The organism is Micromonospora sp. MW-13, from assembly GCF_003434305.1.
Taxonomy (GTDB): Bacteria; Actinomycetota; Actinomycetes; order Mycobacteriales; family Micromonosporaceae; genus Micromonospora.
Window position 1 is genome coordinate 1 of the sequence record NZ_QKKX01000044.1, and the last position, 115343, is coordinate 115343.

General features: G+C 74.3%; 78 protein-coding genes and 2 pseudogenes (1 of these 80 running past the window's edge). 26 read left to right on the top strand and 54 right to left on the bottom strand.

Features of this window, described 5'->3' with window-relative positions; genetic code table 11:
- Both C5N14_RS20825 and C5N14_RS20830 read left to right on the top strand, forming a co-directional pair.
- A pseudogene (locus tag C5N14_RS20825) lies at positions 1–162 on the top strand (sulfate adenylyltransferase); the annotation flags it as partial.
- Positions 163–402: 240 nt separating this feature from the next.
- Positions 403–1965: a chitinase gene (locus tag C5N14_RS20830; RefSeq protein ID WP_117669805.1), complete on the top strand. Its 1563-nt coding sequence runs from the start codon at positions 403–405 to the stop codon at positions 1963–1965.
- A 155-nt stretch (positions 1966–2120) separates the two neighbouring features.
- Here the strand turns inward: C5N14_RS20830 and C5N14_RS20835 are convergent, their stop codons facing one another.
- From C5N14_RS20835 to C5N14_RS34235, 3 genes and pseudogenes are all read right to left on the bottom strand, one after another.
- A complete protein-coding gene (locus C5N14_RS20835; protein ID WP_117669806.1) occupies positions 2121–2987 on the bottom strand; it encodes a hypothetical protein in 867 nt (288 codons plus the stop codon).
- Between the two features lie 95 nt (positions 2988–3082).
- Positions 3083–3418, bottom strand: coding sequence for a DUF5753 domain-containing protein (locus C5N14_RS34230; RefSeq protein WP_117669807.1), 336 nt, complete (start codon positions 3416–3418; stop codon positions 3083–3085).
- A 77-nt stretch (positions 3419–3495) separates the two neighbouring features.
- Positions 3496–3624, bottom strand: a pseudogene (locus C5N14_RS34235) (Scr1 family TA system antitoxin-like transcriptional regulator); the annotation flags it as partial.
- Between the two features lie 252 nt (positions 3625–3876).
- Between C5N14_RS34235 and C5N14_RS20845 the strand changes: the two are divergent.
- Positions 3877–4107 (top strand): hypothetical protein, encoded by a 231-nt coding sequence (locus C5N14_RS20845; RefSeq protein WP_117669808.1) that lies wholly within the window; start codon positions 3877–3879, stop codon positions 4105–4107.
- 53 nt (positions 4108–4160) lie between these two features.
- On the opposite strand, the gene C5N14_RS20850 is transcribed toward C5N14_RS20845, so the two are convergent.
- The 5 genes from C5N14_RS20850 to C5N14_RS20870 all read right to left on the bottom strand — a co-directional run bounded on the left by C5N14_RS20850 (position 4161) and on the right by C5N14_RS20870 (position 11936).
- Complete coding sequence (locus C5N14_RS20850) at positions 4161–5891, bottom strand: ABC transporter ATP-binding protein (RefSeq protein WP_117669809.1); 1731 nt, start codon at positions 5889–5891, stop codon at positions 4161–4163.
- A complete protein-coding gene (locus tag C5N14_RS20855) occupies positions 5888–7729 on the bottom strand; it encodes an ABC transporter ATP-binding protein (protein ID WP_117669810.1) in 1842 nt (613 codons plus the stop codon). Before C5N14_RS20855 ends, C5N14_RS20850 begins: the two co-directional genes overlap by 4 nt.
- Positions 7730–7784: 55 nt before the next feature.
- Positions 7785–8861, bottom strand: coding sequence for an NYN domain-containing protein (locus tag C5N14_RS20860; RefSeq protein ID WP_117669995.1), 1077 nt, complete (start codon positions 8859–8861; stop codon positions 7785–7787).
- Between the two features lie 350 nt (positions 8862–9211).
- Positions 9212–9901: a VOC family protein gene (locus tag C5N14_RS20865; protein ID WP_117669811.1), complete on the bottom strand. Its 690-nt coding sequence runs from the start codon at positions 9899–9901 to the stop codon at positions 9212–9214.
- Positions 9902–9932: 31 nt separating this feature from the next.
- Positions 9933–11936 (bottom strand): bifunctional diguanylate cyclase/phosphodiesterase, encoded by a 2004-nt coding sequence (locus tag C5N14_RS20870; RefSeq protein WP_117669812.1) that lies wholly within the window; start codon positions 11934–11936, stop codon positions 9933–9935.
- 568 nt (positions 11937–12504) lie between these two features.
- On the opposite strand from C5N14_RS20870, the gene C5N14_RS20875 reads away from it, so the two are divergent.
- Positions 12505–14037, top strand: coding sequence for a class I SAM-dependent methyltransferase (locus tag C5N14_RS20875; RefSeq protein WP_117669813.1), 1533 nt, complete (start codon positions 12505–12507; stop codon positions 14035–14037).
- 44 nt (positions 14038–14081) lie between these two features.
- On the opposite strand, the gene C5N14_RS20880 is transcribed toward C5N14_RS20875, so the two are convergent.
- The 7 genes from C5N14_RS20880 to C5N14_RS20910 all read right to left on the bottom strand — a co-directional run bounded on the left by C5N14_RS20880 (position 14082) and on the right by C5N14_RS20910 (position 23561).
- Complete coding sequence (locus C5N14_RS20880) at positions 14082–15017, bottom strand: NAD(P)-dependent oxidoreductase (RefSeq protein WP_243639857.1); 936 nt, start codon at positions 15015–15017, stop codon at positions 14082–14084.
- Entirely contained in the window at positions 15014–16156 is a 1143-nt protein-coding gene (locus C5N14_RS20885; protein WP_243639859.1) for a cytochrome P450, read from the bottom strand. Before C5N14_RS20885 ends, C5N14_RS20880 begins: the two co-directional genes overlap by 4 nt.
- Entirely contained in the window at positions 16149–17639 is a 1491-nt protein-coding gene (locus C5N14_RS20890; RefSeq protein WP_117669814.1) for a class I adenylate-forming enzyme family protein, read from the bottom strand. Before C5N14_RS20890 ends, C5N14_RS20885 begins: the two co-directional genes overlap by 8 nt.
- Positions 17640–17673: 34 nt before the next feature.
- Positions 17674–18411 carry a glycosyltransferase family A protein gene (locus C5N14_RS20895; protein WP_207892806.1) on the bottom strand — a complete coding sequence of 246 codons (738 nt, stop codon included), beginning with the start codon at positions 18409–18411 and terminating at the stop codon, positions 17674–17676.
- A complete protein-coding gene (locus C5N14_RS20900; RefSeq protein WP_117669815.1) occupies positions 18408–19439 on the bottom strand; it encodes a 3-oxoacyl-ACP synthase III family protein in 1032 nt (343 codons plus the stop codon). The genes C5N14_RS20895 and C5N14_RS20900 overlap by 4 nt, the downstream gene beginning before the upstream one ends.
- 179 nt (positions 19440–19618) lie before the next feature.
- Complete coding sequence (locus C5N14_RS20905; RefSeq protein ID WP_128763616.1) at positions 19619–20767, bottom strand: hypothetical protein; 1149 nt, start codon at positions 20765–20767, stop codon at positions 19619–19621.
- A gap of 337 nt (positions 20768–21104) precedes the next feature.
- Positions 21105–23561 carry a tetratricopeptide repeat protein gene (locus tag C5N14_RS20910; RefSeq protein WP_305792074.1) on the bottom strand — a complete coding sequence of 819 codons (2457 nt, stop codon included), beginning with the start codon at positions 23559–23561 and terminating at the stop codon, positions 21105–21107.
- Between the two features lie 379 nt (positions 23562–23940).
- Between C5N14_RS20910 and C5N14_RS20915 the strand changes: the two genes are divergently transcribed.
- The 4 genes from C5N14_RS20915 (at position 23941) to C5N14_RS32300 (ending at position 26684) form a co-directional block, all read left to right on the top strand.
- A complete protein-coding gene (locus tag C5N14_RS20915; RefSeq protein ID WP_243639862.1) occupies positions 23941–24147 on the top strand; it encodes a hypothetical protein in 207 nt (68 codons plus the stop codon).
- Positions 24132–24464 (top strand): hypothetical protein, encoded by a 333-nt coding sequence (locus tag C5N14_RS20920; RefSeq protein WP_117669817.1) that lies wholly within the window; start codon positions 24132–24134, stop codon positions 24462–24464. The genes C5N14_RS20915 and C5N14_RS20920 overlap by 16 nt, the downstream gene beginning before the upstream one ends.
- Positions 24461–25693, top strand: coding sequence for an ATP-grasp domain-containing protein (locus C5N14_RS20925; protein ID WP_117669818.1), 1233 nt, complete (start codon positions 24461–24463; stop codon positions 25691–25693). The genes C5N14_RS20920 and C5N14_RS20925 overlap by 4 nt, the downstream gene beginning before the upstream one ends.
- 157 nt (positions 25694–25850) lie before the next feature.
- Positions 25851–26684: a hypothetical protein gene (locus C5N14_RS32300; RefSeq protein WP_165878174.1), complete on the top strand. Its 834-nt coding sequence runs from the start codon at positions 25851–25853 to the stop codon at positions 26682–26684.
- Positions 26685–26772: 88 nt separating this feature from the next.
- Here C5N14_RS32300 and C5N14_RS20935 read toward each other — a convergent pair whose 3' ends face one another.
- The 3 genes from C5N14_RS20935 to C5N14_RS20945 all read right to left on the bottom strand — a co-directional run bounded on the left by C5N14_RS20935 (position 26773) and on the right by C5N14_RS20945 (position 30437).
- Entirely contained in the window at positions 26773–27462 is a 690-nt protein-coding gene (locus tag C5N14_RS20935; protein WP_243639864.1) for a hypothetical protein, read from the bottom strand.
- A gap of 867 nt (positions 27463–28329) precedes the next feature.
- A complete protein-coding gene (locus C5N14_RS20940; protein WP_117669820.1) occupies positions 28330–29973 on the bottom strand; it encodes an MDR family MFS transporter in 1644 nt (547 codons plus the stop codon).
- Positions 29970–30437, bottom strand: coding sequence for a MarR family winged helix-turn-helix transcriptional regulator (locus C5N14_RS20945; protein ID WP_243639865.1), 468 nt, complete (start codon positions 30435–30437; stop codon positions 29970–29972). Before C5N14_RS20945 ends, C5N14_RS20940 begins: the two co-directional genes overlap by 4 nt.
- A gap of 109 nt (positions 30438–30546) precedes the next feature.
- Between C5N14_RS20945 and C5N14_RS20950 the strand changes: the two genes are divergently transcribed.
- Positions 30547–31164, top strand: coding sequence for a TetR/AcrR family transcriptional regulator (locus C5N14_RS20950; protein ID WP_117669821.1), 618 nt, complete (start codon positions 30547–30549; stop codon positions 31162–31164).
- 31 nt (positions 31165–31195) lie between these two features.
- Here the strand turns inward: C5N14_RS20950 and C5N14_RS20955 are convergent, their stop codons facing one another.
- The 4 genes from C5N14_RS20955 to mmsA form a co-directional block, all read right to left on the bottom strand.
- Positions 31196–32461 (bottom strand): ROK family protein, encoded by a 1266-nt coding sequence (locus C5N14_RS20955; RefSeq protein WP_117669822.1) that lies wholly within the window; start codon positions 32459–32461, stop codon positions 31196–31198.
- A 107-nt stretch (positions 32462–32568) separates the two neighbouring features.
- Complete coding sequence (locus tag C5N14_RS20960) at positions 32569–33672, bottom strand: sugar-binding protein (protein ID WP_117669823.1); 1104 nt, start codon at positions 33670–33672, stop codon at positions 32569–32571.
- A gap of 53 nt (positions 33673–33725) precedes the next feature.
- Positions 33726–35021: a multiple monosaccharide ABC transporter permease gene (mmsB, locus tag C5N14_RS20965; RefSeq protein WP_117669824.1), complete on the bottom strand. Its 1296-nt coding sequence runs from the start codon at positions 35019–35021 to the stop codon at positions 33726–33728.
- Positions 35018–36565 (bottom strand): multiple monosaccharide ABC transporter ATP-binding protein, encoded by a 1548-nt coding sequence (mmsA, locus tag C5N14_RS20970; protein ID WP_117669825.1) that lies wholly within the window; start codon positions 36563–36565, stop codon positions 35018–35020. Before mmsA ends, mmsB begins: the two co-directional genes overlap by 4 nt.
- Positions 36566–37002: 437 nt before the next feature.
- Between mmsA and C5N14_RS20975 the strand changes: the two genes are divergently transcribed.
- The 4 genes from C5N14_RS20975 to C5N14_RS20990 all read left to right on the top strand — a co-directional run bounded on the left by C5N14_RS20975 (position 37003) and on the right by C5N14_RS20990 (position 42929).
- Complete coding sequence (locus tag C5N14_RS20975; protein WP_165878175.1) at positions 37003–37554, top strand: NUDIX domain-containing protein; 552 nt, start codon at positions 37003–37005, stop codon at positions 37552–37554.
- 124 nt (positions 37555–37678) lie between these two features.
- The gene (locus C5N14_RS20980) at positions 37679–38896 is read left to right on the top strand and encodes a class I SAM-dependent methyltransferase (protein ID WP_165878176.1); all 1218 of its coding nucleotides are present in this window, start codon (positions 37679–37681) and stop codon (positions 38894–38896) included.
- Between the two features lie 30 nt (positions 38897–38926).
- Positions 38927–39964, top strand: coding sequence for a GDP-mannose 4,6-dehydratase (gene gmd / locus C5N14_RS20985; RefSeq protein ID WP_117669828.1), 1038 nt, complete (start codon positions 38927–38929; stop codon positions 39962–39964).
- A 163-nt stretch (positions 39965–40127) separates the two neighbouring features.
- On the top strand, positions 40128–42929 hold the full coding sequence (locus tag C5N14_RS20990) for a M14 family zinc carboxypeptidase (RefSeq protein WP_243639867.1): 2802 nt from the start codon (positions 40128–40130) through the stop codon (positions 42927–42929).
- Positions 42930–43073: 144 nt separating this feature from the next.
- On the opposite strand, the gene C5N14_RS20995 is transcribed toward C5N14_RS20990, so the two are convergent.
- Both C5N14_RS20995 and C5N14_RS33315 read right to left on the bottom strand, forming a co-directional pair.
- Complete coding sequence (locus tag C5N14_RS20995) at positions 43074–43553, bottom strand: hypothetical protein (RefSeq protein ID WP_117669830.1); 480 nt, start codon at positions 43551–43553, stop codon at positions 43074–43076.
- Positions 43554–43688: 135 nt separating this feature from the next.
- Positions 43689–45029 (bottom strand): helix-turn-helix transcriptional regulator, encoded by a 1341-nt coding sequence (locus C5N14_RS33315; protein WP_243639869.1) that lies wholly within the window; start codon positions 45027–45029, stop codon positions 43689–43691.
- A 254-nt stretch (positions 45030–45283) separates the two neighbouring features.
- Between C5N14_RS33315 and C5N14_RS21005 the strand changes: the two genes are divergently transcribed.
- Positions 45284–46027: a YqjF family protein gene (locus C5N14_RS21005; RefSeq protein ID WP_117669831.1), complete on the top strand. Its 744-nt coding sequence runs from the start codon at positions 45284–45286 to the stop codon at positions 46025–46027.
- A 60-nt stretch (positions 46028–46087) separates the two neighbouring features.
- Here the strand turns inward: C5N14_RS21005 and C5N14_RS21010 are convergent, their stop codons facing one another.
- From C5N14_RS21010 to C5N14_RS21025, 3 genes are all read right to left on the bottom strand, one after another.
- Positions 46088–46927, bottom strand: a complete 840-nt coding sequence (locus C5N14_RS21010) for a peptidoglycan-binding domain-containing protein (protein ID WP_117669832.1) — start codon at positions 46925–46927, stop codon at positions 46088–46090.
- Positions 46928–47061: 134 nt separating this feature from the next.
- Positions 47062–47718 (bottom strand): M23 family metallopeptidase, encoded by a 657-nt coding sequence (locus C5N14_RS21015; protein WP_117669833.1) that lies wholly within the window; start codon positions 47716–47718, stop codon positions 47062–47064.
- 190 nt (positions 47719–47908) lie between these two features.
- Positions 47909–49315 (bottom strand): glycosyltransferase, encoded by a 1407-nt coding sequence (locus tag C5N14_RS21025; protein WP_243639887.1) that lies wholly within the window; start codon positions 49313–49315, stop codon positions 47909–47911.
- Between the two features lie 385 nt (positions 49316–49700).
- Between C5N14_RS21025 and C5N14_RS21030 the strand changes: the two genes are divergently transcribed.
- Positions 49701–49931: a DUF2188 domain-containing protein gene (locus tag C5N14_RS21030; RefSeq protein ID WP_117669836.1), complete on the top strand. Its 231-nt coding sequence runs from the start codon at positions 49701–49703 to the stop codon at positions 49929–49931.
- Positions 49932–50101: 170 nt separating this feature from the next.
- Here C5N14_RS21030 and C5N14_RS21035 read toward each other — a convergent pair whose 3' ends face one another.
- The 13 genes from C5N14_RS21035 to C5N14_RS21095 form a co-directional block, all read right to left on the bottom strand.
- On the bottom strand, positions 50102–51283 hold the full coding sequence (locus C5N14_RS21035; RefSeq protein ID WP_117669837.1) for a Cmx/CmrA family chloramphenicol efflux MFS transporter: 1182 nt from the start codon (positions 51281–51283) through the stop codon (positions 50102–50104).
- Positions 51284–51803: 520 nt separating this feature from the next.
- Complete coding sequence (locus C5N14_RS21040; protein WP_128763617.1) at positions 51804–52550, bottom strand: GntR family transcriptional regulator; 747 nt, start codon at positions 52548–52550, stop codon at positions 51804–51806.
- A gap of 88 nt (positions 52551–52638) precedes the next feature.
- Complete coding sequence (locus tag C5N14_RS21045) at positions 52639–53841, bottom strand: dipeptidase (RefSeq protein ID WP_207892807.1); 1203 nt, start codon at positions 53839–53841, stop codon at positions 52639–52641.
- Between the two features lie 33 nt (positions 53842–53874).
- Positions 53875–54879, bottom strand: a complete 1005-nt coding sequence (locus C5N14_RS21050; RefSeq protein ID WP_117669839.1) for a dipeptide ABC transporter ATP-binding protein — start codon at positions 54877–54879, stop codon at positions 53875–53877.
- Positions 54848–55831 (bottom strand): ABC transporter ATP-binding protein, encoded by a 984-nt coding sequence (locus tag C5N14_RS21055; RefSeq protein WP_117669840.1) that lies wholly within the window; start codon positions 55829–55831, stop codon positions 54848–54850. The genes C5N14_RS21050 and C5N14_RS21055 overlap by 32 nt, the downstream gene beginning before the upstream one ends.
- Positions 55828–56664 (bottom strand): alpha/beta fold hydrolase, encoded by an 837-nt coding sequence (locus C5N14_RS21060; RefSeq protein WP_117669841.1) that lies wholly within the window; start codon positions 56662–56664, stop codon positions 55828–55830. The genes C5N14_RS21055 and C5N14_RS21060 overlap by 4 nt, the downstream gene beginning before the upstream one ends.
- Positions 56661–57842: a Xaa-Pro peptidase family protein gene (locus C5N14_RS21065; protein ID WP_117669842.1), complete on the bottom strand. Its 1182-nt coding sequence runs from the start codon at positions 57840–57842 to the stop codon at positions 56661–56663. Before C5N14_RS21065 ends, C5N14_RS21060 begins: the two co-directional genes overlap by 4 nt.
- Before the next feature lie 2 nt (positions 57843–57844).
- Complete coding sequence (locus C5N14_RS21070; RefSeq protein ID WP_243639873.1) at positions 57845–58726, bottom strand: ABC transporter permease; 882 nt, start codon at positions 58724–58726, stop codon at positions 57845–57847.
- A gap of 58 nt (positions 58727–58784) precedes the next feature.
- Complete coding sequence (locus tag C5N14_RS21075) at positions 58785–59738, bottom strand: ABC transporter permease (protein ID WP_117669843.1); 954 nt, start codon at positions 59736–59738, stop codon at positions 58785–58787.
- A gap of 31 nt (positions 59739–59769) precedes the next feature.
- Positions 59770–61395, bottom strand: coding sequence for an ABC transporter substrate-binding protein (locus tag C5N14_RS21080; RefSeq protein WP_117669844.1), 1626 nt, complete (start codon positions 61393–61395; stop codon positions 59770–59772).
- On the bottom strand, positions 61392–62594 hold the full coding sequence (locus tag C5N14_RS21085; protein WP_117669845.1) for a dipeptidase: 1203 nt from the start codon (positions 62592–62594) through the stop codon (positions 61392–61394). The genes C5N14_RS21080 and C5N14_RS21085 overlap by 4 nt, the downstream gene beginning before the upstream one ends.
- Positions 62595–62945: 351 nt before the next feature.
- The gene (locus C5N14_RS21090) at positions 62946–63695 is read right to left on the bottom strand and encodes an ABC transporter permease (RefSeq protein ID WP_243639875.1); all 750 of its coding nucleotides are present in this window, start codon (positions 63693–63695) and stop codon (positions 62946–62948) included.
- 96 nt (positions 63696–63791) lie between these two features.
- Positions 63792–64550, bottom strand: a complete 759-nt coding sequence (locus C5N14_RS21095) for a M23 family metallopeptidase (RefSeq protein WP_117669847.1) — start codon at positions 64548–64550, stop codon at positions 63792–63794.
- Positions 64551–65121: 571 nt separating this feature from the next.
- On the opposite strand from C5N14_RS21095, the gene C5N14_RS21100 reads away from it, so the two are divergent.
- A complete protein-coding gene (locus C5N14_RS21100; RefSeq protein ID WP_117669848.1) occupies positions 65122–65349 on the top strand; it encodes a hypothetical protein in 228 nt (75 codons plus the stop codon).
- A 204-nt stretch (positions 65350–65553) separates the two neighbouring features.
- On the opposite strand, the gene C5N14_RS21105 is transcribed toward C5N14_RS21100, so the two are convergent.
- Positions 65554–68973: a CHAT domain-containing protein gene (locus tag C5N14_RS21105; RefSeq protein WP_117669849.1), complete on the bottom strand. Its 3420-nt coding sequence runs from the start codon at positions 68971–68973 to the stop codon at positions 65554–65556.
- A 27-nt stretch (positions 68974–69000) separates the two neighbouring features.
- A complete protein-coding gene (locus tag C5N14_RS21110) occupies positions 69001–70833 on the bottom strand; it encodes a WD40 repeat domain-containing protein (RefSeq protein WP_207892808.1) in 1833 nt (610 codons plus the stop codon).
- A gap of 104 nt (positions 70834–70937) precedes the next feature.
- On the opposite strand from C5N14_RS21110, the gene C5N14_RS21115 reads away from it, so the two are divergent.
- Together C5N14_RS21115 and C5N14_RS21120 are read left to right on the top strand one after the other, a co-directional pair.
- On the top strand, positions 70938–71300 hold the full coding sequence (locus C5N14_RS21115) for a hypothetical protein (RefSeq protein WP_207892809.1): 363 nt from the start codon (positions 70938–70940) through the stop codon (positions 71298–71300).
- 3 nt (positions 71301–71303) lie between these two features.
- Positions 71304–72215, top strand: coding sequence for a hypothetical protein (locus tag C5N14_RS21120; protein ID WP_117669850.1), 912 nt, complete (start codon positions 71304–71306; stop codon positions 72213–72215).
- Positions 72216–72304: 89 nt separating this feature from the next.
- Here the strand turns inward: C5N14_RS21120 and C5N14_RS21125 are convergent, their stop codons facing one another.
- The 3 genes from C5N14_RS21125 to C5N14_RS21135 form a co-directional block, all read right to left on the bottom strand.
- Positions 72305–73840, bottom strand: a complete 1536-nt coding sequence (locus tag C5N14_RS21125) for a hypothetical protein (RefSeq protein WP_117669851.1) — start codon at positions 73838–73840, stop codon at positions 72305–72307.
- Between the two features lie 100 nt (positions 73841–73940).
- Positions 73941–74585: a response regulator transcription factor gene (locus C5N14_RS21130; protein ID WP_117669852.1), complete on the bottom strand. Its 645-nt coding sequence runs from the start codon at positions 74583–74585 to the stop codon at positions 73941–73943.
- Positions 74573–75793, bottom strand: a complete 1221-nt coding sequence (locus C5N14_RS21135; protein WP_117669853.1) for a sensor histidine kinase — start codon at positions 75791–75793, stop codon at positions 74573–74575. Before C5N14_RS21135 ends, C5N14_RS21130 begins: the two co-directional genes overlap by 13 nt.
- A 110-nt stretch (positions 75794–75903) precedes the next feature.
- On the opposite strand from C5N14_RS21135, the gene C5N14_RS21140 reads away from it, so the two are divergent.
- Positions 75904–77073, top strand: a complete 1170-nt coding sequence (locus tag C5N14_RS21140; protein ID WP_117669854.1) for a serine hydrolase — start codon at positions 75904–75906, stop codon at positions 77071–77073.
- A 43-nt stretch (positions 77074–77116) separates the two neighbouring features.
- Entirely contained in the window at positions 77117–78700 is a 1584-nt protein-coding gene (locus C5N14_RS21145; protein WP_117669855.1) for an alpha/beta fold hydrolase, read from the top strand.
- A gap of 65 nt (positions 78701–78765) precedes the next feature.
- Here the strand turns inward: C5N14_RS21145 and C5N14_RS21150 are convergent, their stop codons facing one another.
- The 8 genes from C5N14_RS21150 to C5N14_RS21185 all read right to left on the bottom strand — a co-directional run bounded on the left by C5N14_RS21150 (position 78766) and on the right by C5N14_RS21185 (position 103165).
- Positions 78766–80349 carry a bifunctional NAD(P)/FAD-dependent oxidoreductase/class I SAM-dependent methyltransferase gene (locus C5N14_RS21150; protein WP_117669856.1) on the bottom strand — a complete coding sequence of 528 codons (1584 nt, stop codon included), beginning with the start codon at positions 80347–80349 and terminating at the stop codon, positions 78766–78768.
- Positions 80350–80512: 163 nt separating this feature from the next.
- Complete coding sequence (locus C5N14_RS21155) at positions 80513–81499, bottom strand: peptidoglycan-binding protein (protein WP_165878177.1); 987 nt, start codon at positions 81497–81499, stop codon at positions 80513–80515.
- A gap of 44 nt (positions 81500–81543) precedes the next feature.
- Positions 81544–83421, bottom strand: coding sequence for a hypothetical protein (locus tag C5N14_RS21160; RefSeq protein WP_117669858.1), 1878 nt, complete (start codon positions 83419–83421; stop codon positions 81544–81546).
- Between the two features lie 52 nt (positions 83422–83473).
- Positions 83474–85408, bottom strand: a complete 1935-nt coding sequence (locus C5N14_RS21165; RefSeq protein ID WP_117669859.1) for a hypothetical protein — start codon at positions 85406–85408, stop codon at positions 83474–83476.
- Entirely contained in the window at positions 85405–90102 is a 4698-nt protein-coding gene (locus C5N14_RS21170) for a hypothetical protein (RefSeq protein ID WP_117669860.1), read from the bottom strand. The genes C5N14_RS21165 and C5N14_RS21170 overlap by 4 nt, the downstream gene beginning before the upstream one ends.
- The gene (locus C5N14_RS21175) at positions 90099–95063 is read right to left on the bottom strand and encodes a VCBS repeat-containing protein (RefSeq protein WP_117669861.1); all 4965 of its coding nucleotides are present in this window, start codon (positions 95061–95063) and stop codon (positions 90099–90101) included. Before C5N14_RS21175 ends, C5N14_RS21170 begins: the two co-directional genes overlap by 4 nt.
- Position 95064: 1 nt before the next feature.
- Positions 95065–98760 (bottom strand): DUF6603 domain-containing protein, encoded by a 3696-nt coding sequence (locus tag C5N14_RS21180; protein ID WP_117669862.1) that lies wholly within the window; start codon positions 98758–98760, stop codon positions 95065–95067.
- A 46-nt stretch (positions 98761–98806) separates the two neighbouring features.
- Entirely contained in the window at positions 98807–103165 is a 4359-nt protein-coding gene (locus C5N14_RS21185) for a peptidoglycan-binding domain-containing protein (protein ID WP_128763618.1), read from the bottom strand.
- A 448-nt stretch (positions 103166–103613) separates the two neighbouring features.
- On the opposite strand from C5N14_RS21185, the gene sthA reads away from it, so the two are divergent.
- From sthA to C5N14_RS21205, 4 genes are all read left to right on the top strand, one after another.
- The gene (gene sthA / locus C5N14_RS21190) at positions 103614–105017 is read left to right on the top strand and encodes a Si-specific NAD(P)(+) transhydrogenase (protein WP_117669864.1); all 1404 of its coding nucleotides are present in this window, start codon (positions 103614–103616) and stop codon (positions 105015–105017) included.
- Positions 105018–105773: 756 nt separating this feature from the next.
- The gene (locus C5N14_RS33320; RefSeq protein WP_243639876.1) at positions 105774–105920 is read left to right on the top strand and encodes a hypothetical protein; all 147 of its coding nucleotides are present in this window, start codon (positions 105774–105776) and stop codon (positions 105918–105920) included.
- A gap of 573 nt (positions 105921–106493) precedes the next feature.
- Positions 106494–107522 (top strand): cytochrome P450, encoded by a 1029-nt coding sequence (locus C5N14_RS21200; protein ID WP_207892810.1) that lies wholly within the window; start codon positions 106494–106496, stop codon positions 107520–107522.
- A gap of 42 nt (positions 107523–107564) precedes the next feature.
- Positions 107565–109004, top strand: coding sequence for a M28 family peptidase (locus C5N14_RS21205; RefSeq protein ID WP_207892811.1), 1440 nt, complete (start codon positions 107565–107567; stop codon positions 109002–109004).
- A gap of 79 nt (positions 109005–109083) precedes the next feature.
- On the opposite strand, the gene C5N14_RS21210 is transcribed toward C5N14_RS21205, so the two are convergent.
- A complete protein-coding gene (locus tag C5N14_RS21210; RefSeq protein WP_128763619.1) occupies positions 109084–112044 on the bottom strand; it encodes a LuxR family transcriptional regulator in 2961 nt (986 codons plus the stop codon).
- A gap of 189 nt (positions 112045–112233) precedes the next feature.
- Here C5N14_RS21210 and C5N14_RS31790 point away from each other — a divergent pair, with 189 nt between their 5' ends.
- Complete coding sequence (locus C5N14_RS31790) at positions 112234–112425, top strand: thiazolylpeptide-type bacteriocin (protein WP_128763620.1); 192 nt, start codon at positions 112234–112236, stop codon at positions 112423–112425.
- Between the two features lie 139 nt (positions 112426–112564).
- On the top strand, positions 112565–115343 hold the 5' portion of the coding sequence (locus C5N14_RS21215) for a lantibiotic dehydratase (protein ID WP_128763621.1). It continues 122 nt past the right edge of the window; the window shows 2779 of its 2901 coding nt (coding positions 1–2779); its start codon is at positions 112565–112567; its stop codon lies beyond the right edge, outside the window.

A 115343-nucleotide genomic window follows, 5' to 3' on the forward strand; every position in this document is an offset into this window, starting at 1 on the left:
ACGGAACTCCACCTGAACGAGATCGGCCGGATCAAACTACGCACCACCGTGCCCCTACTCGTGGACGACTACCACCGCAACCGCACCACCGGCGGCTTCGTCCTCATCGACGAGACCACCAACCGCACCGTAGCCGCCGCCATGACCGTCCAACGAGACTGACCCCACCCACCCTGGATCGGGCCGCAAATTCACGGAAAGAGTGGCTATCCCGACCCGGATAGCCACTCTTCTCGTGAATCAGGGGGGAAGGGAGGCGGGCCGTGACGACGTCGACGGTGCCCGGGACGACGTCGACGACCGCCATCGCGGGCCATCCCTGGACAATTACAGTTAACAAACCTAATAATTGGCCACCCGTCGATACGCCTCCGGCGGGCAACCCCCTACCGGGAGGACCGGATGCAGCGCAGATTCCGAACACCGCTCCTGGCCGTCCTGGCGGCCCTCGCCACCGCCGCCTCGGCGATCCTGACCCTCGCCACCCCGGCCCTGGCCGCCGGTCCCACGGCCGCCTTCACCAAGACCTCCGACTGGGGAACCGGCTGGGAGGGCCGCTTCACCATCACCAACGGCGGCCCGAGCACCATCACCGGCTGGCAGGTCGCCTTCACGCTGCCGGCCGGCACGACGCTCGGCTCGTACTGGGACGCCACGGTGAGCAGCGTCGGCCAGCGGCACACCTTCACGAACCGGTCCTGGAACGGCGCCGTCGCCCCCGGCGCCTCGGTGTCGTTCGGCTTCCTGGCCACCGGGGCGGGCTCCCCCACCGACTGCACCCTCAACGGGGCGCCGTGCGGCGGTGGCACGCCCACCACCCCGCCCACCACGACGGCGCCCCCGACCACCGCGCCGCCCACCACCGCACCCCCGACCACCGCACCCCCGACGACCCCGCCGCCAACCACCCCGCCGCCGACCACCCCGCCGGGTGGCGGGCTGCCGAAGCACGCGCTGATCGGTTACCTGCACGCCAGCTTCGCCAACGGCGCGGGCTACCTGCGGATGGCCGACGTGCCCGCCGACTGGGACATCGTCAACCTCGCCTTCGGCGAACCCACCTCGGTCACCTCCGGCGACATCCGGTTCCAGCTCTGCCCCGTCACCGAGTGCCCCACCGTCGAGACCGAGGCGGAGTTCACCGCGGCGATCCGGGCCAAGCAGCAGCAGGGCAAGAAGGTGCTGCTCTCGATCGGCGGCCAGAACGGGCAGGTGCAGCTCACCACCACAGCCGCCCGGGACACCTTCGTCCGGTCAGTGTCCGCGATCATCGACCGGTACGGCCTCAACGGCCTGGACATCGACTTCGAGGGCCACTCCCTCTACCTCAACACCGGGGACACCGACTTCCGCAACCCGACCACGCCGGTCGTGGTCAACCTGATCTCGGCGATCCGCACCCTCAAGCAGCGCTACGGGGCGGGCTTCGTGCTCACCATGGCCCCGGAGACGTTCTTCGTGCAGCTCGGCTACCAGTTCTACGGGTCAGGTCCGTGGGGCGGGCAGGACCCTAGGGCCGGGTCGTACCTGCCGGTGATCTACGCGCTGCGCGACGACCTCACCGTCCTGCACGTGCAGGACTACAACTCCGGCCCCATCGTCGGGCTGGACAACCAGTACCACACCATGGGCAGCGCGGACTTCCACATCGCGATGACCGACATGCTGCTCGCCGGCTTCCCGGTCGCCGGAAACGCCAACGCCGTCTTCCCCGCCCTACGCGAGGACCAGGTCGCCTTCGGCGCACCCTCCTCCACCAGCGCGGGCAACGGATACCTCGCCCCAGCCGGCGTACAGCAGGCGGTGACCTGCCTGGTCAAGGGCCAGAACTGCGGCGGCTACACCCCCCGCAGCGGCACCAACCCCAACTTCCGGGGCCTGATGACCTGGTCGATCAACTGGGACCGGTTCTACTCCTGGGAATTCCGGCTCAGCCACGGCCCGTTCCTGAAGGCGCTGCCCTGACCCGCCGCCCGAACAGCTCGCCCTGACCCGTCACCGACGACATTCGCGGCGGCGGCGACCAGCGGCCCGGTCCCGGTCGACCACGACCGGGGCCGGGACCGGGCCTGCCTCCGCCCATCGCTGCCCGGCACGATGCCGGAACATCGCCCTGGCAGTCAGGATGCGAGCAGGTCCAGGACGGTGCCGAAGATGAGGGAAAGGAACGCCAACCATCTCAGCCAGATGAGCGGGCGCGGCTTGTGCAGGTCCCGTCCGACAGCCCGTTGGAGACCGCCCAACAGCCGGTGGGGCAGGTGGGACAGGGTCGACAACGTCAGACGCACCCGCCACGCCCAGGAGAGGGGGATGAGCAAAGCGCCGGTCACCGCAAGCCTCAGATCTTCTTTCGCGATTCCGGCAAAGAGAATGACCATCCCAATGGCCGAGCCGACAAGCGCGCCATAGCCGCCGATCTCTGCCTCTTTGGCGCGCTCGACAAGATGGCGTTCGTTCGGGGGGCGCTGCGCCTCTACCAACTCGTCGACCCTGCGCCATACGTACTCCTGCAGTTTTCCACACGTCGAGTTGCGCGGATCTGTGCAGGTGTGCTCGCGCATGACGTGGTCTATCACCTGCCGGTGGTAGGCGCGGTACGCGTCCAGGTTCAGGCCGAGCCCGTCAGGCACGCAAGCCGGCGACGCTGCCACCAGAACCACCCAGGTCACCGCCGATGTCGGGCCCGTGGCGAAGCTTCTGTTGTGGAGGAAGTCCCACCCGACCTCCTCGCGCAGGGGGACGATCTGGCGAAGCGCGCGGCGTTCGTTGGAGCGACGAAACAACAAGCTCGACCAGTTTTGCAGGGCGGTGCCGCAGCGCCGGAACCAGGCAGGGTTGAGCAGATCGAGCACGACGACTCCGCCGGCGACAAGCTGGACGGTCTTGCCCACTCGCCCCCAGATGAGCATGCTGTGTCCCCATATGACGACGTCACTGGTCGGTTTCCCGTCCAGCCACAGCCGCAGCACGTCAACGATGTCGCTCACGTTGGACCTTGACCGACGCCCCGCATGCCCAGATTGTGTCAACACGGGACAACCCCGCATGACCGGTGCCGGCCGGCACCCCGCCCACCGGCCGCTCAGCCATGGTGGACCTCCTCGCCCAGGGCCAGCGCGTCGAGGCTGGCCCAGACCTTCTCGTACGCGGCCAGCTCCGCCGGCCGGTCGAGGTACAGCGTCCCGGTCAGCGACTCGCGGTAGACCACCGGCGGTTCGGGGTCGACCCGGATGCCGAGCGGGAAGTCCAGTAGCACGAACGAGCCCGCGATCGCGACGTCGTGCGGGCCGGCGGCGAGCGGCGCGACCCGGATCGACACGTGCGGCAGCCTGCTCGCCTCCACCAGGTGCCGGAGCTGTTCGGCCATGGCCACCGCGCCGCCCACCACCCGCAGCAGCACCGCCTCGGAGAGCACCACGTCGAACCGGGCGGCGCGGGCAGCCGCCGCCGGAGCAGACCCTGCCGCCGCAGCCGCGCCTCGACCTGGCGTTCCCGCCCGTCGCCGGTCGTGCTGGGGCGGTCCGGGCAGGTCGCCGACGCGTACGCCCGGGTCTGCAACAGCACGGGGACCAGCGACCCGGCGTGCTCGCGGAGCCGGCACGCGGCGGCCTCCAGGCCGGCCACGGCGCTGGTCGCTCCCTCACCGACTGACGGCGGTGCCGCGCGAGAACTGCGAGACCGCTACGCCGCAACCCGGCAGCTGATCGGACTGGCCGAGGAGCCTGCCTACCGGGACGAGAAGCTCGACTCCGACGGCGTCGCCTGCGGCCGGCCACTGCCACTGCTGGACCAGCGCCTGGTCGTGGTAGTGCACGTCTTCCAGACCCCAGATGGGACCTGCTGGAGACCTGCGACCAGGACGTGGAATCGGGCCAGGTGACGACCCGGCACACCGCCGCCGCCCTGCAGGCCGAGACAGGTCTGCCCGGCCGCGCGGTGACCGCCACCATGGCACTTCCGGACGGCACGCCGTTCCCCCACGGCTACGGCTGCCTTCAGCAAAGCCGGGTGGTCCAATGCGTCGCGGTCTGGGCCCGCTCAAAGGAGAACACCGCAGCCTGGTTCGAGAAGGCGATCATCGCCACCGGTGAAGGGCTACGTGCCTGAGGCGCGCCGTTCTCGGCAAGGGTCAGATTTGGGGGCTTCGAACCGGGGAAGGGTCAGTGGTGCCAGGAGCGCCACAGGGCGGCGTACGCCCCGTCGGCGCGGACCAGCTCGTCGTGGCTGCCCAGTTCGGTGATCCGGCCGTCCTCCAGCACCGCGACCCGGTCGGCGTCGTGCGCGGTGTTGAGCCGGTGCGCGATCGCGATCACGGTCCGCCCGACGAGCACCGCCGCGAGGGCCCGCTCGGTCCGCCGGGCCGTGGTCGGGTCCAGCGCGGCGGTCGCCTCGTCGAGGATCAGCGTGTGCGGGTCGGCGAGCACCAGCCGGGCCAGCGCGAGCTGCTGGGCCTCGGCCGCGCCGAGTTGCCGGGCACCGTCGCCGAGCGGGGTGTCGAGGCCGTCGGGCAGGTCGGCGTACCAGTCTGCGCCCACGGCGACCAGCGCGGAGCGCATCTGCTCGTCGGTGGCGTCGGGTGCGGCGAAGGCAAGGTTGTCGCGCAGCGAGCCGATGAAGACGTGGTGTTCCTGGGTGACCAGGGCGATCCGGCGGCGCCGCTCGGCCGGGTCCAGGTCGACCACCGGGCAGCCGCCGATGCTCACCTCGCCCTGGCGCGGGGCGTCGATGCCGGCGAACAGCCGGGCCAGGGTCGACTTTCCCGCCCCCGACGGACCGACGACGGCCAGCCGCTCCCCGGGGCGCACCTCCAGGTCGATGCCGTGCAGGACGTCGCGGCCGTCGGCGTACGCGAAGCGCACCCCACGGGCGACGAGCCGCTGCCCCGGCGGCGCGGCGGCCGTGCCGGGCGGTTCCGGCGGCACCTGGCCGACGCCGAGCACCCGGGCGAACGACGCGATGCCGCGCTGCGCCTGCTCGGTCCACTGCAGGATCCGGTCCAGCGGGTCGATGGCCTGTTGCAGGTAGAGCGCGGCGGCGACCACCGCGCCGAGCGTCACCATCCCCCGGGACAGCAGGTACCCGCCGACGAGCAGCACGGCGGCGACCGGCAGCGGGTAGCTGGCCTCCACCACCGTGAAGAACACGGTGCGCAGCGCGAGGGTCGCCCGCCGGCTGGCCCACAGCCGGGCGATGCGGTCGGTGCCGTGGGCGATCCGGTCGTCGGCCAGGCGCAGCGCCTCGACGGTGCGGGCCCCCTCGGCGGTGGTGGTCAACGTCTCGGTCAGCTCGGCGGTGGCCGCGCCCTCGACGAGGTACGCGGAGCTGGCCCGGCGCAGGTACCAGCGGGTCACCGCGACGATCGACGGCAGCCCGGCCAGCGCGACCAGACCGAGCAGCGGGTGCAGCAGGAAGATCGCCGCGAACAGCAGCATCAGTTGCGCCGATGCGATGACCATGGTGGGCACGACGTCGCGGACGGTGGTGCCGACCGTGGACACGTCCACCGAGCTGCGGGTGGCCAGGTCGCCGGAGCCGGCTCGCTCGACGACGGAGACCGGCAGGGCGAGGGTGCGCCCGACGAACTCCTCGCGCAGCCGCGCGACGGCCCGCTCCCCGAACCGGTGGCCGGCGTACTGGGCGTACCGGGAGATCAGTGCCTGCGCCAGCACGCAGCCGGCGATCGCCAGCGCCAGCCGGTCCACGGTGGCGACGCCGGCGCCCGCGCCGACCCGGTCCACGATGCGGCCGAGCAGCCACGGCGCGGCGAGCCCGGCGACGGCGGCGGCGACGTGCAGCGCCAGCACGACGGCGACCGCGCGCCGGTCCTGGCCGACGAGGTCCCGGGTGGCCCGGCGTACGGCGGCCCGGTCCGCCACTGGCAGCCCGCTCACCGCAGTGCCCCCTCGGCCCCGGCGGACGGGTCACGGTCGGCGGCGTCGCCGTCCCGGGCCACCAGCTCCCGGTAGCGCCGGTCGCGGTCGAGCAGCTCGGGGTGGGTGCCGGTGCCGACGATCCGACCACCGCGCAGGTGGGCGACCGTGTCGGCGTGGCCGAGCAGCAGCGGCGAGGTGGTGAGCACGATCGTGGTCCGGCCGGCCCGCGCCGCCCGCAGCCGCGCGGCGATCCGCGCCTCGGTGTGCGCGTCCACGGCGGACGTCGGGTCGAGCAGGATCAGCACCTCCGGCTCGGCGAGCAGCGCCCGGGCCAGGCGGACCCGTTGCCGCTGGCCGCCGGAGAGCGTGCGAGCGCGGGCGCCGAGCGGGGTGTCGAGGCCAGCCGGCAGCGCGTCGACGATCTCCTCGGCCGACGCTGCCCGCAGGCCCGCCGTCAGCCGCGCGTCGCCGCCGGCGTGGGCCGGGTGCCCGGCGCGCCGGCCGTCGCCCGCCCGCCCCGCCCGCAGGATGTCGCGCAGCGTGCCGGCGAACAGGTAGGAGTCGTGGTCGGCGACCAGGATCCGGGCCCGCACCTCGTCGAGCGAGACCGCGGCCAGTGGCACGCCACCCCAGGTGACGCCGCCGGGGACGTACCGGCCGAGCCGGTCGGCGAGCGCGTCGGCCTCGCCGGGGTCGGCGGCGGCGACGCCGACCAGCCGGCCGGCCGGGACGGTCAGCCCGGTGGCCGGGTCGTGCAGGTCGCCGGGCCGGCGTGGGACGGTCGGGATCCCGGGTGGGCGGGCGGCGGGCACGGTGGCCGGCGGGTCGCCTTCGGGCCGGGCTGCCGGCCCGGCGTCGTCGTCGGGGACCAGGTTGAGCAGGGCGACGATCCGGCCGGCGGCGACCCGGCCCCGGATCAGCTGGTAGCTGCCCTCCAGCAGGAACCAGACCGGCACGATGAGGGTCGCCACGTAGCCGTAGACGGCGACCAGCTGCCCGATGGTGATGTCGCCGGTCACCGCCATCCGGGCGGCGAGCCACACCACGGCCGCGAGGAACAGCCCCGGGATGGCGACCGTCAGCGCGTCGATCCAGCTGTTGACCGCCCCGACCCGGTAGCCCTCGGCCAGCAGGCGCCGGGACCCGGCGGCGTAGCGGCGGGCGAACAGGCCCCGGCCGCCGACCCCGGCGAGCACCCGCAGCCCGGCCACGATGTCGCCCGCCCGGGTGGTCAGGGCGCCCTGCTGCTCCCGGTAGACCGACTCCGCCCGTTCCAGGCGGCGCAGCAGCGGCCCGACGACGAGCGCGATCGCCGGCACTCCCACCAGCACGCACAACGCGAGGAACGGGGACACCGACCACAGCACCACGGCGATGACCCCGTACGCCACGACCGCGCCCACCCCCGGCCCGGTCAGCGTCAGCACCTGCGAGGTGTAGCCGATGTCGGAGCCGCCGACGGTGGCCACCTCCCCGGCGGCGAGCCGGCGCGGCAGCACCGCGCCGATCCGGGCGAGCTGACGCAGCAGGACCGCCGCCGAGCGGGCCGTCGCGTCCTCCCGGACGAAGGTCATCGTGCGGTGCCGCATGATGCCCAGATAGGACAGGCCCACACCGGCGACGACGATGGCCGCGACCCAGAGCAGCAGGGCGGCGTCCTCGCCGGCGCGCAGCCCGTCGTCAACGGCGCGGGAGACCAGGTACGGCCGGACCGACAGCCCGATCATCCAGGCCGTGCCGAACAGGCTGCCCCGCAGCACCCGCCAGGGCTGGCAGCGGACCAGCCACCAGAGGTACCTCAGCGGCCCCCTCGCGTCCGGGACACCGGGGTCAGGATGGGGAATCTGCGGCGGCACCCGCCCACGCTACCCACCCGGCTACGCCACGCGCAGGCCCGGTCGCGCGGCGCGGTCAGCTGGCCGGTGTGGTGAGGAGGTAGTCGTCCGCGTCCGCGCTCCACTCCAGCCGGACCGCGCCGCTGGTGGCCGCCGCCTTGCAGAACTGGAGGAAGCCTCGGTAGCCGAGCTTCTTCTCGCTGAAGTCGGGCCGGACCCGGCGGAGCTGGTTCTTCAGCCCGGACAGGGCCACCTCGCCGTCGTCGCCGGCCAGGTCCTGCACCACGGAGCGCACCAGCGCGAACGCCACCTCCCGGTCGCCGTGCTCGGGCAGCGACACCTCCGGGTCGCCCTTGGCCGGGCCCTCCGCCAGCTCGATCACCGTGTGCGCGGCGAGGTGCCGCAGCAACTCGCCGAAGGTGCGGAACCCGTAGTCGGACTCGCTGAAGGTCGGATCCTTGCGCAGCAGGGTGCGCTTCAGCGTCGAGGCGGTCACCTCGCCGCCGGAGCTGCCCTGGAGGCCGGCCACCGTCTGGGCCACCAGGACGGCGAGGGTGTCGGCGTCGCGCGCGGGCTCCTCGACCGTCGGCTGGGGCTCGGGCTCCTGCTCCACCGGCTGCGGCTCGGGGCTGGGCAGCCGCGCCGGGCGGTTGCGCCGGCTGCGGGCCGGCGGGACGTCGACGCCCTCGAGGCGGTCGTAGTAGAGGAACTCGTCGCACGCGGGCGGCAGCAGCGCCGAGGTGGACTTCTCCACGCCCACACCGATGACGCGCTTGTTCAGCTCGCGCAGCTTGTGCACCAGCGGGGTGAAGTCGCTGTCACCGGTGCAGATCACGAACGTCGAGACGTACGCGCGCTCGAAGGCCAGCTCCACGGCGTCGACGGCCATCTTGATGTCGGCGGCGTTCTTGCGGGAGGCCCCCATCCGCTGGGGCATCTCGATCAGCTCGACGTGGGACCGGGTGAGCATCCGGCGGTCCTCGTCGAAGTACGACCAGTCGGCGTACGCCCGGCGGACGACCACCCGGCCGCGCTCGGCGAGCGCGTCGGCGATGGGACGCAGGTCGAAGGCCATGCCGCCGAGGTGTTCGCGCGCGCCCAGGGCGAGGTTCTCGTAGTCGAGGAACATGGCGATCCGGTCTTCTTGATCCACGTGCACCAGCCTACGCCCGGAACCGGGCCCACCAGCGGGTACGCGCCGTGGACCGGCCGCTCGTGTGGCGCGCCACAGCTCTGGATCCGCTGCGGCCGGACCTGCCATGATGCCGCCCGTGCCAGTGCACCCTGCTGGGGATGGGGCTCGGCGCCGCCACCGCCGTCCTCGCCGGCTGCCGCGACGTCGGCCAGGCCGGGCAACCGACGTCCGGGCCGAGCACCGGGGCGCCCCGGGCGGGGCGGGCGGCCACCGGGGCGCCGACGCCGACCACCGGCCCGTCCGGGTCGCGGTCGCCGACGTCCTCGGCAACCCCGTCAAGCGCTGAGCCACCCGGTCCGGCGGGCCGGCTACGCCGGGACCGGCCGGATGACGGTGAACACCGCGCCCGCCGGGTCGGCGAGCGCGGCGACCCGGCCGGTCGGGACGTCGCGCGGCGGCACCAGCAGCCGGCCGCCGAGCCGACCGGCCTGCGCGGCCACGCCGTCGGGGTCGGCCACGGCGAGGTACACCATCCAGCCGGTGGGCAGCAGGGTGTCCAGCGGCGGGGGCAGCAGCAGCCGGCCGGCAACCGGCCGGCCCGCGGCGGACAGCAGGACGTAGGAGCCGTCGGGGGCGCCGGGCGGCACGCTGGCGCGCAGCCCCAGCGCGTCGGCGTGGAACCGGTCGGCGGCGTCGGGGGCGGTCGTCATGTACTCGTACCAGCAGGGCCGCCCGGGACCGGGGGCGACGACGGGCGCGCCGGCCCGGACGCGGAAGGACCCGCCGAGCGGGTCGTGCACGTCGTCGCCGTCGAGACGCGCCCCGGCCCGCGCCGCCGCGGCGCTCACGGCCCCGGAGTCGTCCACGGCGAAGACGGTCCACCAGCGCGCCGGCGCGCCGCCGGAACGCAGCTCGGCGGCGGGCACCCCGTCCGCGAACGCGGTGCTGCCGGCGTACGTCCAGCCGAGCAGGTCGGCGTAGAAGGCGCGGGAGGCGTCGAGGTCGGCGGTGACGAGCTCGACACCCCCGGGTACCGCCGGGGTGGGGGTTGTGTGCACCTGAATCTCCAGAGGGGACGGCGGGTCGGTGTCAGGAGGATGTACCACGGCGTCGACCGGGTGCGCAGACCTGCCCGTCGTCGCGGACCGAGCCGAGCAGGATGTCCAACGGGACCGGGCGTCCCAGGTGGAAGCCCTGGCCGGCGTCGACGCCCAGCCGGCGCAGCGCGGGCACCAGCGGTTCCCGGTCGACCGACTCGGCGACGGTGTGCATGCCCAGCCCGTGCGCGGCGCGGACGACGGCGTCGATGAGGACCGGGTCGGCCCCGCCCTGGTCGGCCTGGCGGACGAAGTCACCAGCGATCTTGACGGTGCTGAACGGCAGGTGCTTGAGGTAGGCGAACGAGCCGAATCCGGCGCCGAAGTCGTCCAGGCTCAACCGGCAGCCGGCGTCGCGCAGCGTACGGGCCAGGTTGCGGACCGCCGCCACGTTGGTGATCGCGGCCGTCTCGGTGACCTCCAGGCCCAGCCGGCGGGCATCGACGCCGGCCGCGCGCAGCCGCCCCACCACCCAGTCGCCGAAGCCCGGCAACTCCATCGAGCGGGCGGAGATGTTGACGTCGAAGCACATTCCGGCCGCCGCGGCCGACGGTTCGGCCAGCGCCGACGTGGCGGTGCCCACCACCCACCGGTCGAGCTCGCCGATCAGGTCGTCGCGCTCCACCGTGGGCAGGAAGCCGGCCGGGGGCAACGGCGGCTGCCGGCCGTCGCGCAGCCGGATGAGCAGCTCGTGGCTGACCACCTCGCCGGTCAGCAGGTCGACGATCGGCTGGGCGTCGAGTTGCATCCGGTGCTCGTCGAGGGCGGTGCGGACCCGGGTCACCACGTTGACCCGCTGCACCGCGTGCCGGTACTGCTCCGGGAGGTACAGCCGGGCCCGGTTGCGGCCGGCGTTCTTCGCCTCGTACAGCGCGAGGTCGGCATGGGCGAGCACCACGTCCCGGGTGTCGCCGGGCTGCAGCGAGGCGGCCCCGATGCTCAGGGTGACCCGCAGCCCGGCGTCGGTCAGCGGCACCGGGGTACCCACGGCGGCGTTGCACAGCCCCTCGGCGACGGCGAGGGCGTCACCGGCCGAGGCGTCGGGCAGCACGACCGCGAACTCGTCGCCGCCCAACCTGCCGAGCACCGTGCCGGGCGGCAGGTGGCGGGCGAGCAGGCGAGCCAGCACCCGCAGCACGTCGTCGCCCACGCCGTGCCCGTGCACGTCGTTGATGTCCTTGAAGTTGTCGATGTCGATCAGCAGCAACGCGCCGGACGGCTCACCGCCCGCCACCAGCAGGTCGTCGAGGCGGGCGAGCAGGGCGCGCCGGTTCGGCAGGTCGGTCAGCGGGTCGCGCTCGGCCAGCCGGGTCAGCTCCTCCTGGGCCCGGCGCATCTCGGTGATGTCGTGGGCGGTGCCCAGGACCCGCGCCGGCGCGCCGGCGCCGTCGGTGAAGACCTCGCCGTAGCACTCGAAGACGCGCAGCGTATCGCGGTCCGCGAGGTACATGCGGTGGGTGTACGAGAACGGCCCCCCGGTACGCAGCGCCGTCTCCAGGGTCCGCTCGATCAGGGCGACGTCGTCGGGATGCAGCAGCTCGCGGTACGACGGGTAGTCCAGGGCGGTGCCCGGCGGGAAGCCGAACATCTGCAGCAGCACGTCGGACCAGACGACCGCGCCGGTCGCCACGTCCCACTCCCAGGTGCCCACCTTGGCGAGCTGCTCGATGTGGGCCAGGCGCCAGCGGTGGTTGCGCCCCTGTTCGCGCTCCTGGCGCTCGACGGTGACGTCGCGCACCTCGTACAGGCGCAGGCACTGCCCGTCGTGGTCCATGCCGTGGCAGCGCACCTGGAGCCAGCGGGCGGGGCCGGCCGCATCGGGCCAGGGGGACTCGACGGCCGGGCCGCCCGGCTCCACCTTGGTCACCGGCAGGTCCTCCGGCCGGATCCCCAACCGCCGCGCGGCCTCGTTCGACCACAGGCACCGGCCGTCGGGGCCGAGGACCATCAGGGCGGTCGAGGCGGCGTCGGCGGCGGCGGCGGGCAGAGTCCTCACCTGGTGGCCACCCCATCCCCTTGACGCGTCACGGCATCCGGACGGCACCGGCACACGGTGATCCGGCCGCGACGCGGAGTCTACCCAGGGGCGCGACCGCGGTGCTCGCCGCGCTCGCGCCCGACCGGTGCGTACGCGCCGCGTCACGCGGACTGCGGCGCGCGGCACCGGCACCACCAGGTCGGACGGGCCCGGTGGTCAGTCGATCGGGACTTCGGTCAGCCTCTTGTCTCTCGATGGTCCGTCTGCTCTGTCGCGGTTCGGTCGTGCTCGGGGAAGCCGGGCGGTCGGTCGTGCTCGGGGAGACCGGGCGCCGGCGGGCGGGGCCGGCGGGTGGGACACGTCAGTGGGCGCTGGCCGGCCTCCGGCCGGCTCGCCCGCCCGCGCCGCCGGTTCCCGCCGCCCGCCTCGCGCCACCCCCGCAGCCCCGGCCCGCCCCACGCGACGGGCCGGCGGCTCGCGTCCCGCCCGGCGACCCGGCGGGCCGGGGCATCCCGCGCCGACTGACTGGTCAGGCAGGGAGCCCCCTGCGCGAAGGTGCCCGACCGGCATCGGCTAGGAACATCACATGCCGCGCTACCTGCTCTTTCCCGGCCGCCACCATCTGTTGACCCGCTTCCAGGCGGAGTACCTGCGCCAGCTCGCCGGCAACGGCAACGGCGACGGCGACGGGGCCACCGTGGTCTGGGCGGTCACCTCGGCCAACCACGAGAACACCCGGCGCAACCCGGTCCCCTACCACCGCCGGGAGGCGGCGATCGAGCGGTTCAGCGTCCTCGCCGGGCTCCGCTCGGTGGTCGTCCCGGTCTTCGACACCGCCGTGACGGACCGGTTCGCCGAGGTGACCCTGAAGAACGTGGCGGCGGCCACCGGCCTGGAGCTGACCCCGGCGGACACGATGGTCGCCTGCTCCACCCCGGAGGTGGCCGCGATGTACGAACGGCTCGGCTTCCCCATCGCCGGGGTGGAGGCCGACGTCGCGCCGGCACCCGCCCGGCCGTGGGACGTGCTCCTGCGGCTGGCCGACGGCGACCCGTCGTGGCGGGACCTCGCCCACCCCGCGACGATCGACGTGTACGCCCGCTACCGCCTCGACGACCTGGTGCGGGCGGTGGTCAACGACCCCGTCGTCGGCGACGAGGGCGGCCTGACCCCCACCCGCGACTACCGGACGTACGCCGAGGCGTTCGCCGACGCCGCGCAGCGCAAGTGGGCGGCGGTGCGCGAGCGCGTCCGGCCGGGGCGGATCGTCGACATCGGCTGCGGCGCCGGCGCCGTGCTGGAGCTGGCCGACCGGGAGCCGGCCCTGCGGGAGAGCGACCTGATCGGCGTCGAGGTGGCCCGGCACCTGTTCGAGGAGTGCGTGCACAAGAAGGCACAGGGCTTCTTCACCAACCCCAACGTCTTCTTCTACCGCCGCAACGTGCTCGGCGGGGCGGTGTTCGCGCCACGCTCGGTGGACACCACGATGACCTTCGCGCTGACCCACGAGATCTGGTCGTACGGCGACAGGATGGCCTCGCTGCGCCGGTTCGTGCAGGCCATCTACGACCACACCGTGCCCGGCGGGGTGTGGATCAACAGCGACGTGTGCGGGCCGGACGGCCAGGACCGGACGGTGCGACTGCGCCTGGCGACGGCGGACGGCACGAACCCGGCCCGGCCGCGCACCGACCTGGCGTCCCTGCCGCCGGCGGAGGCGGCGGCCCACGTCGCCGGGCTGTCGACGCGGGCCCGGCTGGACCAGTTCGCGGTCGACTGGCGGTTCCCGTTCGCGTACCGGCCGGTGGCGGAGCCGGCCGGGGCGGTGGTGGAACTGACGCTGGGCGCGGCGATGGACTTCCTGACCCGCAAGGACTACACCGACAACTGGCTGTCGGAGACCCAGGAGCAGTTCTGCGGCCTGGAGTACGCCGACTGGAAGGCGCTGCTGGCCGACGTCGGCTTCGAGGTCGACCCCGCCAGCGGGCCGTACCGCAACGACTGGATCGCCACCAACCGCCTCGACCCGGCCGCCGCCCTGTCCACCCCGGACGGCCAGCCGCTGGACTGGCCGGTCACCCACGTCCTCCTGGTCGCCCGCCGCCCGGTCAACACCTGACCCGGCCGGCCACCCGGCGATCCCGGGCCGGCCGGTGCGGCGGATCACCCGGCCTGGCCCGGCTGCTCCCCGCCCAGCCTGGCCAGGTGGTCGGCGAGGGTCCGGCGCGGCCGGTAGCCGCGCGCGCGGGCCCGGCTGATGTCGAGCACCATGTCCCGGGCGAGCTGGTCGACGGCGTACCCGGTCAGCACCGGCGCGCGGCGGGTCAGCCGCGACCACGTGGTCGCGGCCGTGGCGGCGGCGCCGGCCAGCCCCACCGGCAGGTGCGCGAGCCGCGCCGGGGCGCCCGTCGCGGCGAGCACCCCGCGCAGCACGGCGTCGCGCGAGTACGGCCGGGCGTCGGCGACGTTGTACGGGCCGGCCGGCCACCCGGGCGCCGCCAGGACGGCGTCCACCAGGTTCTCCACCGCGGTGAGGCTGAGCCGGACGTCCGGGCCGGGCACCGGCAGCCACCCAGCCCGGCGCGCCCGCAGCAGCCGGGGCAGCAGGTGCGGGTCGCCGGGCCCGTACACGGCGCGGGGGCGCAGCACGACGGCCCCGGCCGCCAACGCGAGCCGCTCCCCGGCGGCCTTGGTGCGCCCGTACGCGGAGAGCTGCCCGTCGACCGGGTGGTCCTCGGTGACCAGGGCCGCTCCCCCGGGCCGGTAGACGCTGGCGCTGCTCACCCAGACCAGCGGCCGGCTGCCGGCGGCGTCGAGCAGCCGGGCGGTGCCGTCGATGTTGACCGCCCGGTAGGCGCGCTCGGCCGCCCGGCCGGGGACCGGGTCGCCGACCGCCGCGGCGAGGTGGACGACCAGGTCGGCGCCGGCGAGGTCGGGTAGGTCCCGGGTGGCGTCCCACGGCACGTGCCGGCCGACCGGCCCGGGTCGCCGGCCGAGGCAGCGCACCCGGGCCCCGGCGGCCGCGGCGGCCCGGGCCACGGCGGCGCCGCAGAAGCCGCTCGCGCCGGTGACCACCACCTCGGCGCCGGTGAGGTTCACCGGCCGGCCCTGACCACCAGGTGCGCCCAGCCGGGCAGCGCCGCCTGCCCGTCGGCGCGGGCCCGCACCACGACCGGCCGGTGCGGCGCCAGGGCGGCGAGGGTGTCGGCGAGTTGCGCGCGGGCCAGCCGGGCGCCCGGGCAGGAGTGCGGGCCCGCGCCGAAGACCAGCCGGGCGGTCCGGGCCGGCGCCGGTGCGGCGCAGTCCGGCCCGCCCCGGTGCGCCCCGGCGGCGTGCCGGGCGACCAGCAGCAGCCGGTCCCCGGCCCGGACCGGGCAGCCGGCCACCGTGGCGGTCCCGGCGGCGACCCGGGGCAGCACCGGGCTCGGCGCGGTGACCCGCAGCAGCTCGTCGACCAGGACGTCCCGGGTACCGGCCGCGTCGGCCCGGTCCCACAGCCGGTCGTCGGCGCACCAGGCGACCGCCCGCGGGATGCCGGACACGGTGGTGTTGACCGCGGCGAGCGCCAGCATGCCGGCCAGGCCGGCACGCTCCGGCGGCAGGTCGAGCAGCTCGGCCAGGTCGGCGACGGCCCGGCGGGCGGCGCGGGCCCGGCCGGGTGGGCGCGGGCCGGGGAGCTGCTCGGCGGCGGTCGTGGCGGCGGCGTGGCGGGCCGCCGCGGCCAGCGCGACCGGGTCGGCGGCCACCCCGAGCAGCGCCGCCGTGGTGGCGCCGGCCAGTTCGGCGACCACCGGCACCAGGTCCACCGGTTCGCCGGCGCCCAGCGGGGCCAGCCGCCGCCGCAGCACCGCCGTCCAGACCGGACGCAACCGGGCCACCCCGGCGGGGCCGAGGCCGTCGGTGAGGGCGCGGCGGGCCTGCCGGTGCTCGGGGCCCTGCTGGTCGAACAGGAGCCCGTCGGTGCCGAGCCGGTGGGCGGTGCCGCCGACGGTGCCGGCGGCGGCCCGGTCCAGGGGGGCCCGGGTGAGCGCGTCGAGATAGCCGTCCGGGTCGTGCACCACCAGCGTCCGCCCCAGCCGCACCGCCGGCCAGCGTCGGGTGGCGGCGAGCAGGGTGAACAGCACCGGGTACCGCCGCAGGTAGACCCGACGGTCCCGGCGTCGTCCCCGGCTCGGCGCCGGGCTCCGCCGGCCCGCGTCGCCGCCCCCGGTGCGGCCTGAGGTCGGCTGGTCAGCCACGGGGGCCACCGCCCGCCGGGGCGCGCCGGCCGGTCGCGGCGGCGGCGAGGGTGGCTGCGGCGGCCCGGTCCGGCTTGCGGGAGCGGCCGGTGGTGGGCACCGGGGCGAAGACCAGCGAGTCGGGCCGGGCGGCACCCATTCCCGCCACGACCGGGTCGAGGGCCCGGCGCAGCCGCCGCGGGTCGGCGCCCGGCTCGGGCTCGACGACGGCGACGAGCCGTTCGTCGCCGTCGTCGGCCGGCACGCCGACCAGCACCGCCAGGTTGACCCCGGGGACGTGCAGGGCGGGCTCGTACAGGCCGGGGTAGATGTTCTCCGCGCCGCGCAGGATCATGTCCTTGCTCCGCCCGCCGAGGACGACCCGGCCGCCGTCGACCCGGGCGATGTCGCCGGTGTCCACCCAGTCGTGCGGGGCCTCACCCAGGTAGCGGTGCGCCTGGCCGGGGCCGGCGAGCAGCAGCCGCCCGTCCGGCTCGACCCGGGTCCGCACTCCCGGCAGCGGCGCCCCGACCAGGTCCCCCTCGCCGGTGAAGGCGGCCTTCTCGCCCGCCTCGACGGCGGCGGCCGGGAAGAGTTCGGTCAGCGCGTACACCCCCCACGCCTGCTCGGCGCCGGCCCGCCGGACCCGGTCGAGCAGGGCGGCGCTCACCGGCGCCGAGCCGCTGTAGAACCGGCCGGACAGCCGGGGCCGCCGGGCCAGCAGCGCCCGGAGCTGGGGCGGGGTGAGGTAGCTGGCCTGCGGACGCAGCCGGGCCACCTGCCGGGCGAGCAGCCGGGGTGACCGGGCCGGCAGGGCGACGGGGGCGCCGCTGGCCAGGGCGGGCACCAGGACGAAGAACATGCCGCCGAGCACCGGCTCGTCGGGTCGCGGCCGGACCAGGCCGGCGACGGCGCGCATCCCGGCGTCCAGCCCGGCCCGCCGGTGGACCACCGCCCGGGGGCTGCTGGTCGTGCCCGAGGTGAAGATGACGACGGCGTCGCCGTCCTGCCCGGTGTGGTCCGGCACCGGCCCCGACCGGGGGCGCAGCGCCGGGGCGCAGCCGGGCAGCCGACCGCCCACGGTACGCACCGGCCCCAGCTCGGCCAGCCGGGGCAGGGCCAGCCGGGCCCGGCCGGCCAGCGGACGCGCCCACCCGGCGACCGCCTGCGCCGCCGCGTCGGCGACGACGAGGGCGGGCCGGGCCAGGGCCAGCCGCGCGGTGAGCACCTCCGGGCCGGCGCTGGGGTCGAGCACCGCCACCCGCAGCCCGAGCCGGTGCGCGGCGAGCAGGACCGACAGCGCCCGGGGGCCGGGACGGACCGCCACCCCGAGGGTGTCCCCGGCGGTCAGCCCGTGGTGGTGCAGGGCGGCGGCGTACCCGTCGGCCAGGTCGGCCAGCTCGCCGCGGGTGGCGCGGACGCGGGGCCGGCCGGACCGGGCCGCGGTGAGCACCGCCGGTCGGTCCGGGTGGCGGCGCAGCGCGGTGGCCAGTTCGTCGAGCATCGGGGAATCGCTCTCCTGGTGGCAGGGGTGACGGTCAGCGGGGGTCCGGGGACAGCCGGCCGCTGCCCCGGTCCAGGTACCAGGCGGCGGTGCGGCGCAGCCCGTACGCCCGCAGCCGGCGGGTCGAGTTCTCCACCACCATGGTCCGGTCGTGGACGATGGCGCTGGTGTGGCGGCGTACCCGGTTGAGGAACTCCCGGTCGGTCGGTGACGGGCGGCGCGGCATGCCGCCGGCGGCGAGGTAGGCGGCCGGGGTGATCGCCATGTTGTTGCCGGCGTGCATCCGGTACGGGGCCCGGTAGCCGGGGCCCCGGTGGGCGGGCCGGAGCCGGCCGAAGGTGGTGGCGGCGGCGACCAGGCCGCGGAACACGGCGCGGCCGAGCGGTCCGTGCTCGTCCCGGCGGGCCTCGATCCGGCCGCAGGCCATCGCCGCGCCGCCGGTGAGCGTGCGGCGGGCCGCGGCCACCCAGCCGGGGCGGGGCAGGCAGTCGGCGTCGGTACGGGCCAACAGCGTCGCCCCGTGCGCGATGGCGTGCCGGAAGCCGGTGTCCACGGCGGCGCCGACGCCCCGCTGCCGCTCCTCGACCAGCCGGGTCGGCACGGGTGACCGGGCGGCGAACCGGCGGACCACCTCGGCGGTGCCGTCGGTGGAGGCGTTGTCCACCACCAGCAGGGTGAAGTCGAGGTCGGTCTGCCGGGACAGCGCGTCCAGGGTGGCCCCGATCCGGGCCACCTCGTTGTAGGCGGGCACCACCACCCACAGCGCGGTCACGACTTCTCCCAGACCATGGTCATCAGGCTGACGCCGCCGCCGAGGCCGATGAACAGCACCCGGTCGCCGGAGCGCAGCCCGGCGTCGACGCGGGCGAGTTGCACGCCGAGCGTGGCGCTGGCCAGATTGCCCAGCTCGGCCACGGTGATCTCCAGCTTGTCCCGGGGTACGCCGGTCACCTCGACGAACCGATCCAGGTAGGGCAGGGTGACCTGGTGGACCAGCACCCGGGCGTAGTCGGCCCAGTCCAGCCCGGTGCGGTGCCGGACCCGGTACAGGATGTCCGTGCCGATCTTCTCGAACACGTCGCGCAGCGCCCGCCCGTCGCCGGTGAAGTAGGTGTGCTCGTCGCCCCGGGGGTGCCGGGAGCCGCCGCCGGGGATGCCGCCCACCGTCCAGTGCTCGGACCAGGTCTCGGTGTCGACGTCGACGATCCCGCCCCGGGCGACCGGCTCCACCAGCACGGCGGCCCCGGCGTCGCCGAACGTGTAGCCGGCGAAGGCGCTGCGGGCCTGGTCGAGGTCGGTGAGCTGCCAGCGCATCGCGCGGGTCGGTGTCTCGCCGGTCACCACCAGGGCGCGCCGGGCCCGGCCGGCGAGGATGGCCGACCGGGCCAGGTCGATGCCGTTGAGGAAGCTGTTGCAGGCGTTGGTGACGTCGAGGGCGTGCGCCCGGCCGCCCAACTCCGCCTGCACGATGTGGGCGGTGGCCGGCTCGACGACGTCCCGGGTGGCGGAGGCGAACAGCAGCAGGTCCACCTCCGCCGGTTCGCGGCCGGCGGCGGCGAGCGCCTGCCGGGCGGCGCGGACCGCCAGGGTCGAGGCGTACTCCCCGTCGCCGGCCATCCGGCGGGACTCGATGCCGGTCATCCGCGACAGCAGCCCGGCCGGCAGGTCCAGGCCGCTGGCCTCGGCGATCCGACGGTGCAACTCGGCGGTCGGCACGACCTGCCCCGGCAGGCTGGTGCCGACGGCGGTGATTCCCACTCGTTCCCGGGCGGAAGGCGGCGCTGACGTGGGGGCGATCATGCGTTGAGCTTGCCCAACGCGGCCGGCGGGCGGATGAGTAGGGGTGCTCATGTTCGCCGGGTGACCGCCCGGACACGGCGCGAAACGCCGCCCGGGCCCGGCCGCGCGGTGGCGGTGGACGGGCCCGGGCGGGCGTCCGACGAAGGACTCTCCGCGACCGGGTAGCGGGATCCGCCGGCCTACCGGTAGACGGTGATCGCGACCTCGGCGCCGTACTCGATCGGCTGGGTGAGCGGCAGCGTGAAGGGCTCACCCCACCACGGCGGCGGGGGCGGCGGCCGGCGCCACCACCAGTACAGCCACCACCAGAGGTCGTTGCCGCACCAGGCCGAGTACAGGTAGTCGTCGACGGCCACGAGCGCCAGCGGTCCGCCCGGCTTGGCGGCCCCGGCCGCCGTCGTCACCGACTGCTGCCACCCGCCGGCCATGTTCGTCACCACCCGGACCGCGCCGTCGGCCCCGGCGAAGAACACGTTCGACGGGCCGGCGGTGAACTGCGCCGCCGCGAGGCGGGCGCCGGCCGGGGCCGCGCCGGCAGCCGTGATCGCCACCGGCTGCCAGGGGTCGGGGAGCGGGGTGAGGGTGAAGCCCACCTGCCAGATCCGGCCGTCCAGCCCGACGACGTACGCCTGCACCCCGGAGGTGGCGGCCACGGCGACCCCGCCGCCGGGCGGCGCCAGGCCGGCCGGGCTGGCCGGGACCGTCGCCCAGGTGCCGGTGGAGGTACGCCAGACCGAGGTCAGCGCGCCGTCGGCGCCGACGAACAGTACGCCCGGCGTGCCGGACTGCCGGGCCGCGGCGACGACCGCCCCGGGCGGCACGAGGCCGGCCGCGGACACCCGCTGGGGGCCGAGGCCGGGCCGCACCTGCCGGTTGTAGGAGGTGCTGTAGATCGCCCCGTCGGTGCCGGCGAAGAAGACGTGCACGTAACCGGCCGAGTCGGTCACCGCGCTCACCTGTGCGCCGGGCGGGGCGAGGCCGGCCGCCCCGTCCCGGTACACGCTGATGTTGGAGGTGGCCGAGCTGGTGACGGCGGCGACGAGCCCGCCCTGGGTGCCGATGACGAACGCGGCGACGTTGCCGTCCGGCTGCCGGGCGGCGGCGACGCCCGCCCCCGGCGGGGCGACCGGCGTGCTGCCGAACGGACTGATGCCGGCCGACGACGCCAGGTAGAGGCGCCCGTCCTGGCCGACGGTGAAGCTCACGACCTGCGACGCCGCGGCCTGCGCGGCCCGCGCGGGTGGCGCCCCGGTCGGGGTGACGGCCAGAGCCAGTGCGGCTGCGACCGCCACCACGACGCGGGGACGCCGGAAGCGGGTGGATATCACGATGTCCTCTCCGTTCGCCGGGAACCGGGAGGACAGGTTCTCGGCCCGGGCGACGTCATCGCCAGAATTCGATTCAGCTGGGGAGCCATCTGTGCGAACACCCAATCCGGCGCGGCGCCGCCGCCCGCCGTCCGGCGTCCCGCGGTGCGCCTCCCCCGGCGACCCACCGCCCGTTCCCGGGCTGCGGAGCAGGGGAAACCCTGTGCCGGCACCGGCCCGCTCGCCGTCCGGCGTCCGGGAATCCGCCGGACGGGCCGCGCTTGCGTCATCGTTCAGGCTGGGGCACCGGTCGCTGTGCCGGGTCCGACCGGGCGCGACGACCGGTGTGCGGGCGGGCTCAGGGGGTTCCCCGGGCCCCGGGGCCGAGCCTGGCCCGGACCTGTTCGGCGTCCGGGTGACCGAGCCGGTCGAGGATGTCGGCCGCCCGGCACCAGGCGGTGCGGGCGGCCCCGGGATCCCCGGCGGCGTGGCGGGTGTCGCCCAGGTGCGTCAGCGTGGTGGCCTCGAAGTAGCGCTCGCCGGCCTCCCGCCAGAGCGCGAGCGCGCGCTCATAGCAGTCGACGGCCTCGGGGGCCTCACCGAGGTGGTGGTGCGCGTAGCCGAGGCTGTCCCAGGCGTGGGCCTCCCAGTACCGGTTGCCGGTGCGCTGCTGCTGGGCGAGGGCCCGCCGGCAGTAGTCGAGCGCCCGCCGGTGGTCCCCGAGCTGGATGTGGTACCAGCCGATGTTGTTGAGCGCGTTGCCCTGACCGGAGGCGTGGCCCGCGGCCTCGAACAGGTCGAAGGCGCGCTGCGCGTGTTCGAGGGCCTGCCGGGGCCGGCCCTGCCGTTCGGCCAGGATGCCGAGATTGAGCTGGGTCCGGGCGCTGCCGACGTGGTCGCCGAGCGCACCGTGCAGGTCGAGGGCCTGCTCCAGGTGCGTACGGGCCTCGTCGTGGGCGCCCAGCCGCAGGCACGCCACGGCGCGGTTGCGGTGCGCCCGGGCCTGGCCGGTGCGGTCGCCCGCCTGCGCGGCGGCGCGCAGCGCCAACTGCTGCGCGGTGGACTGGTCCTGCCAGGCCCCCACCCGGTCGAGGTAGGTGTTGACGCTCCAGGCGAGTTGCCAGGCGTGGGTCCCGAAGCCGTTGCCGGCGGCCAGGGCGACGGCGGCGAGCAGCACCCGGTGCTCGGCGGTGAGCCAGGCCCACGCCTCGTCGCGGTCACGCAGGCCCGGCAGCGCCGCGCCGGGTTCCGCCGCCGGCAGGTCGATGTGGTCGCGGTGCCGGTACAGCAGCAGGTCCGCGGCGTGGGCGGTGTGCAGGTAGTGGTCGAGCAGCCGGCCCAGCGCGGCCCGCCGCCCGGGTTCGGGGTCGGTGGTCCGCGCCAGCTCGGCGGCGTAGGCGGCGAGGAGGTCGTGCAGGGCGTACCGGCCGGGGGTGGGCTCGGCCAGCAGGTTCGCCCGGGTCAGGGTCGCCAGCCGCCCCCGCACCCGCGCGACGGACGTGGCCGCCAGGCTGGCGGCGGCCGCGACGGAGAGATCCGGGCCCGGGTGCAGCCCGAGCAGCCGGAACAGCGCCGCCGCCGCCGGCTCCAGGCCCTGGTACGACCAGGACAGCACCGACCGGACGTCGACGGCGGCCTCCCCGCCGGCGAACCCGTCGAGGCTGCCCCGCGTGTCGTCCAGCTCGTCGGCGAGCCGGGCGAGCCGGAACTCCGGGTGGGTGGCGGCCCGCGCGGCGACGACGGCCAGGGCCAGCGGCAGTCCCGCCGACGCCGCGACGATCCGGTCCACCGCGTCCGGCTCGTCGGCCACCCGGTCCGCGCCGAGGCGTCGGGACAGCAGTTGCCGGGCCTCGGCGGCGGACAGCAGGTCCAGGGCGATCGGGTGGGCACCCTGGGCCGCGACGAGGCCCGGCAGCCGGTGCCGGCTGGTCACCACCACCAGGCAGCCCGGCGACCCGGGCAACAGCGGTCTCACCTGGTCGGTGTCGCGCGCGTTGTCCAGCAGCACCAGCATCCGCCGGCCGGCCAGCAGGCTGCGGAAGAGCCCGGCCTGGGCGGCGAGTCCGGCCGGGATCCGCTCCGGCGGCACCGCGAGCGCCTCCAGGAAGCCGCCCAGCGCCTCCGCCGGGTTCGTCGTCGTCCCGTCCGGGTCGAACCCGCGCAGGTTGACGTAGAGCTGCCCGTCCGGAAACCGGCCGGCCACCTGGTGCGCCCAGTGCACGGCGAGGGCGGTCTTGCCGACCCCCGCCGTCCCGCCGATCGCGGAGATCAGTACCGGGCCCGACGCGTCGGCCGGGTCGGCCAGCAGCGCGGTCAGCGCGGCGAGCTGGGGGGTGCGCCCCACGAAGTGCCGCGCCGCCGCGGGCAGTTGCCGGGGCACCACCCACTGTCCGGGCGTCCGCCGGTCCCGGCCGACCGCCTCGGCCGGCTGCTCGGCCCGCGCGGCCCGGGTCCGGCGGCCGAGTTCGGCCCGGGCCGCGCCGCCGAGCCGGGCGCCGGCCCGAGCGGCGTCCGCCGCCCGCAACAGGCGCCAGTGCGCGTCCTCCCACCGGGCGAGCTCCGTCAGCTCCGCCGGCAGCCGGGCGCCGATCTGCTCGGCGTGGGCGCGGCAGGCGCCGACGTACGCCACGACGAAGTCCCACTCGGGCAGGGACTTGGCGTTGAGCTTGTCGCTGAGGGTGGACCGGGCGAGCGGTCGCCCCAGCCCGGTGGCGACCGCGACCAGTGTGTTCAACGACGGTCCCCCGGCGAGCGTCCGAAGCCGCCTGAGCTCGTCGACGAACTCCACGAGCGCCTCCCGACCGGGCTCCCCCACGCCCCACCTCCCCGACGCACCGACGAGCTTCGATGAGCTGGGGTCAGGGTAGCCAATCGGAGCCGGCGCCGTCCCGACCGCCGGGACCCGCCGAGGAATGGTCGGCCACCGCCGCCCGGCGCCCGCCGGCGGGGTCCGCCCGCCACGGTGGACGGGCCACCGGACACGCCGCGGTCCCGGGCGGCCCGGCAGCCCGGTGGGACGGCCACTCACCGGAGGCGGCGATCGCGTCGGGACGGGCGGGCCTGCGGAACAGCGGACAGCGCGGCCCGCCCGGAGCCGCTACCGTGGACGGTGTCCCGGTGGTGTGGTGCTTCCCAGTTCCCTGACGAACCTGCTGGCGGCCCGCCCGGTGCCGCCCTGGCCCCGAGGATCCGCGATGAGTGACCAGAATGCCGGCAGTCCCCTCGTCGGGTTCGTGCTGATGGCCGGGTTCACCTCCGGCGACCCGGTCAACGGCGTGCTGTCGCGCAGCCAGGGCAAGCCCTCGTCGCACGCCTGGTTCGGCCACGAGGTGCAGGGCCGGGACGGCTACGCGCGGGTGATCTACGGCGCCCGAGCCTCGATCGTGTGCTGCACCGGCTGACCGGGGCGTCGAGCGTGCCGCTGACCGTGCCGGTGGCCAACCGCCCCGAGCCGCGCTTCGACGAGGTGGTCGGGGTCGCCCACGCGCCCTGGCTCGTCGTGCCGGTCCGGGGCGCGGAGTCGTTCGACGCGCTGGTCGGGCGGACGGCGCGGGCGGCCTGGCAGGTTCTGGCCCGGCAGTCGGTGCCGTTGGCGGTGCAGAGCGAGGCGCTCGGGACGGCGTTCGTCGGCAGTCCGCCCCGGGGCTACCTGCCCATGCTGGACCTGGCCGCGCCGGATACCCCGCTGCCCCGCCACGACGAAGGAGGCCCGACATGAAACCCCAGCTTCTGCTGGTGACCCCCGGCGGACAGTGGTTCCGGGAGTACCTGCTGAGCAGCATCGCTCAGGAGTACCGGGTGCACCTGTTCTGCGACCGGGAACCGGCCTGGGATCGGGCGTACCTGCACGGCTGGACGGTGCTGGACACCCTCGACGCGGACGCCATGAGCGCCGCCGCCCGCGCCGTGTCGGCCGGGGACCGCGTCGACGGGGTGCTCTGCTGGGACGAGACCCGGATCCTGGGCGCCGCGCGGGTGGCCGAGGCGCTCGGGCTGCCGGGCGGCGACCCCGAGGTGGTGGGCCGCTGCCGGGACAAGCACCGTACCCGGCTGGCGCTGGCCGCCCGCAACGTGCCGCAGCCACGCTCGCTGCCGGTCGCCGACGTCGACGCGGCGCTGGCCGCCGGCCGGTCGACCGGCTACCCGGCCGTGTTGAAGCCCCGCGCGCTGGGCGGCAGCATCGGGGTGACGGTGGTGCGCTCGCCGGCGGAGGTGGCCGCCGGGTTCGCGATCGCCGACACCGGCCACGCCGCGCTGCCCGAGGTCCCCGCCGACGACTGGGGGATCCTGTGGGAGGAGTACGCCGACGGGCCGGAGATCAGCGTCGACGCGGCGGTGTTCCGGGGCGAGGTGCGGCCGATCTGCGTGGGCCACAAGCAGCTCGGCTTCGCGCCGTTCTGCGAGGAGGTCGGCCACCTCGTCGACGGCGCCGACCCGTTGCTGACCGATCCGGAGCTGCTCGCCGTGCTGCGGGACACCCACGCCGCACTCGGTTTCACCGACGGTATGACGCACACCGAGCTGCGGCTGACCGCCGCCGGCCCGCGGGTGATCGAAGTCAACGCGCGCATCGGCGGCGACCTGATCCCGTACCTCGGGCTGCTCGTCGGCGGGACCGACCCGGGGCTGGCGGCGGCGGCGATCGCCTGCGGCCGACAGCCGCGCCTGGTGTCGCCGGCAGCCCGGGTCGCGGCGGTCCAGTTCTTCTACCCGGAGCGCGACGACACGGTCGTCGGGTCGGTGCGCGTCGACGGTGGCCTGCCGCCCGGGGTCGACCGGTTCGTCGTGCTGGCCGAGCCGGGTGCCACGCTGTCGCCGCCGCCGCGGGGCACGATGGTGGGCCGGGTCGGCTACGCCACGGCCGTGGCCGACGACCGCCAGGAGTGCCTGTCGGCGCTGGACGCGGTGCGGGAGCGGCTGCGGATCCTGCCGCCGGGCGCCGCCTGACCCGTCCCGCGCCGGCACCGGCGCAGCGGCCGGCCGGGACGCCGGCCCCGCCGGACGAGGGTGCACTGTGGACGGTCGGTGGTGCGGCGGTTTCCGGGCGGGGGCATGATTCCGTGAGCCGGCCGACCGCGCCGGCGATCCACTAGGGAGCCCGCCCATGCATCTGACTCATCCGACGAGGTGGCTGAACCGCCTGCTCGTGCTCGTCCTCGCCGCGTCCGTGCTGGCGGCGCCGGCCGGCACGGCGGCGCCCGCGCAGGCCGGCGTCCGGCTGCAGGCCGCCCCGGCGACCGACTGGACCGCCGTGCCGGGTGCGGCGGGGGCGCGGTCCGGCCCGGCGGCGGTGGTGTACGGCGGCGAGCTGCACCTGTTCGTCCGCACCACCAACGGCAAGATCAAAACCAACCAGCTCTCGCTGTCCGCGGGAACCTGGACCGGCTGGACCACCCTGCCCGGCACCACCAACGCCGCCAGCGCCCCCGCCGCCACCGTCTACGGCGGCGAACTGCACCTGTTCGTCCGCACCACCAACGGCACGCTACGGGTCAACCAGCTCTCGCTGTCGGCAGGAACCTGGACCGGCTGGACCACCGTGCCCGGCACCACCAACGCCGCCAGCGCCCCCGCCGCCACCGTCTACGGCGGCGAACTGCACCTCTTCGTCCGCACCACCAACAGCAAGATCAAAACCAACCGGCTCTCGCTGTCGGCGGGAACCTGGACCGGCTGGACGGCCGTGCCCGGCCCGGCCGGCGCGGGCTCCGCACCCGCCGCCACCGGCTACGGCGGCGAACTGCGCCTCTTCGTCCGCGCCACCAACGGCACGCTGCGTGCCAACCGGCTGAAGGCGGGAACCTGGACCGGCTGGACGGCGGCACCCGGCCCGGCCGGCGCGGCCTCCGCACCCGCCGCCACCGGCTACGGCGGCGAACTGCGCCTCTTCGTCCGGGGCGCGGGGAACCGGGTCTACCAGGCGCGCGTCGACGGGTAGCGGACCCGCTGCGGGGCCGGCGTCGTGCTGTCGCCCGAACCGGGGAGGGGTCGGTGTCCCGCCCCTCCCCGGTGTCCGGCGGGCCGACTCAGGACAGGAACTTGTCCAGGGCCGCCTCGATGGTGCCGCTGTCCGGCGCGGCGTACGACTTCATGGTGGTCTTGTTGTAGGAGATGAAGCTCGGGCAACGGGTCGCCGGGGCGCTCACGGTGCCGCCGTCGCCGATCTTCTCGGCGGTCTTCGCCGCGTAGAACGTCAGCGTGTAGCGCGAGGAGATGTAGGAGATGGTCACGGTCTTGCCCGCGCTGTCCTTGTAGTCGCACATCTTGGGCGCGCCCTCGCTGCCGTCGACGACCTTCAGGCAGCCGACCACCGACACCGTCTCGTAGTCGGCCGACTTGGCGTAGTACGGCTTGTTCGAGCTCACCGACTTCGACGACCAGGACGACGGCCGGTCGGGGGAGTTCGAGAAGGCGTAGGCCTTGGCGCCGGACGGGCCGTTGTACGGCGCCGCGTTCAGGATCGGGCTGCCGTCGCAGACCGAGGACAGCTCGCTGGAGTAGCGGGCGGTCACCGCGTTGTTGTTGTTGTTCGGCTGCTCCTGCGACTCGGACTGCTGCGGCGTCGGCGAGGTGTCCGTGCCGCTCGGCTGCGGGTCGCCGGTGGGGGTCACGGGCCCGGACGCGATCGGCTTGGGGTCCTCGTCGTCCCCGCCGACGAGGAGGAACCCGATGCCGGTGCCGCACAGCGCGAGCAGCACGACCACGGCGGCGCCCACGGACAGTCCGACGATCAGACCCCGGTTCGACTTCTGCGGCGGCGGCACGGGGGCGGCGAACTGCGGCGGCTGCGGCTGGCCGTAGCCAGGGTATCCGCCCGGCTGAGCCGGCGGGGCCGGCGGCCCGCTCCACGGAGTGACGTTCGGGTCCGGCTGCCCTCCGTATGGAGGGTGACTGTGGGTCATCTGTAGCCCTTATCGCTGTCGATGGGTGCCCAGGCACAAGAACATGAACAGGGTAGTGAGCGGAGCAAAACCAGGGGACCTGCCGGTGACCGCGGCGGGCCACCGCCGACCCGGCCGGACCGCAATCCGTCACTCTGTGCGGAGACGACGAGCCGTTCCGTGTCCGACCCGGGTGCCACCGCAGGGGCGACGCAGACCCGGCGATGCCCGCTGGTAAAGGGAATCCGTCCCGTGGGAGCGTTCGCCGGGGGCCCTCGGCGGGCGGGTTGTGGGCTGTGACGAAAGTTACTGGGCCGAATGCCGCAGCGCACGCCGTCACCGCACCCGCGCCCGCCGCCGCGCGACGCGGCGGGACGCCCCCCGACACCGGGCCCGGACCGGACCGGTGGGGGCGCCCCGGGACGTGACGGAGAACCGGCGGGCGACCCACCTTGTACGCCACGAACAGCACGGCCACGAGCGTCAGCTCGCGCGTCGCCCCGCGCAGCGGGCCGCCCCGCCGGACGGGTGCCGCGCGCGGGGCCGGTACGGCCTCGGCAGTCTCCACAGGTCCCTCGACTCGGTCACGGCCGTGGTGGGACGGCCCTCGCTGGACGGATCAGCCCCGGATGCCCGCCCCGGCGCCCCGCACAGGCCGGGGCCGCCCCCGTCGTCGGACGGCGGCGGCCCCGGTGGAGTGCGTCAGGCGCCGGCGGGCGGGCGCCTCGTCCCCGCGGCGTCGACGCTCACCTGGTCGAAGGCGGGCGCACCGTCGACGGCGTCGGCGGCGACGGCCGCCGACCTCGCCGGGTCGGGCAGGTCGAGGCTCGTGCGCAGGGCGACCGGCTTGAGCAGGAGCGCCGCGATGATGCCGACCACGGCGATGGCGGCGGAGATGAGGAAGATGTGCCCGGTGGCGTCGCCGTACGCCGCGCGGACGATGTTCTCCACGGGCGCGGGCAGGACGTCGAGGTTGAGGCTTCCTCCGCCCGCGCTGCCGGAGGCGGGGATCCCCGCGGCGGTGAGGTCGTGGGTGATCTGGTCGCTGACCCGGCGGGCGAGGATGGCGCCGAGCACGGAGACGCCGATGGTGCCGCCGAGGGACCGGAAGAACGCGACGGTGGAGCTGGCCGCGCCGATGTCCCTGAGCGCCACGGTGTTCTGCACGGCGAGGACGAGGTTCTGCATGGTCATGCCGACGCCGGTGCCGACGATGAACATGGCCGCGCCGACCAGGACCAGCGACGTCTCGTGGTCGATGGTGCCGAGCATGGCGAACCCGATGACGAGGACGACCGCTCCGAACACGATGTACGGCTTGATCTTCCCGCTCTTGGTGATCATGCGACCGGCGACGATGGACGAGCCGAGGACGCCGGCCATCATCGGGATGGTGAGCAGGCCCGCCTCGGTGGGGCTGTAGCCGCGCCCGATCTGGAAGTACTGGCCGAGGAAGACGGCGCCACCGAACATGGCCATGCCGACCGCGAGGCTGCCGAGGATCGCGAGGGCGGTGGTGCGTTCCCGGACGATGCTGAGCGGGACGACCGGCTCGGCCGCCCGCGACTCGACCCAGGTCGCCAGGGCGAGCAGGAGCACCGCGCCGCCGACCATCGCGGCGCTCTGCCAGGAGAGCCAGGCGAACGAGCTGTCGACGAACGAGATCCAGATCAGCAGCACACTGACGCCGGCGGCGATCAGGCTCGCGCCCAGATAGTCGATCTTGACGTTCTCGCGCCGGACGGTGGGCAGGCGCAGGGTGATCTGGAGCAGGAGCAGCGCGATCACGGCGACGGGCACGCCGACGAAGAAGCACCAGCGCCAGCCGAGCCAGGACGTGTCGACGATGAGACCGCCGAGCAGGGGCCCGCCGACCGTCGCGACGGCCATCACGCCACCGAGGTAGCCGTTGTACCGGCCGCGCTCGCGCGGCGGGATCATCGCCGCGATGGCGACCTGGACGAGCGCCTGCAGGCCGCCGACGCCGATGCCCTGGAACGCGCGGGCGGCGATGAGCTGGCCGGCGCTCTGCGCGAAGCCGGCGACCACCGAGCCGACCAGGAAGACGACGATGGCGACCTGCACCAGGGTCTTCTTGTTGAACAGGTCGGCCAGCTTGCCCCAGATCGGGGTGGTGGCCGTCGCGGTGAGCAGGGTGGCGGTGACCACCCAGGTGTACTGGGTCTGGGTGCCGTTCAGCGCCCCGATGATCTTCGGCAGCGCCGTCGAGACGACGGTGCCGCTCAGCATGGCGACGAAGAGCACCAGCAGCAGGCCGCTGAGTGCCTCCAGCGTCTGCCGGTGGGTCATCGGCGCGTCTGCCGCCGTCGTGGTGGGTGCGCTCATCGCGCGTCCTCCAGGTTGTCGTTGGTTGCGAGGGCGACCTCGAGGTCACGGGTGAACCGGCCGAGCGCGGCGCACAGCGCCGCCACCTCGCCGGGGGTCCAGTCGGCGAGCGCCCGCTCGAGCAGCTCGCCGTACCAGCCGTGGGCGTCGGCGAGGGCGGCCTTGCCCGCCGAGGTGACGGCCAGCCAGGTGGCCCGCCGGTCGGCCGGGTCGGCACGCCGCTCGACCAGGGCGTGCGAGACGAGCGAGGCGACGGCGCGGCTGACGGTCGACGGGTCGAGCCCGGTGCGGACGGCCAGTTCCCGGGCGTGGCAGCCGGTGGGGTGCTGGTCGAGCTGGACGAGCATGCCGACCAGGCCGAGCGGCACGGCCGGCCGGTCGTCGGCACGCCGTTGCTTGATCATCCGGATGCTCTTGAGCAGGTCGTACATCCGCATCCCGAGTTCACGGGCGGTGGTTTCCACGCCTGCCCTCCCGACGTCGATGGTTGCCGCACGCAACTATCCGCCAATCTTGCGCACAGCGCAAGATTGCGCATTGAGAAGTAAGTCACCACGGCGTAGCCTGACCACCATGGACGAGGCCGCCGGGCTCCGGGAACGCAAGAAGGCCGCCACCCGCCTCGCCCTGCACCAGGCGGCCCTGCGCCTGGCCGCCGAGGAGGGCATCGACCGGGTGACCGTCGAGGCGATCGCCGACGCCGCCAACGTCTCCCGGCGCACGTTCTCCAACTACTTCTCCAGCAAGGAGGAGGCGATCTTCCACGGCGACACCGCGCGGCTGCGCCGGATGCTGGAGCTGATCCGGGACCAGCCGACCGACGAGCGGCCGTGGACGGTGCTCAGCCGCGCGGCGGAGCGCCTCACCATCGAGGTGTACGGCGACCCGGCGCCGGGCTGGCTGGCCCAACGCCGGCGGGTGCGTGGGCACCCGGGCCTGCTCGCCCACCAGGTGGCGGCGTACACGACGGTCGAGCGGGAGCTGGCCGCGGAGCTGACGCGCCGGCTGACCGGACCGGACGCGGCGCTGCGGGCCCGGGTCCTGGCGGCGACCTGCCTGGCCACCCTGCGCGTCGCCGTCCAGCAGTGGATCGAGCACCCGGACGGTCCGCTGCTCGACACGATCCGGACCGCGCTCGCCGCGGCGGCACCCGCGCCGGACACCGCAGGCCCGGCAACCGGCCCCGGCTGACGGCCGCCCCGTCGGCGCGGGCGGGCGACGGTCAGGCCGGGGCGGGGCCCGTCCCCGACCGGCCCGTGGCCCCGACGTTCAGCGGGTCCGCCAGCAGCCTGGCGAAGGCCAGCTCGGCGGCGCCGATCAGGGCGGCGTCGCGGCCGAGCGCCGCCACCCGCAGCCGCAGGTGCTCACGGAAGGCGGGCAGCGCCATGGTGTCCAGGCGGCGGCGGACGGTGTCCGCCCCGGCGGCGTAGAGGTCGCGCAGTGAGCCGCCGAACACCACCATGTCCGGATTGGCCACGTTCACGAGGTTGGCCACGCCGAAGCCGAGCCAGTCGGCGACCTGCCGCACCGCCACCTGGGCGGCGCGGTCGCCGCCGGCCGCCGCGCGCAGGGCCTCGACGACCGCCGGGAGCCCGCCCGGCTCCCGGCCGGCGTGCCGCAGCAGCGCCGCCCCACCGACCTCGGTCTCCCAGCAGCCGCGTGAGCCGCAGCCGCAGGGCAGGCCGTGCGGGTTGACCACCATGTGGCCGACCTTGCCGCCGTGCCCCCGGTGGCCGACCACCAGCCGGCCGCCGACGATGATGCCGGCGCTGACCCCGAGGTCACCGTGCAGGTAGACGAGATCGTTGACGCCCACCGCCACGCCCCGGACGTGTTCGGCCACGGCGGCGATGTCGGCCAGGTCCCCGGCGACGAGGCCCGGTCCCGCGGCGAGTTCGGCCTCGAACGCGGCGCGCAGCGCCTCGTCGGGGCCGCCGATCCGGATCCTCCCGTCGGGGTCGCGGGTCGTGTCGGTCACCGCGACCGCGCCGCCCACCAGCAGCGCGTCCCCGGTGACCGCGCGCCCCATGTCGCGGACGAGGCCGGCCAGCGGGCCGACCGCGTCGAAGGCCGGCATCCCGCCGGGCCTTTCGGCCTCGCGCAGGTCGAGGATGCGACCGCCGAGGCCGACGCGGGCGGCGCGCAGCCGGTCCGCCTCGACGCTCAACGCGAACACGTACACCTGCGTCGAGCGGGGGTGCACCACCAGCGACGGTCGGCCGGCGCGGTGGGCGGCGGTCGGCGCCTCCTCGGTGACCAGCCCGGCGGCGGCGAGGTCGGCCGCGAGCGCCCCGATGGTGCTGCGGTTGAGGCCGAGCCGGCCGGTCAGCTCCGCCCGGGAGGTCGGGCCGTGCACGTGGACGTGGCGCAGGACGGCGCTGAGGTTCCGCCGGCGGGTCTCCTCCTGGGTCACGCCGGGCGTCCCCGCCGCGGGAAGCTCCGGGTCTCGGCCGACCCGCGCCTGCCCGGCCCGGCTGGGTGTCGCCACGGTCGGGCCTCCTCCCCGGGGTCGGCGTCGGCGTCGCTGCTGGACGCCGTTACGGCGAAGGGCCCCGGAAGTGAACTCCGGGACCCTTCGCCGCTACCTCGCGGTGCTCACTTGGTGAGCGGCGCGAGCTTCGGGTCGTTCGCGTAGGCCTCGGCCGCGTTGGCCTTGGTGACGGCGACCGGCGGGAGCAGGTACGTGTCGACGACCTTGCTGCCGTTGTTGTAGGACTTGGTGTCGTTCACCTCGGGCGTGTTGCCGGCCTGCAGGGCCTTGACCATGGCGATGGTCTGCTTGACCAGGTTCCGGGTGTCCTTGTTGATCGTCATGTACTGCTCGCCGTTCATGATCGACTTGACCGACTCGACCTCGGAGTCCTGGCCGGTGACGACCGGGATCGACTTGCCGGCGCCCTTGATCGAGGTGATGATCGCGCGGGCGAGGGTGTCGTTCGGGGAGAGGACGCCGTCCAGTTCCTTGTTGCCGTAGGTCGAGGTCAGCAGCTGGTCCATGCGGGCCTGCGCACCCTCGGCCTTCCAGCCCTGGATGGCGGTCTGCTTGACGTCGACCTGCTTCGAGGCGACGACGACGTTGCCCTTGTCGATCTCCGGCTTGAGCACGTCCATCGCGCCGTTGAAGAAGACCCCGGCGTTGTTGTCGTCCGGCGAGCCGGAGAAGAGCTCGATGTTGTACGGGCCGGTCGGCTTCTTGGCCTTCATGCCGTCCAGCAGGGCCTGCCCCTGGAGCTGGCCGACCTTGAAGTTGTCGAACGCCACGTAGTAGTCGAGGTCCGGGGTGTTGGTGATCAGCCGGTCGTAGGCGATGACCTTCACGCCCGCCTGGTGCGCCGCGGCGACCTGGGTCGACAGCTGCGCGGCGTCGGTCGCGCCGATGACGATGACCTTGGCACCCTTGGTGACCATGGCGGTGATCTGCGCCTGCTGGTCGGCGACCGTGGTCGACGCGCCCGCGTACTGCACGTCGCTGGAGAAGCCGGCCTCCTTCAGGCCGTTGGTGAACAGGTCACCCGCGAGGACCCAGTTCTCCGAGGTCTTGGCCGGCAGGGCCACGCCGATCAGGGAGTTGGCGGCGAAGCCCTTGGCGTTGCCGTCGGAGCCGCCACCGGGCTCCTCGTCGCGGCCGGAGCCACAGGCGGTCAGAGCCAGCGCAGCGATGGCGCCGATGGCCACCGACTTGCCGAGGAAGTTGCGCATGAGAAGTGATGCCCTTCTACGGAGGTGATACGGGAAGCGAAGGTCGGTGGGCGTCAGCCGGGCACCTTGGTACGGGCGGGCGCGTGGTCCACCTTGAGTGATGCGGTGGGAATGCCGGGTCCACGGCGGAACGAACGCGTGAGGCTGCCGATGACGGAGAACCGCCCCTGGCTCTTGTTGTAGACGTCGAGCGCGACCGCCAGCAGCAGGACCAGGCCCTTGATGATCTGGACGCGGTCGGTGCCCACGCCCAGCAGTTGCAGGCCGTTGTTGAGCACGGCCATGACCAGGCCGCCGACGATCGAGCCGCTGATGGTCCCGATGCCGCCGGAGACGGCCGCGCCACCGATGAACACCGCGGCGATCGCGTCCAGCTCCCAGCCGTTGCCGTCCTGCGGCCCGGAGGCCGCCGAACGGGCCACGAAGATCATGCCGGCCAGGGCGGCCAGGACGGACATGTTCATCATGACGAAGAAGTTGACCCCCTTGAGCTTGACGCCGGACAGCTCGGCCGCCCGGGAGTTGCCACCCACCGCGTAGATGTGCCGGCCGCCGGCCGTGTTGCGGGTGTAGAAGGAGTACGCCAGCACCAGGGCCACCAGGATGATGCCGGAGACCGGGAAGCTGGTGCCGACGCGCCCGCTGGCGAAGCGCAGCGAGGCGAAGACGATCACGCCGATCATCACGGCCAGCCGCAGGATCGAGATCCACATCGGGGCCGGGGCGGCGTCCATCTCCCGGCGCGTCTTGCGGGCCTGGAACTCCCGCCACACCACGGCCGCGCACGCGGCCAGGCCCAGCAGCAGCGTCAGGTTGTTGTAGCCGGTGTTCGGGCCGACCTCGGGCAGGAACCCGGAGCCGATCACCCGGAAGCCCTCGGGCACCGGGATGGTGTTCGCGTTGCCGATGAACTGGTTGCCACCCCGGAACAGCAGCATGCCCGCCAGGGTGACGATGAACGCCGGCACCCCGATGTAGGCCACCCAGAAGCCCTGCCAGGCGCCGATCGCCGCGCCGATCACGAGGCCGAAGACGATGGCGAGGGGCCACGGCAGCGACCAGTCGGCCATCGCCTTGGCCACCAGGATGCCGGCGAACGCGGCGACCGAGCCGACCGACAGGTCGATGTGCCCGGCGACGATCACCATCAGCATGCCGATGGCCAGGATGAGGATGTACGAGTTCTGCTGGAACAGCGCGATCAAATTGTCCGATCGCAGGGTCAGGCCGTCGGTGAGGATCTGGAACAGGACGACGATCGCGACCAGTGTGAAGATCATCCCGAACTGGCGGGCATTGGAGGTGGTCCCTCCGAACAGGTTCTTCTGAAGGTCCTTGATACGGCTCATCGAATCTGCATCTTCTTCGTCGAGGTCATCTGCTTCATGAGGGTCTCCGGGTCCGCGTCGGCCCGGGCGATCTCGCCCGTGATGGCGCCTTCGAACACGGTGTAGATGCGGTCGCAGAGCCCGATCAGCTCAGGCAGTTCGGAGGAGATGACGACGACGCCCTTCCCCTGGTCGGCGAGCCGCTGGATGATGCCGTAGATCTCGTACTTGGCGCCCACGTCGATGCCGCGGGTCGGTTCGTCGAGAATCAGCAGGTCCGGGTCCGTGAACATCCACTTCGCCAGGACGACCTTCTGCTGGTTGCCGCCGGAGAGCTTGGAGACGCCCTCGTCGACCGTCGGCGCCTTGGTCCGCAGCTCCCTGCGGTACGCCTCGGCGGCCTGGTACTGCTCGACCTCGTCGAGCACGCCGTGGTGCGAGATCTTGGACAGCTTGGCGGCCACCGTCGACGTCTTGATGTCGTCGAGCAGGTTCAGCCCGATCGCCTTGCGGTCCTCGCTGACGTACGCGAGCCCGTGGGCGATCGCGTCCGCCACCGACTTGAGCGCGATCTCCCTGCCGTCCTTGATGATCGTGCCCGACTCGTACACCCCGTAGGAGCGGCCGAAGACGCTCATGGCCAGCTCGGTGCGGCCCGCGCCCATCAGCCCGGCGAAGCCGACGATCTCGCCGCGCCGGACGACGAAGCTCTCGTTCTTGCAGACCTGACGCTCGGCGGAGATGGGATGCCGCACGGTCCAGCCGCGGACCTCGAAGAAGACCTCGCCGATCTTCGGGGTGTGGTCCGGGAAGCGGCTGCCCAGCTCGCGGCCGACCATGCCGCGCACGATCCGGTCCTCGTCGACGCCGTCGGCCCTGACGTTCAGGGTCTCGACCGTCCGGCCGTCGCGCAGGATGGTGATCTGGTCGGCGATCGCCTCGATCTCGTTCAGCTTGTGCGAGATCATGATCGAGGTGACGCCCCGGGCACGGAAGCCGCGCAGCAGGTCCAGCAGGTGCCGGGAGTCGGCCTCGTTCAGCGCGGCGGTCGGCTCGTCCAGGATGAGCAGCTTCACGTCCTTGGCGAACGCCTTGGCGATCTCCACGAGCTGCTGCTTGCCGACCCCGATGTCCTTGATCAGGGTGTCCGGGTTCTCCGTCAGGCCGACCCGGGCCATCAGGTCCAGCGCCATCCGGTTCGCGGACTTCCAGTCGATCGCGCCCCGCCGGCGCGGCTCGTTGCCGAGAAAGATGTTCTCGGTGATCGACATGTCCGGGATGAGCGCGAGCTCCTGGTGGATGATCACGATGCCCGCGCTCTCGCTCGCGCGGATGTCGGAGAAGCGGGTCTCCGCGCCCTGGTAGACGATCTGGCCGTCGTAGGTGCCGTACGGATAGACCCCGCTGAGCACCTTCATCAGGGTGGACTTTCCCGCACCGTTCTCGCCGCAGATGGCGTGGATCTCGCCGGCGCGCACCACCAGATTGACGTCGGCGAGGGCCTTGACCCCGGGGAACTCCTTGGTGATGGAGCGCATCTCCAGGAGGATGGGCACGTCGCTCATCGTTCGCACCACCTCGCCAACGTCATGGGTGCCTCCGGAAGGGGAATGACCTTCACTCGGTTTTGTTGTTGGGGGCAACGTATTCCTGCGGAGCACCATCCGCAAGGCTCGACGAGCCCGTCGATGTAACAATCCGGTAATGCGGGGGCGGTTCGGCGCCACCCCCGCCAGCCGTCACGCCGACCCCGCCCGACCGACGCACCCACCACCGGGTGGACACCGTGGTAGTTGCACGGCAAGGTATGGACAGTTAGCTATGCGTGTGGAACAGTTGACGCGCTGCTGTCAGATCAGCACCGAGCGTTCCGAACGCCCGGCCGTGCCACCCAGTCACCCCACCCCGCGCCGGGTGTCCCCCGGCCCCTCCGAGCAGGGGCCGCGCCGGGGACTCGCCACCGGGCGGAACGAACCCGTACGCCACGGCCAGGAGCGTGCCCGTGAAACCCGTGATCCACGAACTGGTGGAAGATGAGTTCACCCCCCGGGAGGTGCCCGAGTTCGGCCTGGACGAGGACGACTACGCACGGGCGCTGGACAACCTGGTGCAGGCCAACGTCGATGTCATCCCGCACACCGCCGACGGCCGGGTGCTGCTCGGCTACCGGGAGGACCTGCCGCTGCGCAACATGTTCTGGGTCTTCGGCGGCCGGATGAAGGTGGGCGAGACGCTCGCCGACAGCGCGGTTCGGGCGTTGCGGCGGGAACTCCAGCTCGACGCCGATCGGTCCCGGCTGGTCCTGAACCACACCTACAACGTCAGGTGGGGCGCCAGGAGCGTCGCCCCCGAGGAGCACGGCTTCCAGACCATGCTGACCCTGATGACGTACGAGTGCACCGACGACGAGGCCCGCTCGCTGACCCCCGCCGACCGGACCCACGGCTGGGTCCGCTGGCACTCCCGGGCGGACCTGCGGCAGCTGGAGGAGTCCGGGTCCGACCTGCTGCACCCGTTCCTTCCCGTCGTGCTGCGCAACGCGCACCTGCTCTGACGCCGGGCCCGGCGGCGACCGGCCCGGGCGGCCGGCGACCGGTCGACCGCCGCAGGGCGTCGTCCTCCCCGGGGTGGCCGCCCCGACGCCCGGCACCCGACGAACCAGGCCGTTGGAGGCCCCTGTGATCTGCCGATCCTGTCACGCCACCGGGCTCACCGAAGTCCTCGACCTCGGCGACCAGTACCTCAGCGACTTCCGGGACGACGACTCCCGGCCGCCCCGGTGGCCGCTGGTGCTCGTGCTGTGCGAGCAGTGCGGGCTGGCCCAACTCCGCGACACCACCCCCCGCGAACTGATGTACCACGACCGCTACGGCTTCCGGTCCGGCACCAACGAGGCGATCCGCGAGGACCTGCGGACCGTGGTGGACCACGCGCTGGACAGCCGGCCGCACGCGCGGCGGTGGCTGGACATCGCCTGCAACGACGGCACGCTGCTGTCGTTCGTGCCCGAGCGGGTGCACCGGGTCGGCGTGGACCCGGTGCGCACCTTCGCCCGGGAGTCGGGCCGGCACGCCGACCGGGTCGTGACGGACTTCTTCGACTCCCGGCACTTCCGCGCCGCGCCCGCCGGGGAGTACGAGAGGTTCGACGTCGTCACCAGCGTCTCCATGTTCTACGACCTGGACGATCCGAACCACTTCGTGGCCGACGTCGCCAGGGTCCTCGCCGACGACGGGATCTGGCTGATCCAGCAGAACTACGCCCTGACCATGGTCACGCTCGGCGCGGTCGACAACGTGTGCCACGAGCACCTCACCTACTGGTCGCTGACGGCGCTGGAGAGCCTGCTGCACCGGCACGGCCTGGAGGTCAACGACGTACGGCTGTCCACCGTGAACGGCGGGTCGTTCCGCACCCTGGTCTCCCGCCGGGGCAGCCGGCCGGTCGAGGAGTCCGTGGCGCGACAGCGACGCCGCGAGGAGGAGTTCGCGCTGCACCGGCCCGAGGTCTGGCTCGGGTTCGCGGCGCGGGCGAGGAAGGCGTTCGAGAACCTGCGTCGGCTGGTCGACGAGATCAACGCCGCCGGGCAGCGCTGCTACATCTACGGCGCCAGCACCCGGGGCGGCACCATCTGGCAGGCCGCCGGCCTGGACGTGACGGACCTGCCCTTCGCCGTGGAACGCCAGGCCGCCAAGATCGGCCGCAGGATCGCCTCCATCGGCGTCCCGATCATCTCCGAGGAACAGGCGCGGTCGGACCATCCGGAGTACATGCTGGTGGCGCCGTGGTTCTTCCGGGAGGTGTTCGTCGAGCGCGAACGCGCGTACCTGGAAAAGGGTGGGAAGCTGATATTCCCGTTGCCGGACCTGGAGATCGTGGGTCAGGACGGGACCTAGGCGGCCCGCTGGGGCCAACGAGGAGTTCACGTGCCACGCGCTCTCATCACGGGTGTCACCGGTCAGGACGGTCTCTATCTGGCCGAGTTGCTGATCGCCAAGGGCTACGAGGTGTTCGGTCTGGTCCGGGGCCAGAACAATCCCCGGGTCCCCCGGGTGCGGCAGATCGTCCCGTCGGTGCGGCTGTTGGACGGCGACCTCCGCGACCTGCCGAGCCTGATCGGCGCCCTGGACGTCGCCCAGCCCGACGAGGTCTACAACCTGGGCGCGGTCAGCTACGTGGGGATGTCCTGGCAACAGGCCGAGCTGACGAGCGAGATCACCGGGATCGGGGTGCTGCGGATGCTGGAGGCGATCCAGATCCACACCCACAACGAGATGACCGGCGTCCGCTTCTACCAGGCGTCCAGCTCGGAGATGTTCGGCAAGGTCCGCGAGGTCCCGCAGACCGAAGCGACCCCATTCCACCCCCGCTCGCCGTACGGGGTCGCGAAGGTCTTCGGTCACTTCATGACCGTCAACTACCGCGAGTCGTACGGCGCCCACGCCTGCTCGGGGATCCTGTTCAACCACGAGAGCCCCCGGCGCGGCCACGAGTTCGTCACCCGGAAGGTGACCCGCGGCGTGGCCCGGATCGCCCTCGGCCTACAGGACAGGATCACCCTGGGCAACCTGGAGGCGCGCCGGGACTGGGGCTTCGCCGGCGACTACGTCGAGGCCATGTGGCTGATGCTCCAGCAGGACGAGCCGGACGACTACGTGATCGCCACCGGCGTCACCCACTCCGTACGCGACCTGCTCGACGTCGCCTTCCACCACGTCGGTATCGGGGACTGGGGCCGGCACGTCGTGCAGGACCCGCGCCTGTTCCGCCCCGCCGAGGTCGACCTGCTCGTCGGGGACGCGTCGAAGGCCCGGACCCGGCTCGGCTGGAAGCCCCGCAGCGACTTCCGCTCCCTGGTGGAGACGATGGTCGACGCCGACCTCGCCGAGGTGGGGCAGGAGTCGCACGGCCGGGCCGGGCGGTCACCGGACGACGTGGTGCGTCAGGCGGGCGGCCCCGGCTGACGCACCACGGAACCGTACGCCGGATCAGCGGGCGCCGCGCCCAACGCCCGGCAATCGGATCTTGACCGGCTGAAACCGCAGGTCATACGCTCCGGGCGGCCTCGATACATTTCCCGGGAAGGGAAGCGGGACAAACATGCGACCTGCTCAGCGTCGATCCAGAATGGTTCCCCCGAAACGACTCGCCAGCGCCGCCGCCATCGTAGTGCTGGCCGCGACGACGCCGCTGCTGTACGGCCCCTCGGCGGGCGCCGCCCCCCGGGTGCCCGCGTGCAGCACCGACCCGAACGCCCGGCTGGCCTCGGTGCCGAGCCCGGAGAGCTTCCTCGGCTTCCCGCTCGGCACCGGCCAGGAGCGGATGGTCACCAACGACGAGGTCCGCGGCTACCTCGACGCCGTGGACACCGCCTCGAACCGGGTGGTCACCGGCAGCATGGGCACCAGCGTCCTCGGCCAGCCGCTGCCGTACGCGATCGTGTCCAACGAACGCAACGTGCGGCAGGGCGTGCTGAAGGACATCGCCGAGGACGTCCGCTCGCTGCGCGATCCCCGCCTGGTGACGCAGAAACTGGCCGGCCGGATCGCCGAGGCGACCCCGGCGATCGTCTGGGTCACCGCCAACGTCCACGGTGGGGAGAAGAGCGGCACCGACGCCGCCCTGAAGACCCTGTACGAGCTGGCGGCCGGGCTGTCCTGCGAGGTCGCGCAGCGCAACGACAACCTCGTCACGATCGTCGTGCCGACCCAGAACCCGGACGGCCGCGACGCCAGCCGGCGGCAGAACGAGTACGGGTTCGACATGAACCGGGACTGGTTCGCCCGCACCCAGCAGGAGACCGACGGCAAGGTCGAGCTGATGCGGCAGTACCCGCCGCAGGTCTTCGTCGACGCGCACGAGATGGGCGGCCGGCAGTACTTCTTCCCGCCCAACGCCGACCCGATCCACCACGAGATCTCGGGCCAGGTGGTCGACTGGGTCAACCGGATCGGCGAGGCCAACAAGGCCGGATTCGGGTTCAACGGCGCCTGCGGCGGTGCCGTCACCACCGAGTGCTACTTCAACTACTCCACGTACGACATGTTCTTCATGGGGTACGGCGACACGGTGCCGGCCACCGGCTTCGGCGCCGCCGGCATGACCTTCGAGAAGGGCAGCTCCTCGGCGGTCGCCGACCGGGTCCAGCAGCAGTTCCACACCCAGTGGGCGACCCTCGGCTGGGCGGCGGCGAACAAGCGGGAGGTGCTGACCGGCTACTACAAGATCTGGAAGGACGCGCTCGCCGAGGGCCGGGCCGGCACGCTGGAGCCCAACGAGGTGGTCCAGCCGACCAACACCGTGCAGTTCCCGGTGCCCGACATCACCGTGCGCTCGTACTTCCTGCTGCCCGACCGGCAGCTCGCCGACGCCCGCCGGCTGGTCGAACGGCTGCGCCGGATGGACGTCGAGGTGTACGAGGTCAGCAAGGCCCTCAAGCTGCCCACCGCCCGGGTCTTCGGCGGGCGCGCCGCGACCGACCTGACCGTGCCCGAGGGCGCCTACTGGATCCCGATGAACCAGCCGCAGAAGCACTGGATCCAGGCGATCCTGGGCGAGGACCCGTACACGCCGTTCCCGTACTTCTACGACGTGTCCTCGTGGAGCAACCCGCTGCTGATGGGGCTGCACACCGTCTGGACCGGGGCCGACGTGCGGCCCAACGCGCGACTGGTCGACAAGATCGAGAACACCGGCGGCGGCAAGACCTCGGCCGCGCCGGCGCTGAGGGGCTCCTACAGCTACGAGCTGGACTCCGCCGCGGCGGCCGAGTTCACCTTCACCCTGCTGGGCCAGGGCGTCCAACTCGTCCGCGACCTGGACACCGGCGCGGTCGGGCTGCCGGCCGCCGGCCTCACCCCCGAGCGGAACAAGCTGGCCAAGCAGCTCGGGGTGACGCTCACCCCGTACACCACGCCGGCCGCCGGGTCCCCGATCAGCCGGCCCGACGTGGGGCTGTTCCAGGGCACCGGCATCTCCACCACCTCCGGCTCGCACGGCGAGGCCCGGTACGTGCTCGGCAAGCGGTGGGGGCTCGATCTCACGCCGGTGACCACGGCCGACATCAACGACAACACGCCGGCCTTCACCGGGCGCACCGTGCTGCTCGTGCCGGACGGCAGCAGCGCCACCGGCGGGCTCACCGCCGCCGGACAGGCCAACCTGCGCAACTGGATCGCCCAGGGCCACACCTACCTCGGGCTGCGCAACGAGGGCACCCGGATGGCCCGCGCCGCCGGCCTCACCTCCAGCACCGAGAAGCCGAAGCCCAGCGGGTACACGGTGATCGGCTCGCACCTGCGGGTCGACGTGGACGGCGACAGCCCGGTCGCGCTGGGCCGCCCGGCCGAGGACTTCGAGTTCAACAACAACGACCCGATTCTCGACCCGAGCACCACCGGCACGAACGTGCTCAGCTACCCGACCGGCGACACCTTCTGGTCCAACGGCTACACCGTGCAGGGTGCCGCGCTGAAGGGGACGGTCGCGCTGGTGGACGAGCCGACCGGCGCCGGCCGGGCCGTGCTGTTCGCGTTCAACCCGCTGTTCCGGGCGTACAACGAGAGCGGCCTGCACCTGGTGGCCAACGCGCTGCTCTACCCGGCCGGCGACCGGGCGGAGCGCGCCGCGCCGCGCCGGGCCGGCGCCGTCGACCCGGCCCGCGCCGCCGCGGCGGCCGTGCCGGTGGCGGAGAACCTCGGCGGCGAGTGGCGGCCGTTCACCATCGAGGTCGCCGCCGGTGACCTCGCCCGCGCCGAGGCGGTCGTCGACCGGTTCACCGACACCGCCCGGCCATCCGTCGCGGGCGGCTCGGCCTACCTGGTGATCCCGAACCCCGACGGACTCCAGGTCGACGAGCACCCGTTCCTGGGCGACCTGGTGCGCACCCTGCGGGACGCGCAAATTCCGCTGCGATCCGTGGTGGGCTGACCCGGTCCGCCGAAGGTCGTGCCGGCCGGGCCAGCAGGGCCCGGCCGGCACCGCCGGGATGCAGCCGGGTTCTGGTCCCCGCCGGGGCGACGCCCTTGCGGCCGGTGTCCCGCCCCCACGGGCGGGACACCGGCCGCCCCCCGATCAGCCGCAGAACTCGGGAAAGCTCTCGTAGCCGATCCAGTACGGGTCGAACCCGCCGCTGGGGTAGTAGTAGACGTACCCGCCCCACTGGATGCACTTGTCCGCCGCGTTCACGTAGACCGGGCCCGCGTAGTAGCTGTAGTTGCCCCGGTCGACGACCCAGCTACCGCCCTGCACCTTCACGCGGGCGTCCACCGGGGTCTTCACGCCCAGGTGGTTCTGCTTGAGCGTGACGACGCAGTTCTTGCCCGTGCTGCGGTTGTAGAGCACATAGATGTAGTAGTCGCCGTCCTGCGGGTTGACGTCGAGGACGTAGTACCCCGCCCCGCAGAGCCCGGACGCGGAGTACGGGTTCTTGTCCGCCGCGTGGGCCGCGGTCGGACCGGTCAACAGGGCGGCCAGACCCACGGCGAACGCCACCACGACTGCGGCGAACCGCCGGCCCAGCACGTCGGCGAGCCTCTTCTGGCGAATGGACACGTTGTTCTCCTTCCGGACGCCGCACCGGAACGCGGCGCCCTGTCGGACTCGTTCGTACCGGCGCGGTTGATTGATCGCGTCCCCGATCGGGCCGCGCCGATCAATCCCGCCCGGACGGCCCGCCGGGAACCGCCGTCAGCGGTCGGGGTACCGGCACGCCGCCCGCCCGGCGGCGACCCGCTGGCCCGGGTCGAGAGGCCGGGACGGGGCGGCGAGCCGGGCCCCGGCCACCCGCCGGACGTCGAGCACGTCGGTGGGCCCGTCGCCGCCCAGGCAGGCCACCGCGGCCAGCAGCACCGCACCGGCCGGCTGGACGGGCGGGTGCCGCCGGGCGGGCCGCCACTCGGCGGTGAAGGCGGGCCCCGAGGGGCCGGTCAGGGCAAGCTGGTGCCAGCGGGGCGACGCCCGGCTGTCGTCGGCGTAGTACGCGGCGAAGCCGACCACGTCCACCCGGCGGCCGGCGGCCCGCAGCCGCAGCCGGCCCCGCTCGGCGGTGCCCGCCTCGGGCGTGGGCTCGGCGGCCAGGGTGATCTCGGTGGGTGGCGTCCGTCCGCCCGGGCAGTCGACGGGGGCGGCCCCGGCCGCCGGGTTGCCGTGCACGATCCCCGAGGCCATCACCCCGCCGCCGGCCACCGTGAACCAGCGGACGTCCGGCGTACCCGACGTGGCGTCCAGCACCGTGTCGCCGAGGCAGAAGCCGGTGAAGCCGACCGGGCAGCCGGCCGGCACCATCGACAGCACCGGGGCGTCGAGGTGCGCGCCGCTGCGCACGCGTGCCCCGATGCCGTACGTCGTGCCGGTGAACCGGGCTTCCGGCCCGACGGACGGGCAGGTCACCGCGTGGGGCGCCGGCCCCGTCCCCCGGGACACCGCCGGGTCGCGTTCGGTGAGCAGCCCGACCGCCGTGGCGGCCACGGACACCACCGTGGCCGCCACGAGCACCCGCCGGGCGAGCCGACGCCGCGCCGCCGGCCCGCCGGGCGCCACCGACCCGAGGGGCCCGGACGACGACGACGGCCCGGACGACGACGGCCCACACGACGGCACCGGCACGGCGAGCGCCTCGGCGTCGGGTGACCCGGCGGTGACGGCGGTGACGACCGGCAGGGGCTCGGGCGGCGCGAGGTCCGCCGGCACGGGATCGGGTGGCCCGGGATCGGGTGGCCCGGGACCGGGTGACCCGGAGTCGGGCGGCGGGCCGACGGCCGCGCGCAGCTCGGCGTCCAGCTCGTGCCAGCGATGCCGCCACTGCTCGGTGTCCCCGCCGCAGGCGCCCACGTACGCCAGCACCACGTCGAGGCTGGGCCGGCGCATCCCGCTCGCGGCCTCGGAGAGGGTGGTCGGGCTGTAGCCGGCGGCCCTGGCCAGCACGCGGTAGGTGGGGTTGCCGGCCGCGGCCCGGAGCATCCGCAGTTCGTGGGCGAAGCGCGGCAGCGGACCGGCCCCGAGATCGATCGGTCTTTCCTTGCGCGCCACGTCGCCCCCGTTCCCGTGTACCGGCCATGACGCGCCGGGTCCGGGCCGGCGCCGGATGGATCGTACGAAACTGCCCGTACCGCAACGGGCGCCCGGCTGGCCGTCGTGGCCCCGGGTCACGCTCCACAAGGCATCCTAGGAGGACAGTACGGATTTGGTCGGGCGTCAGGCTGGGCCCGCCGGTGTCGCGGCGCCGTCGACCGCTCGTGGTGGCTGACGCCCGGCGGTTCACCCGGGCGGGGCACGATGGGTGCATGGACATCGAGCGGGTCGACCCCGCACCCGATCGGGCGTTCCGCCGGGTGGTCCTGCGGCAGCGCTGGGAGAATCTCACCTTCCTGCACTGGGCGGTCGCGCCGGAACTCGTCGCGCCGCTGCTGCCCGCCGGCACCCGCCCGGACACCCTCGACGGGGTCACCTACGTCGGGCTGATCGGCTTCCGGATGGTCGGGCTGGGTTTCGGCCGGGGACCGGGGGTGCCGTACCTCGGCACCTTCTGGGAGACCAACGTGCGGCTCTACTCGGTCGACGGGAACGGCCGGCGCGCGGTGGTGTTCCGCTCGCTCGACGCCTCCCGGCTCGTCCCGGTGCTGGTCGCCCGGGCGACCCTGCGACTGCCGTACCTGTGGTCGGCGATGCGGCTGGACCGCGACGGCGACCGCTACACCTACCGGTGCCGGCGCCGCTGGCCCGGCCCGGCCGGCACGACCAGCCGGATGGTGGTGCGGGTGGGCGGACCGATCACCGACCCGACCCCGGTGGAACACTTCGTCACCGCCCGCTGGGCGCTGCACACCCGGGCGTACGGGCGAACCCTGCACCTGCCGAACTGGCATCCCCGTTGGCCGCTGCACCGGGCCGAACTGCTGCACCTGGACGACGACCTCGTCACCGCCGCCGGGCTGCCGGCACCGGCCGGTCCGCCGGTGAGCGTGCTGCACTCCCCCGGCGTTCCGGTCGTGTTCGGCTCTCCGGTCACCCTGCACCGGCCCGGCTGACCGCCACGCGGGGTGGCGGCGATCAGCACGAGCCGATCCGGGCTGGACCACGCCGGGTGATCACAGAGTTCGCTGGTACTCCTCCCAGGTGAGCTTGGGGGTGACGGCGGGCCCGTCGTCGGCGCCGCGGTCGGCCAGTCCGTTCAGCCCGAGGTAGTAGTCGCCGGCCTGGTGCTGGGCGGGCGCCGACTGATCCGTGTCGGCCAGCGCGACGGCGTGCACGTGGTAGGGCCAGTTCCCCTGGCTCGGGGTGCGCAGCCAGGCGGCGAAACCGACCTGACGCAACTGCCGGACCACGGTGGTGCGGTACGTGCTGGACATTCCGTCGACCGACAGGTCCAGGACTCCGCCGCCGTCGTGGGTGCCGGCCGAAGTCGGATCGCTCGTGCTGTACGAGCCCTGCGAGATCGTCAGCTGCCGGCCGAGCAGCCGCTCGGCTTCGAGCAGCATGGCCCGGGTCCGGGTGTTCACCTGGGCGCCGCGGAAGGCGACGGCGCTGCCCGGCGTGAGCACGCGGGCCACCGTGAAACGCTGGTCACCGAGCAGCCGCAGCGACGTCTGCCCGGGCAGGCCGGTGGCGTCGAGCCCCGAGTAGCCGAGGGAACGCTGGTACGCGGCGTAGGCCGAGACGGTGCTGGTGCCGAAGTGCCCGTCCACATAGGTGCTGGCGAGCAACCCCCGGTCCCGCAGGGCCCGCTCCACGAGCAGCACGCTGTCCTTGCTGCCGGCGGTGATGGCGGTGTCGGCGCGGCGCGGGTCGATCTGCGCGGCCTTGATCAGTGCTTCCATGTCGACCTGCGGCAGCTCGGCGGCGCCCGGGGCGGGCAGGGCCTGGCCGCCGACCGCGAGGCCGACCGTCGCGGCGACGGCGTTGTGGAGCAGGTGTCTTCTGGTGGGCACTGTCCCTCCGAGGCGGGTGGTGGGAGCCGTGGTCGAGGTGGCCGGCGACCCGGACACCGCCGCCGGCCGAGGTGCCGATGACCTTACCCTCGCTCGGGCCGGTCGAGGTGCCCCTCCGCGCCGGCACCCGTCGGCTACGACGCCCCGGGGCCGCAGTTGTTGCTGGTACGCGTGACCGTGTACTCGGTGTCGTCGTGGGTGATGCCGGACGGCGAGCCGTCGAAGTGTGCCTCCACCTTCTGCCAGCCCCGGCGCTGCTCGTAGTGCAGATGCGGCGCCCCGGAGTTGCCGGTGCTGCCGACCCGTCCGATCTGCTCGCCCCGGGCGACCCGCTGACCGACCCGGACCAGCGGCGGTTCGAGCAGGTGGAGGTACTGCGTCTCCCACCGGCCGCCGTGGTCGATCTTCACCCAGTACCCGCCGCCCCGGCCGCGCGGGCCGTCCGGGTCGTCCGGGGTACGCCCGCCGAGGGACCCGTTGATCCCCGCCTCGGTGACCGTGCCGGCCTCGGACGCGAGCACCGGCCGTCCCCACGCCCTGCCCCCGGTGGGGAACAGGTCGACGTCGTAGTCGTCGTGGCCCGGGTAGGTGCCGAGCTGCCAGGTCTCGCCGCAGGCGACGGGGAGTTGGAAGGACGGTCGCGGGCCCGGCGGCAGCAGCATTGGGACGACGACCGTGGCGACGGCGACGACGGCCCCCACCGCGCCGAGCGCGAGGACGGCCCGGACGATCCGGGTGCGGCGATGGCGGCGGGGGCTGGTCGGGTGGCCGGTCGTCACCGCCCCGAGCATGGCAGACGCCGGCAAGGCGCCGGCTGCCGGGTGCGGCCCGGGTCGGCCTCGCGGCACCGGCGCGACCCTCGGTACCGGGAGCTGGTGCGGGCGGAGTTCTCCACGGTCACCACCACGGAGAACGTGATGAGGCGGGACGCGCTGGAGCCCACCCGCGGCAGCTACGACTGGGGGCGTACGAGCCGAGAGTTCAGCCGACCGCCGCCCCGACGGTCCGGTGGGCCGCCGCCTCGTCGCGGTGCCGCAGCACGAGGTCGGCGGCGACGGTGAGCCCGCCAGCCTGCCGCATCCGCTGGCTACACAGCTCCGCCCGTTCCCGGAACGAGTCCTCGTCCAGCAGTCGCCCGATCTTGGCGAGGATGTCCTCGACGTCCAGGGGGTCGGTGTGCTCGACGGCCAGCGCCACCCCGCTGTCGACCGCGCGCACCACCCCGTCGGGACAGTCCAGCCAGAACGGCATCACCAACTGCGGGGTGGCGAAGTGGACGGCCTCGTGGATGGCGTTGGCGGCACCGTGGTTGAAGAAGACCCGCACGTGCGGGTGGGCCAGCACCCGAAGCTGGCAGGGCAGCCACTCCTCCACCCGAAGGTTGCCCGGCAGCCGTGCCGCGGACGGGAGGAGGCGCTGCTGGGCCGCGGGCAGTTTCCAGAGCACGGCGTGCTCGGGCCCGAGCCGGTCCGCGACCTCGACGATCGTCCTCATCTGCCCCTCGGACGGTCGCATGATGGTGCCGAACCCGACGTAGACCACTGAGGGGTGGTCGTCCAGCCAGCGGTCCAGTTCGTCGTCCCGGTCGGCCGGCGGCAACTGCCTGGGCACCACCGGACCGAGCATCCGCAACTTCGCCGGAGCGGTCGGGAACGGGTACTCGAAGCCGAAGACCGTGTACGACATGAGCGCCGCGGCGTCCTCGGCGTAGAGCGCCGGCCGCATCTCCGGATTACGGAGGCCGGCCGCCTTGCGGCGGGCGATGGCGACGAGGTTCCGCCGTAGCCGGTCCGGCTCCATCAACGCCCGCACCAGCCTGCTCCGGAAGCCGGCGTTGGCCGCCTGCTGCCGGGGCGTCATCCGCGCCGGCAGCCCGGAGAACGGGGCGGGATAACGGGGTGGCAGCAGTTCCTGGAGGAAATTGGACGGCGGTGTGGAGATGCTGACCAGGAAGGGCACCTGCCGGGTCTGTGCCGCGTCCATCGCCCAACTGGCCTGGCTGTCCACCACGGCCACCGCCGGTTGGACGTCGTCGATGACCTCCAGGCAGCGCCGGTAGAGCTGCTGGATGTAGTCGAAGTCGGTGCAGACGTCGAGGTACCGGGCGAACCTGTCCGCACGGTCACCGTTGGTCAGCGCCCGGTACGTCGCGTCGTCCCAGGTGTCCGGTGACGACTGCGGGAGGGCCGGGCCGAGCGAGACGAAAGAGACCTCGCCCGGGCCGGGCAGCCCCTCGACGTCCGCCCGGCGGTCCTCGGTCGATGCGAACCAGACGTTCCTGACGCCTCGGGCCTTCAACTCGCCCACGATCCTGAGTAACGGGTTGAACAGACCGGCGCTGTTGTAGGTGGATACCAGTACCGCGCTGCCGCGCTCGTCTCCGGTCATGAACACCGTCCCATCCGTCCTGCCCGACCTCGCCGCCCCACCCCGAGAACGTCGTGCGGCGGCGGGCTGATCGCGAGACGTTCAGCCAGGGGCGGGCCGGCTGTCGAGGTGTGCCGATGCGCCGTGAGGTCAGCGTGAATCCGGCCGATAGATCGCCACTCAGCGGCCTCCCGAAATCCTAACATCGCTGTATTTAGATGCGGCCATATTCGTGGCCACGAGCTGCCGGTGCGGGCTGCCGCCCACCGCACCGGCGACTCGAACTCCACCTGGCTGAAGTCCATCCCCAGGGAAACGGTCGGGCCACTGTCGTTTGGGCAGAGGCGTTCCCGGCAAGTAGTTGGCGGTAGCTCAGGTGCAGGCAAGGGACAGACGGGAGCCGGCAATGGTCAAGGGTGACATCGACACGTACCACGAGGATGGGCAGTGGAAGACCCGTCCGGAGGGCAACCAGCAGGCCAGCAGCACCCATGATGCCAAGGACGAGGCGCAGGCCCGGGGGCGCGAGATGGCGGTGGACCGCGGCGTCGAGCACGTGATCAAGAAGCAGGACGGCACGATCGGGGAGAAGAACACCTACCCGCGCAGCCGCGACCCGCGGGACATCAAGGGCTGACCGCGGCTCAGGGACGGCTGAGGTCGGCACCCGGAGCGGGATCGGAAGCCCAGGTGGAGGGGGCCGGCCAACGTGGCCGGCCCCCTCCACAGGTGAGCCGGCCGCCGCCGCGCCGCCGGGTGGAGCGCGACGATCGACGAGTGGCTCCGGCCGGGCCCGTGGAACCTGGCTCAGGAGGCGGTCACCTTCCTGCGGGACTCCGTCCCGGTCCGCTGCCGCGCCGCCTGCGCCAGTCCTGCCGCGACGATCGCCAGTGCGACCAGCAGCGCACTGACCCACAGCGGGGACCGGTAGCCGAGCCCCGCGCCGATGGTGACGCCACCCAGCAGGGGACCGACGGTCGCACCCACGTTCAGGGCGACGGTCGCGAACGAGCCACCGAGCGACGGCGCCTCCACGGCCGCGTACAGCACCTGGGTGATCAGCGTGGAGCCGACGGCGAAGGAGAGCGCCCCCTGGACGAAGACGAGCAGGAACGCCGCGACCGGGTTGCCCGCGGTGATCGTGAACAGGAGCCAGCCGATGAGCAGGGCCGGGCCGCCGGTCACCAGGAGTCGCATCGGCCGGGCGTCCGACATCCGGCCCGCGACGGTCACCCCGACGAACGACCCCAGGCCGAAGATCGCCAGCAGTGCCGGCACCCACCCCTGGCCGTACCCGCTGACGTCGGTGACCAACAGGGCCAGGTAGGTGAAGCTGCAGAAGGTTGCGCCGTTCACGAGCGCGGCCAGGCACAGGGTCACCAGTACCCGGGGACGGCGCAGCGCCCGCAGTTCCCGCCGCGCGCTCGGCGCGGCCGGGTCCGGTGCCGTCGCCGGAACCGAGCGCAGGACCGCGAAGACGGCCGGCACCGAGAGGACGGCCACCGCCCAGAAGGCCACGCGCCAGCTCCAGAGCTGACCGAGCACGGCACCGGCCGGTACCCCCGCGACACAGGCGAGGGTGACGCCGCCGAGCAGGACGGAGGTGGCCCGGCCCTTGGCGTCCGGTCCGGCCATGCCGGCCGCCGTCGCGACGGCGACGGCCAGGAACCCGGCGGTGGCCAGGGCACCGAGGACCCGGGTGGTGAGCAGGACGCCGAAGCTGGTGGTGACGGCCCCCGCAACGTGCACGAGCATGAAGGTGATCAGGAAGACCAGCAACGCCCGGCGTCGCGGCCAGCGCAGACTGAGGATGGCCACCAGCGGCGCGCCGACGATCATGCCCGCGGCGAAGGCCGAGGTCAGCGCCCCGGCGGCCGGGACGGACACGTTCAGGTCACTGGCGATGTCCGGCACCAGGCCGGACAACATGAACTCGGACGTTCCCTGGGTAAAGACCGCCAGTCCGAGCAGGTAGATGGCGAATGGCATGACGACTCCACAACCGCGTCTGAAACGAGACAAGGCGCGGCAGGCCACCGCAACCCACGGCCGGGTGTCTGCGAGGAACGTTCATCCAGCCGTGCGCATACCGGGAGCACCGCGCGAGGACACCCCGGGAGCCGGCATCACGGACCCGGCCGGAAGGCGGAGGCGGTGAGACGGAGCGGGGAGAAACAGCCCGGGCGACGGCGGTCCGGCGGCAGGCATGGCAGAGAGGCGCACTGTCGTCGGACTCGACGACGCGTCAGCGCGACATCACCCAGCGGACGCCACCGGACGACCGGTGGCTAGCGTCTGGACGCCTCGGGGCTGGACATGGAGCCGACCCTAGCTGCCGTACGCGCGCCCGTCAAAGGCCGGGGAGCATGATGTCGAGCACCACCACGTCGTACCGGTGTTCGGTCGCGGCCGGCGCGCGCCGCGAGCTCCTCCTGGGTGAGGCCGGCCCGCCGCCGGTTCCCCGATCATCTCCTCAGCACCGCGCCCCTCCAGCAGCACGCCGCGACGCTCACCCCGTCGGCTGGGACTCCGCTCCGCGACTGATGCGCAGAGTCAGCACGTCGGTACGGACCGTGATGTGTCCGTGGAAGAGTGCCGCCCCGTCCGCCCCGTAGCCGATCTGGGTGGCGGTGACCAGCGGATGCCCGAGCGCCACGCCGAGCCGGGCGGTGGACTCCTCGTCGGCGAGCACGGCCGCGAGTTCGATCTCCGCCCGCCGCACCGGCACGCCGGTCGCGCTGGCCAGGAACTCGAACATGTCCAGGTCGATGCTGACCAGGCCGGACGGGTCGAGGTCCCGGCCGGCGAAGCGCAGCGGCAGATGGTCCCGGATCCAGGCCGCCGCGACCCCGTCCACGGCGAACAGCCGGTCGACCCGCCACACCGGCGAGCCCGGCTCCAGCCCGAGCACCCTGGCGCAGTCAGCCGGGCAGGTCGCCCGGCTGACCGCCGCGTCCTGGAGCGTCGGCCGGTGGCCCGAGGCGGTGATCCGGTCCCGCAGCGCGGTCACGTCACCGATCGACACGGGCACCCGCTCGCCGCCGTCGTGCACGAAGGTGCCGATCCCCCAGGTACGGGTCACCACGCCCTCGCCGGCGAGTTGGCCCAGCACCTCGCGCACGGTGGCACGGCTGACCTCCAGCCGATCGGCCAGCTCCCGCTCGTTTGGCAGCTTGTCGCCCGACCGGAACTCGCTGCCGATCAGCTCCCGTAGCCGACCGTGCGCGGCCTGTAGCGCGGTCTCGCGCCGAACCATCCGCTCCACCTCTTCATTCCCCGCCGCCGGCCGTGGCGTACGGAGTTTAGTTCGTCGGGGCCCACCCGATAAATCGACCGGCAGGGCACTACCAGACCTGTTCGAGCACCCGCACGGTGTTGCCGCCGATCACCTTGGCGATCTCGTCGTCGGAGTACCCGTGGCTGACCAGCCAGCCGACGATGTTGCCGAACGCCTCGCCCGGGTTCTCCACGCCGGACACGTACTCCACCCGGGGGTGCTCCGGCCGGTTGCCGGCGTCGTGCGCGTAGTTGCCGGCGTAGGTGTTGTGCACCCCCACGTGGTTTCCGAACATCGTGTCCGGGCCGAACGTGACGTGGTCGATGCCGACCAGTTCCACGCAGTACGTGAAGTGGTCCATCACCGACTCGATCGAGTGCTGCGGGTGCTCGGCCGACAGGGTGGTGTGCGGAGCGGCCTCGATGCCGATCACGCCACCACGCTCGGCGCAGGCCCGGATCACCTCGTCCGGCTTCATCCGCGAGGTGTCCCACACCGTGCGGGCGCCGGCGTGGGTGATGAACACCGGCACCCGGCTGGCCTCGATCACGTCCAGCGAGGTCTGGTCGCCGGAGTGCGAGACGTCGATGGCGACGCCGAGCTTGTTCATCCGGTCCACCGCACGCCGACCGAAGTGGGTCAGCCCGCCGTCGTGCCGCTCGGAGAGGCCACCGCCGAGCATGTTGGCCTGGCTGTAGGCGATGCCGAGCTGGCGGACGCCGAAGCCGTAGAGGATGTCGATCCGGTCCAGCTCGTTCTCGATCGGGCTGGCGCACTCCAGGCCCGCGACCAGCGCCAGCCGGCCGTCCCGCTTGGCGGCGTGGATGTCGGCCAGCGAGGTGGCCAGGAAGACGTGGTCCTGCTTGTAGAGGTCACTCATCCGCATCCCGAGGGCGTAGACGAGGTCGTTCCACTTCCAGCCGTTCTCGCTGGTCACGCAGGAGGCGCCGGCCATGAAGTTGTCGAACACCGCGGTCAGGCCGGAGCGGGACAGCCCCTCGTAGCCGGTGCGCTGGCGCGCGGTGCGGTTGTACGTGCGAAGCTCGCCGACGTCCTCGGGCAGGACCACCGGGTGCTCGTGCAGGGAGATCGCGACGTGCTCGGTGAGCAGTCGGGTCACCCGCGCACGCTGGGCGTCGGTCAGGCCGAGGTCGTGCTCGGGCACCCGGCCGACTTCCTGCGCCAACTCGAACACCCGGTAGTCCGAGTGCGGCTCCAGGTACGAGTAGGACCTGTGCCCCTGGTACCGGGGGGCGGGTTCTTGCAGCAAGACACTGTCTCCTTCGGGACGGTCGCCGGTCGTTCACGCGGCCAGCGGGAAGTGGCAGGCAACCGGGTGGACTCCGGCGGCCAGCGGCGGTTCGGTGGTGGCGCAGGTCTCGGTCGCCTGCCAGCAACGGGTCCGGAACCGGCAACCAGAGGGCGGGTCGACCGGGCTGGGCGGGTCACCGGCCAGCAGGATCCGCTGCCGTTGCCCGCGTCCGGCGGGCTCGGGCACCGGCACGGCCGAGAGCAACGCGCTGGTGTACGGATGCCGGGGCGTGTCGTACAGGCTCGCCTCGGGGCCGGTCTCCACCAGCTTGCCGAGGTACATCACCGCCACCCGGTCGGAGATGTGCCGCACCACGGACAGGTCGTGGGCGATGAAGACGTACGCCACGCCCAGCTCCTCCTGGAGCCGTTCCAGCAGGTTGACCACCTGGGCCTGGACCGACACGTCCAGCGCGGAGACCGGCTCGTCGCAGACGATCACGTCGGGTTGCAGAGCGAGCGCCCGGGCGATGCCGATGCGCTGGCGCTGCCCGCCGGAGAACTGGTGCGGGTAGCGGTCCAGGTGCAGGTCGGGATCGAGGCCGACCAGGTCGAGCAGGTCCCTGATCCGGTCGATCCGGCGCCGCCGGTCCAGCACGTCTGGGTGGATCTCGAAGGGCTGGAGCAGGATCTCCCGGATGGTGCGCCGCGGGTTCAGCGACGTGTACGGGTCCTGGAGCACGATCTGGATTCGCCGGCGCAGCGCACGCAGTTCCCGACCCTTGGCCGTGTGCACCACCGACTCGCCGAAGCGCACCGCGCCGGAGGTGGGCTGTTCCAGCCCGACCAGCATCCGGGCCAGGGTGCTCTTGCCGCAGCCGGACTCGCCCACCACGCCGAGGGTCTCGCCCCGGCGCAGGTCGAAGGAGACCCCGTCGACGGCCTTGACCACGCCGCCGGAGGTGAACGGTATCCGCCCCTTGAGCGGGAAGTGCTTGACCAGGTTCTCGACCCGCAGCACCACGTCATCGCCGGGTGGCACCGAGCACCTCCTCATGGTGGTGGCAGGCGCTGGCCCGGTTGGCGGGGAGCACCTCCAGCGGCGGCAGGACCGTCCGACACTCGTCGGTCGCCCGGGGACAGCGCAGGTGGAACGGGCAGCCGGCGGGCAGCCGGGCCGGGTTGGGCGGGGCGCCCGGGATCGCGTAGAGCACGTCGTCGCGCCGGTCCACCCGGGGCATCGAGGCGAGCAGCCCCTCGGTGTACGGATGGGCCGGGCCGTCGAAGATCTGCTCGACCGTGCCCCGCTCGACGATCCGGCCGGCGTACATCACCGCCACGTCGTCGGCGACCTCGGCCACCACCCCGAGGTCGTGGGTGATCAGCAGCAGGCCCATCCCGCTGTCCCGCTGGATCTCCGCGAGCAGCTCCATCACCTGGGCCTGCACGGTCACGTCCAGGGCGGTGGTGGGCTCGTCGGCGATCAGCAGGTCCGGTTCCAGGCAGATGGCCAGCGCGATCATGATGCGCTGCCGCATCCCGCCGGAGAACTGGTGCGGGTAGTCCCGGATCCGGTCCTTGGCGGCCGGGATCCGGACCCGGTCGACCAGTTCGACGGCCCGGCGGCGGGCGTCGGCCCTGGACATGCCGCGGCGCACCCGCAGCACCTCCATGATCTGGTGCCCGACGGTGAAGACCGGGTTGAGCGCGGCCATCGCGTCCTGGAAGACCATGCCGATCTCCTCGCCGCTGATCCGGTCCCGCTGTTTGCGCGGCAGGGTGAGCAGCTCCCGGCCGTGCAGCCGGACCGCGCCGCTGATCCGGGCCGGCGGCGTGTCGAGGATGCCCATCACCGCCTGCGCGGTGACGCTCTTGCCGGAGCCGGACTCGCCGAGGATCGCCAGGGTCTGCCCGGGGTCGACCTTGAGCGACACCCCGTTCACCGCGTTGACCGGCCCGCTCGGGCCGGGGAACGCGACCCGCAGGTCGTCGATCTCCAACAGGGTCATCGCAGCACTCCGGCCTCGGCGAGGAAGTCGCGCACCACCTGCTGGAACAGATCGGGCTCCTCCAACTGCGGCGAGTGCCCGGACTTCTCGAAGACCACCAGCCGGCCGTCGGGGACCAGGTCCGCGATGACCTGCGAGGCCGCCACCGGGGTACGCCAGTCGTGCCGGCCCACGGTGACCAGTGTCGGGCAGGTGATCGACGGCAGCTTCGGCTTGAGGTCGTAGCGGGGCATGTTCTGCCCGAAGGCCGCGTTGTGGGTCCGGTAGTGGAACCGGGTGGCGGCCAGCTTCGCCTCGTCCTTGGCCGGGTCGTGCTGGTGGTCGTACAGCGGCAGGATGGCCCGCCAGTACTCCCGCAACTGCTCGTTGCTCTCGAACCGGCCGGTGCCGATCCGCTCGATGACCCACTCCGGGATCACCGAGCGGTCGGTGTTGCGGGCCCGCTCGACCGCGAGGTGGTCATGGGCGGTGTCCGCGGCGGTGTCCCGCAGCACCAGCGCGGAGACCCGGTCGGGGTGGGCGACGGCGTACTCCAGGGCGATGAACCCGCCGTACGAGCCGCCGGCCATGACGATCTTCTCGTAGCCGAAGTGCTCCCGGATGGCGTCCACGTCGGCCACCCACTGCTCGTGGGTGAACGGCTCGTCGTCGCTGGACTCGCCGGACCCGCGGGCGTCGAAGACGATGACCCGCATCCGGTCGGCGAACGGGCCGAACGAGCGCTTCGGCTCGTTGCGCGAGCCCAGGCCGGGCGCACCGTGGTGCACGATCATCGGCGGTGCGTCGGTCGGGCCGAACGCCTCGACGACCAGTTCCGCTCCGTTGATCTTCATCGGACCCCCTCGATGACGTTGGATGCCAGGTCGCGCGGGTAGCTGGTGAGCCGGCGCGGGCCGTCCTCCCCTACCAGGACCGTGTCGGAGATGCGGTAGCCGGCGTGGCCGGGGACGTAGACGCCCGGCTCGCTGGAGAGCAGCATGCCGGGGGCGAGCACGGTGTCGTCGCCGTCCTCGACCCACGGCGCCTCGTGGTTCTGCAACCCGATGCCGTGCCCCTGCCGGTGCCGGATGTAGTCCCCCAGCCCGTGCCCGCGCAGCACGTCCAGGCAGATCCGGTTGACCTCGGCGCAGGTCCGACCGGCGATCATCGCCTCGGTGCCGACCTCCTGCGCCTGTCGGTCGGCCTCGTAGTAGCGCACCTGCTCGGCGGTGGGTTCACCGATGACGAAGGTGCGCTCGCTCTCCACGAACCGGCTGGCCACCGCCGCGCCGAGGGAGAGGATGAGGGTGTCCCCCGGCTGGATCCGCCGACGGGTCGGCAGGCCGTGCGGCAGGGCGGAGTTCGGGCCGGCGTAGACCAGCCCGCCGGCCAGCTTGGTGGTGTAGACGACCAGCTCGTAGTCGGCGTACATCCGGTCGGTGCCGTACCCGATCACGTGCCGGGCGATCTCGTCCTCGCGGGGCAGCGGTCCCCCGCCGGCCAGCGCCTCCTCGATCAGCGCCCGGCCGGCGCCGAGCATCTCGTCGCAGATCCGCGCGGCGGCCTCGTGGAACGGGATCTCCTCGGGGAACTTGCGCAGCCGCAGCCGGGACACCGCGTCGGTGGTCTCCAGGTTGACCCCGGCGATGGCCAGGGACAGTGCCCGGAACGCGCCGACCGAGATGCCGGCACTCACCCCGATCCGGCGGATCGGGCCGCCGGGGCGGGACAGCGCCGCGGCGAGGGTCTGCTCGGCGGTGACCACGCCCGGGTACTCGAAGTAGCTGGCCGTGGCCACCTGGACGCCCTGCTGGGCGGCGTACTCCTCGTCGAGCCGGGGGATGACCAGCAGCGGATCCCCCGCCCGCGGCATCCAGAGGTAGACGGGGCGTTCGGTGGCGATGTAGAAGAAGCCGCTGAGGAAGGCGACGTCGGCCGGCGAGCTGGCCAGGAAGCCGTCCAGGCCACGCTCGTCGAGCGCCTCGGCTAGCCGGGTCCGGACGCTGGTGTAGAAGCTGTCGGGCAGTCGCATGGTCAGCCTCCGTTACGGCGGGGGTCGCGGGTGTCGTTGAACCGCATGCCGGCGACGGTCGCCGAGAGCACCAGCAGCAGGATCGCCAGGGACGGGAAGAGCGTCTGCCACCAGGCGATGGCGATCACGCCGCTGCGCTGGGCGTTGAGCAGGATCCGTCCCCAGGACCAGGCGTCCGGGTCACCGAGGCCGAGGAAGCTCAGGCCGGCCTCGGAGATCACCGCCCGGGAGGCGGTGAGCAGTACGCTGACGATCACCAGCGAGACGACCGCGGGCAGGATCTCCCGGGTGACGATCCGCCAGCCGGTGGCGCCGAGCACCCGGGCCCCGTCGATGTAGGGCATCGCGCTGACCACCAGGCCCTGCGACCGGATCAGCCGGGCCACCTCGGGCCAGGCGAAGAATCCGATGATCATGGTGAGCGTCCAGACGCTGGGGTTGACCACCGCGGCCAGCATGATCATCAACGGCAGGGTGGGCAGCGCCAGCATCACGTCGGTGATCACCGTGGCGACCGCGTCGATCGGGCGGAAGTAGGCCGAGGCCAGCCCGATCGCGGTACCCAGCACGATCGCGATCACCGAGGCGGCCAGGCCGATCACCAGGCTGGTCCGGGTGCCCCAGACCACCTGGGCGAAGATGTCCTGCCCGAGGTCGTCGGTGCCGAACCAGTGCGCGCCGGACGGCGATTGCAGCACGTCCGCGCCGGCACCGACCGGCTCGTCGGCGATCAGCGGCGCGAAGACCGCCATCACCACCATCACGAGCAGCACCAGCACCGACAGCGCCGCGGAGGGCTGGCGCAGGTAGCTGTACCAGGACCGCCTGACGGCGGCCGGGGCGACCGGTGGCACCGTCTGCTCGGTCAGCACGGGGGCGCTCACGGCATCCTCCCTTCACAGGTGGCGGCTTCGGGGCTCCGCTGCGCTGCACTCCTCGCGCTCACAGTCGAATCCTTGGGTTGAGGACGGCGTAGAGCATGTCGGTCAGCGCGTTCGCGGCCACCACGGTGACGGCGAGCATGATGAACGCCCCCTGGAGCACCGGATAGTCCTGCTGCCCGACCGCCTCGAAGATCAGCCGGCCGACTCCGGGATAGGCGAAGACCGTCTCGGTGAGCACCGCGCCGCCGACCAGGGTGCCCAGTTGCAGGCCCATCAGGGTCAGCGCCGGCAGGATCGCGTTGCGCAGGCCGTGCTTCCAGACCCGGCGCCGGGCCGACAGGCCCCGGGCCTGGGCGGCCCGGATGTAGTCCTCGCCGAGGACCTCGATCATGTTGGTGCGCAGGGTCAACGCGTACGGGCCGAGCTGCACCAGCACCAGCGACAGCACCGGTAGCACCAGGTGGTGCGCCAGGCTCAGGTAGGCCGCCGCACCCCGGGTGTCCGGGTCGATCGCCCCACCGATCGGGAACCAGCCGAGCCGGGCGCCGAGGAAGACCAGCAGCAGCATGGCGACGCTGGGCACGAAGAGCGCGTGCCCGCCGATGCCGAGCGCCTGGAGCGTACGGTCCAACCACCTGCCCCGGTGCACGGCGGCGGAGACGCCGATCGGGATGCCGACGGCGATGGTGATGACGAACGCGCTGCCGGCGAGCAGCAGCGTCCAGGGCAGCCGGTCGACGATGATGTCGGCGACCGGTTGGATCTGCCGGAACGAGATGCCCAGGTTGCCCTGGAGCAGCTCACGCAGGTACGACACGTACTGCTCCCACAGCGGACGGTCCAGGCCGTACGTCTTGAGCAGCGCCGCCTGCATCTCCGGCGTCATGTCCCCCTCGACCATCAGGGACGTGGGGTCCCCCGGCAGCAGCCGGAGCAGGAAGAACGTCGAAGTGATCGCAATCCACACGGTCAGGACGGCTTTCAGTGCCCGACTGAGCACGAAACGTGCCACGGGGGACCCCTCCTTTCCTTCTTGGTTCCGGCTACTTGACCGGGGTGACCTGGGCCAGCGAGTACGCGGTGACCATGCCGAGCAGGTCCGACGGCGACGGGGCGAAGCCGGTGAACTTGCTGCCGTTGTAGGCGAACCGGAAGTTCTCCACGTACAGCGGGGTCAGGTACGCCTGGTCGTGCACGACCTTGTCGAGGTTCTTGATCTTCGTCTTGAACGCCTCGGGGTCGGTGGTGCCGGCCGCCTCGTTGATCAGCTTGTCGATCTCGGTCGACTTGAGCAGGTTGTAGTTGATGCCACCCGGGTTGCTGGACAGGTAGGTGCTGCGCAGCTGGTCCATCGGGTTGTCGAACACACCCCACTGCGAGGCGTCGATGTCGTACTCGCCGCTCTTGGTGCGGGCCAGGAACGTGTTCCGCTCGACGCACTCGTTCTCCAGCTTGATGCCGGCCTTGGCCGCGCTCTCGCGGAAGAGCTGCACCACGCGGGTCATGTTCGCGTTGGACTGGTCGCACGCCACGCCGAAGGCCAGCTCGTCGAAGAACCCGTCGTTGTTGGCGTCCTTGTAGCCCGCCGCGGTCAGCTTGGCCTTCGCCCCGGCGGGGTCGAACGCGTACGGCTTGACCTCGGTGTTGTCGTAGTCCGAGAAGATCGGCGAGATCGGCCCGGCCATCTCCTGGGCGTCGCCCTGGAGCACCGCCGAGATGATCGACTTGGTGTCGACCGACATCGACAGCGCCTGCCGGACCTCCTGGTCGGCCAGGTGCTTGTTCTTCATGTTGTAGGTGAGGTGGGCGAAGCCCAGCGCGCCGACCTTCGCCATCTTGATCTTCGAGTCACCCTCGAAGGTCTTCGCCGCCGACACCGGGACCGGGGTGCCCATCAGGTCGATGTCGCCGTTGCGCAGCGCCAGCATCATCGTGTTCACGTCCGGGTAGACCCGGTACTCCACCTTGCTGACCGCCGCCTTGCCACCCGGGGCGAGCGGGTAGCTCTCGTTGCGCTTCATGACGTAGCGCTGGCCCTTGGTCATGCTGTCCAGCACGAACGGCCCGGCCCCGACCCAGTTCGTGTCGTTGGGGAACTTGGACAGGTCGCCGGCCGGCTCGAAGACGTGCTTCGGCACGATCGACATCCAGAACCCGACGCCCTCCGCGAACGGCGCGTACGGCTGGGAGAGCTTGAACTTGACCGTGGTCGCGTCCGGCGCCTCGATCGACTCGACCCAGGTCAGCTTCGCGGCGACGTTGCCGAGCTTGTACTTCATGATCATCTCGGCGCTGAACTTGACGTCGTCCGCGACCACCGGCTTGCCGTCGGTCCACTTGAAGTCGTCCCGCAGCACGAAGACGGCGGTCTTGCCGTCATCCTCGTAGCGGTACTCCTTGGCCAGCTCCGGCGCCTTCTTCGCGTTCTCGTCGATCCGCAGCAGGTGCGGGTACATCGCGTTGAGAATCCACGAGTCGGTCTTGCTCAGCGACTGCAGCGGATTGAAGTTGCTCACGTCGGTGGTGGTGCCGATCCGCAGCACCGAACCGTCCGTCGAGGTGTTCGAGGACGCGTTGTCCTCGTTCAGGCCGCAGCCGGAGACACCCAGCGCGGCCACCACGCCGAGCGCGACGGCGAGCCGCCACCGCCCCTTGACTGTCTTTTTCACCAAACCTCCTGAAGAACCCGGATGATGTTGCCGCCGATGACCTTGGCGATCTCGTCGTCGGAGTAACCGTGCGTGACCAGCCACCCGGCGATGTTGCTGAAGCACTCCGCCGGGTTCTCCATGCCGCTCACGTACGGGACCCGGGGGTGGTCCACCACCCCGTGGGCCTTCCCGATCGCCAGGTGCTGGGTGAAGCTGTCGTGCAGCCCGACGTGGTCACCGAAGTTGGTGTCCGGGCCGAACGCCACGTGGTCGATGCCGACCAGTTCCACGCAGTACGTGAAGTGGTCCATCACCGACTCGATCGAGTGGTGCGGGTGCTCGGCCGACAGGGTGGTGTGCGGAGCGGCCTCGATGCCGATCACGCCCCCGCGCTCGGCGCAGGCCCGGATCACCTCGTCCGGCTTCATCCGAGGGGTGTCCCAGACCGCGCGGGCGCCGGCGTGGGTGATGAACACCGGCACCCGGCTGGCCTCGATCACGTCCAGCGAGGTCTGGTCACCGGAGTGCGAGACGTCGATGGCGATGCCGAGCTTGTTCATCCGGTCCACCGCGCGCCGACCGAAGTGGGTCAGCCCGCCGTCGCGGTCCTCGGAGAGCCCGGATCCCAGCATGTTGGCCTGGCTGTACGCGATGCCCATCTGGCGCACGCCGAAGCCGTAGAGGATGTCGATCCGGTCCAGCTCGTTCTCGATCATCGTGGCCGCTTCCAGGCCCGCCACCAGGGCGATCTGGCCGTTGCGCTTGGCCTCGAAGATCTGTTCCAGCGTGGTCGCCACGACCACGTGGTCCTGCTTGGCGACATCGGCGAAGCGCAGGCCGATGTCGTAGATGACGTCGTCCCACTTCCAGGCGTGCTCGCTGGTCACGCAGCCGGTGCCGTTCATGAAGTTGTCGAAGACCGCCGTCATGCCGGAGCGGGCCAGGCCCTCGAAGCCGAACGAGTTGCGGCCGGTGCGGTTGTAGTCACGTAGCTGCGACACGTCGGCCGGCAGGATCTTCGGGTGCTCGTGCAGCGAGATGGCCAGGTGCTCGCTGAGCAGCCGGGCCACCCGGCGGTGCTGGTCGTCGCTCAGGCCGAGGTCGTGCTCGGGCACCCGGCCGAGCTGCGGCGCGAGTTCGAAGACCTTGTAGTCGGCGTGCGGCGTCAAGTAGTCGAAGGACCGGTATCCGGCGTAGCGGGGGGCGGGTTCCTGCACTCGTCAACTCACCTCGTCGGGTTAGAGGTATGAGGCATGAGGTCTGACCTCATGCCTCACGGGAGATTAGCCGAGCGACAACAACCTCCGGAATACCTCGTGACCTGACCGTTACCGGAAACAGTCAACATTCCCGCAGGTCAGGACAGCTCCTGGGCGGTCGCGGCAGCCGACGCCGACCAGCCTCACCCGCCGTCCACCCGATCCCCGATCCGCCGAAAGGCGAACTGCCGGCACCCGCGCGGCACGACACGCAACCCAGTGGTCTGACCACCTGGCCCGGCAATTACCCCAACACTGTTCAAATTGCCCGACGGCGTACGTGTGGCGGCGCGGCAGCGGGCCGGCCGCTCACGCCGTGGCCGGTCGCAGGCGACCTCGGGCCACCAGTTCGACGGTGAGGACGACGGCGACGGCCTCCACCGCCAGCAGGCCGACCAGGACGAACAACTGCGTGATCCCGGCCGCGAGTGGGCTGGCCCCGCCGAGCAGCACGCCGACGAAGGCGCCGGGCAGGGTCACCAGGCCGACCGTGCGGGTCTGGTCCAGCGCCGGAATCAACGCCTGGCCGCCGGCGGGGCGACAGACCAGCAGCACCGCGTCGCGGGGCGGCAGGCCGAGGGCCAGGGCCGCCTCGACCTCGCCGCGCCGGCCGGTGAGCTCGTCGAGGGCGCGTCGGCCGGCCAGCGAGGTGGCGGTCATCGCGCCGCCGATCAGGATTCCGGCGACCGGGATGACCGCGATCCCGCGCAGCGGGACCAGGCCGGCCAGCAGCAGCCCCGCGACGACGGACAGGCTTCCCACGACGATGGGCACACCGGCCCACCAGCCGCGCGCCCCACCGCCGACGCGCCGCGCGGAGGTGCCCGCCGCCACCGCGCACATCAGGACCACGAAGGCGGCGGTGGCCCACAGCGACGCCACGATGGCGGCGATCAGCAGCGACACGGCCGCCAACTGCACCGCCGCCCGGGCGGCGGCGACGGCGATCTGCCGACCGTGCCCGAGCTTTCCGACGGCGGCCACGATCGCCGCGACGGCGGTCAGCACGACCAGGGCGACGAACAGTTCGGGGCCGACCACCAGCATCGTCGAGGGCATCCGGTCAGTCTGTCGCAGCGGTTCGGGCAGCGTCGCGCCGCTCCGGCCCGGTGTGTGCGGGCACGGGTGCCGCCTGCGGCGGCGCCGGGGCGACTGTCAGGACGGGGCCTTGACCTGACCGTCGAAGGCGATGCTGCGCCACAGGTCGAACTGCCGGTCGTTGCCGATCAGGGGGTTGCCGACCAGCGCGACGGCGGCCGTCACCTCCTCGTCGTTGCGTAGCTGGCGGAAGTAGCCGGGGCCGACCAGGGCGATGCCCCGGTTGGTGGACTGGATCAACTTCATGTCGTCCTCCCACAGGTTGAGCGGCGGGGCCGGGTTGACGTAGGTCAGCGGGTTGATCCGGCGACCCGCCGGATCGATCATGTGCCAGTGCAGGTGCGGCCCGGTCGAGGAGCCCGAGCCCGGGGCACCGGCCGCGCCGCCGGACCTGCCGACGATGGCGCCCGACGCCACCGAGGTCCCGTTCGCCAGCAGGAACTGGGACAGGTGCAGGTACTGGCTGCGGTATCCGTCGGAGTGGCTGATGGTCACGGTGTGACCGCCCGTACCGTTGTTCGGGATGTTCTGGATCGTCCCTGCACCACACGCGGGTAGGTTCGTGCCGACCGGCATCGCGAAGTCGATGCCCCCGGCGGACCCCCGGTCGATGTGCTCCTGCCACCCGTCGGTGATCGGGTAGCCGCCGAACGGGTTGTAGATCACCGGCGCCGCCAGCGCGGGCGCCGACTTGAGCAGACCGCCGAGCACCACACCACCCGCCACCGCCGCCGAGCCCCGCAGCAGCTCCCTGCGGCCCACGGTCGGCAACTCGCCGTCGTCGCCGCGCTGAGACCGCGGCTCGGTGGTCGCCATGACTACCATCCCTCCTCGCCCCGGGTGGGACACGCGTCCGCCGGGACCTCGTCGGGAGATCATCCCCGGGCCGCCACTATATCCACAACGACGGATGTCCTCAGTCCCCCGGACCGACCGAGGTCGCGGCGCCCCACACCGGGACGGCGCGCGACCCGGTGGGGCCGCCCCCGGACGTCGCCGGGCCGGCGGTCCGAGGCAACCGGCCACGCCGGCCTCCCGTGAGCGGAAACACGGGCGAAGGTGGACACTGCGGACAGCGCAGGTGACTGTCCACAATCCGACACTCGGTGCCCTGAGCGCTGCGGTGATCCAGTTACCCGCTCGGGCCGCCGATGGGCTCGTGACCTGCGCATATGGTTGATTCATGCGGTGCGGACCGCAGGCCGGCCGCGCGACGTGGGCGGTGCGGCGGCGCCGGAGGGTGCGGCGAGCACGTGCGCACCGGCCGCGGAGGCAGTCCCGGCTTCATGTCCCGGCACCGCGTTGGCAGCGTCGTCGCGATGGCAGGTTCGAAGATCATCGGCCGTCCGTGCGTCGACGAGGCCGCACATCAGGAAGGGAGTGTGCAATGGGGAGTTTCCGGGATCGGACCAGCAACCGGGTGTACGAGTTCGCGGTCCTCGTCACCACGCCCGTGTGCGGCCTCCTGCTGGCCATGGGTGACATCCGGCCGCAGTCGGTGGAGGTGGCGATGCCCGGCTCGATCAGGCTCTGGTGGGAGTTCGGCCTGATCGTGGTCGGCGTCGCGGGCCTGCTCGGCATGTTCTGGCCGGGGAACTGGAAACCGAGGCGCTGACCGTCCGGGACCAGCTGACCGCGTCCCAGCGCGAACTACAGGAGCTGCGGAGCACGGTGTGGGACCTGACCAGGACGCTGGAACGGTGGCGGGAAGTGATCATGGCACCAGGGGCAACCCTCCGCCGGGTGCAGTCACTCGTGGCGGAGGACCGTCGAGCACCCGGCCAGCTCCCCCACCGCCTGCCGTGAGATCGGGAAGCCGCTACGGGCCGCTGTGCACCAGCAGGGCCCAGAGTTCCGGGGAGTCCGGGTGCTCGTCGCGCAGTTCGAGCGTCACCTGGTGCAGCGCGTCCGCGGCGGCGTCGGCGGTCGGGGTGTCGGGCAACCTGCGGTAGAACGAGCGTGCCGCCTGGACGGCCACCTGGTCGACGAGCGGCCACAGACTCGCCACCACGTGCCGGAAACCGGCGAGATGGAACGCGGACGCGAGGTGGAGCACCTCGTCGGCGTACCTGCTGCCGTGGTTCGCGGTGGAGCAGGCGGACAGGTAGGCCAGCTCCGCCCGGGGCAACCGCAGGCCGCCGATGTCGGGCAGCCGGAGCGTCGCGTCGTGCAGCAGCAGTCCGCTGTCGGCCTGGGAGGACGCCTCGACGACAGCGTGGCAGGCGAAGTGCGTCCAGGTGGCCTCGGTCAGCGCGGCGAGGACCCGGTCGGTGGTGGCCTCGTCGTTGAGCAACGTCGGCCCGTCCAGCACCGTCGCCTCGTCCAGGGCACCGGGCAGCTCGGCCTGCCCGGGCGTCCGCTGCATCGCGACGGTGAGGTGGCGACGGCTCCCGGCGGGCGGCCGGTCGCGGGCCTCGCGCAGCGTCCGTAGGGACGGCACGTACGACGACACGAGGGCGTCGAGGGCGCCGGGCTGCCCGGGACGTCCGGCGGCGTGCAGCGGCAGTAACCCCAGCAGGCCGGTCGGCAACCACCACACCCGGTGTCCACCGGTCGGCCGGTCCGGCAGGGCCCGCACCACCCGGGCGACCACGGTGTCCCACAGCCAGCTCAGCACGTCGCTCACCACCTGACGCCTGCGTAGCGTGGCCGCCAGACTCGGCCCGGCGGAGACGGCGGCCAGCAGCGTGTCCACCCTGGCGACCACGTCGACCATCCGCAGGTCGGGCAGTTCCACCAGGATCGGATCGGCGTCCGCCGGCACGATGACGGCGTCGCTGCGGTGCCGGCTGGCGTTGACCAGCACGCCGTACCCGCCCGCCACGGCGGGTCGCAGGTCGACCAGCCGGGGCGCGGCCAGGAAGCCGTCCAGCCCGGGCAGGGCACCGATCTCGGCCAGCAGGCCGTCGTAGGCCGACCACCACCGCTGACGTTCGCCGGCGGGGAAGCCCGGGGTGTTGAGCCGCTCGCACACCCACTGGAACCTGGCGGCGAGCCGTGGATCGCGCTGACGGAGGCCGTCGAGGTCGACGCGGGTGCTCGCCTGACTGGCCAGCAGGACCCCCCGGCCGCGCTCGGCGAACTCCACCGCCCCGGCGGGGTCGTCGATCACGCAGTGCGCGGCCACCCCGGCCCCGACCAGGCCGAAGTGCTCGCCGAGCCGATGCTGCTGGTCCGCCCACCCGGCTTCCCGGGGCGCGACGGACGGCAGGAACGCCGCCGCCGCGTCCAGCATCCGCACGGCGAGCCGCGGCTCGCCGACGGTCTGGGCGAGGACACCGACCGCGTGGTGGGCCGCCACCCGGTCGACCGGCGCGGCCGACGCCGCCTCGCGTACCTCCCCCGCCAGTTCCCGAAGCCGCGCCCCGTCCAGGCCGCGGCCCCCGCCACCCGCGCGCTCCTGTCCGGCGGCGCAGAGCAGGGCCACCAACCGGGACCGGCCCGGGTGGCCGCCCGGAGCCACCGCCAACGCCCGCTCGGCGAGGGCGACGGCGGCCTCGACATCCGCCGGCGACCTGGCGAACCGGTAGCGGGTCAACCGGGCCGCGGCGAGGTCCGACAGCCGCTCCGGCAGGTCGAGGTGGTCGTCCGGGGTCAGGGCCACTGCCCGCTCCCCGAGGTCGATCGCCCGGTCCAGGTCCGTTCGGCCCGGCCGCTGGGCGTGCCGGCGCAGGTAGGCGGCGGCGACCCGGGCCTGCCGGGCGGCCAGGGCGACGTCGTCGGCACCGGTGCCGGCCAGCGACCGCTCGCCGAGGTCGATCGCCCGGTCCAGATCGGCCAGCTCGTGGCTGACCCGGTTGCGTAGCTGGTACGCCTGTCCCAGAACGGACGCCCATTCCGGAGGGCAGGCCGGCGCACCGGCGGTCACCTGTTCCCCGAGCTCGATCGCTGCGGCCAGCTCGGCGAGCACCCCGGTGTGCAGGTGCCGGGTCAGCCGCACGGCCACGATCTCCATCGAGACCTGCGCCCGGTCGGGACGGTCGGCCGGGATCGCGGCGAGGGCCCACCCGAGGAGGGTCAGGGCGCGGCTCAGGTCGGCGTCCGCGCCGAGCCGGCGGTAGCGCTGGTGCAGACCCGCGGCCAGGCAGCGCAGCACGTCGGGCCGGCGGGGATGCTCGTCCTCCAACAGCGCCAGCGCCTCCTCGTTGAGTTCCACGGCCCGCCGCAGGTCGAGCAGCTCGTGGCTGCGTTCGTGCCGCCTCAGCAGGATCGCGGCGGCGCCCGCCAGGTACACGGACCGCAGCGGATCGTCGTCGGGCACCCGGGCCACGACCTGCTCGGCCAGGTCGGCCGCCCGCCACAGGTCCGCCCGGTTCCCGGACCGCTCGTAGCGGCACAGCAGCGCGTCGCCGAGGTTCACCAGGACCCCGGTGCTCGCCCGCCCGCCCGGCAGGGCGGCGGCCCGTTCCGCCAGGGTCACCGCCTGTTCGAGGTCCGCCGGCTCGTCGTCCTGCCCGTAGCGTTGCCGGTGGGCCGCGCTCAGCTCCGACAACAGCGCGGCGTCGCGGCCGTCCCGGGTCGTTGCCCGGGTGAGCAGGTCGATGACCTGACGCAGGTCGGCGGGGTCCGCCCGCAACCGGTGCCGGCACCGGTAGGCCCGGGCGAGGTCGGCTTCCAGCGCGGTGGGCGGGCCGCCGTCGCGGCGCGCGAGCGCTGTCGCCTGTTCGCCCCAGGCGATGGCCTGGTCGAGGTCACACGCGGAGCCGTCGCGCTCGTGCCGGCGGCGCAGCGCCCGGCAGAGCCGGGCCAGCAGGCCGGCGCGGCGCGGGTCCCGCTGCGGCATCCTTGCGGCTGCGGGCTCCATCAGGAGGATGGCCGCGTCGAGCAGGGCCGGTTCGTGATCGGCGGCAGCGGCGTCCAGCAACGCCACCGCCGCGTCCGCCTGCTCGCCGGGCTCGGTGAACCGGCCGACCATCGGCCGCAGCTCCACCGGAACGGCCCGGACGTCGTCCGCGACCTGGTCGACGCAGAGCAGGGACCGGGCCAGGTCGACGTGACCACCGCCGTCGGGCGCATGCCGCCAGCGGTGGTAGTGGAACCAGCCCAGCTTGAGGCTCGCCCTGGCGACCCGTGCCTCGACACCGGCGGAGGCGGTCTCCGGGTCGATCGTCCGCAGCAGCCGCCACAGGGCGGTCGCATCCCGCTCCGCCCCGGCGGAGAAGAGCGGCTTCGGGCCACCGCCATGCTGGTGGTCGGTGACCCGGTCGGCCACCAGCCAGGTAAGTTCGTCGATGAGCATCCGGGCGTCCCTAGGCCGCGTACGCCGTCACCAGCGCACGTCCAGCCGGACGACGCGGGGCGGGACGGCCGCGCCGGCGAACGCCAGCAGCGGACTGCCGTCCGGCAGAACGGCGAGGTCGACGGCGGGGGTGGGTCCCGTGGCGCCGTGGTCCAGGCCGGCGAGCAGTGCTCCCGACTCGACCTCCCAGACCCTGGTGTGCCGACCGGCCGTGGCGGCGACGACCACCCGCAGGTCGGGCAGCACCGCGAGGGCGACGTCACCGGCACCGGGCTCCGGCATGGTCAGCGTCCGTATCTCCCGACCGGTGTGCCCGTCCCAGACCCGCACCTCGGCCCCGGCGGCTGCCGCCACCCGGAACGACCGGTCGGCGAGCGTCGCCACCGCGACCGCCGGCCGGTCGCAATCGTCGTGTCCCATCGTCAGCTCGTGCAACCGGCGCCCGGTGGTGGCGTCCCAGACCTGGGCCGGGGCCACGCCCAGCGGGTCCACTCCCGCCACCACGCACAGGTGCCCGTCGGCGAGCACCGCGCTGGCTGCCGACCGCACCAGATTCACGCCCGGCTCCCCCACCGTCAGCTCCTTCACCAGCGCCCGGTTCTCGACGTTCCAGACCCGGATCGTGGCGTCGTCGCCCCCGGTGACCAGCAGCGGCACCCGTCCCCGCGGGAGCGCCCAGGAGAGCGCGTTGACGGGCCGGCGGTGCGCCTCGATCTCCACCAGGGGCGCCCCGTCCCTGGTGGACCAGGCCCGCGCCAGGCCGTCCTTGCCTCCGGTCGCCAGCACCGAGGTGCCGTCGGAGAGCACGGCCATCCCGACCGACAGGACCCACTCGCTGTGGCCGGAGACCTCGACGACGCGCTTGCCGGTGCGGACGTTCCACAGCGTCGCGCCGTCGTCGTGGCCGACGGCGAGGAGTTGCCGGCCGTCGGGGAGCACCGCCAGGGCCAGGGCGTTGATGGGCGACGTCCAGTCCTCGTCCCGCCACGCCGCGACGGTGACCTCCCGGACCTCGGTCGCGGCCGGCCCCCAGTCCCGGGGCGCGGCGGTCATCGGGCCCACCACGCCGGGCGGTACCGGCGCGGGATCGGTGGTGACCGGCCACCGGGACCGGTACGGCAGATCGTACATTTCGTTGTACTCGTCGAGGTCGTCCGCCGCGAGAATGACGCCGGAATCCAGGACGCGAAGCCCTGCCGGCGGCCTGGATTTGCGGCTGACCGGCGCGTCGGGCACGTCGCTGGACCGGTACCGGATGTCCTCGTCCGCGTTGCGGCGGACCGACTCCTCGTAGTCGGCGTCCGCCAGCTCCCGATCGGCGTGGTCGACCACCAGCCAGTCCACCCCCGCCTCACCGGCCGTCGACACCGCGTAGCGGTCCCGCCCGTGGTAGGGGTCCCGGTACCGGACCAGCTCGATGGCGCCGTCGAGAAGCGCGTGCGTCTCGGTCCGGCGCAGCGTGGTGCCCTCGTTGATCGCGCCGAGGAACCTGTCCCAGATCTGGTCGCGTCCGCGGCCCCAGCACGCGTAGAGCGAATCGTCGTCGTGGGTGGCGTAGAGCACCCGTGAACCGTCGGGCCGGCACACCGCCGAGAAGGGCGCGGGATCGACGTCGACCTGTTCCCATCGCCCGTCATGATGGCCCATCAGCCCACGGACGGCCCGCCAGGCCGCATGCCGGTCGCCGAACTCGCGCAGACCGAACCCCCGGTGCCGGACGTACCATCCGCCGCCCGCGACGGTCCCGACCTGGATGTGTACCGTGCCGCCCACCGCATCCGACTCGTCGACCGCCCACTGCATGACGGCGACCCGGTGCGTGTCGTCCACGAAGAACTCGGCGATGGGATCACTGGCCACCGAAGTGATGCTAGCGGCGGCACCGCGACGGTCCACAAGGGACGCCCCGGCGGTCGGCGCACCGGCTTTGGCGCACCGCCCCACCAACCGATACATTCCCGCCCGTGGACGACGAGCGGGGCAGACTGATCGAGCGGCGCACGTTGGCCGGACTCTGTGACGACCTGCCGGCGTTACGGGCGTACTTCGCCGCGGGAACCGAGCAGCAACGGCTGCTGCTCGCCAGCATCGAGACCGAGGCCCGGGCGCGCCGGCCGGTCGCCGGGCTGGTCGCCCGGCTGCTGGGCGCGGGCGCGACCGGAACCTCGCGCAACCTGGGCACCGGACTGCCGGGCGCGGGCCCCGGACGGGCCGACGAGGAGTCGTTCGGCTGTCCCGACCAGGCGTGTGACCGGGTGGTCGCGGCCGTACCGGCCGGGCCGGCACCGCGATGCCTGCTCACCGGTGTGCCGATGAGCAGGCGATGACCGGTGAACAACTTCTTCGGGGAGCTGGCGAAGCAGCTCGCGGAGCGCTGGGTCGGTCTGCTCGCGCTACCCGGGCTGCTCTTCGTCGCCACCGCCTGGGCCGGCATCCAGCTCGGCTGGTCGCACGCCGTCGACCTGCCACTGCTGGCGTCGAGGGCGACCGGGTTCGGAGCCGCGCTGGGTAGGGCGTCCGGGCCGGCGCAGGCGCTGGCCGTGATCGGGCTGCTCCTCGCCTCCAGCGGGGTCGGGCTGACGGTCCAGGCGCTTGCCGCGCCGGTCCGGGCCGGGCTGTTGGGGCTGTGGCCGCCCGGGCTGCGCTGGGCGCGGGGGCGGCTGGCCGACGCGCGGGGCAGGCGCTGGCACCGGCTGGTGGCGAACCGGTGGGAACTGCAGAACAGGTTTCCGGCGGCCAGCCGGACACCCGCTCAGCAGGCCGAGGTCGACGAGGCGGCAGCGCGGGTCAACCGGCTCGCCCTGGCCGCGCCGACGCGACCGACCTGGATGGGTGACCGGATCGCGGCGGTGGAACAGGTCGCACTCGACCGGTACGGGTTGGATCTACGGTTCGGCTGGTCGCGCCTGTGGCTCGTCCTGCCCGATCCCGTCCGGGCCGATCTCAGCACGGCCAACGGCCAGTTCGCCGCCGCGGTGGTCACCACCGCGTGGGCGCTGCCGTACGTCGTGCTGGGGATCGTGTGGTGGCCGGCCCTGCTGATCGCGCTGGCGGTGGGGATGACCGGTTGGCTGCGGGCCAGGGCAGCCGTGGCCGACCTCGCCGACCTCAGCGAGGCCGTGCTCGACATCCACGGCCGCACGCTGGCCGTCGCGCTCGGTGTCGCACCGGCGGAGAGCACCGGGCCGCTCAGCCTGTCCGAGGGCGACGAGATCACCCGCCACGTACGCAAGGGACGCTGACCACGGGCGCGCCGGACCTCATCTGCTGGCGCGACCAGCGGCGGCGGTGCGGCCCGCGCGGTCCGGCGGCCGCGCGCCGCGGCCCGCCGCTACCGCTCCTTGAGGCGGCGGTTGACCTCCTCGGAGATCCGTCGGTTCAGCTCGGCCAACCGCTCGTCGGTGTACGTGGTCAGGTCCTTCGCGTCCGGGCCGCCGTTCGCCGCCTGCTCCTGCTGCTTCTGCTGCTCCCGGCGTTGCAGTTCCTGCTCCTCCGGCGAGCCGGGGGCGGCGTACGCGCACCGGACCAGGGTGCCGTCGGCGCTCTTCAGGCAGGTCGCCTCCCGGCCGTTGATCTGGCCCCGGCCCTCCACCCGGTACCGGATGCTCTGCGCGCTGCCGAGCGTGGCGGTCCAGGTGCTGCCGCCGGTCGGCACCACCTCGAACACCTGGTCGTCGTTCCAACAGCAGATGTCCCGGTACTCCGCCTTGATCAGGGCGACGATCGCCTGGGGTGACGACCAGGTCGGGCTGAGCCGGTGCACGGTCAGCGGGGCGAGACCGCGGCCGGAGTACCGGGTCGGCACCGTCGACACCGCCACCACCGAACTGGCCTCGCCCTGCGGGGTGAGCGGGGTGACGTACGCGCTGCCTCCGCTGCCGTCGCGGTAGCGCAGGGTGAACTCCGACTCGTTGCCCTCATTGGCGCCGTCCTCGGAGGCGTCCCAGCCGCTGCGCTCGAACCACCAGTCGGCGAACCCGCCGACGGCGGCGGTGCCCTCCCGCTGCCGGCCGGCCAGGCTGATCGGATAGGACGGTCCGGGCACCTTCGTCGTGTCGTCGGTGATCGTGACCTGCCCGGTCCGGCCGTCGTACAGCGCCAGGCCGGCCGGCCGTTCGGTCACCACCAGGATTCCGGTCTGCCGCTTCAGCGGCACCACCACGACCGGAGTGTCCCCCTGGCAGTGGACGTACGCGTCGTCGGCGGAGAACCGGACCCCGCGCCGCTCGGCGGAGATCTTCCGGCCCAGGTTGTGGGTGAACCAGCCGCCGATGCGCGCGTCGGCGGCCGACACGTCGAACTGGCACCGCTGCTGCGCCCGGCTGTTGCCGCCGAGCGGCACCTCCTGCACGAGGCCGACCTCGTAACCGGTCAACCAGCCGCGCCGCTCGACCAGGACGGCGAACCGGTCGGAGTCGGGCAGGTAGCTGACGTCGGTGATCTCGCCGGTGACGTCGCCCAGGTTGGGCGCGGCCTGTGCCTCGCCGGCCAGGTACGGCGCGCGGGCGGTCAACTCCGGGACCGGATCGCTCACCACCCGCATGGTGGTCACGTACGCCCGGTCCTGCAGGTACTCGCCGTAGACCAGCCAGAACGCCCCCAGGGCCAGCCCGACGGCGGCGCCCAGCCAGCCGAGGACCACGATCCCGCCGGCCGCCGCGGGCGTGGTCCTGCGCCGGCGGAGCCGGTGGCTGAGCAGTCGCACCAGGAGCGGCGCCCCGCCGAACAGGGCCACCAGGGCCGGCGCCACCAGCCAGGGCAGCAGTTTGCGCACCTCCCACACGAGGATGGTGGTGACGTACGAGGCATACCAGCCGACGGCGGCCAGCAGGAGAACCGGGATACCCACCCGCAGCGCACGCCCCATCGACACCCTCCTCATGACATGACGAACTTCGATCCTATTTCGACCGGTCAAGACGGCTCCGCCGGCGGGTTCGGGACGGGTGGTGGGGCCCGGCGGCTGGTCAGTCCGGGGCGCGCAGGTAGGTGAGCACGGCGACGACCCTACGGTGCCCGCTGTCGTCGGGCGGCAGGCCGAGCTTGGCGAAGATGTTCCCGATGTGCTTGCTGACGGCGCGCTCGGTGACCACGAGCTGACGGGCGATGCCCGCGTTGGTGCTGCCCCCCGCCATCAGCGTGAGCACCTCGCGCTCGCGCGGGGTGAGGCCGGCGAGTGGGCTGCGCCGGGTGGCCACGAGCTGCGCGACGACGTGCGGGTCCAGCACCGTGCCGCCGTCGGCGACCCGGCGCAACGCGTCGAGGAAGTCGTCGACCCGGGACACCCGGTCCTTGAGCAGATAGCCGATGGCGCCCTGCCCGTCGGCGAGCAGTTCGGTCGCGTAGGCGCGCTCGACGTACTGGGAGAGCAGCAGAACCGGCAGGCCCGGGTGCCGACGGCGCAGGGTCAGCGCCGCGCGTAGCCCCTCGTCGCGGAAGGTCGGCGGCAGCCGGATGTCCACGATGGCGACGTCGGGTCGCTGTTGGTCGACGGCGGCGACGATGTCGTCCGGCGTGTCCACCGCCGCCGTCACCTCGAAGCCGGCGGTGGTGAGCAGCAGGTTGAGCCCCTCCTGGAGCAGGACGTTGTCCTCGGCGATCAGGACCCGCACGGCAGCTCCGCCCGCAGCACCGTCGGCCCGCCGGTCGGGCTGCTCAGCTCCACCCGGCCGTCGAGCGCCGCGACCCGGCGCCGGATCCCGGCCAGGCCGGTGCCGGCCGACTCCCGCGCGCCGCCGACCCCGTCGTCGGTCACGCGGACCACCAGCCGGCCCGCCCAATGCTCCACGCGCAGGTCACCGCCGCTGGCGCCACTGTGCCTGGCGATGTTGGCCAGCGCCTCGGCGACGACGAAGTACGCGGCGCTCTCCAGCGCGGCCGGCAGCCGGTCCAGCGGGGCGACCCGCACGGTCAGCGGCACGGGACAGTCGGCGGCGAGCGCGTGCACCGCGCCGGGCAGCCCCCGGTCGGCGAGGATCGGCGGGTAGATGCCCCGGACCACCCCGCGCAGCTCGGTCAGGGTCTCCTCGACGAGTGCCCGGGCCCGGCCGAGGAGCCGGTCCGCGAGTGCGGGGTCGACGGCCCGCCGGCCCTGCGCGACGCCGAGCTGGATGGCGATCGCCACCAGCCGGGCCTGGGTGCCGTCGTGCAGGTCCCGCTCGATGCGGCGCAGCTCCGCCGCGTGCGCGTCCAGCGCGCCGGCCCGGGTCGCGGAGAGTTCCGCGACCCGGCTGACGAGCCGGCTACGGGCGGACGGCGCGAACGACGCCAGCGCGGCCCGGGCGTGTGCCGCCGCGACGGCCGGGACGGCCCACCGCAGCAGCGCGAGCGCGGCGCCGGCGAGCAGCGGCGGCACCAGCAGCGCCCGGCCCCAGCTCGTGATCGGCACGACGAAGGTGAGCGGCGCGCCGGTCGGCACGGCCCACCAGATCAGCGGAGCGACCAGCCCGCCCAGCGCCAGCAGCCAGAGCAGCAGCACGCCGGCGGCGAGCGGCGGCCCGCCGACCGCGTGCACGGCGAGCCAGGCCGCACTCCGGTAGCTGGCCGGATCGCCCGCCGCGGCCCGCAGCAGGGCGGCGCGGGAGCCGACGGGCGGCCGGGGCTCGACCGGGACCGGCCTGCCCAGCAACCGGCCCGCGCGGCGACGTTCCCGGTCGGCCAGCGCACCGAGGGCACGCAGGGCGGGCGGCAGCAGCACGACGCCGAACCCGACGAGGCTCGACGCGAGCGCCCCGGCCAGCGCGCCGAGCACACCGGCCGCGCCGATCGCGCTCGCCCCGCCGTCCAGCAGGTACCTCGTCATCCGCCAGGACCGCCGCATCGTCGTATTCTGCGCCCCTCGACGGCGGTCCGGCAGTGTAGCCAGCTACACCCTCGACCGGGGCCGCTGCCCCATCGCCCGCCCGACCGGCCGCCCCTAGCGTCGGTGCGATGACGACCAATGACCGAAGAAGGCACTGGGGCGGCGTACTCGCGGGCGTGGTCCTGCTCGTCGCCGCCACGGGCGGGCCGGCCGCGGCACACGGGCCGGCGGCGCCGGGGTGCGCCGGCCTGCCGGCGACGGCCGCCGCGCTGCGCGGCCTGACCGGCACCCACCTGCTGGTCGGCGCGGCCATCGAGGTGTACGGCCCGAACTGCGGCCGGTGGTCCGGCAGCAGTGGCCGGGCGGACCTGCGGACCGGCCGGCCGATGCGCGCCGACGAGCGGATCCGGATCGGCAGCTCGACCAAGACGTTCACCGCGACGGTGGTGCTGCAACTCGTCGCGGAGGGCCGGCTCGCGCTGGACGCCCCGGTCGAGCGGTACCTGCCCGGTGTGGTCCGGGGCAACGGGTACGACGGTCGGCGGATCACCGTGCGCGACCTGCTGCGACACACCAGCGGCCTGCCCGACCACGTCGACGCGTTGGCCTGGGACCGGATGGACGGGTGGCGCTACCGGCACCACTCGCCGGACGAGCTGATCACGCTGGCGACGACGCTCCCGGCGCCCGGTCCCGGCTGGCACTACTCGACCACCAACTACGTGCTGGCCGGCCTGGTCGTCGAGCGGGTCACCGGGCGCGACATCGGCACGGAGATCACCCGACGGGTGCTCGTACCGCTGGGGCTGCGGGACACCTACTGGCCCGGCGACGCGGTGCGGATCCGGGGACCCCACCCGCGCGGCTACGCGCCGGCCGGGCCGGCCGACGTCCTGGGCCGGCGGGACGTCACCCGGTTCAACATGTCGTTCGGCGGTGCCGGTGGGGCGCTGGTCTCCACCCTCGCCGACCAGAACCGGTTCTTCGCCGCGCTGCTCGGCGGCCGGCTGCTGGACCCGGCGCGCCTCGCCGAGCTGACCCGGACCGTGCCGGCCGAGGAGGGACGGCTCTGGCCCGGGGCCCGCTACGGGCTCGGGATCATCTCGACGCCGCTGACCGAGTGCGGCGGGACGCTCTACTGGGGCCACGGCGGGACCACCCCGGGTTTCCGGACCCTGGGCGGGGTCACCACCGACGGCCGGCGGGCCCAGCTCGTGGTCAACGACGAACCGGTGTCGTACGAGAGCTGGCAGGCGCTCTCGACGACCCTGCACACCGCCCTGTGCGAGACCCGGTGAGCCGCCGACGGGCGGACCCGACGACGACCGAGGAGACGAACCGATGACCTGGAACGAACGGACCACCGGCAGGGCGCGGGCGGTGGCCGGGCTCACCGTCGCGGGGCTCGCCGCCGTCGGGCTCACCGGCACCGCCGACCCGCCGGTGCGCGCCGGCGAGCCGGCCGGCACCGCCGACCTGGCCGGCTACCAGCGACAGCGGCTGGACTGGCACGGCTGCCAGCGGGATTCGGCCGACCAGGCCGGCGCCGAGCTGGACCGGGCCGGCGCCGCCTGCACCGAGCTCACCGTGCCGCTGGACTACGCCCGCCCGGACGGTCGCCGGATCACCGTGGCGCTGTCCCGGCTGGCGGCCACCGACCCGGCCCGCCGGATCGGGGTCCTGCTGCTCAACACCGGCGGCCCCGGGGCGCCCGGGATGTCCGACGTGCTGCCGGTACGCCAGTGGATGGGCGACGTCGGGGCGAGGTTCGACCTGGTCGGGCTGGACCCCCGGTTCGTCGGCCGCAGCACCCCGCTGGACTGTGGCTGGCCCAGCGGCACCTGGACCCGCTCGGCGGGGCCGGACCGCGCCGGGTTCGACCGGCTGACCGCGTTCGAACAAGACCTGGCGGCCCGGTGTGCCCGCCGCAACGCCACGCTGCTGCCCCATGTCACCACCCGGAACACCGCCCGCGACATGGACCTGCTCCGGGCCGTCCTCGGCGAGCCGAAGCTGTCGTACCTCGGCTACTCCTACGGCACCTACCTCGGCGCGGTCTACACCCAGCTGTTCCCGGACCGCGCCGACCGGGTCGTCCTGGACAGCGCGGTCGACCCCGCCACGTACGGGGCGCGGGTGCTGCGGGAGACCGGGCCCGCCAACGAGGCCGCGCTGCGCGACTGGGCCGACTGGGCGGCCCGGCACCACGACCGGTACCGCCTGGGCAACACCGGCCCCCGGGTGCTGGCCACCGTGGACCGGATCCGCGCCGCCGCGGCCCGGAGCCCGCTGCGGGTCGGCGACTACCGGGTCGACGCGCAGGTACTGCCGTTCCTGCTGTTCAACCGGCTCAGCGACGACCGGGACGAGACGCACGCCGACCTCGCCGAGACGGTGCGGGTGCTCCGCGACGCGGCGACGTCGGGCGGGGCGGCGCCCACGGCGTCGCTGGCGGACACCCTGGCGTTCGCGCTGACCGGCGCGCAGTCGGCGACCGGCAGCGTGCAGGCCGCCATCCTCTGCGGGGACGTGCCGGTGCCCCGCGATCCCGAGCAGTACTGGCGGGAGATCCACGAGTACCGGGCGAGTGAACCCCGGTTCGGCGAGTTGACCAGGGCGATCAGCCCGTGCGCCTTCTGGCCGGAGCCGCCCCGGGAGCGACCCACCGTGGTACGCAACGACGTGCCGGCCCTGATCGTGCAGTCCACCGGGGACACCCGGACGCTCTACCGGCACGGCCAGGCCATGCACCGGGCGCTGACCGGCTCCCGGCTGCTCACCCTGCACGACGCCCGCATCCACGGCGTGTACGGCAACTACGCCGACGGGTGCGTGGACCGGGCCGTCAACGCCTACCTCGCCGACGGGGTACTGCCGGCCGCCGACCTCGGCTGTACCCGCCCTCCGGTCGGTCCCCGCGGGTAGCGGGCGCCGACCGGAGTCACGAGCTGCCGACTCCCGGCCCCGGTGGCGAACAGTGCCGGGGCCGGTCAGGCTCGGCGGCGCGCGACCAGGACGGCGTCGTGGATGGTGATGTCGCGTCCCTCGGGGTCGACCACGGCGCGTGGCCGGGCCTCGACGGCCAGCACCTGCCACGTGGTGGGGTCGAGCGAGGCCGCGACCTCCTCGCCGGTGAACATCATCTCCGGGAAGTGCATCCGGCGGGCGGTGGTGCGCAGGTCGAGCGGGTGGTGCCCGACGATCAGCAGGGTGCCCCCGGGGGCCACCGCGGCGGCCAGCCGGGCGAACAGCTCCCGGCGCGCCTCGCCCGGCAGGTGCATGAACTGCGACGACACCAGGTCGTACGCGCCCTCGGCGGGCGGCTGGACGCGCAGGTCCGCGCGCGTCCACTCGATGCGGCCGGCGACCTGCGGACCAGTGGCCGCGGCGTGCGCGGCGGCCCGCTCCAGGGCGGTGCTGGAGATGTCGACCGCCGTTACCCGCCAGCCCCGTTCCGCCAGCCAGACAGCATCGGCGCCCTCACCGCAGCCGACGTCGAGCGCCCGGCCCGGGGGCAGCTCGGTGGCGTCCGCGACGAGCTGGGGGTTCGGGCGTCCGCTCCACACCGCCGCTCGGGCGCGGTAACGCTCCTCCCAGGCGGCCTCCTCGAACATCGTGCGCACCTGGTGCCGGTAGTCGGCCACGGCGGCACGGCTCTCCTCGGCGACGAGGTCGGCGTTGATCGCCGCGCCGGCGGCCAGGCCCGCCGCGGCGGCCGTGATCACCTGGGCGCGTACGTCGGCCACGTTGCCCGCCACCCACACGCCGGGCACGGCGGTGGCCCCGGTCGGGTCGGCGGAGACCTGGCTGCCGATCACCTGCCCACCGAACTCCACCTCGACCGGCTTGATCCCCAGCGACTCCAGCACCCCGGCGCGGGCGGTGAACCGCGGCGCGACGACCACCGCGTCCAGCGCGACGACCTCGCCCGAGGCCAGCCGTACCCCGGTCAGCGTGTCGCCGGCCACCTCGAGCGCCGCGACCGGGCCGGCCACGACGGTGATCCCGCGCGCCGCGAGCCGCTCGGTCTCCTCCGCGCCGAGCGCCGTGCCGTGCAGCAACAGCAGCACGTGCGGGCTCCACTGCCGCCACAGGTCGGCCTGGTGCACGGCCGTCGGCCCGGTGGCCAGGACGCCGATGCGCCGGTCCCGGACCTCCCACCCGTGGCAGTACGGGCAGTGCAGCACGTCACGCCCCCACCGCTCGGTCATCCCCGGCACGTCGGGCAGCTCGTCGACGAGCCCGGTCGTCACCAGCAGCCGCCGCGCCCGCACGCCACGCCCGCCGTCCAGCGTCACGACGAAGCCGTCACCCTCCCGCGACGCGGCCTCGACCCGCCCGGCGACGACCTCGCCGCCGTACCGGGTCACGTCGGCCCGCCCGGCCGTCACCAGGTCGGCCGGCGGCGTGCCCTCCCGGGCCAGGTAGTTGTGCACGTGCCCGGCCGGCGCGTTGCGCGGCTGCCCGGCGTCCACCACCAGCACCGACCGCCGCGCCCGCGCCAGCGTCAACGCCCCGCTCAGCCCGGCGGCGCCGCCACCGACCACCACCACGTCGTACGTCCCGTCCACCATGTCTGTCCCTCCGCTCGTCAGGACCAACCATCCCGCGCACCCCGCCGAACCGACAAATAAAGTTGCCATTCTGGCAAACGACGAGACCGCGGCGAAGTGACCGTTCGGTGGCAACGGCAAACGGGTACGGCGGTCCCGGGTGACCGCCGTACCCGCCCGAGGGTCAGTAGCTGACCTTGACCTGCATCTGCCGCCAGGTCTGCGGGCCGACGACCCCGTCGACCGTGACCCCGCGCATCCCCTGGTACCAGCGCACCCCGGCCTCCGTCCGCGCGTCGAAGGCGCCGGTCGCCCGGCCGCACCGCCGCTCCCCCACGAACCGCTGGACGAAGGCCACGTCGGCGCCGCTCGTCCCCCGGCGCAGGGTACGCGAGCCGGGCGCCCGCCCGGGCGGCGTCGGCGCGGGCGGCGTGGTCGCCGCGCGCAGGGCGGCGACCGTCCACGGCCCCACGACGCCGTCCACCGCCAGTTTCCGGGTCTGCTGGAAGGTACGCACCCACGCCTCGGTGGCGGCCCCGAAGTCACCGTCGACGGCCAGCCTGGCGCCCAGCCGGTTGGCGACGGTCTGCAACTCGCGCACGTCGCTGCCCCGGCTGCCGCGCCGCAGCACCCGGTCACCGAGCTTCGGCACCGGCGCGGTGACGATCCCCCAGCTCCGGTCGCTCCGCTCCGCCGACGGGGTGTGGCTGACGCTGACGTGCAGGTGCTTGTCGTGCGGGTTGCTGCCGGTGTACCGGGCCGGGGCGAACCCCCGGGTCCGGCTCCAGATCGTCCGGTCGAAGATCACGTACTGGGTGGACGGGTGCGCGATGCACTTGCGGATCACCAGCGACGGGTCGATGCCGTCCCGGTCGACGTCGAGCGCGTTGACCGAGCGGTCGTCCGCGTCCGGGTTGTGGTCGGAGGTGCCGGCCTGGTGGGCGGCGTCACCGATCCAGCCGTCCGAGGCGCGGTCCCGGTGCGGCCAGCGCCGGTCGATCTCGTCGCGCAGCAGCCGCAGCGTCGGCGCCAGGTGGTACGCCACGAGCCCGGGTGGCTCCGGCGACGGCTCCTCCTCGGCGGCGAAGAGGTCGTACTCGACCGCCTCCCCGATCCGGCTGCCCGGATCGTCGTCCTCCGGGGTCCGGTCGACGTCGACCTGATCGGTCACCGCGTCCACCTCGTGCTCCTCTCTGCTGATCGCCGGTGGGGTTGTCACGCGGCGGTGGGGGTCGCCGGCGCCGGGTCGGGCGTCGGATCGGTGCCGGCCGGGGCCGGCCGGACGGTGTGCGGCGCGGCGGCGGGCACCTCGGTCACCAACGGGTCGAGGTCCGCGCGGATCGCCGAGACCTGCCAGTAGAAGGCGTGCGACGCCTTAGAGCCGTCGACGGTGCGGACCCGGAACTCGCCGGCGGCGACCCGGGACGCCGCCAGCGGCGACACCGGCTCGTCGTCGCCGAAGACCGGGGTGAGCTGGACGGTGCGGCCCTCCAGCCGGGTCAGCGCCTCGAAGTACTCGGGCAGGTCGACGGTGGCGGTCCCGTCGACGAGCCGCCCCTCGCCCCGGTAGTAGACGCCGTTCTCGGGGCCCTCCAACGCGGCGTGCACCAGCAGCCGGCGGTCCGGATCGGCCGGGTCGTCGAGCGGGTGGTCGATGACGAACTGCTTGGTCCGGCCGACGATCTTGCCGGAGGCGGCCTCCAACGAGATCGGGTACGGGCCGCCGGCCGGCCCGGCGTACATCGCCCCGGAGACGAACAGGTCGAAGGTGCTGATGCCCCCGCCGCTCCAGTCGGGAATCGAGTTCGGGCTCGTCTTCACCCCGAGCCGGCCGTTGACCTGTAGGTCACCGCCGAACAGGCCCCGCTTCTCCACCCACAGGCAGCCCGCGTCCGGCTCGGAGCTGCCGCCGTGCCCGACGTACACGCCCTGGGTGTTGAGCAGGTACAGCCGCTCCGGGCCGCTCAGGTGCAGCCGGCCGGCGCCGGCGAGATAGCCCGAGGCGGGGAGGTTGACGGTCCCGCCCACCCCGAGCGCCCCCTGCACGGTCAGGTTCCCGCTGGCGCCGGTCTCCTTGACCACGGTCAGACCGGCGCCGGCCCTGATCGCCACCTGGCCGTCGCTGACCAGGGTCAGCCCGCCGCGTCCGCGTAACCGGGCGGCCCGCAGCTCCTGCACCTCCAGGTCCGCGTACGGGCGGCTGTGCAGCGGGTAGCCCAACGAGGGGGTGTCGCTGCTGCGGTCGACCAGTTCGAAGCCGCGGCCGGCCCGGAAGGAGAGCTGCCCGTGCTGGACGCCGGGCCCCCAGAAGCCCAGGCCGGCGACCACCTGGTCGGCCTGCACGACGGTGCCGTCGAGGCTGCCCAGGTGCAGCATGCTCTGGCTGATCCGCAGCCGGTCCGCGCCGGCCTGGTGGAAGGTGATCGCGTCGTCGGGGTCGTTGTTGTTGCCGATCCGCAGGACGGTGTTCTCGCCGGCCGCCGCCCAGTAGCGGATGAACGCCTCGTCGCCGACCCCGCCCCCCGGGTTGCTTGGGAACTGGATCCCGGCCAGCGGCGAGTCGCCGACGGACGGCACGATCGCCCCGACCGGCACCCGCAGGCCGGCGACCAGCCGACCGGTGGTCTGCACGGTCACCACGCCCTGGCTGCGGACCACCCGGCCGAGCACGATCGCGCGCCCCGGGTCGGCCGGCGGGGCGGTGGTCAGCTCCACCCGGCCCTCCTCGGTCCACCGGGTCTCGGCGGCCACCCCGCCCTCGTCGCGCCGGTCGGTCAGCGTCTCGGAGTAGCGCAGGGTGACGTGGAACGTGCCGTCGCCGGGCGGGCTCACCCGGCGGATCGCCGGCACCACGACGAGCAGCCCGTCGGCGTCGACGGCCGCGCCCTCGGCGACCGTGACGTCGCCCCCGGTCGCGCTGAGCTCCAGCCCGCTGACCACGCCGACCGGCTGCCGCAGCCGGGCGGTGAGGTGCTGGCGGGACAGCAGGTAGTCCACCGCCTGGGCCAGGTCGGCGGCGCGCAGGTACTGGTGGTCGTAGTACCGGGGCCGGGCCATCGGCAGCGGCACGTCGTTCTTCCAGTTGATCGTCATCGGTTTCTCCGCGCGGTTTCGTAATCGGTGGATACGGACGGGGCGGCAGGGCTCATCGGGGCTCCACGGCGTCGTAGCGCAGGCCGCTGGAGACGTCGCCGCCGGTGGGGTGCCGGGAGCGGCCGAGCCACAGGTGCACCGAACCGTCCACGCCACGGGCCAACTGCCACCGGCGCAGCACCCGGGCCCCGGCGCGGCCGATCTCCTCCTCGGGGACGGCCAGTTCGACCACCCCGGCACCGCCGGGGCCGGGCCGCCAGTCGAGCACCCGGCTGTGCCCGAGCACCGGGGCCGGCGGCCCGTCGCGGGTCGGCTGCTGGATCGGCACCCGCCGCAGCCGCACCGCGGTCGGGTCGCCGGCCAGCGGGGTGGGCACGAGCGGCACCCAGTTCTCCGGCACGGTGGTGGCGAAGGCGTAGGACAGCTCGGGCACGACCATCGGCCGGCCGGTCGCCGGGTCGACCGGCGGCGGGTCGGGCACCGGCGGGCGGGCCGGTACGGCGGACCGGGCGACCTGCGCGCTCCGGTCGATCGCCCGGCCGGTCGCGCCGGTCACCGTACGCTCGATCGCCCAGGCCAGGTTCGCCATCTCGTCCCGGCCGAACCGGACCTCCTCGACCGGCTCGGAGTCCAGGGTGGCCGCGGCCGTCGCGGGCAGGACGAGCACGTCGGCGGGCCCGTCGGTGACGGCGCCGGACGGCCGGAACAGCGCCCAGCCCCGCCCACCGGGGGCGGGCGGCACCAGGGTCCGGGTGCCGAACGTGTCCGTGACGATCAGCGACCGGATCCGGGTGGCCGAGCCGACCGGCAGCTCCAGCGGGACGATGAAGTGGTCGTTGGCGTAGACCAGGCCGTATTCGAGCAGGAACATCCGGGCCAGGTCGCCAGCGCCCGCCCCGACCTGGCCCAGGTTGATCCGGGAGTCCTCCATCTCCCAGAACCGGGTGGCCGGCATCCCGGCGTAGCCGACCGGGGTGGGCAGGGTGATCCGGACCAGTTCCTGGCTGGCCGGCTGCGCCTGCAGGGTGTCCGCCGGCGCGTGGTCGAAGTGGTACCAGTCCAGCCGGTCACCGTCGTACTCCCGGGCGGTGAGCACCAGCTCACCGGCCGATCCGGCGGCACCGACGGCGAACTCGTACTCCATCCGCTCCCGCTGCCAGGCGGTGCCCTCCAGCCCGGCCACGCTGATCAGCGGGTGGAAGTCGGCCGGTGGCCACGGTGGGGTCGCCGGCCGGGGGTCGACCCCCGGCGCGATGACCGCCGGTAGCTGTAGCAGGTACCCCCCGGGCGGGCCGGGCGGGCGGGGCGGCACCCCGAGCCAGGCCAGCCAGCCGGTGATCGCGGTGTGCAGCGCGCCGGCCAGCGCCGGCGGCACCGGCAGGTCGGCGTCGACCGTCCCGGCCGCGCAGGCGCGCAGCAGCAGGTCGCCGTGCGGCACCCGGCCGGCGACCACCCGCAGGTAACCGAGCGTGCCCGCATCGGCCGCCGACGGGGCGTCCGGGGGCACCGCGGGGATCGGGTAGCGGGCCGCGACCGCCGGGCCCAGCTCGCCGGCGCCGGCCTCGGCCAGCAGCCGCAGGAACTGCTGGCCGGTCTCCGCCGAGAGGCGCAGGTCGTCGGCGGTGGCCGCGCCCTCCCGCTCGACGAGCGCCTCCAGCGGGATGTCGGCGGGCAGCCCGATGGTGCTGCCCGAGGCGGCTCCCGGGCGGTACCGGGTGAACGGGGTCACCTCGGCGTGCACCCGGGCCACCACCGGCGAGCCGGCGTCCTCGCCGGTGAACTCGCCGAGCTGCCACTGCCGGGCGAGCAGCCACAGCGGGTCGGCGGTACGCGCCTCCAGCGCCGGGCTCAGGTCGGCGCGCCGGGTACGCGGCTCCAACCGGGTCCAGGTGGTCACCGACCCCGGCGGATCCTGCGCCGCGTCCGGGCCGCCGGCTGGCTGCCCGGCGCCCGGCGCCACCAGGTTGTCGTGCCCGAGGTGGCTCATCTGCCCTCCTGCTCACCCGGCGCGGCAGGCGCCGCGTCCGGTACGAAGTCGGTGGTGGTCGCCGCCTCGGCGACGTTGGTCGGCAGGTAGAAGGCGGGCAGGAACTGCCCGCCGGCACCGAGCGAGTCGAGGTCGGTGACCCGGGCGACGGCCAGGTCGAGGGTCTCCTCGACGGCCTGGGCGAGCCCCGCCGGCTGCCAGGTCGCGGCGCCGTCGGCGCTGACCGCCAGCAGCACCGCCTGGGCAGCGGCCCCGGCCGGCGCGTCGTACTCGAAGGTCAGTCCGGTCCGCGTCGTGGCCGCCGGCACCACCTCGGTCCACTCGTCGACGAGCAGGCCGTGCACCGGCCGGGTCGGGTCGAGGTCGCCGAGGCTGACCAGGACCAGCGAGGTCGGCTGGCTGTCCGGCCGCGGCGCGGCCTCACCGACCCACCGGTCACCGGCCTGGTACGGCAGCTGGGCGACCCGGACCCGCGCCGGCACCCGCACCGTCCCGCCCGCGCCGAGCGCGTCGGCGTAGGTCAGCACCTCCTGCAGCCGGCCGACGGCCGGGCGGACCCGGCCGTAGCGGGCCAGCCAGCGCCGTACCGGGTGGGGCGAGCCGCCCTGGAGTGCGTCGCTGGCGGCGAGCGCGGTGGTCAGCGCGACCGGGTCGGGGACCCGGCTGGCCGACAGCACCGGCATGTCGGCGCCGAGCAGGGCCCGGACCCGGGCGACGTGCAGCTCACGTCGGTCCGTCGGCGGCGCGGTCGGGTCGTCGAAGTCGGTCGCCGGCACGCAGACACAGCCGTCCAGCGGGCACGGGGGGCGTCCGCGTGCGCCGGCCACCAGCCGGCAGTGCGCGGCGACCCGGCGGGCCAGCTCGTCCCCGGCGGACCGGGCGGCCTCTGCGGCGGTGGCGGCGGCCCCGGTCCCCGGCGGCGACGGGAGCACCCCGACGATCCCGAAGCCGGCGGCCGTGCGCAGCAGGGCACGCACGGTGGCCTCGTCCCATCCCGGGTCGTCCGGGCTGCCGGCGGCGCGCAGCCCCGCGGCGGTGTCGCGGGCGAGCTGCCACAGCTCGGTGGCCTCGTTCCGGGTCGCGTCGTCGACCTGCGCCGGCGCGTCGGAGTCGGTGCCGAGGTCGGCGGCGAGCAGTTGCCGCCCCCGGCCGAACAGGTCGCGCAGCGCCGCGACCGCGGCGAGGAACTCCGCCAGGCTGACCCGGGAGGCCGGCCAGCCGGGTGCCCGGTCGTAGTCCAGCTCCAGCCGCCAGTCGGGGGTCACCTGGGGCGGCGCGAGACGGCTCCAGGCGACCAGTTCGATGCGTCGGTCCAGGTCGGTGCCGGCCGGGGCCCCCGGGTGCGGCGGCGCGGCGAGGTGGTCCACCGCCGCCGCCTGGAGGCGGTCCAGGCTGCCCTCGACGTGGTCGGTGACGACGACGCCGTCCGGCGCGTGCCAGCGCATCCGCCAGCACACCCGGTTGGCCGGCGGCAGCAGCGCGGCGGTCAGCGCGTCGACCGCGGCGCCGATGATCCGGGGCTGCTCGGCGCGGCCGGCCGGCCAGTCCACCCGCCGGTCGGCGAACCGGGCGTCGAGGTTGAACAGCACGGCGACCCGGTGGGTGACGCTCACCCCGCTGGCCGGGGTGCGGGTGAAGTGCAGCTCGGGCGGGCTGCCGGCCGCGCCGGAGGCGACGTCCACCGCCGCGGCGGCACGGTCCATGTCGCCCACGGCGAGCTGGTGCACGCCCTCGGCGAGCAGGGCGTCGGCCACCGCGTCGGCGTGGTCGGCCAGCTCGGCGAGCACCTCGCCGACGGCGATCCGGGCGCTGCCGGGCAGCTTCGCCAGCTCGGCGGCGAGCGCGCCGGCCCGGTGCAGCCGGTGCAGCTCCAACCCGTCGGCGACGGCGGTGGAGGCGACGGCGCCGACGATGTCCGGCGGGCCGTCCCCGGGGGTCGGGTCGACCCGGTGCGCGCGGACCGGGGCCAGCCGGCGGAACAGCGGGACGTACTGGTCGAGCGGGCCGCCCGGGTGATCGTGCAGGCCCCGCTCGAAGCGGTAGCCGAGCAGTTCGCCCAGCGCCTGCCCGTCGCGCATGCCGGCGAGGAGTTGCCCGGCCAGCCGGACCCGGCGCGAAGAGAGATCGACCGCCACCGGGTTGTCGTCGCCGCCGCCGTGCGAGCGCCACGGGCTGCGCAGCACCGCGGCGGTGACCGCCTGCGCCGGGGACGGGGCGTGCACGTGGCCGGCGCCGGCCGGGGCCGCCACGAGCTGCGCCGGCGCGGCGTTGTCCGGCACGTGCGCGGGCCGGTCGACCAGCGCGGGCGGCGGCGCCGGGCGCAGGTCGGTGAGCCAGCCGTACGCGCCGACGTGCACCCCGTCGGGCGTCCCGGCCGGCCGGGTGGCGGCCAGCCGGTCCAGCCGGGTGCTGGCCAGCGAGGTGATCCAGGCGTCCAGCCGGTGTGCGGTGAGCCCGAGGGTCCCGGCGACGTACCGGTCCAGGTCGGCCGGGTCGAGGGCGGCCGGGCCGTTCTCGGCGGGGGTCAGCCCGGTCGCCAGGTCGGCCAGCGCGTCGCGCAGTTCGCGCAGGTCGGCGGTGGCCAGCCGGTGCCGGGTGTCGTCGTCCCCGGCCGCGGCGGCGAGGTACTCGCCCACGCTGCGACCGCCGGTGCCGGGCACGGTGACCGCCAGCCGCCGGCGCAGCGTCGGGGTGACCTCGCCCGGTCGGATGTCGACCAGTTCCGGCTCGGGGATCTCGGCGGCGGCCGGCAGCCCGGCGGCCTCGGCGAGCAGGTCGGCGGCGGCCGAGTGTTCGGCGATCAGCGCCGCCCGCAGCAGCCGGTGGAACAGCGGCACCGGCCCCGCCGAGGCGGGCGCGGCCGGGATCTGGTCGCCGCGCAGGCCCACGGCGGCGAGCGCGTCGAGGTAGGCGCGGATCCGTTCGGCGCGGTCCGGGCCGGATGCGGCCACCAGCGGGGTGCCCAGCGCGAAGGCGTCCTTGGCGAAGACCGCCAGGGACAACCGGGGGTCGACCGGGCCGCCCAGGCCGAGCGCGGCCAGCAGCGCCCGGCCGGGTTCGACGACCTGTTGCCGCCAACCCGGGCCGAGGTCCAGCCGGGCGAACCGCCACAGCCAGCTCACGTACTCGTTGCCGAGCATGCTGCGGGCGCGGACCTCCAGCGCCCGGGCGTCGGTGGCCAGGATCTCCACCATGGTCTGCTCGGGGTCGGCCAGCCCGGGCCGGATCCGGGGTGCCGGGGCGGCCAGCCAGACCTGCTGCCAGAGGTTGCGCAGCACGGTGACCGCCCGTGCCTCGGCGGGGCTGGTCGGCTGCCAGCCGCGCAGCGCCGCGACCGGCAGCAGTCCGTAGGGCTGCGCGCCGATCCGCAGGGTGGGCAACGGCCCCTCCGGGTGCAGGTGCTCGACGAAGTGGGCACGCAGCTTCCGCTGTTCGGCCGGGGTGGCCACCGGCAGCAGGTGCCGCAGCATGCTGCCCGGCCCGGCCGGCCAGAGGGCCCGGCGGACCAGCCGGGCCAGCCGGCGTTCGTCCCGGTCGGCGGCGGCGGCGCGGGCCAGCGCGGTGGGCGCGGCGGCGCGGACCGGCCGGCGGCGGACGGCCGCCAGGTCCTCGGCGTCCGGCTGGGGTGGGGCGAGCGAAGCCGGGGTCGATCCGGCCGGTGCGGCGCTGAGCGGTACGGCCAGGGCCCGGCCGGCCAGGGCGGCGGCGTTCTCGACCTGCGGCCCGGTCCCGCCGGGCACCGCGTCCGTGCCGGTGACCGGGGCGACCGGGGGACGCTCGGCCACGGTGACCGTCTCGGTGTTGTTGGTCGGGGTGCCCGGCGGCAGGAAGGCCAGCCCGTCGGTGGCGGCGTGGGCCTCCAGCAGCCGGCTCAGCCGCGCCGCGGAGACGTCCGGCGCGGTGTCGGCGTCGACGCCGAAGACCAGCAGGCGGTCCACCGGTTGGGGCCGGCCGGCGCTGTCGGTGGGCACGTCGACGGCGAAGGCCATCCCGGCGGCCACCGCGGCCGGGTAGTCGACCATCCAGCGCATGCCCTCGTCGACCGGGGGCGACTCGGCGGCGCCCGCCCCGATCGGGGTCCCGGTCACCGGGGCGCCGGGCGGCACCGGGGCCGGCCCGGCGGCCAGGTCGCGGGTGACCGGCCCGGAGACGCCGGTGAACAGCGTGTTGCCGGTGGTGCGGCCCACCGCGTACCAGCGGGTCGGCAGCAGCCGGACCCGGGCCGGTTCGCACCACGGCGCCGGCCGGCGCAGCGGGTCGGGCAGCTCGCCGGTCGCGGGGTCGGGCTCCATCACCCGGGCGATCCAGCCGGCCCGGGTCGCCCCGAACCGCCGGACCAGCTCGGTCCAGGCCTCGGCGTCGGGCGGCGCCCGCAGCGGACCGTCGGCCGGGCCGGCGGCGCCGGTCGACGCCGGGTCGCCGTCGGCGGTCGGGCCGAGCCAGTACGCCCGGCCGGCCGCCACCTCGTCGTCGGTCAGCCGGGGCTCATGGCCGTCGATGTGAATCTGGTCGGGATAGACCCTGATCCGCAGGGTGGCACCGGCGAACCGGGTCTCCAGCCGGACCGGCAGCAGCGCCACCGGGTACCCGGTGGACAGCGTCCACGGGGTGCCGGTGAGCGCGTCGGACAGCGGCGGCGGGGCGGCCGGGGCGACGGGGGTGGTGCCGGCGGAGCGGCGGGGGGTGACGGTCATGGTTGGGTCTCCGGCGTGAGCAGCAGGTCACTGGCATGGCGGGCGAGCAGGACGGGCCGTTGCAGCGCCACCCGGGCCATGTCGGCGGCGTTGCGGCCGAACACCGCGCCGTCCACCGCCGTGGCCGGGAAGCCCGGCGCGTACGGGGAGAGGAACCCCGCCCCGGCGGGCAGGTGGCCCCAGTGCAGGTCGTCCCAGTGCTCGCCGGCCCAGGCGGGGGTGTCGGGCGGGTCCGACTCCGGCCAGTCGTCCGGCTCGACGTCCAGGCCGAACCGGGGCGCGGTGGGCTGTTCCCGCAGGACGAAGAAGTAGCCGGGGTCGCCGTGGTCCTGGTCGGGCGCGCCGCGGGCCTCGTCGGCGGTGTACGGGAAGCCGAACAGCAGCAGGTCCGGGGAGAGCCAGGCGTTGAAGATCGGCGGCAGGTCCAGCCCGGTCGGTTCCCGCCGCTGCGGCCCGGTCCACCGGGCCCGACGCATGGTGACCACCGTGGACGGGAAGCGGCGCAGCACCTCGCCCCGGACGACCAGGACCAGGGACTGCTCGCCGGGGGCACCGACGGCGGTCAGGTGGCTGCCGAGCGGGCCGGTGAGCCAGGCCCCGTCGGTCAACGGTGGTATGTCGGTCAGCGGCGCGCCGGCCGACACCGCGCCGCGGACGTCCCAGAACTGCCGGAACCAGGTCTGCCGGGGATCGGCGGGGAAGCCCCGCCACAGCATCTCCCGGCTCATCTCGTGGTTGAGCCCGACCAGGAACGCCTCGATGAACCGGGGGTTGGCGGCCAGCGCGGTCATCGTCTCCGGCGCCACCGCCGGCAGGTTCGGCACCACGTGCTCCTGGGACAGCCCGCGCAGCAGCTCGTAGCTGGGCACGTCGAAGGTGATCCCGGCGAGCAGCCGGCGCAGCGGGTCCCCGGTGTCCGGCAGCGCGTCCGCCAGGAGTCCACCGCCGACGCTCAGGCCGGCCAGCACCTCGCCGGCGACCGCGGTCTCCGGGCGGAGCGTGGCGCGCACCGCGCCGGCCGCCGGGCCGAGCGGCACCGGCAGCGGCTTCGGGTCGGCGGCCAACGCCTGGGCGGGGGCCAGCCGGTCCTGGTGGTTCGCGGCGGCGGCCATGAACCGGTCGCCCATCGTGCTCCGGGCGGCCACCAGGTCGGCCCGCAGGTCGGCGACGACCAGCGCGCACCCGCGCCCGGCGAGCGCGTCCGCCGCCCCGGGGATGTCCTGCGGCGGGCTCCAGATCACCGGCACGCCGGCGGGGTCCAGGTCGAAGCCGACCCGGGTGGTGAGGACACCGAGCCGGGAGCGGTGCGCCACCACCAGGTCGGGTCGCCGGGTGCCGCTGACGTCGACGACGGCGGCCCCCGCCGCGACGCCGGCGGCCACCTCCGCCTCGTCGCCGACCGGCAGCGGGCTGGTCCATCCGGTGTCGGCGATCCGGCCGCGCCGGTTGACACCCCGGCCGGTGAAGTACCGGGCCACCCGCTGCCCGGCGGTGTTCTCGCCGGCCACGAAGACCAGCAGGTCCGGCACCTGGTCGCCGGTCATGTCGACCACGTCGACGCTGACCGAGCTGATCGCCCGGAAGGTGTACGGGGTGGGCAGCGAGTCGGTCCAGCCCCGGGTGACCCGGCCGGCCTCGTCGAGCCCCCAGCCGACCCGGTAGTACACCCGGTTCGCGGCGGCGTCGGGGCCGCTGACGGCGTAGCCGACGACGAGTTCGGGTGACCCGTCGCCGTCCAGGTCGGCGACGGTGACGTCGACCGCGGCGGCGTGCCCGCCGACCGGGTCGGGCAGGTCGTACGGGCCGGTCCAGCCGCCGGTGGCGGCGCCGTCGGCGCCGATCCCGCTGCCCACCCAGTAGGCCAGCCGCCGGGTGCCGGGCACGCTGCCGGCCAGGACCGCCACCGCGTACAGCTGCGCCGGCCGGCCGCCGGTGGACGGCGCGGCGGTGACCGCGGTGGCCACCGCGGGCCCGCCGGTGAACGGTCCGCCCGCCGCGCCGGTGAGGCCGTTCTCCCGCAGCGCGCCGTCCTCGCCCAGGTGGTGGGCGGCCTGCGAGCGGATCCGGCTGCCGGCCCCCTCGTCGACCGTGTACGACACCAGCAGCGAGGAGAGCAGGCCGATCCGGGGCGCGAAGCGGACGTGGGCCGGGGCCGGGGCGGTGTCCGGGCCGGCGCCCCGGGGATCGGCCGGGGTGCCGTGGTCGACCCACCCGCTGCCCCGGTCGCCCCAGGAGTACGCGGCCAGCCGCCCGTCGGCGGTCCGGACGAAGACCTCGCCGTCGCGGTCGTCACCGGTGACCGGGCCGGGGCGGTGCGCCGCGATCCCGTTGGCCGGGCGGCCGATCGCCTCCCAGTGCCAGGAGTAGACCCCGGTCTCGTCGTTGCGCCACTGGTAGCGGCCGTACAGCCGCAGGTCGGCCGGGTCGCCCTCGGGGTGGGCCAGGACGAGCATCTCCGGCTCCTCGTCGTGGCCGCTGACCACGGTCTGCTGGCCCAGCGAGACGATCCGCAGGTTCTGCGGCAGCGGCGCGTGGAACGAGACCCGGCCGTGGTTGACGATCCCGCCCCAGCCGGGCACCCGGGTGACCAGCTCGCCGGTCGGGGTGAGGTAGCCGAAGCCGTAGGCCCGGGGATGGCTGATGGCGTGGTAGGCCGCCGGGGAGCCCCAGATCGGCGGCGGCAGGCCGGGACCGTCGGCGACCAGGCTCCACTGGCCGTTGTGGACGAACAGCCGCTGCGCGGAGGTGGCCACGAACACGCCGGCCGGGGTCGGGCGCGGCGAGCCCCACAACCGCTCCCCGGTGGCGAGCTGCGGACGGCCCAGCGACACCCAGGTCCGGGCCACGGTGCCGAAGCGGTACAGGTCACCGCCCGGGCCGAGCATGAAGACGTCGGTGCCGCCGGCGGTGGGCCGGCTGGCCGTGCCGCCGGGTGGGCTGCCGCAGTCCGTCCACACCCAGCGGTCGCCGTCGTAGCGGCGCTCGTAGAGCCGGCTGTTCCGGGTACGCACGTACACCCGGTCGGGGGCGACGGTGGCGCCGGAGGTGACGACCTGGGTGCCGGCCGGGGCGCCGTGGTCCCGCCAGGTCCAGGCGCCGTCGAGCCGGCGGCGTTCGAACAACCGGCCGTCGGCGGCGGCGACGAAGAACCGGTCCGGGCCGAGCAGGTCGCCACCGTTGCTGGCCAGCGTGGTGACCGGATCGTCGGCCGCGGCCGGGGCCCAGGCCGCCGGGGCCAGGGTGGCGGCGGTGTGCCACCACGGGTTCCGGGCGGCCGCCTCGATGGCGGCCCGGGTCAGCCGGGCGATGCCCTGCCCGGGCGGGACCAGGGTGTCGAAGACGACGCCGCCGACCGGCATCTTGGCCGGTGGCACCGGGCTCGCGCCGCCGGCCAGTCGCGGCAACGCCGCCGACGACGGCGCGGCGGGACGCAGCCGGCGGGCCAGCGGGCCGCGCGGACGGGCCAACCGGCGAAACGGCGCGCTGGTGGCCGCCCGGGCGCCGGCGTTGCCGTCGAGCAGCTCGTCCAGCGACTCGACCGGGGCGGCGCCGGCACCGGTCAGCCCGGTCGCGGTCGGGGCCGCGATCAGGTCGTGCACGGGCCGGGCCAGCGCGACGAGCTGGTCGTCACCGAGGGCGGTCCCCGGCGCGGCCGGGTCGACCCGCTTGGCGAACAGGGCGGCGGCGCTGTCCCGCGCGGCCTGCCCGCGCAGCAGTTGCTCGTTGACCTCGCGCAGCTCGGCGGCCCGCTGCCAGGCGGCGGCGGCCAGGTCCTCCTGGTGTTTCTGGATCACCCGGGTGCCCAGCGCCGCCGCCGCGCGGTAGCGCGGGTCGAGGTTCAACCCGGCCAGCCACCGCGGCTCGCTCCCCGGCGGCGGCACCTGCCCCTGCCGGGTGTGGATCTCGCCGTACAGGGGTGGGGTGAACCAGTCCTCGACGTGCGCCAGCAGCTCGCTCATCCGGGCCTGCCAGGGCCCGGCGGCGGCCGGCTGCCAGCCGGTGGGGGTCATCGCGGGCGAGGCGAGCGCGCCCTCGAAGGCCAACACGGAGCGGCCCTCCACACCGGCGGGCTCCAGGTCCGGCAGCCCGCCGCCGGCGGCGCCGATGTCCACCGGCTGCCGGCCGACGTCCGCCGGCAGGGCCCGGCCGCGCAGCCGCCGGGCCAGCGACTCGAAGTCGCCGTCCGGGCCGGTGCGGAAGGACCAGTGGTGGTAGACGGGCAGGACGATCGGGGCCTGCGGATCGGCCGCCGGGGAGCCGGGGCCCCAGGCCGGCACCAGCGGGCCGTCGTCGACCGGCAGGCCCAGCCCGGCGCGCACGCCGGCGTCGAAGGCCGGCACGACGGCGGCCAGGTAGTCGGTGTCCGGGCCCAACCGCCGGGGGCAGACCAGCCGGGACAGGGTGCGCTGCGGCTCGTCGGCGATGACGTCGGCGACGTCCTCGTGCTCCGTGACGACCAGCACCTGGGCGTGCGCCCAGGCCCAGGACTCGGCGAGGTCGGGCAGGTGCCCGACGGTGGTGCCGAGCCGGGCCAGCGGCTGCCCGGCCAGAGTGTCCAGCCGGCCCTGCGGACCCACGGGCACGACGACGAGCACCAGCCAGGGACGCAGCCGGCCCTGCGGGTCGGGCTTCGCCGGGGTGTACAGCCAGGGCAGGTCGGGCCGGTCGAACTCGACCGCCGCGAACAGCGTCACGTCGACGTTGTCCGCGCCCGGCGCGGGGTGGCTGCGGATGACCTGCTGGCCGTCGAGGCCGGTCACGTCGCCCGGTCCGTGCAGCAGTGCGGTGGTGCTGCCGACGACGTCCACCGGGTCGACCCCGGCGGGGCCGGTGCCGCGCGCGGTCACCGAGAGCGCCACCTCGGGCCGGGCGGCCGGCAGCGGCCCGGCGAGCGGGTCGGGTTCGGAGACGAGCCGGGCGACGCCGTCGCGTACCCAGGGCAGGAAGCGGAGGCCACCCATGTCAGGACACCTTCTCGGGTTCGGGCAGGACGATGGTCGGGGTGGGCACGGGGACGCTGGCCCGGCGGATCAGCCGGCCACGGTCGCCCCCGGGGGCCACCTCGGCCGCCTGGGTCGCGGTGGGCAGGGCGGCCACCGGCGGGCGGAGCCGGGCGAGGGCCGGTCGGCCCCGCCGGCCGGCGGGGCGCGGGGCGCCGCGGCCGGCCACCCAGGACGGCCCGGCGTCGCGCAGGCCGAGGCCAGCCCCGGTGAACCGGGCCGCCCCGCTGCTGCGGGTACGGGCGTTGGCGGCCGGGCCGGTGGCGGCGAACAGGGCCAGCAGCCCGCCCGGTACGGCGTCGGCGGCCGACAGCGTGGGCGCCGCCGCCGGCATCTCCCGGCCGGCGTCGTCGGGGTCGTCGACGATCACCCGGTCGTAGGCGCCGTCGCCGTCGAGCCCGGCGAAGACGGTGTCGTCGCCCGCCGGCAGGGTGGTGCGGTCGGGCAGGGCCACCTCGCGGCCGGCTTCCAGTCGTTCGAAGCCCGGGGTGAGCATCCGCTCCTCGGGGGTCAGGTCGCGGAACTGGCCGGGGGCGAAGTCGTCGAGGATCGCCTCGCCCAGGGTGCCGCGTGCCGCGGCGTCGCCGGTGCCGGCGCTGACCTCGGTGAGGGCGAACCGGTTCGGGCCACGGAGGCGGGAGGTGCCGATCCGCTGCAACTCGACGCCGAGGGGCAGGACGTTCTGGCGTACGCCGAGGGCGGCCCCCGGGGAGAGCAGCAGCGCTCCCCCGGTGTCCTCGACCGCCCGCAGGGCCACCGGTTCCGCCCCGACGGCGGTGGCCCGGACCGCCCAGGCGTCCGGGGTGGACAGGGCCTGCTGGAGCAGCGCCGCGGCGTCCACGTAGCTGGGTTCGGGCTGGTCGTTCTTCTTCCCGTCGGTCCAGTCGAGCTTGGCCGACACCTCCCACCACAGGAACTTGATCCGTGCCTCGCCCCAGGCCCGCCAGGGGCCGGGGCCGCTCACCCCGATGAACAGGCGGATGACCAGCAGCTCGGTGCCGTCGTAGGTCAGGGCGACGTACGCGCCGATCTCGGCGGTGAACCAGAACGGCTTGAACTGGAACAGCACGTCCAGCCAGGCCCGGCCGTCGAGGACGAACCCGGCCGCCTCGAACTTCATCAGCAGCTCGGCGCCGAACTGGGCGGTGTTGCTGGTGACCGCCAGGTACGCGTTGAGCTTGATCCCCTTGCCCAGCTTCAGCAGCTTGATCTCGAACCGCTTGAGCGAGGGGAAGCCGGCCGGCGGGCAGTACCTCGGGTGGAACCCGCCGATCGACATGGCGAACGACTTGTCCCCGCCCCACCGGGCCCGCAGGGCCATCTCGCCGGAGACCGGCTGGCCGAACAGGTTGGAGTCGATCAGGGCCGCGTCGAGGCTGATCTCCTTGCGGGCGACGTCGACGATGCCGACCGAGTCCAGCCGGAGCCGGCCGGCCGGCCGGAAGTCGACGACCAGTTTGCCGAGCAGCAGCACCCGGACCGGATCGGGGAACTCGACCAGCACGGCCAGGTCCGCGACGATCTGCCCGGAGAGGAAGTTCAGCCGGACCATCGCGCCGAGCACGGTGCCGGTGGGGTCGACCGGGAAGATCCGGCTGAGGGTGGCGATCACCGCCGGGGCGCGACCCACCACGTCCTCGGGGAACAGCAGCGAGTCCAGGGTTCCGGCGCGGGCGGCGTTGCGGACCTCCTCGGGGTTGCTGCGCCGGTTGTGCCCGACCACCAGGCCCAGACCGGTGATCGAGATGCCCCAGAACAGCATCAGCCCCGGGTACCACTGGAAGGTGCCGACGACCAGCATCGAGAAGGTGTGCTCGCCGTCGGCCTCGGCCAGTCGGCTGCCGTCGGGGTTGCGGGTGTTGAGGATCGCGGTGGCCTGGAGCAGGAAGCCCCGCATCGGCGACAGGCCGTCCTTGGCGGCGATGCCCAACTGGAGGGCCCCGGCGTACATGCCGCGCGGCTCGTCGACGAAGAGGTAGCCGCCGCCGTTGACGAAGCCGTTGTCGATCCGCAGCCCCACCCCGTCCGGGGCCTTGAAGCGGGGCACCAGGTCGGCGCCGCCGAGGTTGCCGGTGCCGGCCGGCAACGCGGGCGGGAAGGTCAGGTCGGCGCGGATGCCGATGTTCTCCACGACCGCGTGCAGCGGACCGATCTCGGCCCGGACCGTGGTGGTGACGGTCAGGCCGACGCTGGCGGTGTGCGTGCTGGCCGCGAGCGCGATCCGCAGCCCCTCCAGGTGTACGCCGCGCAGCGAGAGGTGCATCGGGTAGTCGGCGGTCAGCGCGGCGGCCCCGGACAGGTGCAGGCCGGTCCGCAGCGACCAGCCGAGGCCGAGGTCGAAGCCGAACCGCAGGCCGTCGGCCGGCAGCAGCCGGGCCAGCAGGCCGTCGCCGTCGCCGGCCCTGACCACCAGTTCGGCGCGGCCGGCGGCGAGCATCAACTCGATGTCGTCGCGGCCGGTGCCCAGCGTCGCCCGGCCGCGCAGCACGAGCTGCCCGATGGCCAGGTGGGTGCCGTCGGGCGCGCCGATGACCCAGCCGGGCTGGTCCTTCGGTGCGATCCGGGCGACCTCGGCGGAGAATTTCACCGCCGGGCCGCCGCCGGCGACCGTCACCCCGGCCGAGTTGATCGCGATGGCCGGGCCGGCCCCGGCCAGGTCGGTGGCGACGTTCCAGCGACCGAACGCGCCTTCGAGGTGTGCCTCGCCGGTCGGGGCGACGATCCCGGTGAGCAGGCCGTCCCAGCAGGCCAGGGCGAGGGTGACGCCGAGGCGGAGCTGGGCGTCGGGATCGCCGTCCGCCGGGCCGGCCAGGGCGCGCGGTCCCGGCTGGCCGGCGAGCGCGGCCGGCTCCCCGCCGCCGGGCGGCCCCGCGACGGCGAACCGGACCCGGAGCAGCCCGTCGGCCAGCCGCAGCCCGGCCTCTCCCTGGTCGGGGCCGATGCCCGGCCGCACCCCGTGCGCGGCGTCCACCCCGAACGCCCGCAGCGTCGCGGCCAGCCGGGGCAGCAGCCGCGCGGCCAGCGCCTCGACGGCCTCCGGGGTGTCCCAGCCGGCGGGCGCGTACAGGCCCTTGAGGTATCCGCCGGGGTCGGCGACCAGCTCGACGAGCCGCTCCAGGTGCAGCTCGTCGCGGTGGCGGGGCAGCCGGATCGGCGCGTCGCCGGCCGGCATCGGCGGGTTCGGTGGCAGCTCGGCGCCGGGGGTGACCAGGCCGAGCAGGGTCAGCAGTGGCACCGCCCAGGGGGCCCGGCGCAGCAGGTAGGTCAGGATCAGGTGGTCGACCAGGTCGTCGGCCAACGCCTCGGGCAGGCCGTCCACCGCGGGCAGTTTCCCGCGCACGGCGGGGGGCAGCGCGCCGACCTGCCCGAACGCGGTGCCCGCGGCGGTGCCGATCTTCTTGAGCTCGGCCAGCGAGTCGGGCCGGCCACCGGCGATCGCCGCGTCCAGCGTGTCGACCGCCGTCCCGACGGTGCCGACCCATGCCTCGAACGTGTGCGCGTCGACCCCGCTGATCGCCTCCAGGTCCCAGCCCAGCGCCCGCATCAGCCGGGCCCGCCGCCACGGGTCGTACGAGCCGAGCACCGGCTCGGCCAGGGTGCGAAGCTCGCCCCAGAGCAGGGCGAGGACGTTCCGGTTCTCCTCGACGTCGTCGCTCATGCGTCCGGGTCTCCTTCACTGCGGTCGTGGTCGTGGCGTCGAGGGCTCATCCGGTCACCCGGAACAGGTCGCTGGTGTCCAGCCGCAGCGAGCCACGCTGCGGCGACAGCGCCCGGTCGGCCGCCGGCAGCGCCGCGACCGGCAACTGGTACGTCGTGCCGCCCGGCCAGGCCGGCCAGGCCCGCACCGCGGCCAGCGCGGCGGTCAGCTCGGCGTCGGCTGCGGCGACCTGGCCGATCGCGGTGAGCAGGGCGGTCTCGTGGGCGTCGGTCCAGCCGGTGGGCGGGCCGGTGAAGTCCGGCCCGAGGGTCCGGGCCACGGTCAGCACGGTGCGCAGCTCGGTGGCGGCGCGGGGCACGGTCCGCTGCTCGGGCGGCTCACCGGCGACCGGTGGTCCGAGGGCGACGAGGTGGTGGGCGCGCAACGCCTGCCAGCAGGCGAGCTGGGCCACCGCCCGCTCCGAGGTGAACAGGTCACCGACCCGGGCCCGGCGGGGTTTGCCGTCCGGGCCGGGCACGTCCGGCACCGTCACCGGGGCCGCGCCGGGCGGATCCCACGCGGTGCCGAGCAGGTCGTGCAGGCCCTGGCGGGCGAAGCGCCAGATGCTGTGCCGGACCCCCGGCTGGGTTCGCAGGCCCGTGGTGAAGCGGTGCACCCAGTGCCAGCCGCGCAGGTCGTTCAACTCGAAGACGTTCTCGATCGGCAGGCCCGCGCCGCCGGTGTGGTCGCTCAGCGTCGGCCGGGCCCGGCCGACCCGCAGTCCGGGGTAGATCAGGGCGCCGCCGTCGACCCCCCAGCCGGGCGTCGCGGACAGCCCGGCCAGCCCGCCCATGGCCTCGTACGCGTCGCGGTCGGTGGCGCGCAGCGCGGCCAGCCAGGCCCAGAGCTGGCCGGGTTCGGTGCGCCAGTCCGGCCGGGGCGGCAGGGTCACCGGCGTCGTGCGGGGCCCGTCCGCCGGCCAGCCGAACGGGCCGATCCGCAGCAGCCCCGCGTCGGTACCGTCCAGCACGTCGAACCAGCCGCCGGCGGAGCCGGGCCGGGTGTTCTCGGCGACCGCCCGCAGCACCTTGAAGGTGGACAGCCGGCGGCGGGCCGGGTCGGACACCGCGGGGTCGGCGCTGCCGGCGGCGACGGCCAGCGCGGCCAGCGACGGTCCGCCGGTTTCTCCCTCCCTGGGCGGGATCAGCTTCTCGGGGAGCAGTTCGACCGCCGGCTCCACCAGCGGGCCGGACCACTGCGGTGCGGCGGGCCGGCTGCTCCAGCCACCCAGCGGGATCAGCTCGGGGTGGTCGGCCGGCGCCGGCCCGGCGCCGGCCGGTCGGCCGGTCACCACCCGCGAGTAGAGCCGCTGGTCGGCCGGGTGGCCGGTGTCGGTGAACCAGACGTTGGGCATGGCGAGGTGCTGCGGGCTGCCGCCGGCGACCTGCCACGCCTCCACCACCACCGGGCAGCGCCACCGCTTGTCCAGCCAGTGCCGGACGGCGAGCTGGGTGGCCAGGTCGGCCACCCCGCTGACCGGTCCGAGATAGCGCTCGGCCTCCGGCACGTCGACCGGCACCAACCGGTCGGAGTACCGGGTGGCGGTCGCCTCGGCGGGCTCGTGGGCGACCCGGGCGGCCCGGGCGTACGTCTGGAACTCGCGCACCGCCCAGTAGGTCGTCGAGTCGAACTCGCCGGGGTTGCGCGCCGGGCGGAACCCCAAGGTGGCCAGGTCGCCCTGCAACCGGGTCACCCACCGGTCGGTGACCAGGGTGGCCGGCCGGTCCGCGCCGTCGTAGTGCGCCTTGCCCCCGGGGCGGGCGTCGTGGTCGTCGGGCCGCAGCACGTAGCCGTACGGCGGCTCGGCCAGCAGCGAGCAGCCGTACGACAGGTCGATGGTGTACTTGGTCAGCGCGGCGGCCCGGTTCTCCGAGGGCAGGTGCCACCAGAGGCGCTGGGTGGCCGACTTGCGCTCGCCCGCCGGCCAGTCGAAGGTGATCTCGCCGAGGTTGTTGTGCCCGACGATCTCCTTGCCGTTGCCCCACCTGCCGAGGTATCCGTCGAGGTTGCGGGCGGCGGCCAGGTACTGCGCCAGCGCCTGCTCGCGGGGCAGCCCGGTCGGGTCGAGGACGTCCTCCGGGGCGCCGTCGCGCCGGACCGTCGGGTCGGCCTCGTCGTGGTGGGCGAACTGCACCTGGATGCTCCACTCCGGCGGGCGGCTGAGCAGCTTCAGCCGGTCGTAGTCGCTGACCGCGGGCCGGCCGGAGACCCACCACTGGGAGACGGCGTCGGCGGCCACGCTGACCTGGACCCCGGCCTGGAAGCGCCGGCCCTGCTGCTGCTCGTCCTCGTTGGCCCAACCCACCAGGTCGATCCGGCCGAGGTTGTCCAGCAACGGCACGTACCCGACGTCGTGCAGCAGGCGGGTCAGGAACACCTCGTTGCGCAACGCGCTGGACACGAAGCCGGCGATCACCCCCTCGGTGCGGTTGACCCCCTGGAACGGGAGGGCCGGGTCGGGGCCGCAGGCGTACGGCAGCGTCGCGGAGTAGCGGATCCGCTCGGCCGAGCCGAAGTGGATGTCGCCGCCGAGCATGACGATCCGCCGACGCCGCACCCCGTCGGGGCCGGGCGGGGCGGCGGAGAGCAGCCGACCGAGGAACTTGTGGGTGGCCGCGTCGCTGGTGATCCAGGCGTCCTCGGCGTCGGCCTCGTACCGGCCGGCGAGGGCCTTCATGGCGGGCTGGGCCACCTGTTCGAGCAGCGGCATGCCGAACAGGGCGACCGGTTGCGCGAGTACGGTCACCGCCTCGTCGTCCAGCACCCCGCCGCCGCTGATCATCTCGTTGAGCGGGTGGTCGGCGAGCAGCAGCCCGCCGGGGCGCCCGGCGCCGGCCGGGAACTCCCGCCAGGTGCGGGTGTCCAGGGCGACGAGCTGGTAGCGCGGCCAGGTGACCGTGAAGTGGTAGGTGAGGGCGCCGGCCGGGCGGACCGGCCGCCCGTCGGCACCGACCGCGGTGGGCAGTCCGAGGCGGTCCCGCAGCCGCTGGTCGTCCGTCGCCCCCGGGGCGGCCAGCCAGCCGCTCAGCGCGGCCAGCATCTCCCAGCCCGGCTCGCCGGCCGCCCCCTGCTCGGCGAACCGGTCCGGCGTGTTGCCCCAGGCCTGGAAGACCGCGTACGCGGCCATCGCGTTGCGCACGACGCGCCGGCCCAGCTCGGAGGAGAGCACGGCGTCGGTGACGAACTCCCGGGTCATGTTCCAGTCGTCGGTGACCTCGTGGTCGTCGGCGACCATGTAGGTGGCCACGTTGGCCAGCAGTCGGCGCACGGCGACCAGCCCGCGCTGGAAGTTCTTCAGCCGCAGGGTCTGCTCCCGCCACCGCAGGTAGCGGTGGATGATCTTCTGCTGCTGGCTGCTGGCGTCGTAGGCGCGGCCGACCAGCAGCCGGTCGTAGACGGTGTCGCCGGGCCCACCGCCCTGCGGGTCGCGCAGGATCCGGGTGTCGGCCGGGAAGACGTGCTCGAACCTCGGGTACGTCGCCGGCCAGAGCTGGTCCGACCAGGCGAGCAGGTACATGCAGGCGTACTCGCGCAGCGACATCAGGTGGCTGTGGGCCTCGCCCGAGGTGAACTTCGCGTCCCGGGACAGGGTCACCGCCCGGTTGCCGGGGGTGAACAGCCGGTCGGCGGGCGGGTTGGCGGAGCCGTCGGGCAGCAGCTCCGGCGGCAGGCCCAGGGTGGCCCCGAGGCCGGGCAACTCCGGGACGGCCGGCAGCCCGTCGTGGGCGGGGACCGCGTCGTGCCCGTGCACCATGGCCAGCAGGACGTCGGCGACGTCGTCGGCGTAGATCTGGTCGCCGCCGAGCACCAGCTGGTGCGGGCGCAGCGTCGGGTCCGCGCCGGCCGCCGCGATGATCGGGTCCAGCACGGCCAGCGCGTCGTGGCCCTCGCCGTGCGGTTTGCGGCACGACCCGTGGAAGATCCGCAGCTTTCCGGGGTCCGCCGGGGGCGTCACGAAGCTGGGGTACTCGGGCGCTCCGCCCTTGGTCAGCGGGTCACCGGCGTAGCTGAGCAGCGATCGGGCGGCGGTCCTGTCGGCGGCCACCGCCCCCTCGGCCAGCAGGCTCGACCAGTTGCCGGTGGAGCCCGGGAAGGACAGGTCGTAGCCGTAGAGCCGGCCCTGTTGGAGCCCGCCGACGGCCTGGACGGTGGCCACGTACAGGTTGCCGCCGAGCCGGACCGCGGCCCGGCTGCCCGTCGCCACGGTGGCGCCCCGGGCGAAGTCCGGGCCGGGGCCCACCTCGAACACGGTGAGGGTGACGGCGCAGGCGGACCGGACGGCGACGAAGACCGCCACGCTGCCCGGATCGACCCGGCGCACGATCGGCCCACAGACAACGTGGGGTGGTCCGCCCGGAGCGTCCATCGTCGAGTTTCCTTTCGCGGTTCCACGAGCCGGATCCGGCCGGTGGGTCGGTGCGCCGCGGTGCGGGGCCGACGGGAGGTTCACCCGTCGCTGCCGACGGCCGCGACTCGCGGCACGGTGCACGCGCCACTGTCCGACCGCCGCTGCGGTAGCGGCGCACGGCAGTCTTTCCGGCCGGCGCGCCCGTCCACCAGAGACGGGTGTCCCGGTTGGCCGGGACACCCGTCGCTCGGCCGTACGGGCAGCCGGCCCCCGGCCCGTTCGGGCGGCGGCGCTGCGGTGCAGAATGGGCGGCTGCCGTGACCCGCCGTTCCGGCGACGTCCCGGCGACGTGCCGGCCCTGCCACCCCGCGCCGTCCGTCACCGGGTGACCACCCGGCCGATCCGGCCGGGGACCGTGGGTGGACCCGGCTGGCACGGGTTGCGCCAACTTGCGAGGCTTACCGTCGTGTATGACTACGACCTGTTAGTGCTGGGCTCCGGGCCCAGTGGTCAGAAGGCCGCGATCGCCGCCGCCAAGCTCGGCAGGCGGGTCGCCGTCGTGGACCGCCGCGACATGATCGGTGGGGTGTGCATCAACACCGGCACCGTCCCCTCCAAGACGCTACGCGAGGCCGTGCTCTACCTCAGCGGCATGAGCCAGCGGGACCTGTACGGCAGCAGCTACCGGGTCAAGGAGGAGATCACGGTCAGCGACCTGGCCGCCCGGACCCAACACGTGATCAGCCGGCAGACCGACGTCATCCGCAACCAGCTCGCCCGCAACCGGGTCGCGCTGATCACCGGTACCGGACGATTCGCCGACCCGCACTCGGTCTGGGTGAACGACGGCCCCGGGTACGAGTCCAGGGTCACCTTCGACAAGGCCATCATCGCCGCGGGCACCCGCCCGGCCCGCCCGGACAGCGTCGACTTCGACGACCGCACGATCGTGGACTCCGACGGCGTCATCAACCTCCAGGCCGTACCCCGCAGCATGGTCGTGGTCGGCGCCGGCGTGATCGGCATGGAGTACGCGTCGATGTTCGCCGCGCTCGGTACGAAGGTGACCGTGGTGGAGCGCCGCGACCGGATGCTCGAGTTCTGCGACGAGGAGGTGGTCGAGTCACTCAAGTACCACCTGCGCGACCTGTCCGTGACGTTCCGCTTCGGCGAGGAGGTCGCCGCGGTGGAGAAGCACCAGAGCGCGGCGCTGTGCGTCCTGAAGAGCGGCAAGAAGATCGTCGCGGACACGGTCATGTACTCGGCCGGCCGGCAGGGCCAGACCGACGACCTGGCCCTGGAGGCGGCCGGGTTGGCGGCCGACCGGCGCGGCCGGATCGCGGTCGACGCGAACTACCGCACCACGGTGGACCACATCTACGCGGTCGGTGACGTGATCGGCTTCCCCGCGCTGGCGTCCACGTCGATGGAGCAGGGCCGACTGGCCGCGCAACACGCCTGCGGCGAGCCGGCCCGCGAACTGCACGAGTTGCAGCCGATCGGCATCTACACCATTCCCGAGATCAGCTTCGTCGGGAAGACCGAGGAGCAGCTGACCGACAGCTCGACGCCGTTCGAGGTCGGCATCGCGCGCTACCGCGAGCTGGCCCGCGGCCAGATCGTCGGTGACTCGTACGGCCTGCTGAAACTGCTCGTCTCGCCGGACGACGGCCGCCTGCTGGGCGTGCACGTGTTCGGGACCGGCGCCACCGAGATCGTCCATATCGGACAGGCGGTCATGGGCTGCGGCGGCACGGTCGACTACCTGGTCGACACCGTCTTCAACTACCCGACGCTGGCGGAGGCGTACAAGGTGGCCGCCCTGGACGCGTCCAACAAGATCCGCAACATCACCAGGATCGACGGCTAGGCCGCGTCTTTGAACGTTGATCGGGTAATCCGTCGGTTCTGGGGCAGGGTCTTTGCGTAGTCGATTGGGGTGTGTCTGACCTGGGTGTACGCCTGGGTGGAGGGTGACGCGAGGCAGGGCCATTGCATGATCGTGGGTGCGGTCCCCGGTCGGCGGGGGGATGGTGGCCCGTGCGGAACTGTGGGCGGCGGTCGATGGCGTGGGGGTGGTGCCTATGGAGCTGAGTCGTTCACGTCATCACCGTCGGTCGGGCCGCCACCGTCGCGGTTACCCACCGCCCCGTCGGGTTGCTGGCGGTCGTGGCCTGCGGTCGTGGCCTGCGGTCGTGGCCTGCGGTCGTGGCCTGCGGTCGTGGCCTGCGGTCGCCGATCGCGGCGGGCGTGGCCGATGTCGTATTCGACTCAGCTCCAAAGGCGCCGGGAAGGCGCACCTGCTGCGCAGCGACACCCACGCCAGGAACCCCCGGACTCCCTGACCGAAGCGCCCCCGCCCGGAATTCGCCGTCGCCGTGGGTGCTGAGGACCTGTCGGGCAGGCTGTCTCCCCACGCATGAGGCTGTGGGGGTGGTGGCCGACGGGGAGAAGGATCCGGTAAAGCGCTGCGGCGGGCGACCGTGGCGCTGTCGAAGGAGACCGAGGACCTGGCCGGCCGTTCTCCTGCTGGTCGCCTGCCAAGCTGCGCGACTACCTCGTCGAGGTCGGCCACGTCACGGCGATCAGCATCGAGACGATCCGGCGTGTCCCGCACGAACGTGGGATGTGGCAGGCCACCAAGACGTGGAAGGCCAGCCGCCTGGCGCACCGCCAACCAGCCTGGTGCGCCGCCGACCAGGCCGAACTGACCACCGGATTCGCCACCGAACCCAAGATCCGGCACCCGGACTACCCGTTCAAGGCTGCATGACGGGGCACTAGCGAAAGGCGCCCGGCCATGCCTCGGACGCCCCGCACAGGATTCACCATATGAAGGTCGACGCATTGTTCGACGTCGAACGTTGACACCCCGAAGCTCCTGTGGCAGGTTGACAAATGGCACGGGGGCGCCCACCCGCTGGAACCGTATTCCGGCGTTTCGCCGTTTCGCCGTTTCGGGGGGCGCGGCACTCCTGGCCTCGTCCTACCCGTAGCACGGATTATTGCCGGATCGCCGTCAGCTTCACCGACGATCCGAGCGCCGAGCGGAAGGGGGCCAAAATGCGTTACCTCCACTGACACGTCGCGCTGCCGCGGCCATCCGGCGCGTCCGGACGGCCGCGGCGCCACGTGCCCGCGAAACAGCCCACCACCCCCGGAAGGGACGTCTCCTGTGGCGGACGAGGCCACTGCTGCGGTGCGTGACCCGATCTATGATCCACTGGCCCCCTCCGTGATCGCGGACCCATACCCGTTCTATCGGAAACTCCGGGAAACGAATACGGTCCACTGGCACGAGTTCCTGGATTCCTGGGTCGTCACGGGGTATGCGGAGTGCCGACAGGTGCTCGGCGACACCACGAACTTCGGCTCCGACTTCCGGCGGATCGACGTCGAAATCCCGGACACCCAGTTGAGTGTGCAGTCACTCGATCCGCCCGAGCACGGCGCCATTCGACACCTGCTCGTTTCGGCATTGCACGAGCAGCCGCTGAGCACCGTGCGACAGCAGTTCGCGGCGATCGCCGCGCAGCACCTCGCCGAACTGTCCGGGCAGCCCGGCACCGTCGACCTGGTGAGCCGGTTCGCGCGCCCGGTCGCACTACGGACCATCACCGCCTTCCTGGGCGTGCCGCCGCCCGACGGCGCCGGGTTCGAGCAGTGGTCCAACGCGATCGTGCGGAGCATGGACGCCGGCATCGAGCCGGCCCGGGCGGAACCGGGCAACCAGGCGCGGGCGGAGCTGAGCCGGCTCGTCACGCACTGGCTGGCCGAGGCCGACGAGCGGGGCTTCGTCGGGGCGGCCCGGCGGGCCGCGCGGGCGCAGGACGTGCCGGCGGCGGTGCTGGCCAACTCGCTGCGCGCGGTGCTGCACGCCGGCTACGAGTCGGTCAGCCGACTCCTGGGCGGGGTGCTCGCCCGGCTCGTCCGGCATCCGGAGCTGTTGGCCGGCCCGGCCACCCGGGACGCCGACGAGGCCCTGGTCGACGAGCTGATCCGGTTGGACGGCCCGGTGCAGGCCGACGCGCGGGTGTGCGTACGCGACCAGCCGGTCGGCGCCCAGTTGGTGCGGCGGGGCGACGTGCTGGTGCTGTTCATCGCGGCGGCGAACCGCGACCCGGCGGTCTTCCCCGACCCCGACGCGGTACGCCTGACCCGGCGCAGGGGCCTGCACCTGGCCTTCGGGCGGGGCGCGCACGCCTGCCTCGGCGCCGGGCTGGCGACCCTCCAGCTACGCGAGGTGCTGGGGGCGCTGCGCGCGGGCGGGCTGCGGCTCGCGCCGGCCGGCCCGGCGGCGTACGAGCCCACGGCGACCCTGCGCGGGCTGGCCGAGCTTCCCGTGTCGGTGCGCCAACCGCACCGGACTGACTGACCGTGCCCGACAACGACCGGAGGCGTCGTGCGTAGCGTGAGGGTGTTCCACAGACTGGCCGGGCTGGTCGGCGCGTTGTTGCTGGCCGGCGTCGCCCTGCCCCCGGGCGGCGCCGCCCGGGCCGCGCCGGGGTCGCTGGCCGACCGGCTGGCCGCGACCGTCACCGGCGCCGGGGTCCACCGTCACCTGGCGGCGCTCCAGCACATCGCCGACGCCAGCGGCGGCGACCGCGGCTACAACCGCGTCGGGTTCACCCGCTCGGCCCGGTACGTCAGCACCCTGCTGCGGGCCGCCGGATACCAGGTCGTGGAGCAGACCGTCCCCTACACCGACTTCGACATCAGCACCGAGCGGCTACGGGTCGACGGGGCCGGCGGCGGGGACGTACCGGTGCTGATGACCCGGTTCGCCCCGTCGACGCCGGCCGAGGGCATCGCGGCGCCCGTGGCGGCACCGATCGACGGGCGCACCGGCTGCGACCCGGCCGACTACGCCGGCGTCGACGCCGCCGGAGCGGTCGTGGTGCTCGCGCGGGCCGCCTGCGGCTACACCCGTCAGCAGCAGGTCGCCGCCGCCCTGGGGGCACGGGGGGTGCTGTTGTACTACGTCACCCCGTCCCCGGAGAACAGCTACCGGTTCCACGCCTTCGCCCCGGAGGCGTTCACGGTTCCGACCGCCTCGGTCTCCCAGCACGACGGTGAGGCGCTGGCGCGCGCCGCGCGCGGTGACGGCGCCCGCGTGCACCTGACGCTGCGGGCCCAGGCCGTCGCCCGGACCACGGTGAACGTGCTCGCCGAGACCGCCGGCGGCGACCCGGACAACGTCGTGCTGCTCGGCGCCCACCTCGACAGCGTCCCGGAGGCGCCCGGCATCAACGACAACGGGGCGATGGCCGCCACGGTGCTGCAGGTGGCCCTGGCGCTGGCCAACCGTCAGCACGCGGTGACCAACAAGGTGCGGTTCGCCTGGTGGGGCGCGGAGGAAATGATCAACGTCGGCTCCGGGCACTACGTGGCCGCCCTCTCCGGCGACGAGCGGCGGCGCGTCGCGGCCGTGCTCAACGGGGAGCTGATCGCCTCGCCCAACTACGGTCGCTTCGTCTGGGACCCGGGGACCGGCGGCGGACACGTGCTCGCCGACCTGTTCGCCGGCTACTTCGACCGTCGGGGGCTGCCCTACGAGCGGACCGGCCCGGAGTCCGTCGGATCCGACCACCTGGCGTTCGAGGCCGTGGGTATCCCGACCGGCGGGATCGACGGCGGCAACCTCGGGGTCAAGACGCCGGCCCAGCAGGCCCGCTTCGGGGGCCTGGCCGGGCAGATGTTCGACCACTGTTACCACCAGCGCTGCGACCGGCTCGGCACCCTCAACCGGGAGGCCCTGGACACCAACGTTCCCGCCGTGGCGTGGGTGCTCGGGCGGCTGGCCGACGACGTCCGGGACGTCCGGGCGGCGACCGTCGCGCCACGCACTGCCCGGTAACGGGGCGCTCGCCCGCGTCGCGCACCCGGCGTGAGCCCTCCCGGCCGGCGCGGAGTTCGCGGGTCCTGCCGGGCGTCGCTCAGCTCGGCGGGACCACGCCGGCCCGCGTCGCGAACCGGGCGACCAGCGCCGCCCGGGAGGTGACCCCGGTCTTGCGGAACACCCGGGTCAGGTGCGACTCGACGGTCTTGACGGTCACGAACAAGCGGTCCGCGACCTCCGCGTTGCCCGCACCGGACGAGATCAGCGTGACGATCTCCCACTCGCGCCGGGTCAGCCCGAGCCGTAGGTGCGGTTCGTTGTCGGCGAGCCGGCCGGCCAGGCCACCGATCCGCCGTTGCGCGTCGACGGCGGAGCGCAGCAGTGGCTGCGAACCGGTCGTCTCGGCGATCCGGCGTACCTCGGCGAGCTGCGCCTCGGCCGGCTTCCACGCCCGCCCGTCGCCGAGCGCCCGGGCCAGCACCAGCCGGGCCGCCGCCTCGGCCGGCCGCCAGCCGAGCCCGGCGAAGGCGTCGACCGCCGCGCCGGCCAGCCGGGCCGCGGCGCCGGTGCCGTCCTGCGGATCGGCGGCTCCCGCCGTCCACGTCAGCCGCTGGTCCCACTCGGGCAGGGTAGCCGGCTCCCCGACCGGCGGGTCGGGCACCGTCCGGCCGGCTGCCGAGCCGTCCGGCTCCGGCTCCGGTGTCCACACCCGACCGGCCAGCAGGTGGCGGGCCTGGGCCAGCCGGACGTACGCCAACTGTCCGGCCAGGCCCTGTTCCGCAGCGAGCCGGGCGGCCTTCGCGAGCCAGCGGGCCGCGACGTCCGGCCGGCCGTCGGCGGCGACGACGTCGGCGAGCAGGCTCGCCCAGTACGGTCTCGCGCCCGCCCCGACCTGCCCGAGATCGGGGCCACCGTAGGCCTTGACCAGCGACGCCTCCAGCGAACTCAGGTCCCCGGACTCGTAGCGCAGGCGCAACGCGAGGCGCCGGGCGATCCGGCTGAACAGGTCGCCGGCAGGTTCCCGGGCCAGCCGCCGGGCACCCTCCGCGACCGCACGGGCGGCCTGTGGCCCGTCGCGCCGCGCGACGGCGACCGCCCGGAGGCTCTCCGCGAGCAGGACCAGCGACGGCATGCCGAGTTCGGCGCCGCCGCGTGCCGCCTCGACCGCCGCCGCCTCCGCCTGGTCGAACCTGCCCTGCCGGGTGAGCAGATGGCAGCGGCCGGCGAGCAGGTACGGCACGATCGGCGCGTTTCCCGCCTGGGCGGCGATCCGCAGCGCCCGGTCGAAGTGGCGGGCCGCGTCCCGGTCCCGTTCCAGCAACAGTTCCGTCCAGGCGAACAGCCCGAGCAGGTTGAGCTGGGCGGCGAGCGAATTGTCCGGCAGCGCGTCCAGTCGCACCGCGATCTCACCCAGCCCGGGCAGCACCGCCGGAATCCCGCCCGCGTACGCGGCGCCGAACGCCTCGGTAACGCGTACCGCGAGGGTCAGCTGCGGATCCGGCGCGGCACGGTCGACGAGCGCCCGGACCCGCTCGGAGCGCAGCCGTACGTCGGGCGCGGCGCGCAGCACCCCACAGACGAGCGCCTCCACCGCCAGCGGCACGGCGACCTCGGCCGCGGCACCGGCAGTCATCCGGGACAGCTCCAGGTCGGCCAGCGCCGACGCCTCGTCGGGGTGGCCGAGGACGCGGTCCAGTTCGACGCGGGTGAGCGCCAGTCGAGCCCGGTACCCGTCGCCGGCCGGGTGCACCGCCAGCCGCTGCAACAGGCGGCGGCCTTCGGCGAGCCGGCCGTCCAGGATGCAGGCACGCGCGAGTGCCAGGTCGACGTCCAGGCGCAGCGGATCGCTCTCCGGAATCAGCCGGCTGGCCGCGACGAGCCAGCTCATCGCCCGCACCGGGGCGGTCGCCACGATCGGCTGTGCCGCGCGCAGCAGCACCCGCACCGCCGAGGTGTCGCCGGGCTGGGCACTGCGGGCGACATGCCCGGCGTAGACCCCGGGCGGGTGCTGGCGGCGGATCAACTCGTCGGCGACGGCCGCGTGCAGCCGGCGCCGCCGGCCCGGTGGGACGGCCTGGTAGACGGCCGCGCGCACCGCGGGATGCCGGAACCGCATCCGTACGTCGTCGACCGGCTCGCTGCGGAGCAGGTCCCGCTGCACCAGCCGGTCCAGCACGTCGGCGCAGCGCGACGGCTCGATGCCCGCGACGCTGGCGGCGAGCGTCTCGTCGAACTCCGCGCCGGCCACGGCGGCGACGTCGACGACCGCACGTTCCTCGGCGGTCAGGTGCGCCAGTTCCGCGACGTAGGGCACCGCCGGGCCGGTCGGTGCGGTCTCGGCCGGGTACCCGTCGTCGGCCGGGCGCAGCGACGTACGCAGGGCCAGCGCGTAGCCCGGAACGCCCTGGCTCTGCTCGTGCAGCCGCTCCGCGGCCGGCCCGGCGTCGAGGCCGGTCAACGCCTGGATCTCGGCGACCGACAGCGGGCCCAGTTCCAGGCGCTCGTGCCCGACGGCGACGCTGTCGAGGCAGATGGCGAGCTGGGGAGTGCACTGTCGGGGCCGGTAGGCCAGCACCATGACGGTGGCCGGCGGCGGATCGCGCAGCAACCGACCGAGCAGGGCGAGCGACTGCGGGTCGGCCCAGTGGGTGTCGTCGAACAGGAACGCGCGTGGCCCGCCGTCGGGGTCGAGCCGGTCGAGACCCGCCAGCACCAGCCGGTGGAGGTGGTCCGGCTCTTCCGCCGCGGCGTCGCTCGGGGCCCCCTGCGCTACCCCGACCCGGCGCAGGATCGGACGGAACAGTCCGTACGGCTGGGCCCGCTGCGTCTCGGCTCCGGTGCAGGCGATCGCGGTCACGCCGTCGGCCCGGGCCCGCCCGTTGAGGTGCGTGAGCAGGCGGGTCTTGCCGCTTCCCGGCTCGCCGGCGAACTCCAGCAGGCTGCTGGCCCCTCGCCGGGCCCCGGCGAGGGCGTCGGTCCAGCCCCGAACCTGGATGTCGCGGCCGAGCAGCGTCAGCGGGGAGTCGGTCGGCGCGGATCGCGCGACGAGCGCCTGCATCGACACACCTCCCGCGCGTCGGCCGCCGGGCACCGCCTCATCGATCGGCTGCCGGGCATCCGCCGGACGGCCATCGGGGGTCGGACGGCCGGGCGCAGTCAGGGTACCCCAGGGTTTTCCCCACTGTCGGCTGAGTCTCCAGTCAGCACACTGCTTCTCGACAAGATCTACTTCCGTGAAAGGAGTGCCATGTCGGAGAAGGCAGCCACCCTGGCCGATCTCGAGGACCTGAACCTGGCTGATCTCGAGATGTCCGACCTGGAGGTGCACGCCGTGCGCGACGCGGTTGCCCTGCCGGAGACCGGCGCCTCGGCGAGCACCTCGGTTGTCTGGCAGTGGCTGGGCTACTCGTCGTGCGCCGCCGAGGTCGTCCTCCAGTAGTCGTACCGGGCCAGCACCGACCGGCGGGGTCGGCGGCGCCGGGTACCACCGACGCAGCCGGTCCCCGCCGGCACACCGCGCCTGGCCGCAACCGGCGCGTCCCGTGCCGGCCGCCGAGCGTCCCGCCGGGAAGGGAACCGTGACAATCACCAGTCAGCGCCGCGGCGCCCCGTCGCGACCGGCCCCGTCCGGCCAGGTCGCGGATGAGGTGCAGATCGCGCCGTACGTGCTGGTCCGCCTGGCCGCGGTCGAGCAGCCGGCGACCGGGCCGGCCGACCGGCGCCTACGCCGCCTCCAGGACCGGCTCGTCGACCGGCTGGTCGAGTGCCGCGCCCTCGCCCCCGGCCTGACCGACGAGTTGTACCGGATCGGCGGGCAGTCCCCGGCGGCGTACCGTCGCTCGGTCCTGCTGCCGCTGCGCCGGGACGTCCACAACGGGCGGTCCCCCGGCGCCGACGTCCTCGCCCGGCTCGACGACCTGCCCGACCGGTTGCCGGCGCTGGGCCGCTGGCTGGCCGGCCGCGCCGAGATCGACCGGTTGACCGACGCCGTCCACGCGGGATCGGATCCGGCGCTGGCGGCGCAGCGGGCGGCGCTCGCCGCGCTCTGCGGCACCGAGCCGATCGGCCGCGCGGTGGCGCTGACCAGTCCGGAACTGCTGGCGGCGGTACGCCGGACCGCCGAGCACGGTGGCGCACCGGATGCCCGCAGCCGCAAGTCCGAGCCGACCGTGCTGCGGTACGCGTTGCGCGCGACCACCAGGACCAGCCCGCTGTCCTGGTTCACCATCGTGGGCTGGGGACGCTGGCCGGCCGACCCGCCGGCATCCCCGACCGACGATCTGACACCCGCCGCCGGGGCGGCCGGCCCGGCTGGGTCGGAGCCGGTGCCGGGGCTGGACCTGTCGGCGGCGGGAGCGCCGGTGGCGGTGACCCGCCCTCCGGCCGGCCTGATCGCCAGCCTCTTCCTTGCCGGGAACACCCACCCCGAGCGGGCGTGGCGCACCCCGCACCGGCTGGCGCCGGGCACCCGGCTGCACGACGGGCACGTCGTGTTCTACCGCGAGCATCCGGCCACCGGCGTCGACGGCACGCCGGTGATCCGGGAGGAGCGGGTGCGGATACCGCTGCGGCCCGCCCTGGCCGCCATCGTCCGGGTACTGCGCGCGGCCCCCGACGGCTACCCGCCGCAGCGGCTCGTCGCGGCGCTCACCCGGCGCTCCGACCAGCCCACCGCCGACGGGCCGCCCGCGCCGGAACCCGACCGGGCCCCGGCGGCCGATCAGCTCGCCCGACGCCTGATCGCCCAGCTCTGCGCCGAGCGGCTGCTGATCCCGGCGCCGCCGACCACCGAACACGATCCGGGGGCGTTGGCCGCGGTCGCCGACTGGCTCGGTGACACCGGCACACCCGCCGTCGCCGACCGGGTACGGCAGCTCGACCGGGACATCCGGTCGTTGGCGGACGTGGCCGCCGCCCCGCGCGGCCCGCTGCTGCGGCGGATCAGCGCCGGCTGGCAGGAGGCGCTGCACGGCCTGGACGCCGCCGCACCGCCCCAGGCGCCGGCCACCGAGGACGTCGTGCTGCCCGGCCCGGTCCGGCTGACCCGGCAGCCGGCGGACCGCGCCGACCTGACCGCGCTGACCGGCCTGGCGCTGCTCTTCGACGCCGACCAGGTGCTGCGCCGGCTGCTGCGGCACCGGTTCGTCGAACGGTACGGCCCCGGCGGGCGCTGCGCGGACCTCGGCGAGTTCTTCGCCGACGTCGGTGCCGGCCTGGGCGGGCTGCCGACGGTGGCCGCCGACGGGGCCCTGGCCGGTGCTCCGGTCGCCCTGGTCCCCGAGCTGGCCGGGCTGGCCCGGCTCCGGCAGGAGGTGACCCGGGCGGTCCGGGCCGGCGACGACGGTACGGAGACCGTCGTCCCCGCCGGGCTGGCCGCCGACGCGTTCGCCGCGCTGCCCGGCTGGTTGCGCGCCAGGCCCGTCTCGTACGCCTTCTTCGGGCAGCCCGATCCCGACGGGGCGCTGCACCTGAACCACATCTACGGCGGCTGGGGCCGGTTCACCAGCCGGTTCCTCGACCTGTTCGCCGACGCCGGGATGCGTACGGCGGTCGCCGCGCAGCTCCGCCGGATGCTGCCCGGCCGGGTGGCCCAGTTCCGGCCGGTGCACGGCTTCAACGCCAACCTGCACCCGCTGCTGGTCGGTGCGGAGATCAGCGACGACCCCCGGCTGGGCGGGCTCGACGTCGCCGCGGTCGAGCTGGTCCACGATCCGGCAGGCGACCAGGTCCGGCTGCTCGACCCGGCCACCGGTGAGCTGCTCGACGTGCTGTACCTCGGTTTCCTCGCACCGCCGGCGCTACCGGCCCGGGTGGCCGCGCTGCTCGGGGACCTCGGCACCGGTGAGGTCGACCTCGGCCACCTGGCCGCGACCAGGACGGTGTCGGGCCCGGGCGGCGAGGCGACGATCCGCAACCGGCTGCGCTGCGGCCGGATCGTCGTCGCCCGCCGGAGCTGGCGGTTCGACGCCGGAGCCGAGGAGCGGTTCCGGGCCGGCCACCCGCCGGGCACCGGCCCCGCCCCGGGCGACCCGGTCGTCGCCGCCGCCGAGCTGCGGGCCGCCTGGGGCCTGCCGGATCAGGTGTTCCTGAACCAGGGCGCCCAACGGCCCGGCGGCCGGGAGCCGCGGCCCGGCCAGCCACCGCAGGACGTCCCCGGACCGGAGACCCGGACGGTGGCCGATCTCCGCCAGGCGATGACCCGGCCCAAGCCCCAGTTCGCCGACCTGGCCAGCCCGCTGCACCTGCGCTGCCTGCCCCGGTGGCTCGGCCGGATCACCGGCCCGCTGGTGGTGGAGGAGGCGCTGCCCCGCCCGGCCGGCCACGACCGTCCGCACCGGGTCGCCGAGCTGGTCGTCG

Excerpts from the sequence above, each read along its gene's own strand:
- C5N14_RS20830 (WP_117669805.1), top strand. The coding sequence starts at position 403 with ATGCAGCGCAGATTCCGAACACCGCTCCTGGCCGTCCTGGCGGCCCTC.
- C5N14_RS20875 (WP_117669813.1), top strand. The coding sequence starts at position 12,505 with ATGCCGCGCTACCTGCTCTTTCCCGGCCGCCACCATCTGTTGACCCGC.
- C5N14_RS20890 (WP_117669814.1), bottom strand. The coding sequence starts at position 17,639 with ATGCTCGACGAACTGGCCACCGCGCTGCGCCGCCACCCGGACCGACCG.
- C5N14_RS20900 (WP_117669815.1), bottom strand. The coding sequence starts at position 19,439 with ATGATCGCCCCCACGTCAGCGCCGCCTTCCGCCCGGGAACGAGTGGGA.
- C5N14_RS20915 (WP_243639862.1), top strand. The coding sequence starts at position 23,941 with ATGAGTGACCAGAATGCCGGCAGTCCCCTCGTCGGGTTCGTGCTGATG.
- C5N14_RS20925 (WP_117669818.1), top strand. The coding sequence starts at position 24,461 with ATGAAACCCCAGCTTCTGCTGGTGACCCCCGGCGGACAGTGGTTCCGG.
- C5N14_RS32300 (WP_165878174.1), top strand. The coding sequence starts at position 25,851 with ATGCATCTGACTCATCCGACGAGGTGGCTGAACCGCCTGCTCGTGCTC.
- C5N14_RS20940 (WP_117669820.1), bottom strand. The coding sequence starts at position 29,973 with ATGAGCGCACCCACCACGACGGCGGCAGACGCGCCGATGACCCACCGG.
- C5N14_RS20950 (WP_117669821.1), top strand. The coding sequence starts at position 30,547 with ATGGACGAGGCCGCCGGGCTCCGGGAACGCAAGAAGGCCGCCACCCGC.
- C5N14_RS20960 (WP_117669823.1), bottom strand. The coding sequence starts at position 33,672 with ATGCGCAACTTCCTCGGCAAGTCGGTGGCCATCGGCGCCATCGCTGCG.
- mmsB (WP_117669824.1), bottom strand. The coding sequence starts at position 35,021 with ATGAGCCGTATCAAGGACCTTCAGAAGAACCTGTTCGGAGGGACCACC.
- mmsA (WP_117669825.1), bottom strand. The coding sequence starts at position 36,565 with ATGAGCGACGTGCCCATCCTCCTGGAGATGCGCTCCATCACCAAGGAG.
- C5N14_RS20990 (WP_243639867.1), top strand. The coding sequence starts at position 40,128 with ATGGTTCCCCCGAAACGACTCGCCAGCGCCGCCGCCATCGTAGTGCTG.
- C5N14_RS21005 (WP_117669831.1), top strand. The coding sequence starts at position 45,284 with ATGGACATCGAGCGGGTCGACCCCGCACCCGATCGGGCGTTCCGCCGG.
- C5N14_RS21015 (WP_117669833.1), bottom strand. The coding sequence starts at position 47,718 with ATGCTCGGGGCGGTGACGACCGGCCACCCGACCAGCCCCCGCCGCCAT.
- C5N14_RS21025 (WP_243639887.1), bottom strand. The coding sequence starts at position 49,315 with ATGACCGGAGACGAGCGCGGCAGCGCGGTACTGGTATCCACCTACAAC.
- C5N14_RS21030 (WP_117669836.1), top strand. The coding sequence starts at position 49,701 with ATGGTCAAGGGTGACATCGACACGTACCACGAGGATGGGCAGTGGAAG.
- C5N14_RS21035 (WP_117669837.1), bottom strand. The coding sequence starts at position 51,283 with ATGCCATTCGCCATCTACCTGCTCGGACTGGCGGTCTTTACCCAGGGA.
- C5N14_RS21040 (WP_128763617.1), bottom strand. The coding sequence starts at position 52,550 with ATGGTTCGGCGCGAGACCGCGCTACAGGCCGCGCACGGTCGGCTACGG.
- C5N14_RS21050 (WP_117669839.1), bottom strand. The coding sequence starts at position 54,879 with ATGAGGAGGTGCTCGGTGCCACCCGGCGATGACGTGGTGCTGCGGGTC.
- C5N14_RS21055 (WP_117669840.1), bottom strand. The coding sequence starts at position 55,831 with ATGACCCTGTTGGAGATCGACGACCTGCGGGTCGCGTTCCCCGGCCCG.
- C5N14_RS21060 (WP_117669841.1), bottom strand. The coding sequence starts at position 56,664 with ATGAAGATCAACGGAGCGGAACTGGTCGTCGAGGCGTTCGGCCCGACC.
- C5N14_RS21065 (WP_117669842.1), bottom strand. The coding sequence starts at position 57,842 with ATGCGACTGCCCGACAGCTTCTACACCAGCGTCCGGACCCGGCTAGCC.
- C5N14_RS21090 (WP_243639875.1), bottom strand. The coding sequence starts at position 63,695 with ATGCCCTCGACGATGCTGGTGGTCGGCCCCGAACTGTTCGTCGCCCTG.
- C5N14_RS21095 (WP_117669847.1), bottom strand. The coding sequence starts at position 64,550 with ATGGCGACCACCGAGCCGCGGTCTCAGCGCGGCGACGACGGCGAGTTG.
- C5N14_RS21100 (WP_117669848.1), top strand. The coding sequence starts at position 65,122 with ATGGGGAGTTTCCGGGATCGGACCAGCAACCGGGTGTACGAGTTCGCG.
- C5N14_RS21105 (WP_117669849.1), bottom strand. The coding sequence starts at position 68,973 with ATGCTCATCGACGAACTTACCTGGCTGGTGGCCGACCGGGTCACCGAC.
- C5N14_RS21125 (WP_117669851.1), bottom strand. The coding sequence starts at position 73,840 with ATGGGGCGTGCGCTGCGGGTGGGTATCCCGGTTCTCCTGCTGGCCGCC.
- C5N14_RS21135 (WP_117669853.1), bottom strand. The coding sequence starts at position 75,793 with ATGCGGCGGTCCTGGCGGATGACGAGGTACCTGCTGGACGGCGGGGCG.
- C5N14_RS21140 (WP_117669854.1), top strand. The coding sequence starts at position 75,904 with ATGACGACCAATGACCGAAGAAGGCACTGGGGCGGCGTACTCGCGGGC.
- C5N14_RS21145 (WP_117669855.1), top strand. The coding sequence starts at position 77,117 with ATGACCTGGAACGAACGGACCACCGGCAGGGCGCGGGCGGTGGCCGGG.
- C5N14_RS21150 (WP_117669856.1), bottom strand. The coding sequence starts at position 80,349 with ATGGTGGACGGGACGTACGACGTGGTGGTGGTCGGTGGCGGCGCCGCC.
- C5N14_RS21160 (WP_117669858.1), bottom strand. The coding sequence starts at position 83,421 with ATGACGATCAACTGGAAGAACGACGTGCCGCTGCCGATGGCCCGGCCC.
- C5N14_RS21165 (WP_117669859.1), bottom strand. The coding sequence starts at position 85,408 with ATGAGCCACCTCGGGCACGACAACCTGGTGGCGCCGGGCGCCGGGCAG.
- C5N14_RS21170 (WP_117669860.1), bottom strand. The coding sequence starts at position 90,102 with ATGACCGTCACCCCCCGCCGCTCCGCCGGCACCACCCCCGTCGCCCCG.
- C5N14_RS21175 (WP_117669861.1), bottom strand. The coding sequence starts at position 95,063 with ATGGGTGGCCTCCGCTTCCTGCCCTGGGTACGCGACGGCGTCGCCCGG.
- C5N14_RS21180 (WP_117669862.1), bottom strand. The coding sequence starts at position 98,760 with ATGAGCGACGACGTCGAGGAGAACCGGAACGTCCTCGCCCTGCTCTGG.
- C5N14_RS21185 (WP_128763618.1), bottom strand. The coding sequence starts at position 103,165 with ATGGACGCTCCGGGCGGACCACCCCACGTTGTCTGTGGGCCGATCGTG.
- C5N14_RS33320 (WP_243639876.1), top strand. The coding sequence starts at position 105,774 with ATGTGGCAGGCCACCAAGACGTGGAAGGCCAGCCGCCTGGCGCACCGC.
- C5N14_RS21210 (WP_128763619.1), bottom strand. The coding sequence starts at position 112,044 with ATGCAGGCGCTCGTCGCGCGATCCGCGCCGACCGACTCCCCGCTGACG.
- C5N14_RS31790 (WP_128763620.1), top strand. The coding sequence starts at position 112,234 with ATGTCGGAGAAGGCAGCCACCCTGGCCGATCTCGAGGACCTGAACCTG.